Below are 113,915 nucleotides of genomic sequence, written 5' to 3' on the forward strand. Positions count from 1 at the left end.
AAATCGACCGCTCAATCCGTGAGCGACTGACTCGCACCGACCTGACGGCTTACACAATCATTCGGCTGGAACGCCTGCTGAGTGAAGTGGATAGTCTGCTGCTGGGCATCTTCGAACGCTACAGCGAGAAGCTGAACCTCGACCTGGTGGACATTGCCAATTACGAGGCTGAGTTCGAAGCGACCAGCCTCACACGGGCGGCACCGGTTGGCGTCACGTTCGATGCGGCGGTGCCTGGCGCTGCTGCGATCAGGGCGGCCATCCTCACCAACCCACTCAGCGTGCGCGGTGCGGACGGCGGAAAGCTGCTCAAGACCTTTATCGATGGCTTCACCGCCACCGAGCGACAACGCCTCACTGGCGCGATCCGGCAAGGCTTCTTCGAAGGCCAGACCAACTTCCAGATCATCAAGAATATTCGCGGGACCAAGGCGCTCAAGTACAACGACGGCATCTTGGCCACGACCAACCGAAATGCCGGCTCCGTGGTGCGAACCGCGGTGCAGCACGTTGCCACCCAGGCGCGCATGGAGACGCTGAAGGAAAACAGCGACGTCGTGCAGGCGGTGGAGTGGGTCAGCACCCTGGATACGAAGACGACCAGCCAGTGCCGGTCACTCGATAAGCGCCGGTTCAAGCTGACCGAGGGGCCGCGGCCGCCAATCCACATCAATTGTCGCTCGACGGTGGTGGCGGTCACCCGCTTCAGCGCTCTATTCGCCAAGGATGCCACGCGGGCATCCATCGGTGACGGTGGCGCGCAGCAGGTGAGGGCGGACCTCAGCTATTACGACTGGCTGAAGCAGCAGCCGGCAGCGTTTCAGGACAAGGCCATCGGCCCGGTCCGCGCAAAGCTGTTTCGCGAAGGCGGCCTGAGCATCGAGCGGTTCTCTGAGCTGCAGCTTGATCGCAACTTTTCACCTCTTACCCTTGTGCAAATGAAGGCTCTAGAGCCTTTGGCGTTCGAGCGGGCAGGATTGTGAACCGATATCAGTCCAGCTTTAGGTAGCGCCTTAATGAAAACCACATTCGATGCACCCTAAGCTTTGATATTGCTTCAGCTTTACTAATGTAGGTATCCACGGGGTCTACCTTGCCTTCGGGCCAAGTTGCAAATGCATGGATGATGACGGCAGAAATTTCGTGAATCGGACCGCTGCCTGGGCGATTTGTAGAGAAATACTCAGGCGAAACCTGCTGGAGAGGCTGAAGCGCGAGGTAAAACTGATGGCGCCAGTGCTCTTCGTGTCCTTCGCATTCGTGCAGAACTACGGAGTTCTTGATTTTCTGTTTTGCGTCTTTGTACTGCTCAATCAGTCTCGCAGAAGTTAGCCATGCTAAGCGGTCGGCTGGAACTCTTTGGGCGGCGCCATCAGGTCCGACAAGTGATTGATATGCTCGCTCTAATGTCCTAACGGCATAGCCGGCTAGACGCTCGTCTGATCTTTCTCGAGCGGTGACTCTGATGGTGATTACTGCCGCAATTGCTGCAGCAGAACCAGAAAATGCGGCAACAAAATTCGCGTAATCGCCCGCTGTCATGACTTGTCCTCCTTGGGTATCCGAACAAACGGCTGATCATCCATGGTTCGAAGTGAAAAGCAAAACTTCGAGATGGTCCGCTCGCAAAATTTCTAACGCAGGCAGGGCCTGCATCCTCGTCTCTGGGAGACAACAAATGCTGAAATTCCAACTGGACAGCCTTGATGGTGTCGACGAAACCGTGCGCGCTCTTTACACCGAGAAGGACGGCAAGTTCGTACTCGGCATTGAAGGCCTGCCGCAACCCGAAGACGTTTCCGGCCTGAAGTCGAAGGTTCAGGAGCTTCTCGACGAGAAGAAGGCCGCCGACAAGGCTCGTAAGGACGCCGAAGACCAGGCTCGCCTGGAGCGCGAAGAGCATGCTCGCAAGTCTGGCAACGTCGAAGAGCTCGAACGCTCCTGGTCCGAAAAATACAACCGCCGCGAAGCTGAGCTGAACGGCACGCTGGAACAGGAGCGTGGAACGCTGAGTGCGCAGATCCGGGATCTGACTGTCGGACGCACCGCTACTGATATCGCGTCTGCCCTGGCAATCCCCGGCAGCGCCAAAGCCCTGTTGCCGCACATCGAACGCCGTCTGAGCGTCGAGCAGCGCGACGGGAAGCCTGTTGTGGTCGTGCTCGACCAGCAGGGCAAGCTCTCGGCGGCAACGCTGGATGAGCTGAAAGCAGAATTCGCAAACGACACGGCGTTCGCGCCGTTGATCGCGGGTAGCAAGGCATCTGGTGGCGGGGCTGCAGGTGCTGGGAATGGCGGCGGGGCCGCGAAAGGAAAAATTGGCGGCACCAAGGAGGAACGACAGGCAGCGATCGCAAGCCGGTTCCCCGATCTCCCTCTCAAGTAAGGAAATGATCCATGTCCCTGGCTCAAATGCAGGTTTTCAACGATTACATCATGCCGGCGACTCTCGAGACGCTGGACCAAATGCTCAATGCGTTTAACGCAGCGAGCAATGGTGCGATCGTGCTTTCCCCGGAAGGATTCACCGGCGACTTCTTGCAGGAATCTTTCTTCCAGAACCTCGGCGCTGCTCAGCGTCGGGTGAATCGCTACGGCGCGAACTCTGCGGTAACGCCGGTTGACCTGACCGAACTGCAGAACACTACTGTGAAGGTTGCAGGTGGTTTCGGCCCGCTGCGCTACGAGCCATCCCAGATGACCTGGCTGGAGCGTCCAACCGCTCAAGGTATCGAAGTTGCGAGCCGCGCGTTCGCGGAAGTCCTGATGAGCGACCAACTGAACACTGCGATCGCTGCTCTGGTCGCAGCCATCACTGCTCAGGCTGCTGCGGTAAACGATGTTTCGGCCACCCTCGGCGTCTCCCAGGCTGCGCTGAACAACTCGCATGCCAAGTTTGGTGACTCCAGCCAAAACTTGGTTGCTCAGGTGATGCAAGGTTCCACCTGGCACAAGCTGATTGGTCAGGCGATCGGTAACTCCACCAACCTCTTCGTAGCTGGCAACGTTCGAGTGGTCGACATCCTCGGCAAGATCTCCGTGGTGACCGACGCTCCTGCTCTGCGACAAACCGGCACGCCGAACAAGGAAATCATCCTTAGTCTGGCCGCTGGTGCCGCACTGGTGCACGACAACCGCGACATCATCTCGAACGTGCAGACCACCAACGGCTTGCAGCGCATCGAGACCACCATTCAGGTTGACTACACCTTCGGCCTGGGGCTCAAGGGTTACACCTGGGACGTCGCCAACGGCGGCAAGTCGCCTACCAGTGCGGCGCTTGCCACCGGCACGAACTGGGATAAGACCGCCGCCAGCATCAAGGATACCGCTGGTGTTGCAGTGATCGGTGACGCCGCCAAGTAACCATTCGATGACTGCGCCGGGGCATAATGCCCTGGCCCAGCGGAGTAACAACGATGACTGACAACAACATCTGGTATCTGCCGGGCCCGTTCCACCGTTACGAAGACGACGTGAAGGGCATGGCTAATAAAGCGGGCCTGATCATCATTGATGCCAACGTGACGGACGACCGTGACAGGGAAGCCGAGAAGCCGCCTAAGGCTAAACTGAAGGCTGAGTATCGTGATGCTCCGGGCAGAGCTGGCGCAGACTCGACCGAAACGAAGGACTAACACATGCTCATCATCGAGGACGGCACCGGCAAGCCAGATGCCGAAAGCTACGCGAGCGCCGCGGACTTAGTCATGTACGCCAGCAAATTCGGCGTGACCATCCCTGCAGACGTGAACTCGCAAGAAGCACTGCTTCGCCGGTCCGCCTTGGCGATGGATGGCATGACGTGGAAGGGTCGCAAGATGGACGGGGATCAGGCACTGGCTTGGCCGCGCCGGGGTGTTGAGTTGGATCACCAAATCAAGCCCGACAACTACTTGCCTGCCCGTATCCAGTACGGGCAGATGGCTTTGGCCGCTGAGATTCACACCGACGACATTGACCCGATCGAGAAGCGCAAAGGCGCGGTTACACGGGAGCGCGTCGAGGGTGCAGTTGATCGCGAATACGCGACAATCTCGAACACAAGCGGCCGACTGTTGCCGGCGGCGCCGGATCGACCGAGCGCCACGCAGTTTGCAGATTATCTCCAGCGCAGAGGTTTGTTTGCTGTGAGGGCTTAGTTAGGATATTGCTCGTCCAGTTGAGAAAGCAGATGTCCAATGTCGGTTCTGATGCCGTAGACGCACGAGAACCATGCTTTTGTTGCCGGGTCAGCGTTTACGCTCACCAGAATGTTGGCGGCCGCCGAGCTGACAGCTGGCTCGAAGTAATACTCCTCGCACTCGCTTCGGGCGCGTTTTTTGCCATCAATAGTGCCTGTTTTGGCGTATCGCTTGAGTTCCTCCTTGAGCGACCTAAATAGCTGTTGCAGTTCATCCTTCTCCATACGATTGAAACTAGTTTTGCCAGCGTGCAAATCCATCAACTCGTTGGCCTGATCGCAGAAACTACGCATCTTGGCCATCACTTCGCGAACATGCTGCTCTTCTGTCGTCATCGTGATTTCCTGATCCATTAGGGGCGGGTATACAGACGAGGATACTAACCGTCCTGCTGGACCTATGCATACGGAGCCACCATGGCCTTCTACGACGAAATGGCCGTGATGGCTTTGGAGATGATCACAGAGTTCGGCCAGCCCATCCTTCTGCGAAACACTTCCCCTGGCGAATACGATCCTGAAACCGGCTCGGGGGGAGAGGGCGTGACCACTCAGCAAGCCGCTGAAGGAATCGTCGCAGAGTTCACCGGCCTTGAGTTTCAGCGCAGCACGCTGATTCAACAGGGTGATAAGAAAATCAAGATTGCCGCCAGGGACGTCCTGCCCCCGACGCTACTAACGGTTGCCGTCTCCGATATCGCGGTATCCAACAGCTACGACTACTTCTTCCTACCGTTCTCGGTCTGGTCCGTCATCAGTGTGAAAGAGACGAACCCTGCCGGTGCGCCGCTGATATTCGAAGTACAAGGGAGGCGCTGATGAGCGTTCCGATAATCACCGTTCTGCCTGCGCCGCCTGCCCGATCTGAAGCGCCGAGGGACTTCACTCCCAAGATGGATGCGTTTGTGGCTTCGCTGCCGGTCTTCGGGGTAGAGGCGAACGCTCTGGCGGTGTTTGTCGATCAGCGCGCCTCGACGGTTGAGAGCATTGCTACAGAGTCGGGCGAGAACGCCGCGGCGGCACAGCAAGCGGCTGATGCGGCTGCACAGAGTAAGGATGCAGCGGGCGAGAGCCAAAGAGCCGCCGCTGCATCTGAATCGGCTGCGGCAGGTCATGATGAGAGCGCCGGCCAAAGTCGTCAGGCAGCGTTACAAAGTGCCAACGCGGCTGCTCAAGATCGCACCACGTCTCAACAAGCAGCTACAAGTGCCAGTGACAGCGCGACCAGTGCCGCACAGAGCAAGGCTGGCGCCATCGCCGCGGCTGAGTCGGCCGCCACCAGCCGCCAGAACGCCGCAACATCTGCCGGTACTGCTCAGACCAAAGCCGGGGAAGCTGCTCAGTCTGCCGATAATGCCGCGTCCCGGGCACAAGCTTCTCAGTCGAGTGCTGACGCCGCGGCGTCGAGTCGAAACAGCGCAACCGAATCAGCCACACAATCTGGTGCATCCGCCAACGCATCTGCTGCGTCAGCCGGACAGGCCGCATCGTCGGCATCCTCTGCGCAATACAGCCAGAACGCAGCTGCTGGATCAGCCAGCGCCGCATCGATATCCGCTGGCGCAGCATCGAACTCAGCGGTTACCGCCGAAACATACGCTCAACTGTCGGGTGCCAAGGTCTTTGCCACCAAAGCGGCGGCGGACGCTGCATTGCTTCAGCTCATTGATGGCGAGTCAGTACGGATTGTTGCTGATGAAAACTTCGCAGGTCGCTCAGCTTGGTACGTCATGCGGTTGGACGCTGGAGCAAGCCTCTCGCTGAATTTCATCGACGATATGTACGGCGTCGGCGGCCTAACCCTGGTTCGGGTGCAGCCTGATCAGTCGGAAATGGTCGCTGTACCTGCAAGCGCTACAGCAGCAGGGAAGCTCGGCAACCTAGCTGTAGATGCGAATTTTATCTATGTCGCCGTTGGCGCAAATCAATGGAAGCGCGCCGCGCTGGTGGGGTGGTAAACAATGGCACTACAAGCGAAAACATTTAACGACTTGATTACTTTCGGGCGTACCACTGGCGGCGGTCGGTGGAACTCGGCGGGGCAATACGAATGGTTGGCCGCTAACCAACCGCGTTTTGATTACGACCCGCTTAGCAAGTTGATTAAAGGGTTGCTCATTGAGGAACCGAGAACGAATTTGCTAACTTTCAGCTCTCGGATAGACGACAGCAGTTGGGTGAAAACAGCGTCGACCGTACAGCCTTCGCCTGACATTGATCCTATGGGTACGCTCAACGCCTGGGCGCTTAGACCGAATGCGGGTACGGGTGTCGTCGGTCGTGTTTACAAGTCATTTCCTGCAACAGCTGGTGTTACATACACTTTTAGTATCTTTGCAAAGAAGAAAGAAATCAGTTTCCTTCGGCTGCTTTCTACTGGCGGTACAAGTACAGTCGTCGAATCGTATTTTGATTTGACGTCGATGCTTACCGGGAACAATACCGGTCTTACGTCCCGCATTGTTGACGTCGGCGGCGGATGGGCACGATGCATTATCACGTTTACCGCAAACACCACCGCTACCTGTTTGGTTTATGCTCAAGCAGCCACAAGCCTTTTCGTTCATTCGTACACAGGCGACGGAACGCCCGCAATCCTTGTTGCAATGAGTCAATTAGAAGTTGGAGGCTTCGACACTTCGTATGTCCCGAGTATTGACAGTTTTACAAGCCGCGCTTCAACGGCGACTTACGTAGACGCGGCAGGGGCGACGCAAACGGCCGCTATCAACGTTGCTCGTAGTAATGCGTATGGGTATGATTCGGCAGGCGTTCTTCGCCCCATTGGGTTGTTGGTAGAAGCAGCGGCGACTAACCTTTACACTTATTCGCAAGCCTTTACCGATGCGTCTTGGTCTAAAACAGCGGGCAGCGCTCCTGCGGGCGGACCGGTCGCCCCAATGGGGTTAACTCACAAATACATTGCAGATGCAAATGTAACGCCCCACTTTTTGCAAAAGACTTTTACCGGTGTATTAGGTACGCGGTACACGTCCTGGCGCGTGTTGAAGGCGGGTGAACACAGCCTAATTAGAATGCAACTTTATGCGACGCCTTTGTTTGGTCAGGCTGATTTTGATTTGGCGGCGGGTACGGTTTCAGGTAACAGCAACGGGCAAGCAAGTATTAAACCGTTGGGCGGCGGCTGGTTCCTTTGCGCAATGACCGGTGTTTGCACGGTTGACGGTCAAGTTTCGGACCGCTGGTATCCAGTCGTCGGCGGGGTCACATCATTTGCAGGTAATGGAACGGATGGTTATTACATTTGCGCTGGGCAACTCGAAACAGAGTATGCTTCTTCGTATATCCCGACAACTAGTGCCCAAGTTACCCGCGCCGCTGACATTGCTTCGTCGGTCCAAGTTACACGGGCGGCAGATATGCCATTGGTCAACGTGCTTAGTCCTTGGTATAACCCGCTGGAAGGCACGTTGTTTATCGACGCATCAACTAGCTCGCAGGGTGCTGTAGGTAGCGAGCTTTCGACAGGGGTTAACACTAATCGAATGACTTGTCATTACCGAACAGTAGGCGGAATTGCTGTTGCGGTGGTAGTAAGCGCTAGCGCAAATACATTCGGGACGGCGGTGGCGTCTGGTAAAATGGCGTTAGGTTATAAGGATAATGACTTCGCCGTGTCCATTGGCGGTGTTGCTCCATCAAAGACAGCATTGTCTAAAGTCCCAGTCGTCAATCAGCTTAAACTTGGCTATCGTTCCGGCGGTATTCCCGACTATCTGAACGGGCACATCCGTTCGATCAAATACTTTCCACGTCGTCTATCCGACGCAGAACTACAAGCGGTTACCGTATGAATCGAGAATATAGCGAAATTGGTAAAATCGTTGATCGTCCAGGCACCTATGACGACGAAGGCAACGAGCTAACTCCGCCGACTTTCCTTTCTGGCTGGCACGTCAACATGACGGAGCTTTTGCCCGAGCTAATCGACCATCAGGTCTTTCCGGTGAACCCTATCCGGGTATACGCCGACGCTGAAACGGTCTTTCTTCGCTTTGATGATCAGGCTGAGTGGCTAGCTGTTGTCGAGGGCTGGACGCAACCCCAACTTGATTAATGGCTGATCCGTTCGCAGGAGGTTCGCATGTCTTCCAAGTATTCCGGACAGTCCGGCAGCTTTGCGCTCAGCCTTGCCGAATTCGCGGCCCAGGCCACGGAAGCCATCGATGCGAGCCTGCGCGAGATCCTCATTGAGGTCGGCAGCAGCGTTATCCGGATGTCACCGGTGGGCAACCCTGAGATCTGGGCGCAGAACGCTGTGGCAAGTCAGTACAACAAGGCTGTGGACGATTACAACACCGGCCTGCGCAGTGATCCGACCAACCTGACAAAGACTGGCCGCCTCAAGCCTGGTCGCAAACTGAACGACGGCATGGACATCGTTGCGCCTGAAGGCTATGTCGGCGGGCGGTTTCGTGGCAACTGGATGTTCAGTATCGGCTCGCCGGATAGCTCAACGACTGAAGAGATCGATCCGAGCGGAGCCAAATCAACGGCGCGCATCGTCGCAGGCGCAATCGAATTTAAGGCGGGCGATACCTGCTACATCACCAATAGCCTTGGGTACGCGATTCCTCTGGAGTTTGGACACTCGACTCAGGCGCCCAGCGGCATGGTCCGCATCACCGTGGCCCGCTTCCAGCAGATCGTGTTGGAGGCCATCAGGAACAACCAGATATGAGCCACAACATCATCGCCTCGATCTATGAGGCAAAGCTGATCAGCTGGGCGAAAGCCTTGCCGGTACCGCTGAAGGTCGTCGTCCAGAACGAAACCTACAAGCCTGCGAATAGCGAGACCTACCTTCGAGCGTTCACTTTGCCCGCTGACACCGCGAGCAACACACTCAGCGGTGATCACCGGCTATACACCGGTGTGTTTCAGGTCAGCATCGTGACGCCATCGGGCAAGTATCGAGGGCCTGCCGGCGTGATTGCTGGTCAGATCGCAGCGCTGTTCCCTCTGTATGAGCGCAACACGAAAGGCGCTCTCGCGGTGGTGACGATGACCCCAGTTGACCCCGGACCGGGTATGCAAGAAGACACCACCTTCACTGTGCCTGTGTCGTTCATGTACCGATCCGACAACTAATTCGCCCGTTGGGCAAACCCTGAAACCCGCCATGAGCGGGTTTTTTCACGTCTGCAAAGAGGAAAAACCCATGGGAATCAAAATTCCGAACGGCGGCACGTTCCAGCACGCCGCGACCTACGCCGCACCACTCGCAGTCACCGCCCTCAGCAACGCAACCGAGGCCATCGCCACCGTCACCGGCGCAACACTGGTTGTAGGCGATATCGTCCTGATCAGCTCCGGCTGGACTTCCCTGAATGGTCGTGTCGCCCGGGTGAAAGCAGCGACTGCTACTGCAATCACTCTCGAAGGCATCAACACCACCAACCTGCAGCTTTTCCCCGCATTGGGCGGCATTGGCTCGCTGAAAAAAGTGCTGACCTGGGTGTTGATTCCTCAGGTCACCGACTTGGCACCATCTGGCGGCGATCAAAACTACCTGGGCGTCGCGTTCCTTGAGGATGCCCAAGGTCGTGAGATCCCGATCGACAAGGCAGCGGCCCGATTGACCATCACAGTTGCGGATGACCCGGCTATGGCTTACGTGCCAATCGTTCAAGCCGCTGACGCTGGTGGCGAAATCCAGGCGGCCCGCCTGAACCTGCCTGGGAACGACACGATTTTCTACGGAGCTTATACCTCGTGGTCGGCCCAACCTGTTGTGACCCGCAGCGCGCTGCTGACTCGGACCATCACGCTCGCCTTGCAGGCCCCAATCACCCGCTACGCCTCTTAAGGAGACCCCATGGCGAAGTTCAAGATTGCCCAAAACCCGACCTTCAAGGCAGATGTGGATATTCCTCGTGTTGGCGGTGCCACCATCAAGGTTCCGTTCGAGTTCAAGTACCGGGATCGTAAAGAGCTTGCGGCACTGTTCGCCGGCTGGCAGGAGGGCGTCAAGGAAGATCAGGAGCGATTCAAGGCTAAGGGTGACGAGCTTACCCTGGTGGAGATCACCGACTCGCACATCGATCGTCAGGTTGAACAGGTAGGGGAGCTGGTCGTCGGCTGGGGCTTCGACGACAAGTTGAGCCCTGAGTCGATTCGAGCATTGGTGGAAACTTCCGCCGGCGCAGGCGAAGCAATTGTGGAGGCCTACCAGAAGGCCTTCTCCTCGGTCCGCCTGGGAAACTGATCAAGGTCGCTCGCCTGATGTATGAGCCAGGTCCTTCAGAAGAGGATCTGGCTGCTTTTGGTATGTCACTGGCAGACGTTGAAGAAGAGTGCGAAGTGCTGCCGGACAACTGGCAGTCCTTCACGCTTTTCAATGCGATGTCTACTCAGTGGCGCACGGGAGCAGGCGGGGCTTCCGGCCTTGATTACACAGCACTCAGGGATGTCGCCGGCTTTCTTGGTACATGCAAAAAGCGACTCAAAGAGATTTTTCCCGACCTTCAGGTGATGGAGGTCGAGGCCTTGCTCGTCATGAGCGAATCGAAGTAATGGAGCACTCATGTCGGGAACAATTGCGCAGTTAGGCATCGAGGTAAATTCAGGCGATGCCGTACAGGCCGCCATCGACCTCGACAAAATGACCGAGGCGGGTAAAGGGGCCGAAGAATCCGCAAAGCGCACCGGCTCAGCCTGGGAGAGGGCTTTGTCCGGGATGGCGGGTGACACCCAGCAGATCGTGAAAGAGCTCCAAGCCCTTAATGCCAAGCAGGACACCACTGCTCAGTTAATGGCAACCGTCGGCCGCTCGCTTGTAGAAGTTACGCAAGGTCTGAAGAAGACTACTACTGCAACAACCGAGCTCAGCACCGCGGAAGTAAAGCTGGGTGAATCATCGGAAGATGCAAAGGCTCGCTTGCTGGCGATGGCAAAGGCCTCGCTTGACTCCAGCGAGTACTACCAGACGCTGACCACCAGCGTAAACAGCACCTCCACGGCGCTTAATGAATCTGGGTCGTCGGTCAGTAGCCTGACCGCTCTTTCGCGGCGCCTGCAGGCTGAGTCGGACGCGCTCGTTGGCACAACTGACAAGGTTGCGGAGGCAACTCGACGAGCTGCGGCAGCGACAGGCGTTCAAGCTGAAGGCTTGCAAGCACTTCTCGGCAAGATCAACCCGGCCATGGCTGCGCTCGGAAAGCTCGATCAGCAGCAGGAGCAGCTACAGAAGTACAAGTCCGCCGGCCTTATCGACGCTGAGACATTCCGTGAGTACTCAACCCGCATTGACGCCTCCCGGCAGAAGCTGGGCGACTTTGATGAAGGGCTTCGCAAAACCGGCGTTACCTCGAAGCAGACCGAGACGGCGCTACGTCAGCTTCCGGCGCAGTTCACGGACATCTTTACCAGCCTGGCTGGCGGCCAGAATCCTTTGCTCGTACTGCTCCAGCAGGGCGGCCAGATCAAGGATTCGTTCGGAGGTATCGGTGAAACCTTCGATGTGTTGGGCGGCAAGGTAAAAGGTTTTTGGTCATCCCTATTTGGAAATGGTGCGGGAATCGTCGGGGCGGGCGCCGCGCTGGGCGAACTGGCTGCGCAACAGCAGAATGTAGCGGAAGGCTCCAAGGCGGCGGCTGATGGTGTTGGTAGCCTGGCTGAAAGCTCAAACACTGCGGCAGAGGCTGCTGAAAACGCCCAGAAAGCATATGGCGCGCTCCCTGCGAGCGTTACCGGCGCATCTATGAGCATCATGGGTATGGCTGCTGCAGTAGCAGTGGCCGCCGCAGCAATCGGTGTTCTGATCTATGGCTACAGCCAGGGCAGCGACGAGGCTGATGAGTACAACAAGGCACTGATTCTCACAGGCAATGCGGCCGGAACATCGGCGGACCAACTAGCCAATCTGGCTCAGCAAGTCAGTGCTAAGAATGGCACCACTGGAGAGGCAGCCGCATCCCTGACCAAGCTGGCCGCAAGTGGCGTGATTGCAGGATCTAGCTTCAAGGAAATTGCATATGCTGCCGCGGCGATGGAGGACGCCACAGGCAAATCAGTCGATGCAACCATTGCCGAATTCGTCAAAATCGCCAAGGATCCGGTTGCGGCAGCAAAAGAGCTCAATAATCAGTATCAGTTTCTGACTGCCTCGGTGTACTCGCAGATCGTCGCGCTCAAGGAGCAGGGCGATACTGTCGGTGCAGCGGATCTGCTCACAAAGACCTATGCGGACACCATTCAGGAGCGATCCGGCCAGATCACGAAGAATCTCGGCCTGTGGGAAAAAGCTTGGAAAGGTGTGAAAGACTCGGCCAACGGTGCGCTTGATTCGATATTGGATGTCGGCAGAGTGCAGTCTATTGACGCTCAGATCGCCAACCTTGAGAAGATCGTTGGCGACCGAAAAAATGGTTTTCTAACTTCACTTTTCCCTGATGACTTGGGGGCCTCAAGCAGCTCGACCAAGTTTCTCGAGCAACAGTTGCTTGCTCTCAGAAAGCAGAAGGTCGTGCTGGCAGAGAATGCTGCGATCGACGCAAGCAAGGTCAAAGTACAGAAGGAAGGTATCGAGGCCGAGCAGCGCCTTAAGCAAATCAGCGACTCGAATCTGACCAATGCAGAGAAGCGCGATAAGCTGACCAAGGCTTATTTGCGCGATGTCGAGGTTTTGAGGAAAGCAAATCCTGATGATCCAAAGGTCCAAGCCGACTATGTCGCCAAGACCCTCCAGAACATCAAGGACAAGAATAAGGACCCCAAAGCCGCATCGGCCGGCGCTGTCGACCTGACCGGCTATAACAACGCCCAAAACGCGCTCAAGGAAATACAGGCCGATTACGCGAACACCCAGAAGCAACTGGATGCCGCGCAGAAGGCCGGGCTGATCTCGCAACAGGAATATCTCCTCAAGCGCGAAGCCTTGATTGGCAACGAGAGGGACGAGGTCACCTCTGCTTACGAGGCGGAGATTGCCGCTCTTGAGGCAGCAAAGGGCCAGGCGAAAACCACGGCCGAGCAGCGAATTCAGCTCGACCAGAAGATCGCCGACGCACGCACCGACATGCTCAAGGCGCAGAAGGCTGCGGACAGTGAGCTGGACGTGCTGGCAAAGAACGAGCAGGGCCGGCTGAAGAAGCAGGAATTGGCCGTTCAGACTTACACCAGCGCGCTGCAGCAGCAAGTCGATACGTTGCGCCAGCAGGGGCAGCGTGCCGCAGCCGGCCTGGGCCAGGGTGATCGGCAGCGCAGCCTGACCGATCAGCAGAACGCCATCGACGATCGCTTCAACTCGCAGAAGCTGGATCTGGCCAGCCAGTACGGCGAGGGCTCGCGGGGCATGAGCCTCGACGAGTACACCCAAAAACTGGCAGCGCTGAAAACCACGCAGCTGGATCTGCACGACACCGTGCAGGACAATTACAACGAGATGACCGCCGCCCAGGGTGACTGGAGCGCTGGCGCATCATCGGCGTGGCAGAACTATCTGGAATCGGCTCGGGACGTGGCCGGGCAGACAAAAAGCCTGTTCAGCAACGCGTTCAATTCGATGGAGGATGCAGTCGTCAACTTCGCCATGACTGGGAAGTTGTCATTCGGTGACTTCACCAAGTCGATTCTGGCGGATATGGCCAGAATCGCTACCAGGCAGGCCAGTTCGTCGCTGCTCAGCAGCCTTGTCGGGGCGGCTACCAACTACTTCACAGGCAGCAACGGCAATGAATTGACCTCTGGTTCTGCCGGTGCCGTCTCGTCGAATGTCGGTGCAACGCAGGCCGGCTATTCCAGTGTCGACTTTTCTGGCTACAGAGCTGCGGGTGGGTCTGTCGAGGCGAACTCGCTGTATGAGGTCAACGAACTCGGCCCAGAGCTTTACAACGAGGGCGGGCGCTCCTTTCTAATGACCGGCGCAAACGGCGGCAGCGTGACCCCGCTTACATCTGGGACGAATGTTGCTGCCATGAGCAGTAGGGGTGGCGGAAGCGGTGGAGGCACAAGCATTAGCCTCAATATGCCGATCATCATGTCTGATGCAGAAGCGGGACGGCCTGACGGCGCAGAACTGGACACTGAGCTGCTCCAGCGAAACATGGCCGAGCGTATGCGTATCGTCGCCAAAGAAGAGATCACCAAATCTTGGCGCCAGGGCGGCGTGAGCAGCCGAAACGTTAAAGGATGATTTATGGCACTCGAAACATTCACCTGGCAGATCGAGGCTGGCGCCTCCGGGGACATCACTCAGCGCGTCCGCACGCAGCAGTTTGGCGACGGATACAGCCAGACGGTCTCGGACGGCATCAACAACAAGGAGCAGTCCTGGCCCTATAGCCACACCGGGACCAAGGATCGTATCAAGGAGATCATTGCCTTCCTCGATCGCCACAAAGGAGCGAAGGCGTTCCTCTGGACGCCGCCACTCGGCGAGCTCGGGCTCTACAAGTGCAATGGATACAAGCCCACCCATAAAGGCGGCTACGTCTACAACCTGACCGCCACCTTCGAACAAACCTTCACCCCTTAAGGGAACCCTGATGGCATTAATCACGGACATCCAAAAGCTGGAGCCCGGCGGGGAAGTGCGGCTGTTTGAAATCGATGGCACGGAGTACGGCGCGGACATCCTGCGCTTCCATGCGCACTCGATCCCGCATACACCTGACGAACTCGATCAGAGTGGGCCGTCGCTCTCGCTTAACTTCGCGGGGAACCAATACGCCGCAGATAACGGGCAGGAGCTTGCCGCGAAATCCATCTGGTGGCAGGGCAATGAATACGCTGCCTGGCCAGTGCAGATCGAGGGCATTGGCGCGGGCAGCGATGGGACCGTCACAAGGCCTGTGTTCAGTGCTGGCAACGTCAACGGGCGCATTACGGCGCTCTGCCTGGCCTTCGACGACCTGCTGAAATTTCAGCTGACCGTGCGTGAAACCATGGCCAAGTACCTCGACGCAGTGAACTTCCCCGAAGGCAACCCGACAGCTGACCCAACACAAGAGGCGCTGGAAGTCTGGTTCATCGACCAGAAGACCGGTGAGGATGGCGAGATCGTGCAGTGGGAGTTGTCCTCCCCGGGCGAGATCGACGATCACGGACTGCCAGGCCGGCAGATGACGACCTTCTGCCACTGGGCAATGACTGGCGGTTACCGCGGGCCGAACTGCGGATACACGGGCGGTGCCCTGTTTGATGATGACGATAGTCCTACGGACGACCCCAGCAAAGACGAGTGCAAGGGCGGGCTGAAGTCCTGCAAGCTGCGCTTCGGCCAGAACAATCAACTTCCCTACGGCGGATTCCCCGCAGTGTCCCTCATTGCACGGAGCTGACCATGCGCAAGCACATCCTGAGCGCGATGGCAGCGCACGCGGTAAACCAGTATCCGAAAGAGGCTTGCGGGCTGTTGCTGGCGATTGGGCGCAAGCAGAGGTACTTCCCTTGTCGGAACATCGCGACCGAGCCGACCGAAGAGTTTCGAATTGATCCTGAGGATTACGCAGCCGCGGAAGACGCCGGCGATGTGATCGGTATCTTCCATTCGCATCCGGACGCGACCAGCCGGCCGTCTCCGCACGACCTGGCCATTTGCGAAGCCACGTCCTTGCCTTGGCACATCATGAGTTGGCCAGAAGGCGATCTGCGCAGCATCACCCCATCTGGTAGCACGCCGCTGCTCAATCGTCCGTTCGTTCACGGCGCGTGGGACTGCTGGCAGGTCTGTGCTGATTGGTACAAGCGCGAGTGGGGGCTGGAATTCGAAGCGTTCAAGCGCGAGGACGGTTGGTGGGAGAGCGTGGACGCCGAGAGCTTGTATGAAGCGAACTACGAGGCTGCCGGTTTCGTCAGGGTAGATCGGCCTCAGCGTGGGGACATGGTCGTCATGGAAGTCGGGCGAACCGTTTACCCCAATCACGCTGGGATATTTCTCGGCACCGACCCGACACTGCCAGACGAGGACGCAGCTACTTTCGGCCCAGGCCCTTTCCTGCTGCACCACCTGTACCGCCGGCCAAGCGAGATCATCGTCTTTGGCGGGCCCTGGCTGGACCGAACGCGCCTGATCCTCAGGCACAACGACGCACAACCAACCACATGATGCGGTATGGCCGCGGGAGAAAAAATGGACGGCAACGAGGGAGGACGTACAGCCGGAGTGGTCGACCTTTGACGAGAATTGGATGAGTTAAAGGCTCGCCTTGCTGAAGAAGCGAGCCGTAGAACATTGGCAGATGAAGTCTTATCGCGAAGAGTTGACGCGGTTATGGCCCCAATTGCCCATTAGCAGGTGTGCTCTTTAGCCGCTTCTTGCTTTGCTAGAGTCTCTATCTCTGTAATTGTCAGATCAGAAATAGGCGTTGTTGGTGAAACCCATAGCTGAGTGGTAGTACCGGTCGCTGGCTTCATCATCGAGACCAGCAATCTCCCATCCTCTGCAAATACGATGTTAGTAATTTTGAACGACATATACCGACCTCTTCGACCTTCTATCCGCGCCGAAATTGGCGCAATCCCAGTCCTTGGGCTTTCGAGCAAAGGACTGGGCTATCCGTTGCGTGGAGGCAAGAGGCTACTACGGTGAGTGATGGGGCGTTACTGGGGATTCGTACAGGCCGTGATATCGTTGTGCTTCTAGTTAAGGAGGCGTTCGATGAAGGTGAAGAACTGGCAGGGCTGGGAGCCTGAGTGGCTAAAACTGACGGAGCATTATCTGAATGCTCCGGCTATCCCTGGCGCTTACATCATTTGTGCAGATAGGGCGATCAGCCGTGCAGTGGGCGACGACGAGCATGGGGTGTTGACCATCGGTGAATCTGATAACTTGAGGCGTCGCCTCGCTGCCTTTGTTCGATGTGCAAAAAATTCAGGATCTGCCGGGCACATGGCCGGCTGGCGCTTTAACTATGCATCTTTCGAAAAGGTCTTTCCTGTAGAGACGCTTTGGGTGAGTTGGTATCCAACCACAGATAAGGCCGCGGCATATGCCAAGGAAGGAGAAATGTTGGGTCTTTACCTCGCTGAGCATTACGAGCTGCCTCCTCTTAACTACAAATTCAATTGGCCAAAGCTGGAAGTTTAGCTATGGCCGCCTGAATGACGTCGCGATAGAGTCACCCCTTTCAGGATGAGGAAGAATCATGCGGATTTTGATAGGGGCAGTGGTAGTGGCGGTACTGGCTGGATGCATGGCGCCCACCATGAACGAAGCCCGACAGGAAGGGCCGAGCAAGATTCTTTACTCCAAAAAAACCGACAAAGCCCTTGCTCAGTGCGCTCAGTATGAGTGGCAAAACCAATCGATCTTCGGCGTGACACCTGAAGCCACGCTGCAGCCTGGCCGAGACAGTGGCTATACCGTCTTCACGGCAGGATCCGAGTATTTCGTCGACATTCAGCCAGGCGCTTCGGGCTCCGTAGCCAAATATTACGCAGTGCTGAACAACTGGATATCCGCGAAACGTTTGACTGCGCTGCAAAGCTGTCTGTAGATAAACCTGAATTTCAAGCCCGCTCCGGCGGGTTTTTTATTGCCTGGAGAAAAGCTATGTCGGTACCGGCTATCGATTACCAGCCACTCACAACCATCAAACTTTACGGGGCTTTAAGACAGTTCGGGCGCTCGTTCAGGCTCTCGGTTCGATCGCCGGCGGAGGCTGTAAAAGCATTGTGTATGCAGATCCCTGGCTTCGAGCGATTCCTTTTAAATGCGAAATCGCGAGGAATAGAGTTCGCCGTGTTCCGCGGAAAAACCAATATCGGAGAGGGCGAATTAGGTTTTGGTGGCGATGGCGACATCCGGATTTCGCCTGTGATCACTGGCAGCAAGCGTGGAGGCGTCTTGCAAACTATCGTCGGGGCAGTGCTGATTGTGGCAGGCCTAGTTATTACAGGTGGTACTTTTGGTGCCGGGGCTCCATTTGGTTCTGCGGTGATCATGATGGGGGCCTCAATGGTCGCCGGCGGCGTCATCCAAATGCTCAGCCCTCAACCGAAGGGCCTCAAGACCAGCGCCGCCCCCGAGAATACACCTGGCTACGCGTTCGGCAGCGCCAAGAACACCACAGCATCCGGCAACCCTGTTCCGCTTTGTTATGGCGAGCGTCGCTGGGGTGGAGCGATCATCAGCGCCGCGATTTATGCCGAAGACCAGATGTAGCCAGACCGTCGCACACCACCACCGCCCATGAGGCGGTTTTTTACTGCCTGGAGAAAAGCATGGGCGCAGCACAGCAAGTAGAAATCTTCGGCGCCAAGGGCGGATCGGACAAACCAAAGACCCCGACCGAAGCGCCGGACAGCCTGCGCTCGGTGGCCATGGCCAAAATGCTGATAGCAATGGGCGAGGGTGAATTTTCCGGCAATCCGACCGCGCAGGACATCTTCCTCGACAACACCCCATTGCAGGATCCCCAGGGCAACATGAACTTCCCGAACGTGAAGTTTGAGTACCGTAGTGGGTCGGTCGAGCAGGGCTATATCTCCGGAATCCCATCGATCGAGAACGAAACCACGCTTGGCATCGAGCTGCGCAGCGGCACGCCGTGGGTTCGTGCGATCAACAATACCGAACTGTCAGCTGTGCGCCTGCGCTTCGCTTGGCCGGCCCTGCAATCGGTTGATGCCAGCGGCAATGTGAATGGCTATCGGATTGAGTACAAGGTTGAGCTGGCCACCGATGGCGGCGCTTATCAGCAAGTGCTGAGCGAGGCTGTTGACGGAAAGACCACCAGCACCTACGAGCGCACCCGCCGCATCGATCTGCCTGCTGCTTCCAGTGGCTGGCTGATGCGCGTTACGCGTATTACGCCGAACCAGAACAACAACAAAATTGCCGACTCCATGCAGATCGCCGGCTTCACCGAGGTGATTGATGCGAAGCTTCGGTACCCGAATACCGCGCTGCTTTACATCGAATTTTCGGCCGAGCAGTTCCGCAATATTCCGGCGGTGACGGTCAAGTGCAAAGGTCGGAAGATCCCGGTGCCGAGCAACTACGATCCGGACGCTCGGTCCTACACCGGTATCTGGGATGGCACCTTTAAACAGGCATGGACCGACAATCCCACCTGGATGACCTACGACATCACCGTAAACGACCGATTCGGCCTAGGCCGGCGAATCAAGCCTTGGCAGGTCGATAAGTGGGAGCTGTACCGGATCGCCCAGTATTGCGATCAGTTGGTGCCGGATGGGAAGGGCGGGCAAGAGCCGCGCTTCACCTGCAATCTCAACCTGCAGGGTAAGGCCGACGCCTGGTCGCTGCTGCGCGATATCTCTGCCATTTATCGCGGGATGACCTACTGGGCTCAGGGCCAGGTCTGCACGCTGTCCGACATGCCGCGCGCGACTGATTTTGACTTCGCCTACACCCGGGCGAATGTCATTGATGGCAGGTTTACCTACTCGAGCGCATCGGAGCGCACCCGGTATAGCCGGGCCTTGATCAGCTACGACAATCCAGCGAACAACTTCGACACCGACGTCACCGCCGTGACCGATCCCAAACTGCAGCGGCGCTACGGCGACAACCCGCTGGAGATCAGCGCAATCGGTTGCACGCGTGAGTCTGAGGCGCAGCGCCGCGGCAAGTGGGCATTGCTCACAAACTCCAGGGACCGCGCAATCAGCTTTCGGGTTGGCCTCGATGGCCGCATTCCGTTGCCTGGCTACGTCATCCCTGTGGCTGACGAACTGCTGGCTGGCCGCGCGATCGGCGGACGCATCTCGGCAGTGAGCGGCCGCGCCATTACCTTGGACCGCGATACCCAGGCCAAGACCGGCGACCGCCTGATCCTGAACCTGCCAAACGGCAAGTGCGAAGGGCGTACCGTGCAGTCCGTGGCGGGTCGCGTGGTTGCTGTCACCGTCGCGTATTCCGCGGTACCGGAGCGCGAACTTGTTTGGGCGCTCGACGCTGACGATCTGACCGTGCCGTTGTATCGCGTGACCAGCGTATCCCGTCCAGAGCCCGGCGTATTTGAAATCTCGGCAGTTCAATACGACCCAAGCAAGTTTGCGCACATCGACACCGGTGCACGATTGGAGGAGCGGCCAATCAGCGTGATTCCGATCACCGTCGTTCCGGCGCCGGCCAGTGTGACGCTGACTTCCACCTCTGTGGTTTCCCAAGGCATCGCCGTCGCCACCATGACCATCACCTGGCCGGCAGTGAACGGCGCCGTCGGGTATGACGTGGAGTGGCGCAAGGACAGCGGCAACTGGATCAAGCTGCCACGGACCGGTGCAACCGGTGTCGATGTGGTGGGCATCTATGCTGGTGCCTACGTCGCGCGCGTGCGAGCAGTGAGTGCCTTCGACATCTCGTCGATCTGGCGCAGCTCGATCCTGACCAATCTCACCGGCAAGCAAGGTTTGCCGCCGGCGGTGTCGTTCCTCACGGCTACGTCGCTGCTGTTTGGCATTTACCTGAAGTGGGGCTTTCCTGCCGGCGCCGAGGACACCCAGCGTACCGAGATTTGGTACGGGCCGACGACCAGTCTACCGGCGGCAACCAAACTGACCGACTTGTCTTACCCGCAAAGCGATTTCTCGATGCTCGGCCTGGCCGCCGGCGTGACCTTTTACTTTTGGGCGCGCCTGGTGGATCGGATCGGCAATATCGGTCCGTGGTATCCGGTGGGTATCGGCGTGCAGGGCCAGTCGAGTTCTGACGCTTCCCCGATTCTAGAAATGATCTCCGGCCAGATCACCGAAACAGAGCTGGGCCAGGACCTGCTGGACGAGATCGAAAAGATTCCAGGGCTTCAAACGCAGATCGATGCGCTGGACGAAAGCTACGACCCAACCAAAACCTACGTGAAGAACGCGATCGTGCGGTTTGGCCAGTTGCTGTATCAGGCGAAGGGCCCGGTTCCGATCAACACGCCGCCGCCGAACGTCACCTACTGGCTGGATGTAGGGCAAACGGTGGAATCGGCGAACGGGCTGGCGCAGCAGGTTGCCACCAACACGGCGGACATCATCGAGCTTGATGGTGCGGTCACCGCTCAGGCAACCGCGTTCCAAGCGCTGAGCGCTTCCTACCGTGATGACAATGGGGAGGGCGATCTTGCGGATGCCCTTAAGGGCTGGACCAGCACGGCTGCCATTGCGACCGAGGAGAAGGTGCGAGCTTCAGAGAATGAGGCGACAGCTCGCCGTCTGACCACGTTTGACGCAAAGATCGATGACAACGCGGCCAACATTACCGAGCTGGAAGAGGTAGTGGCCACGAACGAATCGGCGACGGCGACGAAGGTCGCCCAGCTGACGGCATCGGTCGGCGAGAACACCTCCGCCATTCAGGAAACATCCACCGCCTACGCGGACACCAGCGGCAAGCTGTCGACGATGTGGTCGGTGAAGATGCAGGTGACGGCAGACGGCAAGTACATCGCCGCGGGCATTGGCTTGGGTATCGAGAACACCGGTGCCGGATTGCAGAGCCAGTTCCTGGTAAGCGCGGACCGGTTCGCCATCGTCAACACCATTGCCGGCGGCGCCATCTCGGTTCCGTTTGCGGTGCAGGGCGGCCAGGTGTTCATGAACTCGGCCTTCATCCAGGACGGCAGCATCACCATGCTGAAGATCGGCCAGTACCTGCAATCCGACAATTACATTGCCGGAACGCAGGGTTGGCGCCTGGATAAAGCGGGCAACCTTGAGTTCAACGGCCCAGCGCCGGGCGGCGGCAGGCTGACGATGACCAATCGGGCCATCAAGGTCTTTGACCAGAATGGCGTGAAACGTGTCCAGTTGGGAGATCTGGACGCATGACTTATGGAGCAAGAGTCTGGGACGAGAACGGCAGCCTATCCATGGACACCAACAGCTTCACCTACCAGGTGATCTGGCAGGGAGTGATCGACTTCAGCGGAGCTACGCCCAGCTACACACTAAGCATTCCAGGCTTCAACCCAGCTAACTGCGTGTTCATGATCATTCCGACGAGGGCTCAGGACGTGCAATCGGCCGAAATTGATGGGTTGGGAAATACCAGGTCTTACCCGTATGTCACCACCGCCATGGGGCAGGTGACAGTCTTGCCTAAAAACCCATCTACCGGCGCCTCTACGCTTCAGACAAGGATCGTCGCCAAAGGCTACGCGATAAGGTATTCGACATGAGCTATGGATTTCAGAGCATCAACGACAATTCATTTGTCCAGATTGACTCCGAGGCTCCACGGCTGTGCATGCTGACCAAGGGGGCGTATTCAGGGACGACTGATGCGTCAGGGGTGTTTGCCCGCGCCGTAACGAGTCAAGACCCGCCTCTGGTATTTATCCGGCCGGATCAGGGGGCGATCCAGGTTCCGATATCGGTGTGGTTCACCGGTGGGCCGGGCAACTGGACCGGGTTTTCAATGAAAGCTTCCGTCGTTAATGCAAGTCTCAGCGGGCAGTATTTCGCTGCCGCTTGGACCTCGATGGGCACCGCCGCATATGGCATGCGCCTGTGGGACCAGAACGCGGCGCTGGTATACGACAGCGGCGCACCAGCGGTCGTAGTGACATTTGCCGCCGGCAACTGGAGTTATCTCGGCGACGAGGTACTGATCGTGGGTCGCCGTTACATCTGGAGCATCAGCAGGCTGCTTGGCGCGGGCGAATATATCTCCCTGAACCCCTTCGCAATGAACTGTCACAACGGATCCTCCGGTGGGGGTTGCGCATTAGCCGTCGATTACGCCAACAGCCGCATCCTCATGTACAGCCTCGCTACAACCGCCTGGACTGATCAAGGTCACCGTCCTTTCCTCTGCGCCAAATTACTGGCCTGAACCCAATACTTCTGGAGGTATTCCATGCCCTGGTACAAATCGGGAACGGTAAACGTCACCCTAAATTCGAGCGCCGTGATCGGCGCGGGCACCGCCTTCATTGCAAATAGTCGCGTCGGCGACGCATTTCGCGGGCCCGATGGTGGTTGGTACGAGGTCACCAACATCGCCAGCGATACGGCGATGTCGATCTCGCCGACCTATAAGGGCGCAACCAGTGCTTCGGGCACATATGCATTGGCGCCGATGCAGGGCTATGTCAAAGATTCTGCCGATGCTCTGCGGGCGCTAGTGAATACGTACGGCACGAAACTCGCCGCCCTAGGCACGACGGGAAACTTTGACACTCTGCCTGTCAACAAGGGCGGAACAGGCGGCGTCGATCAGGCTGGCGCAAGGTCCGGGCTCGGTTTAGGTTCAGTTTCAACCGAAAACATAGTTCCTGTCGCAAAAGGCGGTACCGGCGCAAGTGATCAAACAGGCGCGCGCACGGGGCTGGGTTTAGGTTCGGTGGCTACCGAGAACACCGTTCCCGTGGCCAAAGGTGGGACCGGCGGCACCTCTCAAGCCACAGCTCGTACAGGGCTGGGACTGAAATCGGCTGCCGTTGCCGATATTGTTGGAACAGTATCGCAGTCAGGTGGTGTTCCTACTGGAGCGATCATTGAGTCAGGCTCTAACGCTGCCGGGCGATACACTAAGTTCGCTAACGGCATGATGATTTGTGAACTTGCTACTTTCGACATGTCGGTAGCAGCGAATGCTCACACGCAAGTTAACAGAGGTTTGCCCGCACCATTTGTAGTTGACGCGTGGGCGGTCGTTTCTGCTACCGGTCAACCTGATCAGTCCAACGAGCACTACGGGTTCAATGCCTGCTTTCTGCTTAATGCGACATCTGTTGCACTGTTCCATTTCAACGGCCCAACACCGCAAAACTTAGTCCGTGTCGGTACAATAGTTATTGGAAGGTGGTTCTAATGATCATTAAATTGAGTCCGCAACGACGCGACGATACGCTTGATGCATTCAAATTAGGTGACGTTCTAACGGTGAACGGTGAGCAGTTCGACTTTTCCCTCGTCGGGGAGGGCGACACCTTGCCAGCTCAAGCTATTTCTTCGATTTGGTTTGTGGATAAAGTTGAAAGGATCGACGGAGAATTAATTTTAACTCTTCTGTTTCCGAATCCTTGGAACTATAGCCAAGAACAGGCGTTTCCTGTGCCGCTGCAGGGCGTGCCGGATGGCTCTGTGGTATTTCCTCAACCCTTACCTGAAGAACCAGTCATGGTCGAGGAGCAAGTATGAATATCGACTGGACTCAACTGATTACCAAGTCCATCAAGGACGCTGCCGTTCTGGCTGCGCACCTTGCCTTGATGAAAGCCGAGTTTGCCGCACGTAACGCCAAGGCAGTAGCGCAGATCGCCCGCATACAGGACCGAGTGGATACGCTCGGATATGGGATCGAAGCCGGTGAAGCGACTGAAGAAGATGAGGTCGAGCACGCGGCACTGATGATCAGCATCAAGAGCTGGAAGGGGTACAAGTTCGCGCTGGGCAAGGTTCCCGCTCAACCGACTTGGCCGGCAATGCCTGCCTGGCCCCCCGAGCCTATTGTTCCAGGCATTACCGCAGACCCTGGGCCAGAGCCGTCGAATTGATGTAGCGCAGCACCAGTACAACGCACCCGCCATCGAGCGGGTATTTTTTTGTCTGGAGAAAAGTTATGAACACATCCGAAAAAGAACGCGACATCCTTGCCCGCACGCTGTGGGGTGAGGCTCGCGGCGAATCGCTGACCGGGCAGATCGCCGTGGCATGGACCATCCGCAACCGCGTTAACGACGGCAAGGCCAAGTCCTGGTGGGGTGAAGGTTACGCTGGCGTGTGCCAGAAGCCGTATCAGTTCAGTTGCTGGAACAAGAACGATCCGAACTACGTCTACCTGAGTGGCGCCAAGCCGATCCCGTTTCGTGAGTTCGCTCAGGCGCAGATTGCCGCTGACCATGTGCTTGCCGACAAAGTGTCTGATCCCACCGGTGGCGCGACCCACTATTACGCCACTACCATGCCGAAGCCGCCGGCCTGGGCGAAGGGCGCTAAGCAGACGCTGAAGCTCGGACGTCACGTGTTTTTCAAGGATGTAGCATGAAAGCCTTTCTACGAAAGTTTGGTAAGTTACCTTCTAGCCACTGAGGCGAACTTAAAAGGAAACAACACGCCTGAAAATCTGATGATTCGGTTTTTTAATTGTTTTGCTATGCCAGGGTTGGGCTGCCGGAGTATTGTGCCGTTAAGAAGTGGCCGAACAATTAGTAGCAAGTATGGCGGGAAGAGGTGTCGTCGAAGTAAGTACATATGATCCAACAAACTGCCCATCAGGTGATGGGCAGTTAGAAATAGTTGGATCTAAATTTTTTATGGGTCCGTCGAATGGTTTCCGTCAGGCAGTACTAATTGTTGTAAACGCATTAGTCCGCATTGGGTGATCAGATAGTTCTTCCAATATGGTGTTATAAAATCAACTGCGTTGGATAGTGCAAAGTCGTCTAGGTCCGCCTGCTCATACCTTCTGCTAAGGGTAAACTCCGCGACTATCCCGCATTCGATTGTTATAAGACCTTCCGGCTCTGGCGGTTGTTCGTCTAGCTGACTTGAATCTGGTGTGGCGGATGAGTCTTCATCTTCAGGTTTCGACCACTTTGCACCAAAATTAAAATAAACCCTGAACCGACCTGTTCCATCAGCTTTGGAAACTAAGGCTTGCGACCTATCTACGAAAGCCAATGTCCGCAACTCTAGGGCGGCTAAATTTTCTTCAAAGGTAGGGTCAAAGTCATTGGCAAAGAACGCTCTGGTCTCAGTGATGTAGACGTCGCTAAACTCTGGAGTGTCCTTATCTTTGCGCATGGCGGTCATAGTCTTCCTCGCTATATTTTGGCGATAAAAAGGACTGAATGTTTTCCTCTTCGCCATACACTCTAACTTTGCAATCCACCTCTTTTGTGAGTTCATGCGAAACTACAAATGGGGCGCCTACTTTACAGACATGGTGGCTTTGTAACCAGCTATTTTCGATGCTGGCTCTAGGCTTGTGTATATGAACATGTCTTTCGGAAAATAGTACTTGGTGGGATTTATGCAGCCTTGGCTCGGTATCAGAAGTGGTCGCTAAGTTAAAGTTGTATATCTGCTGCGCCCACAAGTATTCCGTTCTCCCCTGGACAGCTTTTATTGATGCCTTGGAATAAAGCCAATTTTTCGCAGCTGGGATCTCAAGTGCAAGCCTAACAAGATTGTCCATGGCCTCTGATTGAGTAACGTCGTCAGCTTCATATTTAGCAAAAGAATTTGATCCACCTCCAAATACAAGAGCCGCTTGTGACTGTGTAAGTCCCAATTTAGTACGAGCAACTCGCATCTGTTGACCAGTGAGACGACCTTCGGCCATTTTTTGAAAAGCTGCCATGGCACGTTGATTATCTCTAACTTGCGTTGGAGATGCTTGGAAGCAGCCGCACACGTCACACTCGTACGCTTTAGTGTGCACGTAGCCGGTAATGCCTTTATGCTCTACCGCGCGATCACGCCCTGCCTCGTGCAAGCTACCTTCACCGCAGAGTGGGCAAATTTCGGTCTGAATGCTCATAGATCCTCCTTAGCGATCTGAGGTGTGGCAGGAGATCAGCAGCACGAGTCCGCCTTGTTTTCCAATGCAAAATTTGACGTAGTAAGTCACTTCCAGTTCCTTGTATGCGTAGTCATTCCACTCTTTCCTTGAGATTCGGTACGCGTCGCATGCTGCCCACACCCCTGGTTTGCCTGTCTCACACCACTGTGCATTGAGGTATCGCCCACGAAGGACGGCATCTGTTAGCAGTCCCACTAAATCTGCAGGTTTGAGCTTTAAATCCTGCACATTGTCAATGCAGTTCTGAGTGACGGGACGGACCTCCGCTCCATTGGACAGTAGATCAAGAACCTCGGCCCTGGAGTACAACGGTCCACCAGGTATGCTCCGGGAAGCGCCGGGCCCTGGCGCTCCCCCCGTGGAATACTGGCTGAGGATTATTGAAGATACCATTATGGTAAGTCTACCTTGACTGCTGACCAACACGCTAATTCTATTTTGCTAATGAGAATCACTTACGAACCTCGTCCGTGATCATGTCATCGCGCCATGCTTTCAGGCTTTTTGCCATTATTTCGACCTAATACCCAGATTTCTCCAACCCGGATCCCCTGGAATACTGGCTGAGAATTGTTGAGGATACCATTATGGTAAGTCTACCGTGACTGCTGACCAACACACTAATTCTATTTTGCTAATGAGAATCACTTGTGAAACTCGTCCGTGATCTCATCGCCATGCTTCAGGCGTTTGCCATTATTTCGACCTAACGCCCGGATTTCTCCAACCCAGGTCCAGAGGGCAACGTTTTGATACAGGCCTTGATCTTTTTTTCTGCGGTATTCAAAGCTTTGATCCCCGAGCTCATTCCGGAGCCATAAGCACCGCGAGCGTCAGCTTGATGAACTCCTCGTTCTTGTCGATGGTTTCCAATGCGCCGCGCACGTTGCCGGCGACGTCGGCAGAGCCTCGGGCTTCGACCCAGTTGGAAAGCTCCATGATGGCGGCCTCGAGGGCGAGTTGGTTTTCGTTAATCTTGAACAGCAGGGAAGGGAGCAGGTCTGAATTTGGCATAGGCGATTCCTCCATGAATGAGGACATCGTAGCAGTGACAGTTCGGGTTCGGGAGGAATGGGGGTACTAACGGCAGGACGCCGGGGGAGGGTGCGTGACTTTTGCGTGACTTTCTCACGCACTTGTAAGCTCTTGTAGGCAGTCGATTGCAGCGAGCGCCAATAAAAACAGCCAGTAAACAAGGTCTTACAGAGGTACTGCGTGCATGGGGTGCTAGGGGTCGAGTGTTCGAATCACTCCGTCCCGACCATATAATTCAAGGGGTTGCGAGATTTTTTCTCGCGACCCCTTTTTATTTTTAGGGGTTTTTACCCCCACAAAACGACTGGCTCTCGGTGGAATCCTCACCTCATTTGGAGGAGATGGGCGCAAGATTCTGTAAGGCACGGCGCTGAAGTCGAATTGGATGCCAAGGAGCTTCAGGCTGTGGTACTTGGTTTGCCTTGGCAACGCGTCGGCGCCGGTGGCGTCATCTCGGTGCTCTAAGCCAGTGATAACCTCTAGCCCGCGCAATTGGCCCATCAGTCTGTTGTCGCCCTAGCTCTCTCTGGCAAAATCGGCGGCAAGACTTCGCTGCAAATCTCGACAATCTGAACCCTGAAGAACTGCGCGCCCTGACGGCGCAGTTGATGCAGCGCGTCGAGACGATGGACAAGCAGATCAACCATCACAAATCGGTCAAAGAGAAACTGGCCCACGAGATCACGCTGCTCAATCGCTTCAAATTTGCCAAGCGCAGCAAGTAATTGAGCCCGGATCAGGCCAGCTTGCTCGACGACTTGATCGACACCGATATCGCCGCTATTGAAGCTGAACTTGAGGCGCTGCAACCGGCAGCAGTCGAAGCCAAAGTTCGCCAGCAGCCCAAGCGCGCGGCGCTGCCACCGCAGTTTCCTCGTACGCTGATCCATCACGAACTGGACAACAGCCACTGCCAGTGCGGCTGCGCCGTCAAGCGCATCGGTGAAGATGCCAGCGAAAAGCTCAACTACACGCCCGGCGTCTTCACCGTCAAACGCCATATCCGCGGGAAAAGGGCGTGTGGACAGTGTGAAACACTGATCCAGGCGCCAGTACCGGTGTATGTCATCGGCAAGGGCATACTGACGGCGGGCCTGCTGGCCAGTCATTGCTCAATAGGATTCTCACCAGCTTGAGAGCTCACTTACTGGTGTATTTCAGTGACAGACATGGTGAAGACCAGCCGGGATCTACCTGCATTGGCGTAGGAGTGTGGAACGTCCGTTTTTGCCACTGCGGAGCTTCCAGCAGGGATGACTAATTCGGTTTCCCCGACAACACATTTCAGCGTCCCTTTCTCCACATGGAACAATTCAAGTGTGCCCTGAGGGTGTCCTTGTGACGAAAAGGATTCACCTGGGAACATTTCCCAACGCCACAACTCAATCATGTTGGGCCCTGTCGTTCCTGCAAGAAGCCGGGCTGTCCCACCCAGATCACCGGTCCAGAGAGTAGGGATCTCCTGACTGTCGATTATGTGGGCAGCAGGGGCGTCCGTCACATTGACGATGTCTGCAACAGAAAGCCCCAACGCTGCGGCGATTTTGCAAAGGATGCCAATGCTCGGGTTAGCCGTACATTTTTCTATTTCGACGACCATTCCTTTACTTACGCCCGAGCGACGGGATAGCTCGTCCAACGTGATTTTCTGAGTCTTTCGTGCCTGTTTGAGCGTGCGCGCAACTGCCAGGCTCACAGTCTGAGCATCGGCGCCAGGCGCGGTCGATATACCGGTATTTATGGTCATTGTTGATGATCATGAGAAAAAGTTGGAAGGGATTCTCGACGCTTGCCGCTAGTGTCGTCAATCTGCTCGGTAGTTATATCTGATCAGTAAGGTCGATATATTGACTTTTTTGGTCGCCAGTGACTAGCATGAAACGACATGTGGATCACTGGAGATTTTTGATGCTGTCCGTACTGCCGTTAATTGACCAAACCGTTGCAGAGCTGGCACCGGGCTTCAGGGCGCTGAGCATCGTAGTGCGGGCTGCGCCCCTCACCAACCCTGGCGTTGCTCAAGAGGCCTTGGATCGCGCTTGCCTGTCAGTGTTGTCAGATGGACCCGGCTGGGGAGAAGCCCATCTGGCAGCATGGGCAGAGACCTTTCGAAAATTCGGGGCTAAGCCGCAACGTACGCCTTGCTCAGCCGAAGCGTTGCGCAAGCGGGTTTTACGTGACGGCAGCTTGCCGAGCCTGGATCCCATAGTTGATCTCTACAATGCCATCAGTATCGAGTACGCGATCCCAGTAGGCGGGGAAAACATAGACGCCTATGTGGGCTCGCCGCAGCTCGTGGTCGCAGATGGCACTGAGCCTTTTGACACCATGAAAGAAGGTGCTGCAGCTTACGAGTATCCAGACGCCGGCGAAGTGGTATGGCGTGACGATAAAGGCGTGACATGCCGTCGCTGGAATTGGCGGCAAGGTGTCAGAACACGGCTGAGTGCTGATGCAAAACACATGTGGTTCATTCTGGAAAGTTTGCCGGCGATGCCTCTCGAAGCGCTGACGGAAGCAGGTGACAAGCTTATCGAAGGCCTGCAACTGATGATGCCAGGCGTTCAGATTGAGAGCTCACTGATTGGTCCTGGAGCCAATCAGTCCATAGACGAAACCATGGAGTCATGAATGATGTTTACCGGCCTTAGTGCATTTCCTTTGACGCCTATGAATGAGCAAGGTGTGGATGAAAATGCCTTTACTCGTCTTGTTGAGCAACTGGCAGCAGCGAATGTCGACTCCATCGGTGCACTCGGATCTACCGGTAGCTATGCGTATCTTTCTCGGGCTGAGCGCTCTCGCGTTGCGCAGTTGGCAGTAGAGGCAGCGGGCAATGTGCCTGTCATGGTCAGCATTGGATCGCTACGCACGCGTGACGTGCTATTGCTGGCCGAGGAGGCACAAACGGTGGGGGTCAAAGCCTTGTTGCTGCCACCTGTTTCCTATCAGAAGCTATCTGCGGAAGATGTCTTTTCGTTGTATGAAACGGTCACGGCCAATATCTCAGTTCCGCTATGTGTCTATGACAATCCCGGTACCACCCATTTCGAATTTACTGACGAGCTGCATGGGCGCATTGCCGAGTTGCCATATGTGAGCTCAATCAAAATCCCTGGCGTTCCCGAGGCACCCTATCTTGCCAAGGCACGCGTGGATCGTCTTCGAGAGCTGGTTCCGAACCACGTTACGATCGGGGTGAGCGGTGATGTCTTTGCAGCTGTCGGCATGAATGCTGGCTGTGACGCCTGGTACTCCGTCATGGGAGGGCTGTTCCCCAAGACGGCGCTAGCGATTACGCGAGCGGCATTGTCTGGTGATGCCCATGAGGCCACACGCCTTTCTGAATGCTTAAAACCACTCTGGTCGTTGTTCAGGCAATTTGGAGGTAGCTTTCGTGTCGTAGCGACTGCCGCAGAGCTTCGTGGATTTACCCAGCATCCAAGCGTGCCCCTGCCGCTCCGAACGATAAGTGGTGAAGGGCGTAAGCAAATTGCCGCGGTGATCGACGAGCTCGAACTGAACTGAGCCTGGCTTCTTACGTAGAAGGAGGACGCCTGCCCACCATGTTCCATGAGGCAGGCGAACAGGTTTCTAGCGTTTCAAAAACGTTGTGAAGTGGTCCTGGTGATCCTGCAGGATCTCGCGTGGCAAGATAGTTCCGATACCCCCTCGATGTTGCAGACCGTGGGAAAGCACATGCGCCAGGATTTGCTCCTTCGTCATGTTGCCTGGCTTCCCGTCCTTGAAAATAAACGCCACTGGATCAGACAACTCCATTGCGGTGACTGATTTGGTGTAGTCAACAAACCATTGATTCGCTATGGAAAATTGTTCTTCTAGCTGAGTCAGGTTCGGCGGTTGGTCAGTCACGACGGAGTCAAATTCGTCTGGGTTTCCTTGCAGTCTGGCGATGAACAGCTGATCAACAATGTTGATGTGGCTGAGCCAGTACGTCGCTTTCGCCATTTCGTCTGGATAGGATTTCGCCGCCGGGGCTTTCAAGCATGTGAATAGCTCCTCCTCAGACCATGCCTTGTACTGGTAAAGCGAATGCAGAAGGTTCTTGGCACACATGGTTTTCTCCCGGATTTCTAAACTGACAGATGTCTTGTGCTATTCGATGAGGTAGCGCCAAAGGCCTCTTTGCGTATGGCTGAAAAAGGCTATTGGACAAATGGAATAGTCACTATATTGACTTTTATAGTCAATGGACGGAAGCTGGATGGCAAGCGATTTAAATCGTCGCATTGGATTTCAGCAGAGCACCGCCAGAGAGGCGGCTGGCTCAAAGATTGCGAGAGGGTGTCTCAGATTATGAAATACGTCAGCACGCGGACCCCTGGCAAAACATTCGAGTTCAGTGACGTGCTCATGGGCGCGTATGCACCAGATGGAGGGTTGTTCGTCCCTCTCAAGGTTCCTCGCTTCAAAAAGGAGGATCTCTCCAGGCTGGAATGGCTTCCTTTCCATGAACTGGCGCGCCATGTGATTGAACCGTTTATGGGTAGCTGGATCCCTCAAGATCACCTGTCTCAGATTCTCGAGGAGACGTTTGAATGCTTCAAAAGCAAAGCGGTTGCACCGCTTTACCAAACGGCGAGTAATGAGTGGATATTGGAATTGTTTCATGGGCCAGCAGGCGTCTATCAGGACTTTGGTCTCCAATTGATGGCTCGCCTGGTTGAGCACGGTTTACTGAAATCTGGAAAGAAAGCGCTTGTTGTAGGTTGCACCGGTGGAGACACAGGCGCTGCTGCTATAAAAGCTTTCTCTGGTATGCAAGGTGTGACCGTAATTGTGCTGCATCCCTCCAGAGGAATAACGGAAGAGCATAGACGCCGCTTATTGAGTACGGGTGAAAAAAACATAGTTAATGTTGCTGTCGAAGGGGATTATTCTGATTGCCATCGCCTCTGCGAACAGTTCTTCAAGCACAATAACGAAACGCAGCAGCTGATATCGTTCAATTCCGTGAATTGGGTTCGAGTACTTGCACATCTTTCCTTCTATTTTTATTCAGCGCTTCAACTAGGGGCGCCTAACAGAGAAGTTGCCTTCAGCGTACCCACCGGGAATTTTGGTGCGCTGTATGCGGGCTACATTGCCAGGGAAATGGGGTTGCCGATCCGGCAATTGATCGTGGCCACCAATGCCAATGCGGGGTTGCATAACTTTCTCCAAACTAATCTCTACAGTCGTAATGAAATTCGCATTACCAATACCCCTAGTATGAACGTTTCACTGGCCTCGAATTTTGAACGTTTGCAATGGAGTATTCTTAACCGGTGCGGAGAAAAAGTAGCCCGAAATATGGAGTTATTAGAGGGCGAGGGTTCGATTCAGTTAGAGCAAGATGAATGGTTGGAGGCGCGTAAACTTTTCGACTCTCTGGCCGTGGAGGATTCGGATGCTTTCAGGAGCATTCATGAGGTGTTTGCGCAGAGTGGTTATCTGGTCAGTCCCAACACCGCAATTGGCCTGCGAGCTGCTCGTGTCAGCAGGCGCAGCTTGCTTATTCCGATGATCTGTCTGGCGACAACACACCCATCGAAGAGTGCCGTAGTGACTGATGAATCAGACGCGCTGGGTGTCATCAAAGGGATCGGTGCTCCTCCTAGACCCGATTATAGATGCGTTTCAATTCCTAACGATGTTGGCGCACTTAAGCAGCTCATCGGGACGTTGTCCACAGACCCGGAGTCTCGCTCGTTATAAGTTTGGAGTTAGAGATGAAACGTGTTTTAGATAAAGTTGATGAGAAAATATTGGAAGAGCTCACGCGTAACGCGCGGCTTGCTCATAATGATATTGCAATGAAAGTTAACTTGTCCCGGAATGCGGTCAGGCTGCGGATTGAAAGATTGGAGCGCGATGGATACGTCAGGGGCTATACGATCATTAAAGGTATGCCCTCCACGGATGCCGGACCCATCAACGCGTTAATTTTCGTTTATCGTAAAGACAGGATGCGTGATGCTGAAGTTGTCCGTTCTGTTGTAGCAATGCCTGAAGTCATCTCATGCAATGTGATGAGTGGCGATCTTGATATTGTATTGACGGTCGAGGCTATGAGTTCAGATCGTATCCATAGGGTCTGGAGTCAAATCTCAGCGCTGCCAGGGGTTCTAAATACCGTGACTTCTTTCGTTTTATCCTGCACCAAGTAGCACGGACAAAGCAAAGTGCGCCGTTGCACGAGCACTTTGCTCGCAATAACGTTCTGTTTGCCATATTCATGAAAGCACGTTGACGACTTACTATTTCAGCACCAAAACATAACAATGAGATCTTTGTCGTGACTGAATATAAAATTGCTCTGCTTGGCTTCGGTGGCGTCAATCGCGCCCTCACTCAGCTAATCGCCGATAAGAACTCGCGCTGGGCGAATGAATTGGGTTTCAAACTGAAAATTGTCGGTGTCAGCGATCTTTATCTTGGCTCAATTATCAACAAAGACGGTCTGGATGCACATGAATTGGCCGCGGTACCTGCCGCCAAAGGTGGTTTCAGAACCTTGCCCGGCGGCAGTGCTGAGCCGGCTAACGAAACGGTCATCCGCTTCTCGGGTGCAGATATCGTTGCTGAGGCAACGTTCACAAACCCCGTGGATGGAGAGCCAGCCACTACGTTCTGCCGCTGGGCTTTGGAGAAGGGCGCCAGCGTTGTGACCACCAACAAAGGGCCGGTGGCTCTGCATGCTGATAGTTTGAAAGCGCTTGCAGAAAGCACCGGCGCCCGCTTCGAATTCGAAGGCGCGGTGATGAGCGGAACGCCGGTTATCCGTTTGGCCAAGAAGTCCCTGGCCGGTTCGGAAATCAACGGTTTCAAAGGGATCCTCAACGGTACGTCCAACTTTGTCCTTTCCAGCATGGAAACTGGTCTGGACTTCTCCGAGGCTGTCGCAAAGGCGCAGGAGTTGGGTTATGCCGAAGCTGATCCAACAGCGGATGTGGAGGGCCATGATGTACGTCTGAAGGTCGTCATTTTGGCGAATGAACTGCTGGGGGCAAAGCTCAAGCCTAGTGATGTCCTTTGCAAGGGTATTTCTGAAATTACCGCCCAAGATATTGCTGAGGCGACTAAAGCCAATGCCCGGTGGAAGCTTATCGGCAGTGCAGAGAAACGGAGTGATGGCTCGATCTCGGCCTCTGTTAGTCCTCAGTTATTGCTATCCAATGATGCACTCTGCGGTGTGAGTGGAGCGACCAACGCCATTACGTTTGATACCGCCATTCTCGGCCCTGTAACCGTGGTGGGCGCCGGTGCCGGTCGCTTTGAAACTGCCTTCGCCTTGCTCGCCGATATTGTGAGCATTCACAAGTACAAAACCCAGTCAGGTAAGTAATCATGAATAGCTTGAGTCTCTCACTTGCTGCTGATTACAAAGCCATTACGGTACTTAGCCCGTTTGACGGTAGCGAGGTGGGTGAGGTGGCAGACATGCCTGCTTCATCAGCCACCACGATAGTCGACACGGCTATTTCGGGTGCCTTGATTGCCAAGGATCTGCCGCGACATGAACGTGCACGCATATTGGAAAAAGCTGCGTTCTCGGTTGAACGTGATAAGGACGCCTTTGCCAAACTGATTGTGGCTGAGTCGGGCAAAACACTGAAGCAGGCGAGAAAGGAGGTGTTGCGCTGCGTTAATACCTTGAAGTTGTCGGCTGAGGAAGCCAAGCGTAATGCCGGCGAAGTGATCCCTTTCGATGCTTATGTCGGATCCGAATCTCGCCAGGGATGGTTCACTCGTGAGCCCCTTGGTGTGATCGTCGCGATCACGCCTTACAACGATCCCCTCAATCTGGTCGCACATAAACTTGGGCCAGCAATTGCGGGGGGAAATGCCGTTGTACTCAAACCGTCTGAGTTGACGCCGCTATCAGCGATCAAACTGGTGGATTGTCTTATCGATGCAGGCCTACCTCCAGTAGTTGTGACAGTCGCCACAGGAGGTGCTGCGCTGGGCAAGGCCTTGGTCGCGCACCGGGCGGTACGTATGGTTTCGTTCACGGGCGGCTTTGTCACGGGTGAACAAATCTCGCGTACAGCCGGGCTCAAGAAACTGGCGATGGACTTGGGAGGAAATGCCCCAGTCATCGTGATGGCCGATTGTGATTTGAATGAAACAGTCGATTCGTGTGTGTCGGGTGCTTTTTGGGCTGCGGGCCAAAATTGTATTGGTACCCAACGGATTCTGATTGAGGCGACGCTCTACGAAGCATTCAAAACACGCTTCGTTGAGAAAACCAGCCAGTTGATCGTGGGTAATCCAGCGGATGAGCAGACGGATGTCGGCCCGATGATTACTGAGGCGTCAGCCAAGCACACCGAGGAGGTGGTGAATGACTCCATCGCGAAAGGCGCGACCTTGCTGTTTGGCAATGTACGCAACGGATCGCTGTATTCGCCCACTGTCCTGGAAAGCGTCGACCGGCACTGCAAGCTGTGGTGCGAAGAAGTGTTCAGCCCTGTCGTGATACTCCAGAGCGTAGGTTCCCTGGAGGAGGCCCTGACGCTCGCCAACGAACCAGACTACAGCCTGCATGCTGGGATTTTCACCAGTAATTTGAATGTTGCGCTGAAGGCAGCCAAGCGGCTTGAGGCTGGCGGCGTCATGATCAACGACTCCTCGGACTATCGATTCGACGCAATGCCTTTCGGTGGTTTCAAGTACGGGAGCATGGGCCGTGAAGGTGTGCGTTTCGCCTATGAAGATATGACGCAACCCAAGGTTATTTGCATTAACGGTGTAAGTGGAAGCTAAACAAATCGTTCGTATTTACAACGAATGACACAACAATAAAATCAGAGGAATCGACATGCGTCCCGATAAGCACAACCTATCAACATTATCTGCAGCGACGTTGGCAGTTCATGGCGGGAATGTCGCGGATGTCACCAGTGGTGCCGTCCGTACGCCATTGGTCATGGCTAACTCCTATCTTTTGCCCGAAGATCCGGCAACCATGGACTGGTCGAGTCCAGACGGCCTTGTGTATACGCGCAATCAAGGCCACAACCAGGTTTGTCTGGAGAAGAAACTCGCAGCCCTCGAGGGTTGTGAAGATGCTGTGGTATTCGCTACCGGTGTCGCCGCGTTGCATTCGGTGTTTTTTTCTTTCTTGAAAAGTGGCGACCACGTCATCGTCAGCGATATCACCTATCAAGCCGTTTGGCGACTCTTCGCAGAACTCCTGCCTGAACGTTACGGGATTGAAGCGACATTTGTAGACGTTGGTGATCTGGAATCGGTCCGTCAAGCCATCCGACCCAACACCAAGCTGATCCATACTGAAACGATCGCCAACCCAACCACCAAAGTCGCAGATATTGCAGCGTTGGCTGAAATTGCTCATGCGCACGGCGCACTGATTTCAGTAGATGCAACGTTCACCCCACCTCCATTTTTCCGCGCGAGTGAGCACGGTGTCGACTTCGTCATTCACTCATTGACCAAGTACATCAATGGTCATGGCGATGCGATGGGTGGCGTAGTGATCGGCTCCAACCAGTTGATCTACAAGATTAAAAATGATGCATTGGTCGACCTCGGTGCGACCATTTCACCTTTCAATGCCTGGATGATCATGCGCGGGTCGGTCACGCTGCCGCTTCGTCTGAAACAACTGTTGAACACGGCTGAAAAGTTGGCGCAGTTTCTGGATGCCGACGATCGTATCGCCTACGTCTACTACCCGGGTTTGCCTTCCCACCCGCAGCACGAGCTGGCGCGCCGGCAATTTGCAGGCAAGGGATATGGCGCAATGATGGCCTTCGCGGTGAAGGGCGATCCAGATATGCAGAATCGGTTTGTTTCGAATTTGCGCATCATCACTTCGGCCGTTTCATTAGGGCATGACGAATCGCTGATCGTGCATGTGGGGGCAGAGGGGCGGGGTGGCTTTGACAAGTATCCCGAAGAGTTCCGTCAGTACGGTCATTTGCGTTTTTCTGTTGGGCTGGAAGATCCAGATGACTTGATCAAGGATATTACGTTCGCTCTGGATGCAACATTCAAGTGATTTAAATACAGGCGTCACGCAGCCAGGGTTTGGTCAAACCCGTCTTTACCCCCGTGCTCGCGGGGGTCTTTTTAAGACAGTTAAAAGGGTTTGCCCTATTAAAGGCTAACTGTTCGTTCGCTGGCGTTTTAGGAGAAGCTCGTGGCTTGGGTAAGTTTGGTGATTGCAGGAATACTTGAAGTTGTCTGGGCGTTTTCGATGAAGCAGTCGGAAGGTTTTACGCGGTTCGTACCGACGGTTATTACACTTATAACAGTGATAGCCAGTTTTGCGCTGCTCTCGTTCTCTATGAAAAGCTTGCCGCTGGGCACTGCTTACACTATCTGGACCGGTATTGGCGCTGTGGGAGCATTCGCAGCGGGCATTTTTTTCCTGGACGAACCTGCCAGCCTGCTCCGCGTTGTGGCCGCCATCTTGATTGTCAGCGGCTTGCTGATGATGAAGTTGGTGTCCGCCTGAACGGCGAGCATTTTGCTCGTGATATCGATCAATTTGCCATATTCGTAAAGCTACCTTACTCAGGTAGTGTTTATGTCGGAGCGATGGCTTCAGCCAATTACAATGAAAGTAACGTTTCAACGCTATCAGATGTTTACTGCCCTTAAATCCAACTACAAAATCTAGGGATGTACTTATGATTTCGCTAAGAAAGCTGTATTTGATAATACTGTTTGCGCTGTGCACGAATGTGGTGTCGGCCAAAGAGTACACAACCTTGCGATTTGGCGTGGATGCTAACTACGCGCCGTTTGAGTCCAAAGCGGCTGATGGCAGTCTCAAGGGATTCGACATTGATTTAGGTAATGCCATTTGTGCCAAGCTTCAAGTTAAGTGCATCTGGGTTGAAAGCGATTTTGATGGTTTGATCCCTGGCCTGAGAGCTGGCAAGTTTGACGGAATTCTCTCGTCCATGACGGTCACTCCGACGCGTGAAAAAGCCATCGATTTTTCTAACGAGCTGTTTTCCGGGTTTACTTCCTATGTGTTCAAGAAAGGTTCGGGACTGAGTGAAGATGTATCCTCGCTCAAAGGCAAAACGGTCGGTTACTTTCAGGGCAGCATTCAGGAAGCCTATGCAAAAGCCGTACTGGACAAAGCCGGCGTAAAGATTCAGTCCTATCAAAATCAGGATCAAGTGTATTACGACCTGGTAGCAGGGCGGCTGGATGCGTCTATCCAGGACACATTGCAAGCCAAGCTTGGCTTTTTAAATTCGCCGCAGGGTGCTGACTACGAAATCAGTTCGTCAGTTGACAGCCCTTTACTCCCCTCGAAAACAGCGATCGGCATTGCCAAGGGCAATGCCGAACTCAAGGCGCAGCTGGATAAAGCGATCCAGGCGCTACACAACGACGGCACCTACGATTCGATCCAGCAGCAACATTTCGGCGATCTGAATCTCTACAGCGGCAAATAAACCCCTGACGCTCATCCGCTGGATGGGCGTTTATCGCTATAGGTTGCTGATCATGTTCGAAACACTATTAAGCGCACTGGGGCTTTCTGCATTCAGCATGAAGGGCTTTGGCCCTCTGCTGTTGGAAGGCGCCTGGATGACCGTCAAGCTGTCTATTGCGTCATTGATGCTCAGCGTGTTGCTGGGTCTGGTCGGGGCCAGTGCCAAACTCTCCAGCGTCAAAGTGCTGCGTTTGTCTGCCCAGGTTTACACCACGCTGATCCGCGGTGTGCCGGACCTCGTGCTGATGCTGTTGATCTTCTACAGCCTGCAAACCTGGTTGACCCTCCTGACCACCTCACTGGGCTGGAGTTACGTCGAGATCAATCCATTTGTTGCGGGAATCACGACCCTTGGATTTATCTATGGCGCCTATTTCACCGAAACTTTCCGTGGAGCAATGCTGGCCGTGCCCCGTGGCCAGGTTGAAGCAGCCACCGCTTATGGGTTCAGTCGCACTCAGCGTTTTCGTTTTGTGGTTTTCCCTCAAATGATGCGATTCGCTTTGCCGGGTCTTGGCAACAACTGGATGGTGATTCTCAAAGCCACTGCACTGGTGTCAATCATAGGCCTGGCTGACTTGGTGAAGGCCGCCCAGGATGCGGGAAAAAGTACCTACCAGTTGTTCTTTTTCCTGGTGCTGGCTGCTTTGACGTATCTGGTCATCACCAGCATCTCCAATTTCGTCCTGCGCTGCCTGGAGCGGCACTACGCAGTGGGTTCGCGGGAGGCGGTGCGATGATCGAACTTCTACAGGAGTACTGGAGGCCTTTCTTCTACAGCGATGGTCAGCAGATTACCGGGCTGGCCATGACGTTGTGGCTGCTAAGTGCCTCACTGTTCATCGGCTTTATTGTGTCGATTCCGCTGTCCATCGCTCGAGTGTCGCCCAGGTTTTATGTGCGCTGGCCGGTGCAGTTTTACACCTATCTGTTCAGGGGGACGCCGCTCTACATCCAGTTGCTGATCTGCTACACCGGGATCTATAGCCTGGCTGCCATACGAGCACAGCCTGTGCTTGATGCGTTTTTTCGCGATGCGATGAATTGCACCATTCTTGCCTTCGCACTGAATACTTGCGCCTACACCACGGAGATATTTGCGGGGGCTATTCGCAACATTGCCCATGGCGAAGTTGAGGCTGCGAAAGCTTACGGCCTCTCAGGTTGGAAGCTCTATGCGTTTGTGATCATGCCATCAGCCTTGCGTCGCTCGCTGCCGTATTACAGCAACGAAGTCATCCTGATGCTGCACTCGACCACGGTGGCGTTCACCGCAACCGTGCCGGACATTCTTAAAGTCGCCCGCGACGCGAACTCCGCGACCTTTTTGACCTTTCAATCGTTTGGGATTGCGGCACTGATTTACCTGGCGGTGACCTTTGCACTGGTCGGCCTGTTTCGAATCGCCGAGCGTCACTGGCTGGCTTTTCTTGGTCCGACTCACTGAGCCCAGTATCTGACACTGCTGCTCCAATCCGCGTTAGAGGATGATTGCAAACATGTACAAATTGACTGTTGAAGGGCTACACAAAAGTTACGGTAGCCATGAAGTACTCAAGGGCGTTTCCCTGCAAGCCAAAACAGGCGACGTGATCAGCCTGATCGGCGCCAGTGGCTCTGGAAAGAGTACTTTCCTGCGCTGCATTAATTTTCTCGAAACACCCAACGACGGTGCCATGAGTCTGGATGGCAAACCGATCTGCATGGCTAAAAACCATATGGGGCTGCGCGTGGCGGATGACCGTGAATTGCAACGATTGCGCACCCGCCTGGCCATGGTGTTCCAGCACTTCAACCTGTGGGGCCACATGACCGTGTTGGACAACATCACCATTGCCCCGCGGCGGGTGCTGGGTGTCAGCAAAAAAGATGCGGAAGATCGTGCCCGGCGATACTTGGAAAAGGTGGGGCTGCCGGCCCGTGTTGCCAATCAATTCCCTGCGTTTCTCTCTGGTGGTCAACAGCAGCGGGTAGCCATCGCTCGCGCACTCGCGATGGAGCCTGAAGTCATGCTGTTCGACGAGCCTACTTCGGCGCTGGATCCTGAAGTGGTGGGCGAAGTGCTAAAAGTCATCCAAGGGCTCGCAGAAGAAGGACGGACCATGATCATGGTGACCCATGAAATGGGTTTTGCCCGCAAGGTCTCGAACCAACTGCTGTTTCTTCATCAGGGTCTTGTCGAAGAGCAGGGCGGGCCAGAAATTCTGGATAACCCGCGCAGCGAGCGTCTGCAACAATTTCTGTCCAATGGATTGAAGTGAAAAACCTTCCGTATGAATACTGGAAGTAAGGCCCTGAGGACTTTTGAAACTTTGGGGCGTATCGACGAGGCAATCATTGATGTGCTGCGCTACAACGGGCGCATCACTTATAAAAAACTCGCCTCACTTGTGCACTTGAGTGAGAGCCCTTGCCAGCAACGTGTACGTAAGTTGGAAAGACTAGGGGTCATTCGTGGCCATGGTGCCTTCATCAACGAGCACAAGCTCTCACCTGGTTTATCTCTGCTGGTGCTGGTTGGATTGGCTGATGGCAAGGGGCTCAGCGCGCAAAAGGCGTTTGAAACCGTAGTCGGTGCTTGCCCGTAGGTCATTGAGTGCCAACTCATCAGTGGTGCGCTTGATTACTGTCTGCGGATGCGTTGCCGGGATATGGAGCATTTCCGCTCGCTCACTGAACGTTGGTTGGAGAGTACTGAGCTGCATATCGAGAAACTGGCGGCCTATCCAGAGTTGGCCGTCATCAAGCACTCATCGACGCACCTTGGCATCGAATAACAACTACAACACTCCCGGTCTTCGGATACCACATGATGATTGCCAACCTGAAGTTCAGTCATAAGGTACTGCTTGCTGCATCGCTCGTCGTCGTCGCTGGACTTGCCCCTACAAAAACATCCGCACGAACCTTGAAAACCACCTTGAAGAAATGAGCAAAATCACGGCGAGCAGCGTCCAGGCCTGGCTCTCTGGACGGATATTGTTGGTTGACCATATTGCTCAGACGGTTGCCAACGACCCGGCGGCGGACAGTGTTACGCGGCTGCTGGAGCAGAGGTCATTGCTATCGACGTTTACCTTCACCTATCTAGGCAGTCTTGACGGTAGTTTCGCCATACGGCCAAAGGACGATTTGCCCGCTGACTACGACCCGCGAACCCGGCCCTGGTACGCGGACGCGATGACTGTTGGGGGAACCACATTGACTGAGCCCTACCTTGACGTTACTACCGGCCAGTTGATGATGACGATTGCGACTCCGGTAAGCCATGACTGGCCAGACGCTTGGGGTGGTGGGAGGGGATCTGACACTGGATACATTGGCGAAGATCGTCAGCTCACTCGACCTGGGCGGAATCGGATATGCCTTTTTGGTCAGTGCTGATGGCAAGGTATTGGTCCATCCGGACAAAGATAGGGTGATGAAAAAGCTGAGCGAGATCTACCCGCAAAACCCACCGACTCTCAGTACCCACATCAGTGAGACTGAGCAGGAAGGGGAACCTCGGATTTTGATGTTCTCCCCGATCAAGGGGCTGCCCTCGGTGAACTACAAACGCGGTCTCTGCCAAGTTGTTTTCATTGGCGATCGATTGCATCAGTTGATCGGGTAGCCAGTCCTCCAGCAGAAGAACCGCCGCTGGATTACCACCGAATACGGTCTCAGAAAAAGCATCTACCTGGAACATTTTGAGCATCATACGCATCTCTTTTTATAATGACTTAAAAGGTCAATATACCGACTGTGCATGCGCCGGGGGGGGGGATGCTATTTTGTTTTCTGCTCGTTGTTTCAACTGCGTGAGAGCAGTAGCTTTATCCCAGCTGCACCGAACACAAGTGCAAGGGTTCCTTCAATCCAGCGCCGAGCCTTGCGGTAGCCCCGAATCATCGGTGCAGTGGAGAAGACAATCGCGTAGCCACAGAAGATTGTGATGCTCAATACGGCGCAACCGGCCAAGATAATTGCGACCGTCGTTGGGGTGGCTTCAGGCCCCAGGCCGAGGGTCATAGTTGCGATCCAGCCCAGCAGCGCCTTTGGGTTTGTGAGGTGCATGAGCAGGCCTCGTCGGTAGAGACTGAAGCCCGAAACCGTTGGCGCAGCAGCCATCATTTGTTCGATTCGCTTGTCAGAGGCAAGGGCGGAGCGGCCGGCTTTGATGGCGAGATAAATCAGGTAGATCCCGCCGACTATTTTCAGTGCAATAAGCGCCTGTGCAAACTGCGCCAGAATGGCTGAAACGCCCGTGGCCGCCATTGATCCCCAGAAAAACGAACCGCTTATTACACCTGCTGCCAACAGGAGTGCAGGCTTCCTGCCTTGATGCATGGCGATGCCCATGATTCGCATGTTGCTGGGGCCTGGGCTTGCCGCTCCCACAATGTAGGCGGTGAATACGAGCAAGAGGTGGTGGAGATCAAATGACATTGGTAGCCCCTAAAACATACGTGCGGTCAGCAGCTTAAGTCTTTGCAACATGCCCGTCATTTCGTTTTTCACTTGAATCCACCGACCGAGTGGTTCAAACACTGATATGCCGCGCAGCACTTAGCCAACTGCGGACAGTTCGACGAGGGGGCGAAAGCTTTCTCATTTGAGTCCTGCTCATTGTTCCGAAGGTGCTGACGTGTGCGCCGGTCCAGGCCAGGCATGTTGAAGTGCCACTCACAAAGCGGGTGAAGGCCCGCACCCGCGCGGTATGCCTCAGGTCCTGATGGGTGAGGACCCAAAGTCCCGTTTTAAGGGCGTTGAGTCCTACGTATGGGACCCGCTCAAGCCCGGGGGTTGAATCTTCCAAATAGCAGGGAAGTGCGGCTATTCCCAAACCGCCCAGCGTTGCTTGCCTAAGGGTGACCAAAGAGTCGGCCTTGAAAACAATGGACGTTGCAGGAACGCTGGCACGCAACCATTTTGCGATATCCATTTGACCGAGCGCGAGATCCGGGGCCAACCAACGATTGAAGTGCGCTGGATCAACGCTCCCATGACGATCAGAAAATCCCCTGGCAGCGTAAACGGCAAATCCGACATCGGCGATTCGCCTACCGATTAAGGTGTCGGGAGGACTGTCACTGGTTCGTATTGCTACATCTGCATGCCGTTGGGCCAGGTCGCTGATGAAATTCCCGGTGGTGACTTCCAGTGATATCTCGGGATGGAGCGCACTGAATCCTCCAAGTGCTTCCGGTAAAATGGATGCCATTAAAGTGTCGCAGGTGGTAATACGGAGTATGCCCTCCAATCGCAGATCCTTGCCTTCTAGTTTGCGGGACAGGTCGCTGACGGCGATATTCATGGTCTGTGCGGTCTGCAGTAATTCTTCTCCGGCGTCAGTCATTGTGTAGCCGGTCGAGAGGCGTTCAAACAGTCGAAATGCATGAAGTTTTTCGAACGCATTGATACGCCGCAGCACCGTGGTGTGATTAAGATGAAGCGCGCGTCCGGCAGCGGCAAAAGACTTGTGTTCGGCAACGGCAAGTATCAGGCGCAGATCGTCCCAGTCCCAAGTGTGCATATATGCAGTCCGTAATAGCTAAATTGCAGATTGTAGGGTTGCTGAGTACTCGCAACAATATACTCGGAAGGCAGCGCATCGTGCGCTGTCTGTATTATTTTGGAAATCGTATGGACGAATATAGAAGTACTTCCTATGGTGTTTTACTCCTTCGCCTGACAGCGGGCATTGCGTTGCTGGCGCACTCTCTGTATTTAAAGGTTTTCGTTTTTACAATGTCTGGTACTTCAAGTTTTTTTGAGTCGATTGGCTTGCCGGGTATGTTGGCTTGGCTGGTTCTAGGCGTTGAGGTCACCACGGGTGCAATGCTGGTGCTGGGCTTTAAAACTCGCTATGCGGCTTTGGCGGCCATTCCTGTTTTGCTGGGTGCCACCTGGGCGCACTCGAGCAATGGCTGGCTGTTCAGCAGTACCGGCGGGGGCTGGGAGTACCCGGCATTCTGGACGGTCGTGCTGATTGCTATCGCGCTGTGTGGCGATGGTGCTTATGCCGTAACGCGGCACTGTGCATCGGATAAAAATGCCGCCAACTGAGCAACTCGGAAATGAAAAGCCACCTTGATGAGGTGGTTTTTCATCACGCGCGATGAGGCCGCTCGCTTCAGTCGACCAGTATTCGAATGTTTGATGTGCCCCACATGGTGTAAACATCAGCAAGCAGTGCACCGTTGTTGATGTCTTCCAGTTCACCTTGTGTGATCTCCGCATCGCCTTGTTTGCCATAGAGCGTTACGGTGTCGCCGGGCTTGACATTTTTTATGTCGGTTACATCTACCATAACGGTGTTCATCGAAATTTTTCCGACCGTGGGCACTTTCACACCATCGATGACGACAAACGACTTGTTGGTAAACACTCGGCGGTAGCCATCTGAGTAACCTACTGGGATGTTGGCGAGTCTGGAGTCTCGAGTCAGTGTGAGGGTGCGGTCATAACCCACTGTGTTTCCGGCAGGATAAGAGTTGACTGCAGCAACCTTGCTTTTGAGTGACATGACGCGTTTCAGTTCGGCACGGCCGATCAAATCGCCGTAAAGCGCTCCGCCTACGCGCACCATGTCCAAGTGTGTTGCGGGGACGTCAAGCGTTGCGAACGAGTTAGCACAATGAACGGTGATTTCGTCACGGTTCAAGTGGGCTGTCTTGATGATCCAGTCCTGCTCCGACATGAACTTGTCATAGGCCTCCATGACGAAGGCCTTATCCTCGACGGCGAAGTGCGTCATGATCCCGGTGACCTTCAATCCCTTCATTGAGGTGATTTCCAGTACGTCTTTTTTCCCCTGCTCGGTGGCAAGCTCCAAGCCATTCCTGCTCATGGCACCCGCATTGGTAACCAGATGAATTTTGATGGGCTTGCCATTGTGTTCTGCCAGCGTGCTGATGGCTCGGGCTACCTGCGCATTGCCGATAAGCTCTTCAATCTCATAGGGCAATGCACTGACGATTTCTCCCTCCGTAGCTTGCCGAACGCGGATTATTTTTCCGGTGTAGCCCTCTTTTCTGGCAATTCGCGCTTCTTCATTGCTCGCAATGCCGATGCAATTAATGCCCGCTTCCATGATCGTCGGGATCAATAATGCAATACCGTGACCATAAGCGTCTGCTTTCATCACAGCGCACAAACTACTGCCTTTCGATAATCCGCCTTTTACGAATTCGATATTTTGCTTGAAAGCAGATTTACTGATCTCTAACCAGGCGTTTGTTTGGGCTATTGTTGCATTTATGTCCTGCTTGAAGTTGTACTCCTGTAGCAGCGGTGCAGCGACAGCCTGAGTGCCGAGTGTAAGGAAGCCAACAGCAACAAAGTGAGAAGATATTATTTTCATTATTTCATCCTTTGAGTTTTTTTTTGTAGCGGTAGTTGGTGTCGTGTTGTTCACTCAATGCTACACCGCCAATACACGGGTGCCAGTTGGCAAATAGCTTGTTGCATAGAGCGTTTTGCTCGTTGTAGCAAGCTAATTGCTCGTATGGGTTATTCTGAAGTTAGTATCATTACTGTTTCTGCCGGATGGGCGGCGGGACGGTGTGGGAGCGGTTCGTGAGAAGGGAGTTAGTTTTCAATTGGCGCCGATATAAAGATCAATTCGTGGATTGTTTGTTGGTTTCTCCCTTGATACTTTAACTGAATCCGTTACTTCCATGGTTGACCGAAACCTATCATTTCTTGAGTTGAGAATCGGCCGTCGGTTGAGCGCGAATGCCAAGTCACAGCACGAAATTATTGCTGATATTGAGATCCGGAGAACTCTGGATGCGGTTCATCTATGAGGGTGTCGCGTCTCTGTCGCCGCGTACGCTGGAAAAGACAGCATCGACTCGTTTGGCGTGTGCTCGTAAGTTGAGGACAGCACTGCACTGAGTCGATCGCCCAACAGATTCCAGGCGCGCTTCTTCTCTTCGGCATAGTCGTGATGCAGGTAATGGCGCCTCACCCGCGAGCCTGCCAGCACATGGTTTTGGCAGCGGTCAATGACGTCCAGGCTGACGCCTAAGGCTTGCATCATGGTCGCGCCCGTGCGGCGCAGGTCATGCGGCGTCCAGTCGCCGTTTTGGCCGTCGGCAAGGACCAGGGTATCGTCGTGACGCCGTCTTGAGAGGGCCTTGCGGTTTTTGAACCGGGCCTGGCGATCGCCGACCTGTTTACTCACCACCTTTACGTCCACATGCCCATCATCCTGCTTGTTCGGAAAGCACCACTGGGAGTCTCCCGTCAGGGTCTTGAGTTCCTGAAAGAAATGCAGGGCGAAGGGGGAGAGGAAGACATGGTGGTCCTGTTTCTTGCCCCGGGAGCCTTTGACGTTTTCACTGGGGAGGAACCACGTTTGCCGCTCCAGATCGACATTTTTCCATTCGGCCTGCAGCAACTCGCCAATCCGGCACAAGGTGCCCAGGCTGATCCAGAGCGCGAGCTGCGTTTCCTTCTTTAGCGGCCGAATACCGTCGTATTTTTGGCCCGCGGGGAGGCGTCGTAATCGGCGGTCATTTGCTGGAAGCGGTTGTGCAGTTCCAACAGCTCAGTCGGGGAAAGGATGCGGCTTCTTTCAGCTTCGTAGTTGGCAGGGATCAATGGGGAGATGTCGACCAGTTCAGTCGGATCACCCTCAACCAGTAACGCCCGCCAAGGTTGGCGCTTTCTAGCCCAGCTGAACATCTGGGTGAGGTCGGCGAAGAAGCTGATGGCTTGCCGGTGAGCGCCGCGGTTGACCACGGCCCGGATCAGCGCCCGAACATCGTGTTCGGAAACATTGTTCACCGCTGTCTTGCCAAGTGCTGGCAAAAGGTCCTTGTTAAAGCGTCGTTGCAACTCGGCATTGCCGTCTTTACGCGCCACGCCATCCAACAGCCAGGCCTTGGCCAGATCCTGGACGTTCAGTGTTTGGGCCTTCCGCGTCGTTTCCTGTTCGGCCTCTACGTTAGCCGCGGCGTGCGCCTGTGCCTTGGCGGTTTTCTTGTGCTCGTTGGGATTGATCTGCTCATCGATGAGCGCTCGGGCCTGGTTGCGTGCCTTGCGGATGTCCGTCAGGGATTTGCGCGGCCAAGACCCGCAGGAGTACTCTTTGTTCTGCTCGCCCCACCGATACCGATAGAAAAAACTGACCGACACACCGTCCTTACGCACTGAGATTCGACCGGCGAGATTGCCATCTTCCCTGAGGATACGGCCGGCATCTTCAGCGGTCAGCGACTCGAGCTCTTTGATGGTGATTTTAGCCATAAAATGGTTTCCCCTACTTTTACCCCCACAAAAACGTCGGCTCTTGATGGACTGGACTTGCCCCTACAAAACGACTGGCTCTTGATGGAATCCTCACCATTTCCGTCTGGCGCGGAAACCAACTATGGCGCTCTGTAACATGATCTTTAGGACGGCGTAGTCTCTCTTTCTTGGCACTTTGAATATCTAAGGGGCTCGTCTCTTACGAGCCATTGCAGGTTATCCATCAGCTTTAATCATCAGGCTGGAAGTCCTTCCCGCGTAGCGGTAGTTCTGCTGAGTGATGCCGGGATCGAATAGCTATTGGCAGCCGCGCAGGTCGCAGAATGCCTCTGCTTTTCTTAAGAGGGTGCGGATGCGCGTCAAAGCTATCCACAAATGGCGTGCGTATATCTGTGGAAAAGGATCTAGGCACTGCGGGATACTGGGCTTACGATGTCCTGCTCATTAATTGAACAGATTTTGTATGCCTCCGACGTCGGCGCGGCAAACCTCATCCACTAATGTGGTATGTGAATCAAGCCCGGGAGAATAGACCCGAACAGCAAAGGTGAGGGCTCATACAACCCACAAGTTAAAGATGCTCACCACCGGGATAGAGATGTCGCATTGCGCTACTCGGTTCCTAATGGAGGCGCGACGGGCTTGAGCGTGGCCTCGCGTTGGGCCGCTCATCGCACTGATGATGAGCCCAGGCTATACGAAGAGTACTGAGTGATCGTGGACTATTCGCTAAGTGTTTTTTATCTTGCAGTTTAGAAAACACTTCATTAGTCAGTATGTGTTACTTCAGCGCAGATGAAAGTCTCTATCACGTTAACTACGACTCGAGAGCGACTCGATAATGCGGCATTGCTCTATCACGCCACCCTGACAGCAGACGGTCAGACGCTCTAATTCAGCCTCCAAACCTTGCAAGTCTCGGATGCGCATTCGAACCTGCTCTAACTGCCCTTCGACTTTTGCGTCCACCCTGGCGCAGGAGGCGTCGCGTTTATCAGCAAAACCCAACAACTCTCGAACATCGTCAAGGCTGAAGCCCAGTGCGCGGCTACGGCGGATGAATAGTAGACGGTCGCGCTCCTCGTCCGTGTAGAAGCGATAGCCCGATGCTGATCGTCCTGCGGAAGGCAGCAGGCCAACCTGCTCGTAATAGCGGATGGTTACCGCTTTGGTATCGGTCGCCTTCGCCAAGGCACCGACTGTGTAAGTGGTCGAACTCATTTCGCTTGACCTTATAGTTGCTAGAACCTTCATTCTACTCGCCTTAGGCGATAAGCAAATCTGCGCGCGCTCAACAGAAAAACGGACTGAATCTTATGGAAACCCCCATACAACAGCGTCAATCCGGTGGTTGGGCGCTTCTGCTCTGTGCCTGGTTGCTTGCCCTGGTATCAACAATCGCCGTGTTATTCGTTGGCGAAGTAATGGGGCAACTGCCCTGTGTACTTTGCTGGTTTCAACGGGCCTTCATGTTTCCGCTCGTCCTGGTGCTGGGCGTTGCTTGCTGCTTATCGGACACAGGTGTTTGGCGTTATGCATTGCCACTAGCAGTTATGGGATGGCTCATCGCGCTGTATCACAACCTGCTGTATTTCGGACTGATCCCCGAAAGCATCAAGCCCTGTGGCGCGGGCCCATCCTGCTCTGGCGCTGATATGACCATCCTCAGTGGTGTTCCGCTACCGTTGTTATCGCTGGGCGTATTTAGCCTCTTGATCATTCTTCTTGTTCTCATCCGTCGGAGATTTACCGTATGAGCAGACGCGCCGTCGTCCTCTCCATCAGCTTCCTAGCCATCGTCGGCTTTGCCGTCGCCGCATTTTTTTATAATCGCGCCGCCACGGTGCCCCAAGCCACAGCACCTGTGCCTCAAACCAGCTCACTCGTTCGCTTTAATTCGCCAAGTTTTGGCCCTGCCAACGCCCCGGTGACCGTTGTCGAGTTCTTTGACCCTTCGTGTGAAAGCTGCCGTGCTTTTTACCCCATCGTCAAAAAAATGATGTCCCAGCACCCAGCCGATGTTCGTTTGGTGCTGCGCTATGTGAAGCTTCACGTAGGGTCTGAAGAAGCCATCCGGCTTCTTGAGGCCGCGCGCAAGCAGGGGTTATTTGCCCCGGTGCTTGAAGCTGTCCTGGCTGCCCAACCGCAGTGGCATGATGATGCACAAGCTACAGCAGCATGGGACGCAGCGGCTCAGGCAGGCTTGGACGTGACCAAGGCTCGTGAGGACATGATGTCGTCGGATATCACCGCCACGATAGAAAGAGATGCCGCCGATGCGAAAACCGTAGGTGTAAGCGGAACACCGACATTTTTCGTCAACGGTAAGCCGCTGACCAACTTCGGTGCCCAGCAGCTCTATGATCTGATTTGGAGCGAAATCAACCAGTCGCGGTAAGCACGAAACGGTCGCGGCGAAAAAAGCTCGGTGGCCTCGATAATCCGCTTGACCTTATAGTGGCTATAGGGTGTTCACTCTTCACCATGACTTGTGGAAAGTGGCCTTATGAAAAGCTGTTGCGGTGATGAGCAAACAATGAAAAGTGATGCCGGCGTTGAGGTTTTTGACCCGGCAGCGCCAACAGGTTGCTGTGCACCCGCCGCGACGACTTGCGATACGAACACAGTCCATAATCAGTCGAAGAGCAGTTGCTGCGCTCCGAAAACCTCGGACGTCAGCCCAGTGCCTTCTAAAGCGGAAGGCACCGGTTGTTGCTCTCCAGCTGTGGACGGCGGCAAATCAAGCTGCGCGGCTGTCAAATCGGAATCCACTTTGTACGCCTTGGCCGAACCGGGTAAACCAGTCGTCCAGGTTGGTAACGATCTGTTTACCAACGCCTGCTGCCCACCATCTCGTGCGGATGGCTCCAGCGTTTGCATAGCAAAACTGATTCCCGAAAATGCCAGCGACGCCGCTCGCTTCAGCAGTTTCCGTATCGGGCAAATGTGCTGTCCTTCTGAGCAGACGATGATCGAAGGCAAGCTCGCGAAGATGAGCGGCATTCAGAAGCTTGAGTTCAACATGATGAACCGTACTCTCGGCGTCTGGCACGAACTGCCGGACACCTTGGGTATCGAATCAGTTGTGGCATCGCTGGGCATGCACGCCGAACCGTTAACGGCTGAGAGCAAGGCACCCGACGCGAATGCTGCACAGGTCAAACCTCAGGCTGTATCACAGCGTAAAAGCAACTGGTGGCCATTGGCGCTGTCCGGTGTTGCTGCTGTAGGCGCAGAAGTCTTGCACTTCACCCAATCGGCCCCGGAATGGGTGGTGGCGGTCGTCGCCTTATTCGCCATCGCGCTCTGTGGCCCGACGACTTACAAGAAGGGCTGGATCTCGATCAAACACCTTAACCTGAACATCAATGCCTTGATGAGCATCGCGGTGACCGGTGCGGTGTTGATCGGGCAGTGGCCGGAAGCGGCGATGGTCATGTTTCTGTTTACCGTTGCCGAAATGGTCGAAGCAAAATCGTTGGATCGTGCCCGCAATGCGATCAAGGGGTTGATGGACTTGACCCCGGAGCGGGCAACCGTGCGCCAGTCGGATGGCACCTGGCTAGAAGTCGATGTAAAAACGGTCGAGATCGGTGCCTTGGTTCGGGTACGCCCTGGCGAACGTATCGGCCTGGATGGCGATATCTCCTCCGGAAACTCTACCGTCAACCAGGCACCTATCACGGGGGAGAGCCTGCCCATCGAGAAAGCTGTCTATGATCCTGTGTATGCCGGCTCCATCAATGAATCTGGTTCCTTCGAGTATCGCGTGACGGCTGAGGCCGACAATACGACGCTGGCTCGAATCATTCACGCGGTTGAAGAAGCACAAAGTTCGCGGGCACCAACCCAGCGGTTCGTTGATAAATTTGCCAAGGTTTATACGCCAGCAGTGTTCTTCTTTGCTGTCGCGATTGCGGTATTCCCACCACTGTTTATGGGCGGATTGTGGACTGACTGGATCTATCGCGCCCTGGTACTCCTGGTGGTGGCCTGCCCCTGCGCACTGGTCATTTCCACGCCAGTGTCCATTGTCAGCGGGCTGGCGGCAGCGGCCCGCAAAGGGATTTTGGTCAAGGGCGGCGTCTACTTGGAAATCGGTGCCAAGCTAAGTTTCGTAGCGCTCGATAAAACCGGCACCATCACCCATGGCAAACCGGTTCAGACCGATTACATGCCACTGGCCGAAACTTCAGCAGTAGATCCTCAGCTTATTGCTGCCAGCCTCGGTGCGCGCTCGGATCACCCGGTTTCGCAGGCCATCGCCAAGCACACGACCTTGGACGCACCAACGCTCAAACAGGTGGAAAGTTTCGAGGCCCTTCCCGGTCGTGGGGTGAAGGGTGTAGTTGAAGGACAGCTCTATCACCTGGGTAATCATCGTCTGATCAATGAACTGGGACTGAGTACGCCGCAGCTGGAGACTTCTCTGAATCGGCTGGAGCGTCAGGGCAAAACCGTGGTGGCGTTGACCAGTATCACTCAGGTTTTTGCGTTGTTTGCCGTGGCCGATACGGTGAAGGACTCAAGCCAGACTGCGATCAAAGAGCTTCACGCGCTGGGCATCAAAACCATGATGCTGACAGGCGACAATTCACACACGGCTGAGGCTATTGCCCAACGAGTCGGGATTGATGAGGTGCGAGGAAACTTGCTGCCCGCCGACAAACTGGCGGCTATCGGTGAGTTGCAGAGCCGTAGCCATGTTGTGGGGATGGTCGGTGATGGGATAAATGATGCACCTGCCCTGGCCAAGTCCCAGATCGGTTTCGCCATGGCCGCCGCTGGCACGGGGACGGCCATTGAAACGGCTGACGTCGCGCTGATGGATGATGACCTGCGCAAGATTCCGGCCTTTGTTCGCCTGTCACGACAGACCGCATCGGTTCTTAAGCAAAACTTCGGCTTCGCACTCGGAATCAAGGCAGTGTTTCTGGTGTTCACCTTGATGGGCTTGGCCACCATGTGGATGGCTGTATTTGCAGACGTTGGGGTGAGCTTGCTCGTGGTGCTCAACGGGCTCCGATTGCTGAAGAAATAGAACGAGGTGCTGCATGAGGGAGGTTTTGCGACGCGCCATCGCTGAGGCGTTCCATGAGGCCGCACTCGCTATAAAGGCCAATGACTACCAGGCTGCTTACCGCTGGTTAGAGCGTGCTCATATCCTTACACAGCGTATGCCGTTCGCTCATGCAAAATCGCATTGGATCATGCTGCAAGTGGGTTTATTGACGAGGGATTGGCGCGAGGTTGTTGGCCAGGTGCCTCGCATTTTTGCAGCGTTGTTGTTTTCCAGAGTTTGGGTGCCTATTGGCAACACGGGAAGGGCACGAGTCAGTGCCTTTTCCTCCATGTCGCTCTCCGCCGATCTACAAGAACTACTGCGCGGAGACGAGGATTAGCTCAACGTGTTAGCCCTTCTTTCCACAACCTTGAAGCTCAGGTGTACCGAGGTTCCTTGCTGTTCGTGGTTGGTCAGGCTGGCTTCTCCGCCAAAACTTTCCATGATCTGCTTCACCATGATCAACCCAATTCCTAGCCTGCCTTGCTTGGTGGTGTAAAAGGCTTTGAAAGCCATCATTTCTTGCTGCCGCGACGTTCCTTCCCCGGTGTCATCGATGGTGAGATGCAGCCATTGATGGGCTTCATCCAGCCTGGATTGGATGGTTAATATCCCCCCTCCCGGCATCGCCTCCACGGCATTGGCAATAACGCTATTCAGGATCTGCGAAAGCAGCAGCGGATTACTGACTATCCGAGGTGCTGGTTGATTCTTGAACTCGACCTGGATCCTTGATTGGGTAAGTTGCGCGCTGAAGCTGTTCAGCGTGGCCTGCACCACCGCCATCGGCTCCACCAGTTCGGCCTCTCCACGGATCGGGCGCAAGCACAGCAATAATTCATGCACCCACTTCGACATCCGATCAACCTGGCTGACAATATCGGCAATGTTCTTCTTGGCGGGTTGGCCGTCCATGTCGTTCGCCAATTCTGCACTTGAGCGGATGCAGGCAAGGGGGTTGCGAAGACTATGCGCGACCGCCGTGGACATCTCGACCAAGCCTACGTAGGTTTTGTTGGCAACGAGCTGGGCCTCCTGGGACGCTAGCTGAATCGATGCTCGTCGGACAATCCAATAAAGTCCGAAGTAAAGGAGCAGTCCGCCCACCGCCGTAGACAGCCAAATTATCCAGTGGCCACGATTGAGGCGTTCGATCAGGTCGACCGGTTCCTTGTAAATTTCAACCACCGCCAGCGTATTCCCCAGGTCATCTACCAGAGGGATGTAGCTCTCGATGAAGAACATTTTGGGAGGATGCAAAAATTGCTGTTCGGGACGGATTTCATCAGCGCTGCTGTATTTGGTAGAAACCCGGTCTTTAGAGCTAAAGGCTGCTTCAAGCGCCTCATCGTTCAGAAATTTTTGCCCGATAAGTTGCGGATTGGTCGACCACATCACTGTCCGAAGCGGGGAATAGATGCTGATCAGGAGTGAGTCGGGGAGGTGAGAAAGGTGGTCGAGGAACTCGGAGCGCGCCCGTTGCCTGTTCTGCGACATTTCTTCCGACAGCATTCCATAGTGAGTGGCTGCCAGAACATCGCCCATCCGCATCCCGGCCAACCCGTGGTGCCGTATCTCACCCTTTGCGATGGTCTGGATAAACTGCGCTGACAACAGCGCGTCTCGCTCAAGACTCTCGGTTACGAGAAAACGTGTCGACACAGAACCCAGCCCGAAAGCTATGACGCTGATGAGGATGAAGCTGATGATCGAAAACCACCGCAGGAGGTTGAATTGTTTGGTGGGCGCAATTGAGTCGGTCGCTTCCCGATGCAGGCGTCTGAAAAATGCTGATATTGCTTGCATGGGAAGTGTCCTTTGCGTGTTGCTTATCCTGTTGTAGCAGCTTGAACCACTCAACAAAGCCTAGATGAATAACCAGAATCCTCTATGCCAAAAATCAACGGCTAAGCAGCGCGGGTTCGGGCACCAGATATAAGCTGCGTCGCGCTTGAACGGAATCCACCTATATTCTGTGGCAGTCTCGACAGCGCAAAAACGGCCATTGCAGCTCTGGGGGAAAAGCCAGTTCTGGGGTAAATGCCCCTGTGAGTGGGGGCGAAATGTGTATGGCACGCGGGGGAGTTGAAGCGACCAGGTTACCGTGCAGGTACGGCATGGACTCATTTGTAGGCGAGTTAATAGCTCGGCATCAAGTCTATTTTCTATACGTAATGTTGGCTTAATTCCTTTTCGGCTTTATGGCCTACGTCGAACTTTGACGACAGGTCGATGATGACGTGTCCAATTGTAAGAGCCATTTGCAGCGACTACACTCCAGCCCATGAAACGCTATCTGCGGTTTTGCATCATCTTCATGATTAGCTTGGCGCTTCCCCTCAGCGGGATGGCGGGCGTTCAGGCACCGACAGAACCGTGCCCGATGAAGACAATGGGCATGGCGATGATGGACGACATGGGGATGGACTGCTGTAACGATATGAAAAGCCCTTCCGAGCACGGCAAACCTTGTAAGCCGGGTCAGGAATGCAAGACAGGCGGCATGCTGCAAGTCTCGATCTTCAAGCCTCCTGTAACCGTATTTAGCCCTGTAGTGCTTTCCTTCTTCAGCGACTCTCTGCCCGTACAGACCCCGTCCGGGGTATGGCGACCGCCTCGCGTTTGATTCCTGTCCCACATTGAGCCTCATTCCACATTAACGGGATGGACTAGCTGTGCGCATGTCTTTTGACGCGTGCGGTGGATGATCACAGGAATCGTAAACATGAACTCCAAGTGCTATTGCACAGGTTGGACTCTCGTGGCCGGCCTGGCAGCGAGCGTGCTGGCATTGCCGAGCCTGGCTGCCACATTGACCCTCGATGAAGCGTTGCGGCTGGCTGAAAACAATGCGCCGTCGCTGACCGCGCAAGATGCCAAAATTCAGGCTGCCAGCAGCGCGGCTATTCCAGCCGGTGAATTGCCCGACCCCAAGCTGCTGTTGGGCGTGCAGAACTACCCGATTGGCGGTCAGGATCGCTGGAGTCTCGAGCAAGACTTCATGACCATGCAAATGGTCGGGGTCAGGCAGGAAATGCCCAACAGCGACAAGCGTAAAGCGCGCGTTGAGGTTGCCGATGCGGCCATTGATCGAGCTGCAGCGGAGCGTAGGGTTGAGCGTTTGAATGTTCGCCAGTCCACGGCATTGGCCTGGATCAGCAGCTTCTCAATTGAGCGTAAAGATGCGCTGTTCCAGGACTTCTACAAAGAAAACCGCCTACTGACTGATACAGTGCGGGCCCAAATTGCCGGTGGCCGTGCTCAACCCGCCGATGCGGTGACGCCCAAGCAAGAAGCGGCTCAACTGGCGGAACAACAGGACGATCTGATCCGCCAGCGCGCACAGGCCCGAGCGGCCCTCAAACGCTGGATTGGCTCCGCCGCCAACGACAAACCTTTGGGCAATTTGCCTGAGTGGCCCGTCGATACATCAGGCTACTCCCATAAGCTGCAACACCACCCCGAGTTGGCAGCGTTTGCGCCAATGACCCGTGAAGCGCGAGCCAAGGTTCGTGAAGCCGAAGCGGAAAAGCAGTCGGACTGGAGTTGGGAACTTGATTATCAGCATCGTGGCCGACAGTTCGGCGACATGGTCAGCGTGCAACTTTCATGGGATCTACCGCTATTTCCGGACTCTCGCCAAAACCCCAGGATTGCAGCCAAGCAGGCTGAACTCAATCAACTTGAAGCCGAGCGCGAAGCCCTGTCACGTGAGCACACTCAGCAACTGGAGAGCGAATTGGCTGACTATGAGCGCCTGAATCGTGCTGTACGCCGAAATCAGGAAAGCCTGGTGCCGCTAGCCAAGGAAAAGGTCGAACTGAGCATGGCCAGTTTTCGCGCAGGCAAGGGCGACTTGAGCTCAGTTGTTGCCGCCCGACGTGAACTCATCGAGGCCCGCCTCAAACAGATTGACGTGGAAGAGCAGCGAGCGCTGACCAGTGCGCGTCTGTATTTTGCTTATGGGGAGGCCAGCCAATGAACCTAAAAAAATGGAACGGGGCATTGCTGGTAGGCATCTCGATGGCATTGGGTGTAGCCGGTGGTTACTGGTTCGCTCACCAGCGCATCAGCGGAGTGCTTGGTACCGCACCGGAGCAGGGTCTCAACTCACCGAGCGAACGCCAGGCACTGTATTGGTATGACCCCATGTACCCGCAGCAAAAGTTCGATAAGCCGGGTAAGTCCCCCTTCATGGACATGCAATTGGTTCCTCAGTACGCCGGTGAAGCAGGGGATCGTGCGACCGTCAGTATCGATCCGAGGCTGACTCAGAATCTAGGTCTGCGTTTTGCGACCGTTACCCGTGGAATCTTTGATTCCAGCCTCGACGTGACAGGTGTCTTGGGATTCAACGAACGTGATGTCGCCGTGATTCAGGCACGTACCTCGGGCTTTGTGGAGCGGGTCTATGCCCATGCTCCAGGTGATGTGCTCAAAGCCAATGCGGCGTTGGCGGATATCCTGGTGCCAGAATGGGCCGCCGCCCAGACAGAGTTCCTTGCCCTGAAGCGCAACGGGGATGTTGAACTGTTGGCTGCGGCACGCCAGCGACTGCGACTCACAGGGATGCCGGCGACACTGATTACTCAGGTAGAGCGTGGCGGTAAGGTGCAGCCGTACCTGACGCTCACCAGCCCTATTGGTGGTGTGCTGCAAGAGTTGAATGTACGCGCGGGTATGACCGTGGCGACGGGCGACACGCTGGCACGCGTCAATGGTTTGAGCAGTGTCTGGCTGGCCTTGGCCGTTCCAGAGTCGGAGACCGGATTGATCACTGTTGGGCAGACGGTCGAAGCGCGGCTGCTGGCCTTTCCGGGGACAGTGCTCAATGGCGAGGTCAGCGCGATCTTGCCCGAGACCAATCCGGACAGTCGCACCCTGCGTGTGCGGGTGGAACTACCCAATCCGGACGGACGCCTCAGACCGGGTTTGACGGCGCAAGTACGCCTGAACCGCTCGACCGAACAACGTGTGTTGTGGGTGCCGAGCGAGGCGGTGATTCGCACGGGTCGACGTGCCTTGGTGATGCTGACTGAAGACGCCGGTCGTTATCGTCCAGTGGAGGTGCAACTCGGGCAGGAAAGCGATGGCAGGACGGCGATATTGAAAGGTGTGGAAGAAGGCCAGAAGGTGGTTACGTCTGGCCAGTTCCTGCTCGACTCGGAGGCCCGTCTTAAGGGCATTGTTGCAAGCTCGGAGGAAGAGCCACCACCCAGCGCAGCGACCTCCAGTTTTCATGAGGCGAATGGACAGATCGTTGAGATCAACGATAAAGAAGTCACGCTTGCCCATGGCCCCTTCAAGACACTCGGCATGCCTGGCATGACGATGACGTTTCCACTCGCCAATTCGACTCTGATGCAGGGTCTTAAAGCGGGTGACAAGGTTCGTATTGCGGTGAGCCAGACCGATGATGGTTTGCGTGTTGAGCGCCTGGATAAATCGGGGAGCCAGCCATGATTGCTGCCCTGATTCGTTGGTCGGTGGCCAACCGATTCCTGGTGCTACTGGCGACGCTGTTTGTCACGGCGTGGGGCATCTGGTCGGTGCAAAGCACGCCCATTGATGCGCTGCCAGACCTCTCCGATGTGCAGGTAATCATCCGCACCCCTTATCCTGGACAAGCGCCGCAGATTGTCGAAAACCAGGTGACCTATCCGTTGGCTACCACCATGCTCTCGGTGCCAGGCGCCAAGACCGTGCGAGGTTATTCCTTCTTCGGCGACAGCTTTGTATATGTGCTGTTCGAAGACGGCACCGACTTGTACTGGGCCCGCTCGCGGGTATTGGAGTACCTAAGTCAGATACAAAGCCGCTTGCCGGCTAGCGCGAAGCCGGCGTTGGGGCCGGATGCGACGGGCGTGGGTTGGATCTATCAGTACGCATTGGTGGATCGCAGTGGCGGACATGATCTGGCGCAGCTTCGCGCACTGCAGGACTGGTTCCTAAAGTTCGAACTCAAGACCCTGCCCAACGTTGCGGAAGTAGCCACCGTGGGAGGCATGGTCAAGCAGTACCAGGTTCAACTTGATCCGCTCAAACTGGCCAGCCTCGGCATCACCCAGGCTGAGGTAACCGAAGCTATAGGCAAGGCCAATCAGGAAACCGGTGGGGCCGTGCTGGAGATGGCAGAGACCGAATTCATCGTGCGGGCTTCCGGCTACCTGAAGACGCTCAATGACTTTCGGGCAATCCCACTTAAGTTGGGTGCGGGTGGCGTGCCGGTCAGCCTTGGCGATGTCGCCACGATCCAGTTGGGCCCGGAAATGCGGCGCGGTATTACTGAACTCGACGGCGAAGGCGAGACCGTCGGCGGCGTGGTAATTTTGCGCAGTGGCAAGAACGCTCGCGAAACCATTGCTGCGGTCAAGACCAAACTCGACGAACTGAAAAGCAGTTTGCCGCCCGGAGTGGAAATCGTCACCACCTACGACCGCAGCAAGCTGATCGACCGCGCTGTGGAAAATCTCAGTCACAAGCTCATCGAAGAGTTCATCGTGGTCGCGTTGGTCTGCGGGATCTTCCTTTGGCACTTGCGCTCATCGCTGGTGGCGATCATCTCCCTGCCTGTTGGTGTATTGATTGCCTTCATCGTCATGCGTTACCAAGGGATCAACGCCAACATCATGTCCTTGGGTGGGATTGCCATCGCCATCGGCGCCATGGTCGATGCCGCCGTGGTGATGATCGAGAACGCCCACAAGAAGGTTGAGGCCTGGCACGCGGCCAATCCTGGGGAGGAACTGAAGGGTGAGCGTCATTGGCACGTGATGACCGAAGCAGCGGCAGAGGTAGGCCCAGCACTGTTCTTCTGTTTATTGATCATCACCCTGTCGTTCATTCCGGTTTTTACCCTGGAAGCGCAAGAGGGGCGGCTGTTCGGCCCGCTGGCTTTCACCAAGACCTATGCCATGGCCGCAGCGGCTGGATTGTCAGTGACCTTGGTGCCGGTGCTGATGGGCTACTGGATTCGAGGACGAATTCCCAGTGAACAACAGAACCCGTTAAACCGGTGGTTGATTCGGATCTATCAGCCAGCCCTGGACGCAGTCTTGCGTCGACCAAAGATCACGCTGCTGGTGGCGCTATTGGTTTTTGTCAGTGCGCTATGGCCAATGTCACGCTTGGGTGGCGAGTTTCTCCCCCCGTTGGACGAGGGCGACCTGCTCTATATGCCTTCAGCTCTGCCGGGATTGTCGGCGCAGAAAGCGGCACAACTGCTGCAACAGACTGACCGTCTGATCAAAACCGTTCCAGAGGTCGAACATGTCTTCGGTAAAGCTGGTCGTGCTGAAACTGCAACCGACCCGGCACCGCTGGAAATGTTCGAAACCACGATCCAGTTCAAACCACATGAGCAATGGCGTCCAGGCATGACCCAGGAAAAGTTGGTGGAAGAACTGGATAGAGTGGTACGAGTCCCTGGGCTAACCAATATCTGGATACCGCCGATTCGCAACCGTATCGACATGCTGGCGACCGGGATCAAGAGTCCCATCGGGGTGAAAGTTGCCGGCACCAACCTGACGGAAATCGATGCAGCTACTCAGGCAGTCGAGCGCATGGCTAAAGACGTGCCCGGTGTCAGTTCGGCTCTGGCCGAGCGACTGACCGGTGGCCGCTATATCGATGTGGATATCGACCGTAAAGCCGCAGCCCGCTACGGACTGAATATCGCCGATGTGCAGTCCATTGTGGCCGGAGCTATAGGGGGTGAAAACGTCGGCGAGACGATTGAAGGGCTCGCACGCTTCCCGATCAACGTACGTTACCCACGGGAGTGGCGTGACTCGCTCGGCGCCTTGGAGCAGTTGCCAATCTACACCCCGCTAGGCAGCCAAATCACCCTCGGCAGCGTGGCGAAGATCAAGGTCAGCGACGGTCCTCCGATGCTCAAGAGCGAGAATGCGCGGCCGTCTGGTTGGGTATATATCGACGTGCGTGGCCGGGATATCGCCTCCGTAGTCGCCGATCTACGCCGTGTCGTCAGTGAGCAGGTCAAGTTGCAGCCCGGCATGAGCCTGAGTTACTCGGGGCAGTTCGAATTTCTTGAAAGGGCCAATGCACGACTCAAGCTGGTGGTGCCTGCCACGCTGTTGATCATATTTGTGCTGCTCTACCTGACGTTCGCGCGCTTCGATGAGGCGTTGCTGATCATGGCCACTCTGCCATTCGCACTCACTGGCGGGGCATGGTTCCTCTATCTATTGGGGTTCAACCTGTCGGTCGCCACCGGAGTCGGCTTTATCGCACTGGCCGGTGTGTCTGCCGAGTTCGGCGTGATCATGCTGCTCTATCTGAAGAACGCTTGGGCCGAACGTGAAGACCTCGGCGACAGCACTGAGCGCGGGCTGGTTGCTGCAATTCGCGAAGGCGCTGTGCAACGCGTTCGACCCAAAGCCATGACCGTGGCCGTCATCATTGCCGGGTTGTTACCCATCCTGTTGGGTAGTGGCACCGGCAGTGAGGTGATGAGCCGCATTGCCGCGCCGATGGTGGGTGGCATGATCACGGCCCCCTTACTTTCCCTGTTTGTCATTCCGGCAGCGTATCGCCTGATGCGTCGCCGGCACCTCTCAGTTGAACCCCTCAACCCTCAAGGATAAGTCGTATGAAACTGACCCTGATTGCAGTTGTAAGCACCGTATTTGCGCTTTCACTTTCTGTCCACGCGGAGGACATGCCGGGTATGAGAATGGACGGTATGGAGGGCATGCAGATGGAGCAGGATACAAAACAGGCTCCAGTCGCTAAAGCCGAGGGAACGATCAAGGCTATAGATACTACGAAACATACGGTGACCATCTCCCATGGAGCTGTTCCAGCCGTACAGTGGCCGCCGATGACTATGGCTTTTTCCGTAACGGAGGATCAGCTGACGGGGCTGATGGCCGGAGACCGTGTATCGTTTTCTTTTCGGCTAGATGGTGGCAAAGCCGCAATTGTTTCCATTAAAAAATGAGACTGTAGTGATGAAAATTACCGGCACGCTCTGTCGCGCCGGTTTTTACTGTCTACACGGCAGGAGACCTCTTGCTGTTATCGGTCGATAGCTGTCTATCAGGAGAGACAACTACCGACCCAAGCGGACGTTCAATCCGCGAGTTCTGGATATGGACAGGTTTCGCTCGGCGGGGCTCGCTTCGGAGATTCGGGGCCAGCCGCCATTTTGCGAGCAAGATGTCACATCATCGGGCGGTGTGTGATTACATTTTCGTCAGAACGGCAACGGCAATCTTGCTGCGCTGCGATTGAGCAGCACCCGTAGATTTGTCTTGTTGTGATAGGCCGTGTCTGGTTAGCCCTAACGTAGTCGTCAATTGCTAGGATAATCGGCGACTACTTGATCGGTACCCGTTAGGGTCTGACCTATCACCTGATACGGCTGTTTGGTTTGGCCGTACTCCATTCCAGGCGAACCAGCTGGCATACCCGGCACCGCAACTCCGACGAGGTCGGAGTGATTCTTCAGGTCGAGAATCTGAGCTACCGGCACATGCCCTTCGATGAATTTTCCGTCAATAATCGCGGTATGACAGGAGGCCAAGCGCGGAGCGACACCGAGGCGCTGTTTGACTTCGCTCATGTTGGGCTCGACATGGTCGCGCACGCTGAAGCCATTGGCTTCAAGATACTTTATCCAGTCCTTGCAGCAGCTGCAGTTAGGATCGCGGTAAACGTCGATGACTTCAGCGGCTTGTGCCGCTACGGTCATGAGTAGGGTCGTGAACACAGCGATAAGCAGTCTGGTATTCATGGGAGTTCTCCAGTTTAAAAATAGCGCTTACCGACAGCAGCAACCGCCGCCGCTCCCGCCACAACCTGAGGTTTTCTTACTTGCTACGGTTTCCGCTGTCGCCAGCTGTGCTGGATAGCCCGCGTCCTGCAGGGCTGCTAGCAGCGCATGGCTGTCCAAATCGCCGCTGACCTTCACCCGTCCGGATTGTAGATCCACTGCCACTTCACTGACGCCTTCAAGTGGGCGCAGCGCTTCGGTGACATGTTTGACGCATGAACCACAGCTCATGCCCTGGACTTGCAGTTCAACGGTTTTCATCGATGACTCCTCACAAAAAAATGATCGTAGAAAGACTGAGGTATGTGGATTCGTGTGGCCTTGGCTTTATCCTCAACCTTGCCATGGTAGTAAGGTCAAGCAGACTCTATCGCTCAAACAATTGAAACGCGGCGCAGGCGCAAAGCGTTGAATACCACCGACGTCGAACTCACGTTCAAGGGAGCCGACTGGTTGAGGCTCAGGCTGTCGTATTAGGTTGTGCTCTTGACGAAGCTCAGGGTTGTGCATGAGCTAACGCCTGTTCGCATCCTTGGTTGAGTCTGAGGTTTCTCCGTGATGACTGTGACCACCGTGGTGGTGTCCGAAAAAATGCATCAGCGGGCACAACAGTAAAATCATGTAAGGCAGTAAGCCCAGCATATGGCCGTAGTGTTCTCTTGCTAGATAGAACAGCACGATCACCAGCAGCATGCCCAGCGCTATGCCGGGTTTGCTCCTCCAAAATGTTGGAGAGGTGTTAGCGGAATGTGGTGAATTCATCATGGTTCTGTACTCCCGAGGGAAGTGCTGTAAGTGATACGTCGTATAGGCCAACGGGCGGAGGTTTTACCCTTGGCATATTGGCAAAGGTAAAACCGACGTTGCATTGCCTACAGGCTTGTACGCGTCACTTGCTCATCGGCATCTTCATCATGCTCGATTGCTGATCCATCATTTTCATCATCATGTTCATCATTCCCATCTCCATGCCGTCTTTGTTGCCGGCCATGCCCATGCCATGACAGTTCTTATGCATCATGGCCATGCTGTCCTTCATCGTCTTCATGCTCTCCTGCATGGCGGCGTGTCGCTCGGCAGGGGTCTTAGCGGCGGCTGCCTTGTCGTGTGCAGCCTGCATTTTTTGCATTTGCTCGGTCATGACATTGTTTTGCATCGGCGTAGCTGCTTCGCTTGTCTGGGCGGGCGTGGTCGGCGTCTGCTCCGGGTGATGCTCATCGACTGCCGAGGCCATGAGTGGGCTGCTCACGAGCAGGGTGGCGAGGATAAATTTCAATGAGGCATGCATGGCAATCTCCAAAGGGTGAGGACAACTCAGGTAATACCAAGCCGCACCAGGTTGGCGCAGTCAGACGATGCGCCGAAGATCGGCGCGCAGAAGGTCGGATTAATCGTTGAAACGGACGAAAATCAGGCGGGCAGGCGGTCTGGCCGGTACAGGGCGCCGTAATGCAAGAAAGGCAAAAGCGGAGGGGGTGGCGGGATAAAAAATCAGCAACGCAGGGATCAGGAGCAGAAACGTCCAACTGAACAGATCAAATATTTGAAGATGGAGCGAAGGACTTACAGCTATCGCCGCATCGGCGCAGTGCTGAAGGCAGCCGAGGGCGTGGGCGTCGTGGCTATCGTGATCTTGCGCGGTGTTCAGCGAGACATGCGTTGTAGCCGGATTGTGGCTGGGCTGTGCCAGACATCCCTGGGTCGCTGCCAGACCAAACGCTAACACCCACAGCACGATGGCGAGGCGTATGAACGTTGGTTGACGATGGCGAAACCAGAACATGGAGAATCTCCGGTACTGATTAGCGGATTTTGATTTTTCAACATACAGCGCATTGAAGTGCCACGGTTGATCCACATCAATACATGCAGGCGGTGTCGGCTCCTGTGGTGTGGCCCAATCGCAAGGTCAACATCGACCTTTCAGATGTTTACCCCTCTTTGTCGTCCTTTACTAGCATCTTGTGGTGCACCGCCCCTTTCACCATTGCTGAGCCAACCAGCTTACGGAAATGTAATCACCCCGTTTGCTGGCTTATGGCATCTTCCGATGTATCAAGCGCACTAGCTATCCAAAGCGTGAACCCTCGGGAGCACACCACAGTGCGTGCACCTGACATCCGACTGACGGGACATGAATCGGTATGCAATCCAAAACTTCTCGGCGCACCTTTGTGAAAGGTCTCACCGCAGGCGGGATTCTCGGTGGCTTAGGGCTTTGGCAGACGCCTATATGGGCGGCACCTCGCTTGGGCGAAACCAATGTCCTGTCAGGCACAGAGTTTGACCTATTTATCGGAGAAACCCCGGTAAATATCACTGGAAACGCCCGGACAGCCATGACGATCAATGGTGGACTTCCGGGGCCTCAGCTGCGCTGGCGTGAGGGCGATACCGTGACCTTGCGGGTCAAGAACCGCCTCAAGGATATGACATCAATCCACTGGCACGGGATTATCCTCCCCGCGAATATGGACGGTGTGCCGGGCCTTAGCTTCCATGGGATCGAGCCTAACGGCACGTATGTCTATCAATTCAAGGTCAAGCAGAACGGAACGTACTGGTATCACAGTCACTCCGGCTTCCAAGAACAAGTAGGTGTGTACGGCCCACTGGTAATCGACGCGAAAGAGCCCGAGCCGTTTGAGTATGACCGTGAATACGTGGTGATGCTTACCGACTGGACGGATGAAGATCCGGCTTCGTTGATGAAAACACTGAAGAAGCAGTCTGACTACTACAACACCCACAAGCGCACAGTCAGTGATTTCATCCATGACGTAGCTGACAAAGGTTGGTCAACCACCGTCGCTGACCGCAAGATGTGGGCCGAAATGAAGATGAATCCCACTGACATTGCAGACGTCAGTGGCGCGACATACACCTACTTGATGAACGGCCACGCGCCGAACTCCAACTGGACGGGCACCTTCAAACCTGGCGAAAAGCTTAGGTTGAGGTTCATCAATGGTTCAGCCATGAGCTACTTTGATGTCCGTATTCCGGGTTTGAAGATGACTGTCGTGGCTGCCGATGGCCAGTATGTTAAGCCCGTAAGCGTGGACGAGTTCAGGATCGCCACTGCCGAGACTTTCGATGTGATCGTCGAACCAACTCAGGACGCCTACACACTGTTTGCGCAGTCGATGGATCGGTCAGGGTACGCAAGAGGCACCTTGGCCGTCCGGTCTGGCTTGGCCGCTCCAGTACCTGAGCTTGACCCTCGTCCTCTCGTCACCATGGCCGACATGGGTATGGCCGGTATGGATCATGGCGCGATGGCCGGGATGGGCGATATGGCTGGAATGGATCACAGCAAGATGGCTGGGATGGGAGACAGCTCAATGGAGGGTATGTCAGGAATGGACGGCGGTGCCATGAAAGGTATGAACCATGGTGCTACGCAAGACATGTCCGGCATGGACAGCATGGCTGGGATGGATCACAGCAAAATGTCTATGGGCGGCATGAGTGGTATGGGAGCAATGCAGTCGCACCCAGCCACAGAATCCAACAATCCTCTCGTCGACATGCAGGCAATGTCGACGTCACCAAAGCTTGATGATCCTGGCATGGGCCTTCGCGAAAATGGTCGAAAGGTGCTGACGTACTCTGACCTAAAGAGCACGTTTGAGGATCCAGATGGCCGTGAGCCAAGTCGAACTATCGAACTGCACTTGACCGGGCATATGGAGAAATTTTCCTGGTCTTTCAACGGCGTGAAGTTTTCGGACGCCGAGCCTTTAAAACTGAAATACGGCGAGCGAGTCCGGATCGTTCTCGTCAACGACACCATGATGACTCATCCCATCCACTTGCATGGCATGTGGAGCGACCTTGAAGATGAAAACGGGCAATTCCTTGTCCGCAAACACACCATTGATATGCCGCCAGGGTCGAAGCGCAGCTACCGAGTGACAGCCGATGCGCTGGGGCGCTGGGCCTACCACTGCCATCTCCTGTACCACATGGAAATGGGGATGTTCCGCGAAGTGCGTGTAGAGGAATAAGGAGTCGACTATGAGCAATTATTTTTGCGGGACTCGCATGCACTCAGCTGTATTTACCGTCGCTCTAACCGCTGGTTTTGTCTTGCCGGCAGCCGCTGAAACAAGCCAGGGTACCGAAGACGGGCAGATGCAGACCATGGATCACAGCCAAATGCCGGGCATGGATCACGGCAAGATGGAAGGTATGGATCACAGCCAGATGCAGGGTATGGATCACAGCCAGATGCAGGGCATGGATCACAGCAAAATGGAGGGTATGCAGCCCGCCAAGCAACCACAAACTCAAAGCCGGACTCCGATACCACCGCTAACCGATGCTGACAGAGCTGCAGTCTATAAGTCCCCTGGTGGTCACCAAGTTCATGACACAGCCCTCAACTCATTTTTCATATTTGAGAAATTGGAATGGCAGGATGCTGACGATGGAAGCGCACTGAACTGGGAAGCCCAAGGTTGGATAGGGGGAGATGTTGATCGTCTATGGTTGCGCTCCGAAGGCGAGCGCACCAATGGGAAGACTGAAGAAGCTGAGGTTCAAGCTTTATGGGGACACGCCATCAGCCCTTGGTGGGATTTAGTCGGCGGGGTTCGTCAAGACTTCAAACCAGGCGACCCTCAAACGTGGGCGGCTTTCGGTATCCAGGGCTTGGCGCTATACAATTTCGAGGCCCAGGCTACTGCTTATTTGGGAGAAGGCGGCCAGACCGCAGCGCGGCTGGAAGGTGATTACGACATTCTCCTAACCAATAAGCTGATTTTGCAACCAACGGCAGAATTCAATTTCTATGGCAAAAACGATCCCAAGCGTGGAGTCGGTTCAGGGCTGTCTGAGAGTGAAGTCGGTTTGCGGCTCCGATACGAAATCCGCCCAGAATTCGCACCTTACGTAGGTGTGACGTGGAATCGGGCTTATGGAAAGACCGCTGACTATGCCCGCGAGGAAGGCGAAGACAGTAGCGAAGCACGCCTGGTGCTCGGCGTCCGGGTGTGGTTCTAATTCAAAGTCAACGGCACCAAATAATTATCTAACCTCATTACAACAGCTACGCGCTGTGAGGAGCCTTGCATGTCTGTACTTAAATCCTGTGTTGTGGCCGTCGCTCTTTCATCCAGCCTTCTGCTCAGTGCAGTTGCCCAGGCTCACCCGAAGCTAGTCTCTTCAACTCCAGCTGAAGGCGCGAACGGCCCAGCCCCAGCAAAGATTGAGCTGCACTTTTCTGAAAACCTGGTTACCCAGTTTTCCGGAGCCAAGCTGATCATGACCGAAATGCCTGGCATGTCGTCGCACTCTCCTATGGGTGTGAAAGCCAGCGTCGCCGGCGGTCACGACCCTAAAACCATGGTCGTGACTCCAGCCTCTCCACTCACGACGGGCACTTACAAGGTGGAATGGCGAGCAGTCTCGTCCGACACCCATCCGATTACCGGCGCCGTGACTTTCAAAGTGAAATAAGCATGAGCGACCCTTTGAATGTGGTACTGCGCCTCGCGCTTTACCTGGATCTGATGCTCCTGTTCGGTCTAGCGGTCTTTGGGCTGTACAGCCTTCGGGGAAAAGAGCGCGTATCAGGAACAGTGTTGCATTTTGGGTCGCTACTGCCTGGCACCGCTGCTATAGGAGTGTTTTTGTCGATAGCAGCTTGCATCGTTATGACAAGAAATATGAGCGGCGCATCCGACTGGGCGGAGCTGCGGCCTCACTTGGAAATGATGCTGTACGAGACTGAGGTCGGCTACAGCTGGGTGACGCGCATGGTCGCGCTAGCGGTGGTGATTTTTGTCGGAAGCCAGAGCAAGCGATGGCCAACAGGCAGTCTCTGGGTTGCTACCTTGGCGGGCAGCATCGCCTTGGCGACGCTTGCATGGACAGGTCACGGGGCGATGGATGAAGGTACTCAGCGGTTCTGGCACTTTGCCGCTGATATTCTGCATCTACTCGCCGCTGGCGGCTGGATCGGAGCCCTCGCGGCGTTCGGTCTGATGTTAAGGATTAGGGGGGGTAATTCGGAGCATCTGGTACGAGTGCTGTCACGAGCGCTCAAAGGATTCGAAACAGCAGGCGCATTCATTGTTGGTACGATCATAGTTACTGGCGTCGCTAACTATCTCTTCATCGTCGGGCCGACAGTAATCGAAGTCGCAACCAGCACCTATGGCGCCCTTCTACTCGTGAAAATCCTACTTTTCGCCGGCATGATCGGGCTAGCTACCCTCAATCGTTTCTACCTGAGTCCTTCACTAGAGCGTTCTGTGGAGGGCGGTGATTATTCTCTAGCAGCAAGTGCTTTAAGAAAAACTGTTGTGCTCGAATCGGCCTGTGCTGTTGTCATCGTTTGCTTGGTGGCTTGGCTAGGAACATTGAGCCCCTCAATCGAGATGGCTCAAGGGTGATCCAGGAGCTAGATCCGAGCAGCCCTACAGGCGCTCAAATCTGGGCAACGACTATCGGCTGATAGGGTAGTCAGCGACCACTTCTTGCGCACCTGCCTTGGTGAGCCCCAAGACTTGGTAAGGTTGATGATTCTGGCCGAAGTCCATGCCGGGAGAACCTGCGGGCATGCCTGGCACTGCAATTCCTGCGAGGTCTGATCGCCCCTTCAGCTTCTTGATTTCATCGGCTGGGACATGACCCTCTACGAATTTGCCGTCAATTACACCCGTATGGCATGAAGCGAGTCCCTGTGGCACGCCCAGGTTCTGCTTGATAGCGCTCATATCACTTTCCACGTGGTCGACTACCTTGAATCCATTCAATTCAAGGTGCTTGACCCACTCCTTGCAGCACCCGCAGTTCGCGTCACGATGTACGTCAATTGTGAGTGGCTCAGATGCCTGCACAACCCCACAAATCATCAATCCCACAGCAAGCGATAGCTTTCGTTTGAACATTCTATGCACCTCGTCACGTGTCACTGCGCGGTTGCTCTGCATGCCCTTGGCCGTGCGCCACGAGTAGCGCTTCCGCACCGTCAGAAAAGTAGGTTAAGCGCAAAAAGTCAGGTTGCCGATTACATTTTTGTAAGCCGCATCTTCGCTGCCGCCGCTCAATTGCCCCCGAGCCTGTCGTGACTGCGTGCTTTCTGTTTGCTGTTGGGGCAATTACATTTGCGTAAGCTTCCGCACAGCCGTCAGATTGGTAGCACACTAGAACACCGCAAAACCGGAGCCCAAACATGAAACTCTTGGTTGCAGAAGACGAACCCAAAATCGGAATGTACCTACAGCAAGGCCTCTTGGAAGCTGGCTTCAGTGTCGACCGGGTTGTGACAGGAACAGAGGCGTTGCACCAGGCGCTGAGCGAGACCTACGATCTCTTAATTCTGGACGTAATGATGCCGGGCATTGATGGCTGGGAAGTCATCCGAAATGTCCGCGCAGGCGGAAGTTTAGTCCCTGTGCTGTTTCTGACGGCCAGGGACGGAGTTGATGACCGGGTCAAAGGCTTGGAGTTAGGTGCGGACGATTATCTAGTCAAACCCTTCGCATTTTCCGAGTTGCTTGCTCGCGTCAGAAGCTTGCTTCGCCGTGGTGCCGCCGTACCCAACCAGACATCTATTAAGATTGGGGATCTGGAGGTCGATCTTCTAAAGCGACGTGCCTCGCGCTCAGGTCGACGCATTGACCTTACTGCCAAGGAATTTTCACTGTTAGAGCTGCTGATGCGCCGTCGGGGAGAAGTCTTGCCGAAATCACTGATCGCATCGCAGGTTTGGGACATGAATTTCGACAGTGATACCAACGTGATCGAAGTCGCGATTCGTCGGCTCCGGGCCAAAATCGATGACGATTTCGACACCAAGATGATTCAGACCGCGAGGGGAATGGGCTACATGCTAGATGCTCCGGATACAGAATGAAGCGTGCATCTCTTACCCTCCGTTTAAGCATGATGTTTGTCTGTGCCGTGGTCGCCGTGCTGGTAGTTGCAGGCTTTACTTTTGACGGATTCAGCCAACATCACTTCAAGGCCCTCGACCGACAAGCGATGACGGAAAAGCTCGAATCCATTCGGCAAATAATGGATGGCGAAGCTGGCTCCGCAGACCCCTCAGAAGTTGTGTTGCAGCTACAAGCTCTGCTCGGTGCTCACCAGGAACTCTCGGCTTCAATTATCACGAATGGAGGGAAGACGATCTTTGCGACTCCAAATGCAGTTGGACTTCCTCCTTTCTCCTCTGATGTCCTTGGGAAAGATATGTGGGAGTGGACAGCTGGAGGCCATATGTACCGAGGCATGAAAGCCCAAGTTCATTTGGTGAATGAAGCTGAGCCGCTGACCGCGTGGCTGAGTTTAGACGTCACAAGCCATATGCATTTCGTTGAAACTCTGCGCTGGTGGTTGGTGATCGGGCTGGCGATTAGCGCCTTGATCAGCGCAGGTTTAGGGTGGCTGGTGGCGCGCAGCGGGCTGAAGCCGGTCGCACAAGTGACGCAAGTCGCGGCCTCAATGTCAGCCGGATCGCTGAAAGAGCGGATTCCCATGGACTCTGTGCCTCGCGAGCTAGAGCTCCTCGTCACTTCGTTCAACGCTATGCTGGCTCGCCTTGAAGAATCATTTGCTCGGTTGTCTAACTTTTCAGCCGATATCGCGCACGAGCTACGTACTCCTATCAGCAATCTGCGCACACATACCGAAGTCATCCTCACAAAGAAACGTGCACCAGAGGATTATGAAGAGAATCTTTATTCCAACCTGGAAGATCTGAACCGACTCTCCAGCATTATTGACGGCATGCTTTTCTTAGCAAAGTCAGACAACGGTCTGATTCTACCTGCCAAAGAGAAAATCGAATTGCGTTCGGTCGTCGAGAAATTGTTCGAGTATTACCAGCTTCTGGCAGACGACACAGGGGTAAAGCTGCAGGTAGTCGGGCACGGCGCGGTGAATGGTGACGGGACGATGCTGGATAGGATGATCTCGAATTTGCTGTCCAATGCGCTCAGGTATACCCCACCTGACTGTACGATCTCCGTGAAAATCGAGCCCCTTGGCGACATGATCAGCTTGTCAGTGGAAAACCCCGGCGAGGAGATAGCGGTAGAGCATCTGCCCCGGCTGTTTGACCGTTTTTACCGAGTCGATCCCGCACGGAGAGAGGGCGCTACGAACCATGCCGGTTTAGGGTTGGCAATCGTCAAATCACTGGTTGACGCCCATGACGGCACCGTTGGATGTGTCTCCAGAGAAGGTTATACGACCTTTATGATCAGCCTACCCGCGTGGCCTGCCGACCACGAGTGAAAGCAAAGAGATCGCCCGGCCCAGGCCACAAACATGGCGAGAGCAAGTGCGAATACCACTGTCGTTGTCAGGGATCTACTGAGCATAGTGTCCGAGTTTTTAACTCGTTTGTAGTGGTCGCGATACGTTTGACCATATCCCCCTAGGGGGGATAGGATGCCAGCGTAATTCATTGAGGCCTGAGGCTCAAGTCATGAGTGAGCACCAACACAAACACAACCACCCCCACCAAAGTCACGAGGCGATCATCAAGCGCCTCAAGCGGGCGGACGGCCATTTACGCAGCATCATCACCATGATCGAAGAGGGTCGTGAGTGTGTGGACATTGCTCAGCAGCTGCATGCTGTCGAAAAAGCGGTGTGCCAAGCCAAGCGCACCCTCATCCAGGATCACATCGATCACTGTCTGGAGGACACCGTCTCGGCCCTGAACAATGGCGAGCGTGCACCACTGGAAGCTTTCAAGCAAATCACCAAGTACCTCTAAGACTGACATGCCCAATTTCGCTGAACTGCTGCAACAGGGTGGCTCTCACGCCTGGCTGTACTTCCCGAGCGCTATCTTGCTTGGCGCCCTGCATGGCCTGGAGCCGGGTCATTCAAAAACCATGATGGCGGCCTTCATCGTGGCCATTCGTGGCTCGGTAAAACAGGCGGTGTTATTGGGCCTGGCCGCTACGCTTTCGCACACGGCGGTGGTGTGGCTGGTCGCCATCGGCGGCATGTATCTGGGCAAAGGTCTGGACGCTCAAACCACTGAGCCTTACTTCCAGCTCGCGTCCTCTGCACTGATCATCGTGATTGCGCTTTGGATGCTGTGGCGTACTTGGCGCGGTGAGCAGATGTTCAAGTTCGAGCAAGGTGATGATCACCACCACGGCGAGCATGACCATGGTCATCATGATGAAACCCATCGAGTCGATACCGGCCATGGCCGCATCGAACTGTCGATCTTTGAAGAAGGCATGCCACCGCACTGGCGCCTGAGGACACTGACCGGACATGCTTGGCCCGCCTCAGATGTTCGCTTGACGACTACTCGCCCAGACGGCAGCACTCAAGCGTTCTCATTTGTTGAGCGTGATGGCTTACTGGAGTCGACAGTCAATATCCTAGAGCCTCATGAATTTAGTGCTCGCTTGAGTCTAGGGCATGCCGGTCACTCCCATGATTACGACCTGGAATACCAGGAACATGATCACGGGCACGCGCATTCCGAACTGGAAGGGTTGGAATTGTCGATTGATGGTTATCAGGATGCGCATGAGCGTGCCCATGCCAACGATATCCGCAAGCGCTTCACCAACCGTGAAGTCACCACGGGACAGATCATCATGTTCGGCTTGACGGGTGGGCTCATTCCTTGCCCAGCGGCCATCACCGTTCTGCTGCTCTGCCTTCAGGTCAAGGAAGTCGCCTTGGGTGGCGTGCTCGTCCTGTGCTTCAGCATTGGTCTGGCGCTCACACTGGTAACTGTCGGCGCAGCGGCGGCTATTGGCGCCAAGCAGGCCTCCAACCGCTGGCCTTGGTTGGGTGCTGTTGCCCGTCGAGCACCTTATCTATCCAGCGTCCTGATCATATGTGTCGGTATCTACGTCGGTATTCATGGCTGGAACGGCTTGAATGTCTAAGTGTGAGCAAGAGGAAGTCTAGTGGGCGGGGAAACGGTCAACGCTACCACCTTAATAATATGTCGAGATTTATGGATGCGTGGCTGAAGGAGATTTTTGGTTCGATATTGTTCTGCTGAGTGAATTAGCTTCGCACGAAGTTTTAAGAGCCACTTTGGGAAAGGCCGCCTTTGCTAGAATCTGCCACCTGTTTCCGAGTTCCCGAGAGCGTTGCCATGAGTGAACCGATCCGCTTGACCCAGTACAGCCATGGTGCCGGTTGTGGCTGCAAGATTTCCCCCAAGATGCTGGAAGTGATCCTCGCCGGCAGCGGCGCGCAGAATCTAGACCCCAATCTCTGGGTCGGCAACGCTTCGCGTGATGATGCCGCCGTGTATGCCCTGGACGATGAGCGCGGCGTTGTCTCAACTACCGACTTCTTCATGCCTATCGTCGATGACCCCTTCGATTTCGGACGCATCGCCGCCACTAACGCTATTAGCGATATTTACGCGATGGGCGGTGACCCGCTGATGGCCATCGCCATCCTTGGCTGGCCAATCAACCTGCTGCCGCTGGAGGTAGCTCGAGAGGTCATCCGAGGGGGGCGTGCGGTGTGTGATGCTGCGGGCATTCCATTAGCAGGTGGCCATTCCATCGATACGCCGGAGCCGATATTCGGCCTAGCGGTGACCGGCGTCGTGCAGAAAAAGCACATGAAGCGCAATGACACCGCCCGCGTTGGCAATGCGTTATACCTGACCAAACCACTGGGTATCGGCATTCTTACCACCGCCGAAAAGAAGGCCAAACTGCGTGCGGAGGATGTTGGCCTGGCCCGCGACTGGATGTGCACTTTGAATAAGCCGGGCAGCCGTTTCGGCAAGCTGGCCGGGGTCACGGCGATGACTGATGTGACCGGTTTCGGCCTGCTCGGGCATCTGGTGGAAATGGCCGATGGCGCTCAGCTCACCGCCCGACTCGACTATGCCGCTGTCCCGCGTCTGCCGGGCGTCGATCACTATCTCGCTGAGGGCTGCGTGCCGGGTGGCACCTTGCGGAATTTCGACAGCTACGGAGATAAGATCGCGCCGATCAGTGACGCGCAGCGTGACGTGTTGTGCGACCCGCAGACCAGTGGCGGCCTACTGATCGCCGTCACGCCGGAGGGTGAGGCGGAGTTTCTCGCCGTCTCCGCTGAGTTGGGGTTGCAGCTGGCGCCTATCGGAACCTTGGTCGAACGACAAACCTACGCGGTAGAAGTGTTCTAATGCGCGACAATAGTAGCGACTACCGCGAACTCTTTCTCAACGACGTGCCGATGATGGATGCCCGTGCTCCCGTGGAGTTCGCCAAGGGCGCATTCCCTGGCGTGCTCAACCTGCCGCTGATGGATGATTTGGAGCGGCAGAAGGTCGGCACCTGCTACAAGCAGCACGGCCAGGAGGATGCCATCAAGCTGGGGCATCAACTGGTCTCTGGTGAGACCAAGGCGCAACGGGTCGAAGCTTGGGTGGCTTTCGCCAAGGCCAATCCCCAGGGTTATCTTTACTGTTTTCGGGGCGGCCTGCGTTCTCAGATCGTCCAGCAGTGGCTCAAGGAGGCCGGCATCGAATACCCACGGGTGATCGGTGGCTACAAGGCCATGCGTACTTTCCTGCTGGAGACCATTGAACAGACCGTTGCTCAGTGTGAGTTCGTTGTCATCGGTGGTATGACCGGCACCGGCAAAACGGATGTGCTTACGCAACTGCCCAATGCTGTGGATCTGGAAGGTCATGCCAACCACCGAGGCTCCAGCTTCGGCAAGCGCGCTGCTGGCCAGCCGGCGCAGATCGATTTCGAGAACCGCATTGCCCTCGACATCCTCAAGAAACGTGCGGCGGGCATCGAACAATTCGTAGTCGAAGACGAAAGCCGCCTTGTCGGCAGCTGCAACGTGCCGCTGGCGTTGCACCATGGCATGCATCACTACCCGCTGGTGTGGCTTGAGGACAGTTTCGACAACCGCGTCGAGCGCATCCTGCGTGATTATGTGGTGAATCTTTGCGCCGAGTTCGTCGCCCTCCACAGCGAGGAGAGCGGCTTCAGGTTGTTCGCCGGGCGCCTGCTGCAAAGCCTAGATAAAATCTACAAGCGCCTGGGCGGCGAGCGCCATCAAAGGCTGCAGGCAATCATGCAGGTTGCCCTAGATGAGCAACAGCGCAGCGGCGCGGTGGAGCTGCACCGTGGCTGGATCGAAGGGCTGCTGCGCGAGTATTACGACCCGATGTACGCCTACCAGCGAGAGATCAAAGCCTCTCGTATCGAATTTGCTGGAGAGCACAAAGCGGTGATCGCTTATCTGGCTGAACGGAAAGCCAATCGCTAGGCCGGCTGATTGAATAGTAGAGTTGCGCCTGAATGGGAATTAGCGATCAATCTACGCGGTCACTTTGGGGGGGCGTAAGCATTGTCAGTAGAAAGTAGTACCAAGGTGGTCACATCTGATTCCGCATGGTCGGTGTTTCTGGTGTTTTTGCGCTTGGGACTAACTTCTTACGGAGGCCCGATTGCGCATTTGGGGTACTTTCGCGAGGAGTTCGTTGCTCGGCGCCAATGGCTCAGCGAGCGCAGCTATGTCGATCTGGTCGCCCTATGCCAGTTCCTTCCGGGGCCTGCCAGTAGCCAGGTAGGCATAGGGTTAGGACTATCACGTGCCGGGTTTTCTGGAGCTGTCGCTGCATGGGCAGGGTTCACATTACCGTCGGCAATAATCCTGGTTCTGTTCGCTCAGGGTATGTCTACGTGGGGAAATGCCTTCCCGGTCGGCGTACTGCACGGTCTCAAGATCGTCGCGGTCGCGGTCGTTGCTCAAGCAGTGTGGGGGATGGCGCGCAATCTTTGCACCGATGTACCTCGGGTGACTATCGCCGCTTTTTCTGCCTGCGTTGCACTTCTATGGCCCAACGCATTGGGGCAGATCGGTGTGATCGTCTGCGCCGCCACCATTGGATTAATTCTGTTTAAACCAGCTCAAGGCCTGGCTGCGGAATCTATGCCAATTTCGGTCAGCCGCAAGGTGGGCGTAATGTCGCTCGTGCTGTTCTTCAGCCTATTGGTTGGCCTGCCACTACTGATGCAGGTTTGGCCTTCACCAATGCTTGCTATGGTGAACGCGTTTTATCGAGCAGGGTCGCTGGTATTCGGTGGAGGGCATGTCGTGCTGCCTTTACTTCAGGCGGCAACGGTACCCAATGGCTGGGTAGCCAACGACACTTTCCTCGCTGGCTATGGCTTGGCACAGGCGGTACCAGGCCCACTTTCCACATTTGCGGCGTTTCTCGGTGCGTCCATGAACGTCCAGCCTTCTGGTTGGACTGGCGCTACGGTGTGCCTCATCGCGATTTTTGCGCCTTCATTCTTGCTTGTGGTCGGTGTCTTGCCGTTCTGGGAACAGTTGCGGCATAGCTTTCGTACTCAAGCAGCGCTTGCTGGGGTCAACGCAGGAGTGGTCGGGCTTCTCGTGGCAGCCTTATACAATCCGGTCTGGACGAGTGCCATATTCAAACCCCAAGACTTCGGCTTGGCACTGATGGCCCTCGTAGCCTTGATGTTTTGGAAGGCTCCTCCGTGGTTAGTCGTCTTAGGATGTGGTTTGCTCGGATGGTTGCTAAGCATCGTATTTTGAGGGGGGCGGCTTGCTACTGGTGTGTCCAGGGCGGAGGCCTTAAAAGTGCAAAACTCAGGAATTGTGCAATTATAAAATGTTTATCGAACTGCAAAAGAGGCCGCTTTTATGCAATCGAAAGAGCATTGGGACAAGGTCTACTCCACTAAGCCAACCGATGGTGTGAGCTGGTATCAAGAGCATGCTGAAAGCTCCCTGCGGCTGATCCAGCAGACAGGAGTTTCTTCATCGGCAGAAATCATCGACGTAGGAGGCGGCGCCTCCACGTTGGTAGATGACCTGATCGAGAAAGGATTCACACATCTGAGTGTCCTTGATCTGTCAGCGGCGGCTCTAGCGGCCTCAAAGCAGCGATTGGGCAGCCGTGCCAATGAGGTTAAATGGATAGTAGGGGACATCACGGACGCTCCACTTCGTAAGCGTCCGGCCATTACACCTTGCTAGTTAAACGCATTGCTCCTAAGCGAACGTTAATGCCTACCATATAGCTGTCCCGGTATTCCTGCCGTCAACGGAGTAAACTATTTCTGTGGTTTTGCAGCGGACGCTAGCGAGCGCTACTGGCCCATCGAATCTACTGTCGCGACTATTGTCGCGGTTGTCCCCAAGCATGAAAACATATCCACGCGGAATCCTTGTTCGCTCGAAGCTTTGCGAGTAACTTTTCTCCCTTGGCGACCAAGAATGAAACGGCCCAAAGTTTTCTCCGTTAAGCAGCACGTTGCCGTCGATAATCTCAATGCTGTTTCCCTCGGTGGCGGCGATACGTTTGACCTCAACTTTTCCTTCACGCTCGTAAGCTACGACATCTCCCAGAGAGTAATCTCTACGCCTACTATCACAAACAACCGCATCGCCAGTCATCAGTGTCGGGGCCATGCCATTCCCCTGGACGCGATAACCTTCAACTCCTAGCAATCGAGAGCGCGTGATTGGTTGGGTCAACAGCCAAAGACTGACAGCCATCGCTGCAAGGAAGAAAAAATGGTCTCGTTTGGTGGGCACTTTGATACGGTGACGCGCAAACCAGGCACCGGCAATTGCTGATACGCACTTCGTCACTATGATAATCGCGACCAATAAAAGTACGCCGCGCCGGCTGGTAAACAGTCCAGACCATCCTCCTATCAGTAAGCAGCTCCATAGCGCGGCAATGAGCGCTGCGGCAAGTCGAGGCCGACCTGCATAGAATAATCCCCAGCCGCTAACGACAGCACCCAGTAGAAACGCCACTGAAGGTTTGGCAGGGTTAACAGCTTGCATATATACATCCATCAAATGGTGCAGTGGGCCGCAAGCGTAGCGAACGGTGCTGTTGGTGTACTACGGAAAAATGAGCTGTTTCATTGCTGCCATTATTGCTATCACCAGAGCGGCGAGCCCCATTGCGGAAGTCCACTCGGATTCCGGTGTATAGGCAAACCAAGAGCCCTTCGATGGATATTTACCAAGCGTGATAAGCCGCATTATGGGCCAACCAATAGGAAAGCAAATTGCGCGAAAAATCACTTCGATCAGTATATCAAGCACGCTTGTACTTCCTTGCGCTGGGCGATACAAATGATTGTAGCGTCTGGCCATTCCATTGGAGGTTACGCGATGGCACCCAACGGTGCGGCAACAGCTCAGCAATCTCGCTTACCCGCTGTGTCGGCAGGCGTGTGAGAACGTCCTTCAAATAAGCATACGGATCATGCCCGTTGAGCCGCGCCGATTGAATCAAACTCATGATCGCAGCCGCACGTTTGCCGCTACGTAACGAGCCAGCGAACAACCAGTTCGAGCGCCCAAGAGCCCACGGCCGGATTTGATTCTCGCACCAGTTGTTATCGATGGGCACAGCACCGTCGTCGAGATAGCGCGTCAGCGCTATCCAGCGTTTGAGGCTGTAATCCAACGCCTTGGCGGTGGCCGACCCCTCAGGCACAAGCTGCCTCTGGGCGATCATCCAGGTATGAAGTGCGTCGATAATCGGCGCTGCTTTTTCCTGCCGTATTCGCTGCCGAACACCCGGTTCCAGCTCGCGTACCTCTCGTTCAACTTCATACAAGGCCGCGATGTAGTGCAGCGCTTTTTCGGCGATCTGGCTCTTGTTGGTCGTGTGCAAGTCGAAGAACTTTCGGCGCGCATGGGCCATGCAGCCGATCTCTGTGACGCCCTGTTCAAAGCCTGCCTTGTAGCCAGCGAAGTCATCGCAGACCAGCTTCCCGTTCCAGTGGCCGAGGAAGTTTCGAGCATGTTCGCCAGCACGGCTCGGGCTGAAGTCGTAAACGACCGCAGCCAGATCGGAGAACTGACTGGTGGCATAGGCCCAGACGTAAGCACGATGAGTTTTCTTCGCGCCAGGCGTCAGCATTTGTACCGGCGTTTCGTCAGCGTGGACGACGCTGTGCGTCAGCACGGCTTCGCGCAGCGCATCAACCAGCGGCTGTAATTGCACGCCGCAGTTGCCCACCCACTGCGCCAAGGTCGAACGGGCGATGGGCAGCCCGGCGCGGCCGAAGATTTTCTCTTGGCGATACAGCGGCAGATGGTCGGCGAACTTGGCCACCATGATGTGGGCCAGCAGGCCCGCTGTCGGGATGCCTTTGTCGATGACGTGCGCCGGTACCGGCGCCTGTATCAGCGTTTCGCACTGTTCGCAGACCCACTTTCCACGGATGTGGCGCTCGACGGTGAACACGCCGGGCGTGTAGTCGAGCTTTTCGCTGGCATCTTCGCCGATGCGCTTGAGGGCGCAGCCGCACTGGCAGTGGCTGTTGTCAGGCTCGTGATGAATCAGTGTGCGAGGAAACTGCGGTGGCAGCGGTGCGCGCTTGGGTTGCTGGCGCACTTTGGCTTCGACAGCTGCCGGTTGCAGCGCCTCAAGCTCCGCTTCGATAGCCGCGATATCGGTATCTATCAAATCGTCGAGCAAGCTGGCCTGATCCGGACTTAGCTGCTCACTGCGCTTGGCAAACTTGAAGCGCTTGAGCAGCGCGATCTCGTGGGTCAGCTTCTCGTTGACCGACTTGTGATGGGTGATTTGCTTGTCCATCGTCTCGACGCGCTGGATCAACTGCGCCGCCAAGGCACGCAGTTCTTCAGGGTTCAATTGATCGAGATTCGGATGCGAAGTCATGCCGCCGATTTTGCCAGAGAGGGCTCATGGCGGCGATAGACTGATGGGCCAATTGCGCTGGCAAGCGCGCCATGGCATACGAATTAGAGCACCGTGATGGCTCCTCCGGAACCGACGCGTTGCCAAGGTAAACCGAGCACTAAGGCTTGAAGTTGCTCTGCATCCAACTCGACTTCAGAGCCGTGCCGCACGCCGGGCCAAAAGAAGCGTCCTTGATTCAAGCGCCGGGCTGCAAGCCAAATCCCCACGCCGTCATGCACCAACACTTTCATGCGATTGGCGCGACGATTGGCGAACAGATAGGCACAGTGCGGCTTCGCCGCACCGAACACCGCGACAACTCGCGCCAGCGCGGTTTCAGTGCCGGCGCGCATGTCCATGGGCTCGGTGGCGAGCCAGACGGAGTCGATGCGGATCATTGCGTTAGTCCGCGAACGAATCGGGCACAGCCATCAGGATCGGAGGCCGGCCATTTCACGGTCAACGTTCTTTGCCCGCATGACAACTCGATGCTGACGGACTTCTCGCTCTGAATGTTTGGTTCCAGCTTCACCGGCAAGAAAGCGGGCAAATCAGTGAGCTTTTGATCGCGGTAAAGCGGCAACCATTTGCGCACGACGTTAGCGTTGATGCCGTGACTCATTGCGACACTGGAAACAGAGGCGCCCGGTTGGAGGCATTCTTGGACGATTTGGTTTTTGAAGAGCTTTGGATAAGAGGTTCGTTGGCGCATGGTGATCCGCTTGTGGGTCTAAAAATGGTGTCCACTTAAATAGGTGGACACCATCGCCCTAAGCGATGGCGTCAGGAAGGCGTGTTTGCCGGACGCTTACTCCACTTCCTCCTTTGTCCTATGACGTCTGGCACGACCGAGCTGTTTTCCACTTTCTTACCGCTGAGGCCGAGCGTGCAGCATATGTTGAAGCTGTTTTACGGTGCGTAAAGCCTGGCGGTTTTGTGATTGTGGCTACATTTTCGGAAGATGGGCCGACCCAGTGCAGTGGCTTACCGGTGAAAAGGTATACAGCCGATGAACTGCATGATGAGTTTGGAGCCCCTTTTGAATTGCTCAGGCATGAGAAGGAAGAACACCATACCCCGTTTGGTACTACTCAAAATTTCGTGTACTGCTTCTGTCGGAAGAACTGACCGGGACTTCTAGTCCGAGCCCCAGCCCGATTCTCCCTCCTTCGAACCCATGACTTACACCATGCTGGAAGCAGAAGCTCCCCGTCTGGCTGTGTTTATGGGTTTCCATCGCTTTGTCCTTGTGGCCGCAATGATTTCTATCGCCTTACCAGACACGCTAAGGCGACTTGTACCGTCAGGATGATGAAGGTCGCTTCTACCGAGGCATCGGTGCCATTTGCGATTTTTCTCGCCAAACGAGAGCCGGTATAACTCGGATGTAAACTAGCTCACCCACCAACTCGATCAAGGTCTGGGTGATCACCGCAGCCGCAGCAAGGCCACGAATTTCTTCAGGCAAAGCCAGCGCCAATGGGAGCACTACCAGAGAGTTACGGGTTGCTGAGCTGAAGGTGACCGCTCTAGCCGTCGTGGACGGTAGCTTGAAAACTCTCGACGCCAAAGCCCCCATCAGCGGTGCCAGCAGCATGAAGCCGATGTAGACAGGGATTACAGGTGCAAGCTTATCGATGTCGCGAACCACCGATGAAATTTGAGAGCCGACCACTGCGATCAGCACCGCTGCCATTGCAGGGATAGGCAGCCATGCCCACGCAGCATTCCAACCACCGACGATTTTCGACCGTTTGGCCAGAGCGGCTGTAACCACCGCCAACAATAGAGGCGCGACAATCAGTACGAGAAACGCTTCAACGAATGGGCCAATCGAAATCACGACTTCGGACTGCCCTCCCAACATAAAGGCCAGATACACCGGCAGCAGCACAAGCTGAAGCAGTAGCAAAATGGGGGTTGTCGCGAGGATCCCGCGAGAGTCGCCCTTGCCGATGTGAGTGAACACCACTACGTAGTCTATACAGGGGGTCAGCAGTACCAGGAGAGCACCAACAAGGATCGCCGGGTGATCCGTGAGACCTCTAGTGAGCCCCCAAACTAATAGCGGAATCAGTACGAAATTGGCGATAAGCAAGGCCGACATGAAGCGTTTGTTGCTCAGGCCTTCGCGCAGGTCAAGAAAGGGGATTTGTAGGAACATCGCGTACATCAGCACAGCGATGGTCGGGGTCACCAAAGCATTCAACCCCTGCGCTGCTGTAGGCGCCATCAGCCCGCCGATTGCAGCGGCTATTACTGCGACGAAATAGACTGGTATCTGGTTCTGTTCAAGTGTATCCCTATCCATAGTGCCCCCCCTCGGATATCAAAAAAGGCCGTCAGCCTATGCAACCGTAACTCGTCCGTCGAGTCATGCTTGTATTTCTAATGGCGTGCGAAGACCGTCACTGGTACTTGACGGAACACCCATAGGGGCGTCGAAGAAATGCTGACTGGCTTATCCCGACGGTCACCGACCGTTTGATCCAGCAAGCGCTGTTGCAAGTCTTGCAGCCATTACTTGATCCAACTTTCAGTGTACACAGCTACGGCTTTCGTCCGAGACGCTGCGCGCAGGACGCCGTTTCGGCGGCTCAGCGCTATGGGTCCTCGGGTCGCAAAGTGGTGGTAGATGTGGATCTGGAGAAGTTCTTCGGCCGGGTCGATCACGACATCTTGATGGGGCCTTTACGCAAACGGATCACGGATCACAGATCGGACGGTCAGTCAATTGCATTGGACTTGACTGCCGATTGCTGGGGGATTTGACCAGCCACAAATCGAAGCTGAGAGGCTCATAACGACCCATAGCTGACCTGGGCAACAGGCAGAAATCGGCCAAAAGCAATGGGATGGACTCCTCCTCACTTCGGCATCTTGAGTGCCAGACTGAAGGTGCGAACCGCAGTCAACTGTGAGAAGGAGTCCACACATGAAGCTTATGCGCATTGGGGTCGACTTGGCCAAGAACGTGTTTCAGATTCACGGCGCGTTGTCCCATAACCACCTCGATCAAAGGTGTTGCGACGACCGGTTGAATCCGCCCTGCGACCCTTGATCCGAGTGAAACAGCAGGCCCTGAGGCCTTCCTCGTTGCTCGTAAGCTATATCCAGCGCCTTGATAACCAGCTCGGCGTCCGGCTTTTCCGACGATGCCCAGCCCACCACACGGCGCGCGCAAAGATCCAGCACGACAGCCAGATAGTGCCATTTCCCCTGGGCCCAAATGTAGGTGATGTCGCCGCACCAGACTTGGTTGGGTGTCGGGACATCGAACTCCCGATTCAAGGTATTCGGGATATCGAGTCGTTCAACCGTCGCTCGTTTATAGGCATGAGAACCTGGCTGTTTGCTGACGAGGTCAAGCTCACGCATCAAGCTGCGCACTTTGAACCGACCGAGTTGCTCACCATCGTCACGCATCAACGACAGAAGGCTACGGCTGCCGGCAGCACTGCGACTTTGTGAAAACAACTCGCTCACCCGGCTGCGCAACCGAAGCCGTTCGACATCAGGCGTTCGGCGCTTGAGGCGGTGGGCGTAGTAACTTGAGCGGTTGATTTCAAACACTTTACACAGCCAATCAACCGGCTCATGGACGCTCAGCTGATTGATCAGCGCGTACGCTCGTGATCTTCCGACATCAAGAGCGCGGTAGCCTTTTTTAATATCGATTTCTCCCGCTCAAGGCGGGCGATCCGGGCTTCCAGCTCCTGGATTTTCTGCTGTTCCGGGGTTAATGCTTTGCTCTGCGGGGTGACTCCTTGGCGTTCCTGCTGAACCTGATCGACCCAGCGGCGTAGTGCCGACTCGCCGACACCGAGTGAACGGCTGGCTTCGATGTAGCTGTAGTTTTGCTTGAGCACGAGGTCGGCAGCCTCGCGTTTGAATTCAGCAGAAAAGGAACGGCGTTGTTTGGTCATCTGACACCTCGATCTGGCGAGCATTCTCGCCTCAATGGGTGTCCGGTTTCATTAGACCACTACAGAAGTGTCTGGCGATCTGAGAGAATGCCAGTTGATATTTTATCCGTTTAGAGAGGACAGTAGTGGTCCTGATACGGGACGCACGCTGTTACAGGTCTTGCAGAACAGGTCTGAATATCCGGAGGGACTTGTCACGCTTAGCGTTGTGATGGCGAGTCGAGAGGACTCATCCTAAGGTATACGGCAGACACCGTCGTCTCCTAGGCTTCGACAGCTATCGACATTGCAGCGAGGTCCTCACGAATGGATCCCATATCGCCTGAATTAATTCTCAAAACGACACCACCGCGCAGCCAGAAAACTGCGCAGGTTCGTAGTCGCCTGTGCATTGACTCCCCGGAACTCGCGGAAAAGGTCGTCATCGCTGTCCAGGCTCCGGCGGGCTTCGGCAAAACCTTCCTGTTGACCCAATGGCGCCGCGAATGCCTGTCTCTTGGGGCGGTGGTGGCCTGGCTCACACTCGATGCTCACGATGATGCTGAGCGTTTTGTCTACGGACTGGCAGCCGCCATGGCCATTGGCAGTGGCCGTTCATCTTTCGCGCGCTCTGCCGAACGCATGCCAGGAAAGGGAAGCGACGAACTGGAAGGACTGACTCAATGGTTGGCAGAAGTGGCTGACCTGGGCAGCGAAACCGTGCTGATTCTGGATGAGGCCGACACCCTGCTCGAAGCCACCGTCCGTCATTCGTTGACCTATCTGTTGCACAACGCCCCGGCTAATTTGCGCATCATGATGGCCTCTCGCGGACGCTTGAATCTGCAAGTGGCCGACCTGATGGCGAGCGGACGTTACGCAACGATCACCACACCCGCCCTGCGTCTGGCGGTAGAAGAAACCGTTGGAATACTCAATGGCCGTTTTGGTGCGCTGATCGATACCGATCTCTGTGTACGCCTGCATGAGATCACCGAGGGTTGGCCACTGGGCTTGCAGTTGGCGATTTCCGCGATGGAAAAAAGCCAGAACTTGCGTGCTGCCATTGAAGAGTTGTCGACGTGTTCCGGTGATATCCAGCGCTATTTCGTCGACAGTCTCATTGCTCATCTGCCGGATGAACAGGTGCAGTTTCTTGTAAGCATTGCGTTTCTGGAGACGGTTCAACCTTCTCTGTGCATCGCACTGACGGATAACCCTCGGGCGGATGAACTGCTCAAGGTGTTGTGTGTTTCGACGCCAATTTTCGTCGAGGGTGTCGACAGTGACTGGGTACGTTTTCATCCGTTGGCGCGCGAGTTTCTTCTTGGTCGTTTTGCCAGTCTGCCGCTGGAACAGCGTCAGGGGTTTCACGAACGGGCGGCGCTGTGGCTGGAGCAAAACGGCTTCCTGGAACAGGCTGCCCGGCAATACCTGTTAGCCGGCCTTTCAAAGCCTGCCTTCATCATGATCGAAGCCTGCCTCTACGATGTCATGTTACGGGGGCAGTTCAGTCGAGTACTGGAATGGATCAAGGAGCTTGAGCCTGCGGATGTTTTATCTCGTCCGGGTATATGTCTAGCTGCGGCCTGGGCGTTGGCCATGGGTGAGCGTCAGGCTGAAGCGGCGCAATTGATTGCCAGCATTGAGCAGCACCCGTCTGCCGATGAGGCCACACGCTGCGAAGCCGCGGCCATTGCCACTGCCGCTGCTTACTTTGCCGACCGTCCGGACGAATCGCTGGCGCTCATCACGCCTTGGGTCGATCGATTGCCTTCGTTCTCAATCAAGTTGCAAGCCATTGTGGCCAATCAGATTGCGCGGCTGGCCTTGTTTCAGGGGCAGCCGGAAAAAGCCCGGCGTATCTTTCAGCGTGCACCGCATTACGCTTGGACGCCGGGACTGGATGCCATTCGCGGCTTTGGTGAATGGGTGGTCGGTCTGACGTACCTGTGCGAAGGGCGAATGGTGCCGGCAGAGGCCGCGTTGCGCGACAGCCTGTTGCGCGCGGAACGGGACATTGGTCGACGCAGTCCGATGACAGTCATGTTGGCCTGCAGTCTCGCCACCGTATTGTTGGAGCGAGGCGAGCTTCAAGAAGCCAGCACTGTAATGGCGAACAGACTGGATATGGTGGAACGCCTGGCTTCGCCGCACGCAATTGTGCTCGGCTTTCTCACGGCCGCGCGTCTGGCAGAGCTAAAAGGGCAGGGACATCGAGGGCAGGACATTCTGGAAGCTTTGTTCGCCCTCGGTGAAGAGCGAAGTATCCCTCGGTTCTGCATTGCTTCGCTGGGCGAGCAGATTCGTCTGCACGCGTTGCAGGGGCGGATTGATACCTGCAACGCGTTATGGCGACGGCTGGACGATGTCGTTCCACTCATTGCCCGTGAAAATCAAGGTTTGCTGGGGCCGGAGCTGGCCTTGCTGGTTGGGTTGGCCAACAGCTATTTGTCGTTGGTGAAAAAAGATTGGCCGGCGTTGTTGTTGGTACTGGGAAGCGTGAACCAGACCGCTGAGCACTTGCGGCGCGGTCGGGAAATTGTCCAGATCAAGCTGCTCCGGGCGTTGGCACTCGACGCGTTGGGAGAAGATGGCACTGCCTGTTTATTGGAGGCCGTCAGCCTGGCGCAGGAGTACGAATTGCAGCGAGTCGTGCAGGACACGCATCCCGATCTCGTCAAATGGGTGCAAAAGCTTCAGCACCAAACGCTCGTGCCGAAAGGCTCTTCGCCTCTGGTCGCCCCTGTTTCGCGAGTGGAGTCGGCGACGTCAAGCGTTTCGCCCAGTCGACTGTTGACCCCCAAGGAGCGTGAGGTGCTGCAATTGCTGGCGCGCAATCTGTCGAACAAGCAAATCGCCCTGGCCTTGAATGTCGGCGAGGAAACGGTGAAGTGGCACCTGAAAAACCTGTTTGGAAAATTCCAGGCCGGTACCCGTAAGCATGTCGTCGCTCGGGCGTACATGCTTGGGATTCTCGAAACGGCGGGCTGAGTCCCGACCACCCCGCGCTGTATACCAATGTTGATCCGCCCGGATCATTCCTCGACTCCCCCATCCTGATTCCTATACCCCCTGACGATGGGGGGGTGACGGCTATGGGCACGCAATAGTCTGGCTCCAAGAAGAGCTGCCGCTGCATATCGGCTGGCGAGGAGCAAGGGTTATGGCTGAGAAAGTGCTGATCGCCGGGGCCGGTATGACACCGTTCATCCCGTTGGGGAGTTGCGATAGCCATGCCGCATTGGCAGGTCAGGCCATCCGCTCGGCATTGGAAGATGCGCGAATCGACTACGACCTGGTCGACCAGGTGTTTACCTCGTGCGTACACGGTGACGCCAGTGTCGCAGAGCAGATGTTGTCCCGGATTGGTTACTCGGGTGTGCCGGTCTTCAGCCTCAGCGATGGGTGTGCAGCGGCCAGCAGCGCTTTTCAGCTGGCCCGCCATAGCGTGATATGCGGTGAGGCCGAGTGTGTATTGGTCGTGGGTGTCGAGTGCATGCCCGCACGGATTTCCAATCGTGAGTTTTTTGGACTGAAGGATCCCGTTCGCGATGACTTCGCAAGGGACCTGCGCGCCAGGGATCCGGTTGTATTCCTCGAGCGCCGACAGCAGCCGGCCGCACTTTTTGCGGCGCAAACCAGTTGGTTGTTGACCCGTATGGGGATCTCCGAGAGCAGCTTCGATCAGGTGCTCAACCGGGCGTGGGCCCAGGCCTCGGTCAATCCCGACGCCTTATTGAATCGCCGTCCGGATCGCGATGGCTGGCTGCCGCCTTACTTGTCCCCGCCGGCCAGCGGTGCAGCGGCGGTGCTGATCTGCTCACCGGCCTTTGCCCTGCGTTTCGGCGCCCGGGCTGGCGTCACGGTACTGGCCAGTGCCCGTGGCAGTGACAGCACCTCGGAACAGGAGGGCGGCTGTGTGCTCGATGTGCTGGGACGAGCGACCACACGGCGAGTAGCGCAGCAGGCCTATCAACTGGCCGGGCTGGGCGCAGAAGACATCGATGTGGTTGAGCTGCATGACCAGAGCGTCGGTGACTTCATGGTCAACAGCGCTGCCCTGGGTTTTTGCCAGGAGGACGAGATCGAGCGCTTTGTGCAACTCGGTCACCGATTGAAAGGCCAGGCGAACTCGATCTGCCCCTCAGGCGGTTTGCTCGGACGTGGGCACGCCCCGGGTGCCACCGGATTGGCGCAATTGGTCGAGCTGGTGTGGCAACTGCGCGGCATGGCCCAGGGCCGGCAAATTCCGGGAGCCCGTACGGCGCTTCAGCACAGCACCGCCCTCGGACGGGCTGTGTCGATCACCCTTTTGCAGCGCACCTGAGAGGAGGCTCAGTGAACTGCAGATGCGACAGATGACATTTCGTAAACCATAGAGCAGGTGGCAAGTTAGATGAACAAAAACAATAAGATCTGCCATGCAAACCTCCGCAGGGGGTTGCTGACTTCAGCCATCCTGGCGGGCCTGGGCATCACACCGGCACAGGCACTGGAAATTGACACGGGGAACGAAGACCTGGCGGTTCGCTTCGACAACACGGTGAAGCTCAACTACGCCCAGCGTGTGGAAGCCGCCAACAGTAAGTTGGCCAATTCCTGGAACAACAATGACGGAGATCGCAACTTCTCATCCGGCAGTCCGGTCTCTCAGCGCGTGGATGTACTGTCCGAGCTGGACGTGGTTTACAAGCAGAAGGCCGGTTTCCGCGTCAGCGCCAATACCTGGTACGACCATGCCTACGACGATGTCGGCAGTGACAATGCGTCGACCAACCAACTCAACGACGGTCGACCGGATTCCCGGCACCTGAGTGGTTACGCCGATCGTTATTACAACGGTCCCTCTTCCGAAATTCTCGATGCCTTCGTCTTTGGCAGTACGGAAATCGGTGACGAATCGCTGCTCAGTGGCAAGGCAGGCAAGCACACCCTCTACTGGGGTGAAAGCCTACTGGCCTTTGCCCATGGCAACAGTTACGGGCAGTCCGGCCTTGACCTTTCCAAGTTTCTGGCTGTGCCGGGAACAGAAGCCAAAGAACTGTTCATTCCGCGCAATCAGTTGTCCACCAGCTTCACGCTCAACCCGGAACTGACCGTCGGCGCGCAATACTTCCTGGATTGGGATGCCGCACGTCTACCGGAGTCGGGCACCTACCTGGGGTTCAACGACGGCATCCAGAGCGGCGGGCACAACCTGTCGCTGATTGGCGGGCAGAATCCGTTTTTCGGTACCCCGGGGCCACTGGGCGCCAACCAGTTCCTGCGGCTTTCCAATGGGCATACCTACACCCCGGACAAGCTCGGCGACTTTGGTTTGATGGCCAAGTGGAGCCCGGAATGGCTGCAAGGCACGCTGGGTTTCTACTACCGCAAAACCTCCGACATTCTGCCAAACGTTGTGTTGCAGCCAACGGCTGTCGGGCCCGCACAACTGATCTCCGGGAATGCTGGCAGCTACAACCAGTTCTATGTCGATGACATCGATATCTACGGCATCAGCCTGTCGAAGAACATCGAAGGCGTCAGCGTTGGCCTCGACGTCAACTACCGCCACAACATGGCGTTGACCAGCGTGCCGGCCACCGTCAGCCCGGCAGCGGGTGCGGCCGGTTTGCCAGGCTTCATCAGCAGTTTTGACGGTGATAACGCTGTCGCCCGAGGCAACACAGTGCATGCGGTGCTCAACGGTTTGACCACCTTCGGTGCGACGCCTGTCTGGGACAGCTCCACGCTGCTGGTCGAGCTCGCTTACAGCCGCTGGCTGGATGTGACTGAAAACGAACAGCTGTTCAAGGGTGAGAGCTGGTACCGCGGCACTGACAAGGTCAGTAAGGACAACTACGTCCTGGGCATCAACTTCAACCCGACCTGGTACCAGGTGGTCCCCGGCATCGATATGTACATGCCGCTCACCTACAACGTCGGCCTCAAAGGCGATTCCGCGGTGCAACTGGGCGGTAACGAAGGCGCAGGCAACTATTCGGTCGGCGTCGGCATGGATGTTCACAACCAGTACCGCTTCGACCTGAAGTACGTGGACAACTTCGGCGGGATCGACACCTGCAATGCGGCGGGTGCCGCGACAGCCGGTGGTGCACAGGGCAACGGAGCCGCGCCAGGAGCCAATGGCCAGTACAACTGCACTCCCGGCCAACCGACCGCTTTTGCCGGCACCTTCGCTCAGCTCAGCGATCGCGGCATGGTCACCCTCACTTTTAAAACGACCTTCTGACCGAAGCGTGCCTCATCATAGGAGACAATCGATGAAATTTGCCAAATCCATACTCGCCAGCACTTTGGTGTTGGCTATCACAGGGACTGCCCATGCGGCAGTGTCCCAGGACGAAGCCGCGAAACTTGGTACCAGTCTGACCAGCGTCGGGGCCGAAAAGGCCGGCAACGCTGATGGCAGCATTCCGGCTTACACGGGTGGACTGACCAGCAACCCGGCCACTTTCCAGGCCGGCAGTTCCTTTCGCCCCGATCCTTTCGAAAGCGACAAGCCACGCGCCGTCATTACGGGCAAAAATACCGCCGATTTCGCCGGCAAACTGACCGCCACCACTCAAGAGTTGCTCAAGCGTTACCCAACGTTCAGGGTCGATGTTTTCCCGACCCATCGTAGCGTTGCATTGCCTCAACGGCTACTGGATAACACCGCGAAAAATGCCGTTGGCACCAAAACGCTCGAGGGCGGTGTCGCGTTGGAAAACGCGCTGCCTGGCGTACCGTTCCCCATTCCGAAAGATGGCTATGAAGCCATGTGGAACCACCTGCTGCGCTATCAGGGTTACGCCACCAACTTCAAATACGATTCCTGGAACGTCGACGGTTCCGGCAAGGCGATTCTGGCCACGACCGGTAACGCCTATCTGGAATACCCGCTCTACGATCCAAAGCGTACCGAGCCGGCAAAAGAGAGCGATCTGTTCTTCAAGACCAAACTCTATTACCAGGCCCCGGCCCGTCGTGCGGGTGAAGCCATCCTGGTGCAGGATGCCGTCAACCCTCTGAAAATGGAGCGTCGTGGCTGGCAATACCTGCCGGGCCAACGCCGGATCAAACTCGCGCCGGACATCGCCTACGACACGCCGAACCCGGGCTCGGCCGGTGCCTCGACCTATGACGATGCGTGGGTGTTCAACGGTGCGATGGACCGATACGACTTCAAACTCGTCGGCAAGAAGGAAATGATCATTCCTTACAACACCTACAAGCTGAACTATCACAAAGAAGCGGCGGACATCACCACGGCGAACCACGTCAATCCCGACTTGATGCGCTGGGAGCTACATCGTGTGTGGGTCGTCGAAGCGACGCTGAAACCGGGCAAACGCCACATCTACAGCAAGCGCACCTTCTACCTCGACGAAGACAGCTGGATTGCCCTGGCCTCGGATGAATACGACGCCAGCGGCAAGCTGTACCGCGGCTCCTTCGCGCACCTGGCCTACAGCTACGACGTACAGGCGCCGAACTCCGACAACCACATGATTTATGACTTTGTCTCCGGCAGCTACAACATCACCGGCATCTACGGCCCGTACGGCGGCATCAAGTACATCGACCCGCTTTCGAAAGCGCAGTGGGCACCTGAGTCATTGGCTGGCACCGGCATTCGCTAAGCCGCCATCCCCAGGTGTTTTTTTGTCGCCAGCAGTGTGCCTCGCACTGCTCGGCGGCTTTTTTTGCCCGAGTAAACGTCATGAATACATTCAGATGGGCCGTGCTCTCTGCACTGGTCGTGGCACTGGCTTTGCCGTTCACCCGTCACGTCATCGCTGCGGAGTTTGTCGACACGCTGTCGAGCCCGGCGATTCAGAGCGAAAAGGCCTTGCAAGGCATGTTCACCGGCCTGGCTAGTGCGGGTCAGCGACTGATCGCCGTGGGCCAGCGCGGCCATATTTTTTATTCCGATGATAGCGGCGTCCGCTGGCGCCAGGCAGAAGTGCCGGTCAGTTCCGATCTGGTGGCGGTGCAGTTTCCGACTCCGACGCAGGGCTGGGCCGTCGGGCACGACGGCGTTGTATTGCACAGCGATAACAAGGGTGAAACCTGGAAACGCCAGCTCGATGGCCGTCAGGTCGGGCAGATCATGCTCGACCACTATCAGCGCCTGCAGGCGCAACAGCCGGATGACGCCGCGAGTGCTTTGTTAGTGGATGAAGCCCGGCGAATGATTGATGAAGGGGCTGACAAACCCTTTCTGGACGTGTGGTTCTCAGATGAGAAAACCGGCTACGTCGTCGGCGCGTTCAACCTGATTTTTCGCACTGACGATGGCGGCCGGACCTGGGTGCCGTTGATGGACCGCACCGACAACCCGGGAGCGCTGAATCTGTACGGGATGCGTGCGATCGGCGATGACCTGTACATCGTCGGTGAACAGGGGCTGGTGTTGAAACTGGACCCGGCCACGCAACGCTTCGTCAGCGTCCCGACACCCTACAGCGGCAGCTATTTCGGTATCACCGGTAAGCCGGGCGTTGTGATTGTGTTTGGTCTGCGCGGCAACGTGTACCGCAGCGTCGATGACGGGGCGAAATGGAACAAGGTCGAACCGGGCTTATCCCTGAGCATCACTGCCGGTACCGTCACGCCAGACGGCCGAATCATCCTGGTCAGCCAGGCCGGCCATGTACTGGTCAGCGTTGATGACGGTGCAAGCTTTACCCAGCAATCGCAAAACCGACCGGCCCCGGTTGCTGCAGCACTGGCTGCCGGGCCGGGTTCGCTGCTGGTCGCGGGTGCCCAGGGCTTGCGTCAGTTGCCCTTCGAATAAGCCTTCTTCACATAATAAAAAGAGACGACAAACGTCATGGGTAACTACAACCACGATACGATGCCGGTGATCCAGGAGCTCAAGGGCTTCGATGCACGCTCCGGCAATTTCCTCGAACGCCTGATCTTCAATAACCGCCTGTTGGTGGTGCTGACCTGCCTGATCGTGACCGTACTGTTGAGTTACTTCGCGGTCACGCGGCTGACGCTCAACGCCAGCTTCGAAAAGATGATTCCGCAGAGCCAGCCTTACATCAAAAACTACCTGGAAAACCGCCAGTCCCTGCGGGGATTGGGCAATACCGTTCGGGTGGTCGTAGAAAATACCGATGGCGACATCTACGACCCGAAGTACCTTGAGGTGCTCAAGCAGGTCAATGACGCGCTGTTCCTGACACCGGGCGTGGACCGGGCCTGGATGAAGTCGTTATGGACGCCGGCCGTGCGCTGGACCGAGGTCACGGAGGAGGGCTTCCGTGGCGGGCCGGTGATGCCTGATTCGTATGACGGCTCGACCAGTGGCGTCGAGCAACTGCGCTTGAACATCGCCCGTTCCGGCATCATCGGCAGCCTGGTCGGCAACAACTTCAAGTCGAGCATGATCTTTGTGCCGCTGCTGGAGAAAGACCCGGTCACCGGCCAGGCGATCGACTATCACCATTTCTCGCGCATGCTCGAAGAGCAGTTGCGCAACAAGTTCGAGTTTGCGGACAACGGCGCGGTGCACAAGGCCGGGGAGGAGGGTAAAGGTCCGATCAAGATCCGCGTCATCGGTTTCGCCAAACTGGTGGGTGACCTGATCGATGGGCTGATGCTGATCATGATGTACTTCGGCGCTGCGGCGCTGATCGCCACCGCCATCATCTATTTGTTCACCCGGTGCGTACGCAGCACCGCGTTAGTCATTTTGTGCTCGGTCATCGCCGTGGCCTGGCAACTCGGGCTGGTCACGCTGTTCGGTTACGCACTCGACCCGTTCTCGATTCTGGTGCCGTTTCTGGTGTTCGCCATTGGCGTATCCCACGGCGCGCAGAAAATGAACGGGATCATGCAGGACGTCGGGCGCGGTACTCACCAGCTGATCGCCGCGCGTTACACCTTCCGCCGCTTGTTCCTCGCGGGGCTCACGGCGTTGCTCGCCGATGCCGTGGGTTTTGCGGTGCTGATGTTGATCGACATTCCGGTGATTCAGGATCTGGCAGTCACCGCGAGCATCGGTGTCGCGGTGTTGATCTTTACCAATTTGGTGCTGCTGCCGGTGCTGCTGTCCTATTGCGGTGTCAGTCCCAAGGCTGCGGCGCGGACCCTGCGTCAGGAAAGCCAGGAGCTGAAGGGCAAGGGGCTGGGCAGTCTGTGGAGCCTGCTCGACCGCTTTACCGAACGTCGTTGGGCGACGGTGGCGGTGGTGGTTGCCGGGCTGCTGGCGGTGGGTGGCTTCGTGGTCAGCGCGCACTTGAAGATCGGCGATCTCGATCCGGGGGCGCCGGAGCTGCGGACCGATTCGCGTTATAACCGTGATAACGCCTACATCACCGCGAATTATTCGCTGTCGAGCGATCAGTTCGCAGTCATGGTCAAAACTGCCAGCGAAGGCTGCCTGAAGTACGAAACCCTGGTGGAGGCCGATCGCCTGGGCTGGTTGCTGCAACAGCAACCGGGCGTGCAGACCACCGTGTCGCTGGTCAATGCCGTGCGCCAGATCACGGCGGGTTCCTACGAAGGCAACCCGAAAATGCTGACCATCGCGCGCAATCAGGATGTACTCAACTACGGCGCGCAACAGGCTTCGGTGAACAACCCTGAACTGTTCAACAACGACTGTTCGATGATGCCGGTGATTGCGTATCTGTCGGATCACAAGGCCGAAACCCTCGATCATGTGGTGAAGGTGGCGGATCAGTTCGCTCGGGAACACAGCAACGACGATCGTCAGTTCATGCTCGCGGCCGGTAGCGCCGGGATCGAGGCCGCGACCAACATCGTCGTGCGCGAGGCCAACCGCACCATGCTGTTCTACGTGTATGGCGCGGTGATCGTGCTGTGTTTCATCACCTTCCGCAGTTGGCGCGCGGTGATCGTGGCGGTGGTGCCGTTGATGCTGACCTCGATTCTTTGCGAGGCGTTAATGGTCTGGCTGGGCATGGGCGTGAAGGTCGCGACCTTGCCGGTGATCGCCCTCGGTGTGGGGATTGGCGTGGACTACGCGCTGTACCTGCTCAGCGTGCAACTGGCCCAGCAACGTGCCGGTCTGTCGTTGACCGAGGCCTACAAAAACTCCGTCGCGTTTACCGGGAAAGTGGTGGCGCTGGTGGGTATCACACTCGCCGCAGGCGTAATCACTTGGGCCTGGTCACCGATCAAGTTCCAGGCCGACATGGGCATTCTGCTCACGTTCATGTTCATCTGGAACATGATCGGCGCGTTGGTGTTGATCCCGGCGCTGTCGCATTTCCTGCTCAAACGCGCGCATTAAAACAAAGCCAAAAGAGGAAATAACAAAATGAATAGCGTGGCTTATCCAGCGTGGGTCAGAGAATTATATGAGAGCGAAATTTTTGGTGAAAAGCTCGCGCTCGAACTTATCAAGTCGGCAAAAAGCAAACGCGACGAATACCACTTTGGCACGTTGCTTCAACTGGAAACCGAAACAAAGGCGCGCTTGCGTCCGTTCTTGGTGAAATACGGCATATCCCTGAGCGAGAACATCGAACCAGGTGATATCGAGACCATTGTCAGCGCGTATCAGGCGACCCATAACCTTCAGGAATTTTCTGCTGTCATCAAGCCCGCAGTGGAAGCGTTCCTGTCGCGCTTTGAAGAAATAGCCCGCATTTGCCCTGAAGAAGACCGCGATGTCGCCGAATCCATGGTCCACCACGAGTCCGCGATCCTGAAATGGCTGGCCATGGAAAGCGAAGGTCAATCAGAAGGGTCTCTGGATGAAATGATCGTGGAGCTGCGCTATCCCTTGCCCAAGCCTTGAAGAATAAATAGAACAAAGGAACTTCCATGATTACCTACTCACCTTCAAATAAAAATGATGAGCTCGTTTACATCGGTTCACCTGAGGACTTAGGCGCAAAAACGTTGTCTGGCTCCGAAATAAAACTGTATGCCCGTGTGGATTTTGGCGGCGGAGATTCGTCATTGACCACGGGCTTATTTGAAGTAACGAAAGGCAGCTTCAGTTTTACTTATCCATTTAGCGAACTGGCAACGCTCATTGAGGGTGAACTTGAAATCACCGATGAATCCGGCAATAGCGTTACCTATAAAGGTGGCGATGGCCGTAGCTGGTTTATCAGCAAAGGAGCAACCGTTATCTGGCATGTAAAGTCAGCAACGGCGCGCAAGAGCTTCTTCTCGGCAACCACGGATATCGATAAGAGGGGGACACATCAATGAATCGCACCCGGTTGAAAGCTATAGCCTGCGCAGCAGCATTGCTGGTGGGCCTTCCGACGGTCCAGGCCCAGACAGGTGTGAGCCCTGAAGAAGCACGGGCCATCGCCAAGGAAGCCTACATCTACGGCTACCCGATGGTAGACAACTACCGCATTCAACATGGGTATTTCGTGGATCAACAGAATCCAGAGTACAAAGGTCCCTGGAACCAGATTCACAACACGCCTCGCGTCTATACCCCCGCGGACAAGGCAGTCCAGACGCCCAACTCTGATACCCCCTATTCATGGGCGGGCCTTGATCTGCGCGCTGAACCCGTCGTCCTCACGATGCCCCCCATCGAGAAAGGGCGCTACTTCAGTGTCCAGCTCACTGATCTCTACACCTTCAATTCCGACTATATCGGCAGCCGCACCACCGGCAACGAGGGCGGTAGTTTCCTGATCGTCGGGCCAAACTGGAAAGGTGATACGCCCAAAGGGATCAAGAAAGTCTTTCGTGCTGAAACAGACCTGACGCTCGCAATTTATCGCACGCAATTGTTCAGTCCAGGCGATATCGAGGACGTAAAGAAGGTTCAGGCCGGCTACACCGTGCAGACACTGTCGACGTTCCTCGGTCGCGCCCCGGTGAAAGCCGCGCCGCTGATTGATTTCGTCAAGCCACTCAGTCGTGAGGCGCAAAAGACCTCCCTGCAGTTGTTCAGTACGCTGAACTTCCTGCTGCAGTTTTGCCCAACAGATCCTTCCGAAAAAGACCTGATGGCGCGCTTTGCCAAGATCGGTATCGGCGCCGGAAAAGACTTCGATCCAGCCAAGCTCAGCCCTGAGATGAAAGCCGCCATCGAGCAAGGCATGGCCGATGCCTGGGATGCCTTTGCCGGTGGCGTCAAGCAGCTGAATGAGGGAACGCTGACATCGGGCGATATTCTCGGCTCGCGCGAGGTCATGAAGAACAACTACCTGAACCGCATGCTCGGGACGATTGGTATCTATGGCGCCTCCAGGCAAGAGGCTATGTATCCGTTCTACCGTGTCGATGCCGACAAGCAGAAACTTGATGGAAGCAAGCGTTACAGCCTGCGATTCGCGCCTGATCAGCTACCACCCGTCAATGCGTTCTGGTCGCTGACGATGTATGAGCTGCCGGGGAGCTGGCTCGTCGACAATCCTTTGAATCGTTACCTGATCAACTCGCCGATGCTGCCCCAGCTCAAGCGCGATGCGGACGGTGGCGTGACATTGCTCATCCAGCACAAATCCCCAGGCAAGGACAAGGAGGCCAACTGGGTGCCTGCGCCGAAGGGTCCCTTTGCCATGTACATGCGCTTGTACTGGCCGAAAGAGCCAGCCTTGGCGGGTACCTGGACTGCGCCACCTCTGGAACAAATGAAGTAAGACAAAAGCAAAGCAAAAAGAAGCCCGGGACGCGATGCGTTACCGGGCTTTTGTTTTTGTCGTCAGTTGCTCTGTTATTTGCTCAGAGGCACGATCAGTGGACCGTCGAAGGCCTGCATGATCAGTGATGCCGGTTGACGGTGGCTGACCAGTTCGGCCATGGCATTCATGTAGGGGGTCAGGTGCCGAAAATACTTCTTGTAGCTGGGGCATAAGTAATTCAGGCCAGGCTCGCCGTTGGGCGCATTCATGAAGCGATTTTTCGGACATTCGCCATGGCAGGCGAAGCGATAATCGCACTGCAGACAGTAGGCAGGTAGTTTCTCCTCCTTGGCGGCGCCGAACGCCTGCTGAGCGGGGGAAGTGAGTAACACGGCAGGGTCATCGGTCTCAAGGTTGCCGAGCAAGTACTCGGGGTACATGTAGTGATCGCAGGAGTAGACATTGCCATCGTGCTCCACGATCGCCGCTTTGCCGCAGCGCGGGCTGAACAGGCACACCGAGGGTGGGAGCTGGCACCAGGAGGCCAGCGCCCATTCGAAGTTCATGACATGAACCTCACCGACGTCGTGGCGTACCCACTCATCAAAAATGGCAATCAGAAAGTCGCCATAAACCTCAGGCTCGACACTTTGCACCGTGACGGATGCGGGCTCCGGCAAGGCGTGCAAGCGCAGTTCCGGCGGCACGGCAAAATGCAGGCCCTGACTGACTTGCGCAGGGCCGGGCTGGCGCTCCACCACCGGGTTGAACTGAATGTGGCGGACCCCTTCAGTCTTGAGAAAACGATAGATCTCCAAGGGATAACGGGCCACTTCACGGGCGACGGTGACTAGTACATTGAACTCCACGTTATGTCGCTTGAGCAGGCCGATGCCGCGCATGACGTCGTCGAAACTGGAGCGGCCGCGTTTGTCGGGGCGATACAAATCATGGACGTTGCGGGGGCCGTCGAGGCTGATACCGACCATGAAATTTTCGCGGGCGAGGAACGCGCACCAGTCATCACTGAGTAAGGTGCCATTGGTTTGCAACGTGTTGCGAATGATCTTGTCACCGGCGAATTGACGTTGGTAAGCGATCGCACGCTGGAAAAAATCCAGACCCAGCAGCGTCGGCTCGCCCCCTTGCCAAGTGAATTCCACTTCCGGGGTGTGTTGCGCGGCGATGTAGCGCTGCACATACAGGCGCAGCACCTCGTCCGTCATGCTGAAGCGCTCCCGGGGTGGATACAGTTGTTCTTTTTCGAGATAGAAGCAGTAACTGCAATCAAGGTTGCAAATTGGCCCGACAGGTTTGGCCATTAGGTGCAGACCTTGGACCGGAGTTTCTTGGGTAGGCATGGTTGGCAAGCCGCGTGCGGACCGCTCAGCAGGTCGCTGCGGTTTCAACGTCAGAGGCTAGGGGGAGAATGCTCGTTAGCCGCCCCCCATGACTGGGGGGCAATCGTGGTGTTTGTCGGTAGTTAGAGGTTCATAAAAGTGCTGCACCCTCCCTTGCTCGGGTGGGGTCTGCATCAATGAAGTGATACAGCATGTATTCCAGAGCGACCTGCTTTTTGGCGGCTGAGGCCGCCTTGCGTGGACCTGTTTCGTCGGGCCATGGGTTTCTGTTCAGGCCTTGAAAGGGTGTCGCCGACGCAACCTGCGTTCTTCACTGACAGGAGTGAAACATGACCACCGATGTAGATGAAAAGGGGCGCCGACTGATTCACCGGCGTGAGGTCCAATGCCTGGGTTATCTGCGGGCAGATGGCCTGTGGGATATCGAAGGGCGACTGGCCGATAGCAAGACTCATCCGGTAACCCTGGCCGAAGGGCGCGAGCTGGCGACGGGGCAGACCTATCACGGCATGTTCATCCGCCTGGCCCTGGATGATGACTTTATTGTGCGAGAAGTGCAGGTCGAAATGGCCCAGGTGCCAACCAGTGAGTGTCGTGGCGCTGTGCCTGCTTACGAAAAACTGTTGGGGGAGTGTATTGGTGTGGGCTTTTCTCGACGGATCAAGGAGCTGTTCGGCGGGATTGGTGGCTGCGTGCATCTGACAGAACTGCTGCTGCCCATCGCTACCACGGCGTTTCAGACCATCCCTATGGGGCGCGCCATGGTTGCGCCACGCAACGCTGCCGATACCGAGGCTTACCAACGCGCCACCGGTAGACTGCTTAACACCTGTCACGCCTTGCGCGAAGACAGTCCCATCGCGGTGTTGCTGGGAAAATAGTTTGTCAGGCAATTCCCCCATTCCCCCCCCCAAAAAAACACCGGGTGTCCAGAAACAAGAAAGCCCGCACGGGGCGGGCTTTCTTGGAATATCAAGATCAAGGCAGGTAAGTTACGTGTACATCGTTGATCTTGCCGTTGAAAGCAAACGGTGCACGGTCGAAGTAATCAAGGGTGACGGGTGAGCCGAGGTCTTCAGCCACGTCGAAGGTTTCGCTGGCCGTGAACGTCAGTGGCGGGGTGAAGGGTGTCACGCCGCTGGCGACTTCCTGTCCGCCCAGGCGCACGCTCAGATTGGCCGGTGCGCCGGATTTGGCTGACGACATGGCGGTGAGCACTTCGATACTGACTTTGCCGGCGGGTACTCGTTCGGCCGAGCGCAGCCTGGTTCGGGAGACGGCCAACGCGTTGTACTCGTAGACCAGGAAACCATCATCCATGTACAGACTGACTCCACCGCCAATACCGCCCAGTGCATACAACACTCCGGTGGCATTGGCCGGTATCTCGGCGTCTACCACGACCGTGTTGTTCTGGCTGCGCAGGTTGGGTGCGGCGAACTCAGGAAAGCGCTGGATACGGTCACTGAAATGCCATTCGTGCTCAGTGGTCGAGATCCGTGCGGCTGGATTGAGGAAGGGATAAAGGCCCGCGCCGATTGGATAGACGTGATTAGCCTTGGCCTGGACATCGAACTCAGCCTTTAGCTCGGCCAGTTTTTCTGGATTGCTGACGGCCAGGTCCTTCGCTTGCGAGTAGTCGTTTTGCAGGTTGTACAGCGACCATTGATCATTCGCCGGGTTCCAGCCGGTGAACTGGGCAAAGCCTTGTACCCAGGGTTTTCGCGGGCCGAACACCGAGGCCATCCAGCCATCCTTGTAGACGCCGCGACTGCCAAAGACCTCGAAGTACTGCGCCGGTTTTTTCGACTTTACCTGAGCGTCGTTGAAGGTGTAACGCATGCTGACGCCGTCCAATGGGTCCTGAGCGATACCGTTGACTTCTTTTGGCGCAGTGATGGACAGCACGTCGTAAACGGTCGGGGCGATGTCGTTGACATGGTGGAATTGTCCGCGAACCTTGGCATCGGCCTTGATCTGCTTCGGCCAGGATACGGCCAGCGGCGTGCGGGTGCCACCAAAGTAGCCGGCGACCAGTTTGGTGCCTACAAATGGCCCCGAGCCTGCCCAGGCCCAGGCTGCGTTGTACATGTTTTCAAGTTTGGGACCACCGAGCGCAGACAAGCCGCCATACATCTCGTTGAGAATTTTGAGCTGTTGCTCCTTGGGTACCGGAATACCGTTCTGGGCCAGCAATTCGTTGATCGTACCCTCCATCCCCTCGGCAGACGCGCCGTTGTCGCTCTGCACATAGAAGATCAAGGTGTTGTCGCGTTTACCTTCGCGTTCCAGCTCGTCAAGAATTTTGCCAGCCTGGGTGTCGGCATGTTCCAGGAAACCGGCATACACCTCCATCAAACGGGCCTGGTACTGTTTCTGTTCGGCCGACAAGCTGTCCCATGCTGGTAACTCCGCGGGGCGCGGGGTCAGTACAGCGTCCTGAGGAATGAACCCCAGGGCTTTCTGCCGAGCGAAGGTCTGTTCGCGATAGACGTCCCAGCCACCGTCGAACTTGCCCTTGTATTTGTCCGCCCACTGCGCGTTGACCTGGTGCGGGCCGTGTACGGCGCCGGGGGTCCAGTAGAGGAAAAACGGTTTGTTCGGCGCGTAGGTCTGTTGATCCTGCAACCAGTTCACGGCCTGATTCGCCAGGTCTTCGCTGAGGTGATATTTCGGGTCACGCGCCGGTTCGATCGGCGTGGTGTCGCGGTACAGGCGCGGTTCGTACTGGGATGTTTCGCCCGCGAGGAAACCGTAGAAGTGCTCGAAACCATATGCGGTCGGCCAGGTATCGAAAGGGCCGGCGGCCGTAGTGTCCATGGGCGGCGTGTTATGCCATTTGCCGAACGCCGCGGTGCTGTAGCCATAGTGTTTGAGCACCTCGGCCATGGTCGCCGAGCTTTTAGGGATTTTGCCGGTGTAGCCATCCCAGTCGGTCGCCAGTTCGGCGATGACACCGTTGCCGACGCGATGGTGATTGCGTCCGGTCAACAATGCGGCGCGGGTGGCGGAGCTGATCGCGGCGGTATGGAAGGCGTTGTAGCGCACGCCAGTGTCGGCGACCCGGCTCAGGGTCGGTGTATGAATCGCACCACCGACGGTGTCTGACTGCGCGAAGCCGGCGTCATCGAGCATGATGATCAGGATGTTGGGCGCGTCAGCCGGCAAGTGCGATTGCTGTTGGCGTTTCTGATGCTTCGATTCTTGCAGCGTCGGTTTGGCGTTACTGGCCGTCGGTGTCGGCGGGAAGGGCAGTGACTCTTGTGCGACAGTGACCGAGCTCGCCAGCAGGGCGCAGAGTTTCAGGGTGAAACGTCCGCAAAAGTGGAGTTTCTGGGGCATGGGGCCTCCATTCGAAAGTGTTTTCGTAGTCAGCGCAGCAGCCCGGACGTTTGCCGGGCTACTGCGATGCGCCAGATCTCAGACGGAGAAGCTGGTGATGTCTTTGGGCTCGATGTCATTGGCCTGACAGAAATCCAGATAACGTTGCACGCTGGACTTCCAGTTCTCGATAGCGAAGAGGTTGTCGTTCTCGTCGAAATACAACAGGTCACCCTGGGTGATGTTCAGGGTGATGATTTCATCACCGTATTCAGGCAGCGCGATCGGGGTATGGCTGGTGCCTGCGGTTTCGAACACCACGCCGCCTTGCTTTGAAATCCAGTCGTGTTCCAGGTATTTCCAGCCGCCCTTGATGGTGTAGACGATCACGGTGCCGGAGTGATGATGCTTGGGTAGCACGGTGCCCGCCGGGGCCTTGAGCAGGGTGATGGTTTCCCCACGAATGGGGTCGCATCTCAGGTATTTGATGAACACGTCGTCACTGTAGGGCGCGAACGGTACCCACGGCAGGTCTTCGTCATTGATGGCGCTGGTATCGATGTTTTCGTAAAACATACTTGTTGTTCTCTTGTTGGGTGGATTCACTGAAAGCGAGTAATCACGGCGTACCGAGTGCTGCTCAAGTAGCGCCAGAACAACCACGCAAACAGAATGTCGCCCGATGCCAGTACCGGCAGCGGCCAGGGAATGCTGCCCGCCAGCCAGTGGCCACAAATAACCGCGACCACCAGGATCTTCAGGACCACCCCGAGCACAATGTAAGGACGATAACGAACTGGATCGCGGCTGATCATCCAGTAGGCCCACCCGAACATGACCACCAGGGCCATGGTGATTTGCATGAACAGGGCAGACGTCGGGGTGACCTCCAGGCCCATCAGATCGGCGGCCGGGCGCATGGCCACCAAAAATGGGAGGCCCGCGAGTACGTTGAAGCACGCGGCGGACTTGAACAGCCCGTTGGTGTAATTGCTTTGCATAGTGTGCTTCCCCTCAACCCAGCAGTTTGAGCAGCGTCGGATAACGGTTGGGAAACAACCGGCTCAACCAGAACACGGTGCTCGATTTGTGGCCGGTCATGATGCGTTTGGAGCCTTTGCGCAGGCCCTTGATGATGTCGGCGGCGCACTCGTCAGCAGGGGTCTGCAGCATGGCGGCAGCCTGGGCGACGAATTTATTTTCTTCTGCTCCAGCAGCCTTGCAACGTCGACCGGACTTTTCGATGTTGGTCTTGATGCCACCGGGATGAACACACACCGCACGGACACCGGTTTTGTCCAGTTCCGACCACAGACATTCGGTCAGGCCACGAATGGCAAATTTCGACATGTTGTAGGCGCTTTGCATCGGATAGCCCAGCAGCCCGAAAATGCTGGAGATGTTGACGACGCAGCCTTCGCGCTGCTCCAGCATCATCGGCAGGAACGCCTTGGTGCCATACAGCACGCCCCACAGGTTGATACCCAGTTGCCACTCGAATTCTTCGATCGAGGTGTTGGCGACCGTGCCGATGACAGTCGCGCCTGCATTGTTGATGACGTAATGGGCGGTGCCAAAATCCCGTTTGACCTCATCGGCATGGGCTTGAAACGCCTCCCACGACGCCACGTCCAACAAGTATCCTTTGACCTGGCTAGCGGCGGGCAGCCGCTTCAGGGTTTCGTCCAGGCCGGCGCGATTGATGTCGGACAGCGCCAGGCGCGCGCCGGCTTCGGCCATTTGAATCGCCAGTTCCCGGCCAATGCCGGAACCCGCGCCGGTAATGACCACCACTTTGTTTTTGAACATGTCTTTTATCCTTCTTGTTTTGATAGGCCGCTCGCCTTGGTCAGTCGCCAGACGAGGGTACTTATTTGCTCAAGATGTGAATGGCAACGGCGGCTTCTTCGATGCCCTGCAATCCACCGCCGTTTTCCTGAATCCCATGCCGGGCGCCTTCCACCTGGCGTTTGCCTGCCTCGCCGCGCAACTGCGTGACCAGCTCACAAATCTGCCCGATACCGGTGGCACCGAGGGGATGACCTTTGGATTCGAGACCGCCTGAGGTGTTGACCGGGATCCGTCCACCGAGCGTGAAGTCGCCGCGTTCAGCCGCCCGTCCGCCCATGCCCAACTCGACCAGCCGAAGGTTTTCGACCTGGATGATTTCACCCATCGCCGAGGCGTCATGGACTTCGGCGACATCGATGTCCTCCGGCCCCAGGCCCGCGATGTCGTAAGCGTGATCAGCCGCCAGACGCGCAATGTTCAGCTCGGGTTGATCGAGGCGGCGATGGCTGAAACTGCGGATCACGCTGGCGGCCACCTTGATGCAGCGATTCCGATCGGCGCCGATGCGTTTGAGGCCTTCCTCGGTGCACAGGATCGCTGCTGCGGCACCGTCTGAAAGCGGGGCGCACATCGGCAACGTGATCGGGTAGGTGATCGGTGGTGCGGCGAGAATCTCGTCAATGGTGAACGGCTTGCGAAACTGCGAAAACGGGTTGTGCACCGAGTGGGTGTGATTCTTGGCTGAGACTGCCGCGATTTGCCGTTGCGTGGTGCCGTAGGTTTTCATGTGGTAGCGGCACATGGCGGCGTAGATCGCCATGAACCGGCTGTACGGTTTGTCCGACTCCGAACCCTCGGGGATTTCAACGCCTTCGCCCATTTTCACCAGGTTTTGATAGTTTTCCTCGACACGCGAGACGTCCCAGCCCCCTTCGAAAACCTGGAACGCCTTCAGCTTGTCGGGGATGTTCATTTTCTCTGCGCCCAAGGCCAGCGCGACATCAGTCGTGCCGGCCTGAAGGCTTTGCACGGCGAGGTTGAACGCTGAGCTGCCCGATGCGCAGGCATTTTCAACGTTGTAGACCGGTATGCCCTCAATGCCGATTTTGCTGAACACCACTTGGCCGGGAATCGAAATCTGCCCTTGTAACGGGCCGTTGGTCATGCCGGCATAAAAGGCGACGCCCAGATCCTTGCGGCTGCAATTGGCGTCTTTCAGGGCGCCTTCCAGCGCTTCACGTGCCAGGTCGTCGAGGCTGCGTTCCAGATGACGACCGAAGACCGTCATCGCAATGCCGGCGATGTAAATGGTGCTCATGAAACTCTCCTGAGGTGACGCCGCGTGAAAGCGGCGTCGCACTGCGATTGTTCGAGTGAAAGGTCGTCGGTTCAGATCTGGCGTTGCTGGCCATCCCAATACTGCGACCGCAGATCTTTCTTCAGGACTTTGCCGACAGGGCTGCGTGGGAGGCTGTCGATGAAGTCGACCGACTTGGGCGCCATTACACCCCCCAAGCGGGTTTTGCACAGATCAATCAGTTCCTGCGCCGACGCGCTATGGCCCGGGTTGAGCTCGACCACTGCCTTGACTGCCTCACCCCATTTCTCGTCGGGTACGCCGATCACTGCGCAGTCCTGCACCGCCGGATGGCTCCACAACACCTGCTCGACTTCGCTGGGATAAACGTTGAAGCCGCCAGTGATGATCATGTCCTTCTTGCGATCGGTCAGGTGCAAATAGCCTTCGCTGTCGATATGGCCAACGTCGCCGGTGTGCAGCCAGCCGCCGACGATGGCCTGGGCGGTCAACTCCGGTTGCTGGTAGTAACCCTTCATGATCAGGTCGCCGTGCACACAGATTTCGCCGGTTTCACCCCGCGCGAGAATCTGCCCGGCATCGTTCATCACTTCGACCCGGATCAGCGGATTAGGCCGGCCGACCGACGACAGGCGACTGTCACTGGCGAGTTCACCGTTAACCAGATGCTCGTCGGGCCGCAGGTAGGCAATGCTCGCCGGGGCCTCGGTTTGGCCATAGCCGCCGGCCATGATCGGGCCGAAGACTTCGATGGCTTTTTTCAGCTTCTCGACCGACATCGGTGCGGCGCCGTACAGCAGGTATTTCACCGAGGAAAAGTCGACCGTTTCGATGCCGGGAATTTCCAGCAGCTTGTAGATCACCGTCGGCGGCAGAAAGAATTCACTGACCTTGTGTTGCGAAATGGACGCCAGCATCAGCGCCGGATCAGGTTTTGGGAGCACGACGACCGTGCCGCCTTGCGCTGTACAGGGAACCGCCAACAGCCCGGCAGTGTGGGTCATCGGTGCGGCAGCCATGTTCACCGGTTTGAGCCCGTCGCGGTAAGCGCAGGCCAGCATGAAATGCGCAATGAACGTCTGCGTGCTGCGGTGGGTGTTCATCACCCCTTTTGGCATGCCGGTGGTGCCTCCCGTGGGGGAGAGCATGACCACGTCGTCCATGTCATAGGCGACTTCCGGGCGCGTCGAGGGTTGTCCCGTGGTCCATGTTTCCAGCGAAGGCGCATCGACATCGGTGGCGTCGATGCAGATCCAGTGCCTGATCTTCGGCAGTGCGGGACGCAGATCGGCAATGACCGGCGCGAACTCGTGCTGATAGAACATCACCTCACAATCGAACGCGTCGAGGATGTAGGTGTTTTCCTGGATCGAGTTGCGCGCATTGACCGGGATCCAGGTCATGTTTGCGCGCCACAATCCCAGGGTGCAGGTCCACGCCGTCACATCATTGCCGGCCCAGATCGCGCCTTTGGTTTCTTTCGGCAAATCCAGTGCCAGCAACGCATTGGCGATGCGACAGGACAGCTCGCCAACTTCATGAAAGGTGTAGGAACGCTCGCCCTGGATGTAGGCGATAGCGTCTGGATCAATGTTCCAGCCGCGGTCATAGAAATCAATAATAGCCATGTGAAGTCCTGTGCTCCGGATCAGAGCTGGGTAACGGTGGCGCGTGCAAGACCGCGTTCTTCGAGGAAGCCCAGCAGATAACGATGGCCAAAGGCTTTGGAACCGGAGGCGAAGCCGACCTTGTTGGTTTCGCCGTCGATCAGCTTGATGGCTGCCGCAACCTGAAGAGCGCCGGTGGCGATGTAGGCGGTGGTGCCATGAACGGTGGCACGCACGGAGGAGAGCTGGCCACGACCGATGGCGGTATCGACCATGCGCGTGATGGTGGTGCGCTCACGTGGCGGCATCACTGGAGTGGTCGACTGGACCATTTGGTGGATGACGGCGTCCTGCTGCTCCGGTGAGAGGTATTTGTATTCCGACTCCCACTTCTGGCCCACCGCATGCACCATCTTCATGACGTCGTTGTCATAGAAACCGACGCAGGACACGCAGGAACGGACCCGTGGATCGTTCTCGAAATACACCGGCAACGACGTGCCGCCCCAGGGTAAGGCAAAGACAGGGCTCAAGAAGTCCGGCGAAGCGATGTTGAACGAAGTACCCATCGGGTGCGGTACGAGCTTCTTCTCCCACAGGTAGCATTGCTCGGCGCGCAGCAGTTCGAAGATCGAAGCAGTCGAACCGATGGTCACGCCGGCGGCACCACCGCGAGGGCCACGGCACAGGGCAGAAGTTTCCAGTGCGTCGATGCCCGGGTGTTCCAGGGCCAGTTCGGCGGCGATTTCCGAGTAGGTGTACATGTAGGACAGCGACGGTGAAACCACCAGGCCGGCCTGGGCATACAGCTCGCCGAACTGATCACGCACGTTGCGCATGTATTCTTGTTCGCCCGTTGTATCGAGGTGATGGCAACCCGCCTTAAGCGCTGCTTCAACGGCGGTCAGACCGAATTTGACGAAAGGGCCGACGGTATTGCAGACGACTTTTGCACCTTTGAAGGCCTGGGTCAGCGCCTCGACAGAGTGGTCCGCTTCAATGATTTCGTAGGTAGCGGACTCAAGGCGCACCACGCGCTGGGCCATCATTTCCTGGGTGCGTGCGGCATTACGCGCGACGGCGGTGAACGGAATGTTCTGGTCGATCAGCCAGTCCATTGTCAGCATGCCGGTATAGCCGCTGGCGCCATAGACAACTACAGGGTATTTAGCCATTTTCGTGTATCTCTTGTTATTGAAGGTTGCTGGGTAGGCCCAGGCGGTCAGTTCTGCGACCAGCCTTCGGCATAAAGCTGTTGGCACAACAAGCCAACGCGCGTGGTGATGATGTAGTTCTCGCCGTCTTCGATCAGTGCTGAACGAGCGTCGCGGAAGAGCTTTTCGATCGGGTATTCACGGGAAGTGCCCGCGCCGCCGAACAACTGCAGGGCTTCGCTGACGACTTTCATGCACTCTTCAGTGACGGTGACCTTGGCCGACGCAGTGGCGTAGGGATGGGTATGCGGTGAGAGGCGGGCATAGGCCAGCGAACGCCGGGCGACACCGCGTGCCAACTCGACACGGCGCATCATGTCGCCCAGGCGATAGCGGGTCAGTTGATGGTCAATCAGCAACTGACCACCTTGCTTGCGCTCATGGCAGTACTGCAGCGCCAGTTCAAAGGCCGAACGTGCGACACCGGTGAACACCTGCGACATATGCGTGCCAGCGTAGGACCAGGCAGATGATTGATTACCGTAGTACTCATCTTGCAGGGCGATCGCAAAGCGCCGTGGCACCTTCACGTTGTCGAAATAAACCTCACCTTGCGGCAAGGATCGCTGGCCGATTTTGTCCAGCGGCTTGCCACGTGAAACGCCCGGCAGGTCAAGCGGGATAATCACCGCCAGGCCATGGGGCCGACCGTCGGCATCGAAGTAACCATTGCCATAGTCGGCAGCGATGTAAGCCAGTGCGACTTGCGCGACCGCACCGTTGGAAACCCAGGCTGAGCACTGTCCATTGATGACGATGTCGTCGTTGCCGACTTTTGCGCAGAGATTGCCCTTGTTGCCGGTCTGGTCCTTCGGCCATTCGCGCTTCATGTCGTACACCATGATGTCGCTGCCCTTGTCCGGATGAGTGATCATCCAGCAGCCGATCTTGCCAATGCCCAGCTCTACCAGTTCCTGGTTGCCAACGGCCATGGCCATCTGCAAGGGGAAGCTGGCGGCGGCCAACGAAATGCTCAGGCCAGCGTCACCCCAGCCCATTTCTTCGCCTATCAACGACTCGAGACGAATGGCGACATCGGGTTCGAATTGAGAGAAGAAATCGGGATCAAGTCCCAGTTTCGCGGCTTCCTGATAAACCGCCCAAAAGGGTGAGCCTGGCGCGCAAACATCGGCGGCGCTCATTTTGTCGAGCTCCTGGCCGATGGGACGCAGCACGTTTTTGGCGAATTGATGTACGGTCTGTTGAATGGCGCGCTCGACTTCGCTAAGCGGTGTTTCAAAGCCGGTCAGTCCAACATCGGGTAGTTTCAAGCTATCGTGTAATTTGATCATGGGGTCTTTCCTCGCGATCTACAGCGCATGTGGCCACGTGTTGAGCGCCTCAGCGCAGAGAAGCAACACTCACCTCAGGCCTGAAGCAGATGTACCGGCTCGACTGGCAGTCGCTCGTAACGGGCATGTGCCTGCTGGGGTAGGAAAGTGACGTGATTTGTCTTGCTGCACCCCCCCATCGGCGAGGGGGGAGCAGCAGGGGGGGCGGGGGTGACCTACACCCTGGGCTTGCAAGCCAGCTCAGGATCACGAAGCGAGGAAGGATTGTTTGGTTTGCCAGGTGCAGCCCAATCATGGCTTCTGATTGCATCCGCCAAAACTGTCTATGACAACAACGAGACCGAGCTGCGGACATCGGCCGCACGCATCGTTCTTCTCGACAGGGTCATGGCACAGTATTGATGCTTCAGGTCCGCGCACTGGAAGTCAGCGGACAGTTGGCGGAAGCGCATTGGATACTTGTCGAGAGCAGTACGGAAGGACTGCCGACTGCGTTTCTTGTCATCCTGACTTTCTGGCTGGCTTGGCTGTTCGCGACGTTTGGCCTCCAGGCTCCGGCAAATCCCACTGTTATCGGCGTCATGTGCATCTGCTCCATGTCGGTTGCCGCAGCGGTATTTCTGGTTGTCGACATGGCTCATCCTTACATCGGGGTGGTCCATGTTTCGGATGTCCCGTTGCGGTCTGCTCTCAAGCACATCGGTAAGTGATAGTGGTGTGAGGGCGGGGACCGGGCATTGGGGCAATCAGCGATTCTTTTCCCATTGATCATTGCTCATCGCCAGGCGAAAGCCGAGATGCGACATGGAATTCATAGGGTCCGCGCCCTGCCTGGCACTGGTTCGAAAGCTCGTGCAGTAGCTGTCGCTACATAGAAAGGATCCCCCTCGAATCACACGCTGCGGTGCGTTCGCCGTTACCCCGAGATCCGGGTCATAGCTGTCGGATGGGCCCACCGGGTTAAACACTACTTCACCCGCGGACTGACGCTTGAGCCCAACTTTAAACGCATCAGCACGATACCAATCGGCGACCCACTGCCAAACGTTCCCGGACATGTCATATAGCCCGTAAGCGTTAGGCCTGTAACTGCCTACCGGCTTGGTGCCGATCTTGAATTTATTGCTGGACCCGGTCACAGGAAACGGTTGTGCCTCATCCCAGGTGTTGGCCATCTTTTCTCCACCAGGCGAGAAATCATTCCCCCACGCATAGTTCGCTTGTTCCAGTCCGCCTCTCGCGGCGTATTCCCATTCGGCCTCGGTCGGCAGGCGCTTATGAGCCCACGCTGCATACGCCTGTGCATCCTCGCGTGAAACCTGAACAACCGGATGGGTGTCCTTGCCCTCGATTGTACTGTCAGGGCCCAACGGGTGGCGCCAATCCGCTCCCGGGACAAATGCCCACCACTGACTGAAATCGTTCAGTGGAATGGGTCTGTCTGTGCCCACGAAAACCAAGGCTCCAGGCACCATGACACTGTCGTCCGGCTCAGGAGTACCCGGTGGCAACTGCACTTTCAGATCATCCCACTCGGGTTTGCGTTCGGCGGTGGTGACGTAATGCGTTTCAGAAATGAAACGGGCGAAATCGGCATTGGTGACGTCGTAGCGGTCGATCCAATAGCCATCGAGTCGAACCTTGTGGGTCGGCCCCTCGTTGGGTCGCGCCTGCTTATGATCGCTGCCCATCAAAAATTCGCCAGCAGGAAGCCAGACCATCTCCAGGGGGCCATTTTTTCCATCACCCAGTGTCAACGGTGCTGGACCGCGAAGGTGCTGATACACAGCAAAAGTCAGCCAGGCAGACACTATCCCGACTGCGACTAACGCGATGCCCAAGCGCCGTTTCCTGATAAGCATTTGCGCTCTCCTTGTTTCAGGCTGCGACCATTGCTGAGCCTTCCTGGCATCAGGATCAGTTATAGGCGCCACGACTCTATTGTCAACGACCACTCAGGTTACGATCCGGGCGCTGAATTGGCTGGCGAGAAAGAAAAATGGTTCTACACTCCAGAGCCTGGGGTGTGGGGGTTACAGGAGCTGGCCATGGCCAATGCACACTGGAATCGACCTTCAAGGCTGCACACGCGAGTCGGTGCAGGGCTGGCATTTGCCATGCTTGTGCTTTCGTCCGCCGAGGCAGCGACTCCGCAAGTTTACGGGACGCCCGGTTCACCGAGCGCGACCACGACCATCGACGGCAGATATCTCCCGAACCCGCCCGCGGCATTCGGCGGCGTTATCAACCTCGACGCCACGACCTCGACGCCCTATTGGTCCCCGACCGTCGTCCCGCCCAAAGACGCGCCGAATATCGTGTTGATCATCACCGACGACGTCGGCTTTGGTGCGCCCAGTACGTTCGGCGGCCTCATCCCGACGCCGACCATGGATCGCGTCGCGGCAGCCGGATTGCGCTTCACGCAATTCAATTCGACGGCGCTGTGCTCGCCGACGCGTGCTGCCCTGATTACCGGACGCAATCACCATTCCGTCGGTTTCGGTGTGATCACGGAAGTTTCAACGGGTTATCCCGGCTACAACAGCGTCATTACCAAGGACAAGGTGACCATTGGCAAAATTCTCAAGGACAACGGTTACGCAACGTCGTGGTTTGGCAAAAACCACAACACCCCGTCGTTCCAGATCAGCCAGGCCGGCCCGTTCGACCAATGGCCCATCGGCATGGGCTTTGATTACTTCTTCGGGTTCATGGGGGGCGAAACCAACCAGTGGCAACCGGGCAATCTGATGCGCAACACCACGCCGATCCATCCTTACGTCGGCAAACCGGGTTGGAACCTGATCACCGCGATGGCAGATGATGCCGTCAGCTACGTCAATGAATTGAACGCGCTCGATCCGAAGAAGCCGTTCTTTCTTTATTACGCGCCCGGCGGCACCCACGCGCCGCATCACCCGACGCCCGAATGGATCGCCAAGTTCAAGGGTAAATTCGACATGGGGTGGAACGCCGCACGCGACCAGATCTTCGCCAATCAGAAGCGCCTCGGCGTCATCCCGCAGGAAGCCAAGCTCACGCCTTGGCCGGACTCTCTGAAGAATTGGGACGAACTGCCGGCGGACGAGAAGAAACTGTATGCCCACCAGATGGAGGTCTATGCGGCCTACCTCGCGTACACCGACCATGAAATCGGCCGGGTGATCCAGGCGGTGGAGGACATCGGCAAGCTCGATAACACGCTGGTTATCTACATCAGCGGCGACAACGGCGGTAGCGCAGAAGGCACACCCAATGGCACACCCAACGAGATGACCACCTTCAACGGCATCAACGTACCGGTGGGCGACCAGATGAAATACCTCGACGCCTGGGGTTCGGACCAGACCTATCCGCATATGGCCGTAGGCTGGACCTGGGCCATGGACACCCCCTTCAAGTGGACCAAGCAAGTGGCGTCACATTTTGGCGGCACGCGCCAGGGCATGGCCATTTCCTGGCCGGATCGGATCAAGGATGCCGGCGGCATCCGAAACCAGTTTCACCACGTCATTGACATCGAGCCGACGATCCTCGAAGCCACCGGCATTGACGCGCCGCTCCAGGTAGACGGCATTGCACAAAAGCCCATCGAAGGCACGAG

Annotated in this window: 110 protein-coding genes and 7 pseudogenes (2 of these 117 cut by a window edge); 79 read left to right on the plus strand and 38 right to left on the minus strand. The window is 56.1% G+C overall.

Going from position 1 to position 113,915, the window contains the following annotated elements; genetic code table 11:
• A protein-coding gene (locus tag ACA067_RS09720) for a minor capsid protein (RefSeq protein ID WP_497461545.1) crosses the window boundary here: on the plus strand, positions 1-983 show its 3' portion. The gene continues 103 nt to the left of window position 1, outside the view; only the last 983 of its 1,086 coding nucleotides appear in the window; the start codon falls outside the window, past its left edge; it ends in the stop codon at positions 981-983.
• Positions 984-990: 7 nt separating this feature from the next.
• On the opposite strand, the gene ACA067_RS09725 is transcribed toward ACA067_RS09720, so the two are convergent.
• The gene (locus tag ACA067_RS09725; protein ID WP_497461546.1) at positions 991-1,542 is read right to left on the minus strand and encodes a hypothetical protein; all 552 of its coding nucleotides are present in this window, start codon (positions 1,540-1,542) and stop codon (positions 991-993) included.
• A 136-nt stretch (positions 1,543-1,678) separates the two neighbouring features.
• Here ACA067_RS09725 and ACA067_RS09730 point away from each other — a divergent pair, with 136 nt between their 5' ends.
• Genes ACA067_RS09730 through ACA067_RS09745 form a run of 4 tightly spaced genes read left to right on the plus strand, consistent with a single transcriptional unit; the run spans position 1,679 to position 4,142 of the window.
• A complete protein-coding gene (locus ACA067_RS09730) occupies positions 1,679-2,386 on the plus strand; it encodes a hypothetical protein (RefSeq protein ID WP_497461547.1) in 708 nt (235 codons plus the stop codon).
• 11 nt (positions 2,387-2,397) lie between these two features.
• Entirely contained in the window at positions 2,398-3,366 is a 969-nt protein-coding gene (locus tag ACA067_RS09735; RefSeq protein WP_497461548.1) for a major capsid protein, read from the plus strand.
• Positions 3,367-3,419: 53 nt separating this feature from the next.
• On the plus strand, positions 3,420-3,638 hold the full coding sequence (locus ACA067_RS09740; RefSeq protein ID WP_497461549.1) for a hypothetical protein: 219 nt from the start codon (positions 3,420-3,422) through the stop codon (positions 3,636-3,638).
• 3 nt (positions 3,639-3,641) lie between these two features.
• A complete protein-coding gene (locus tag ACA067_RS09745; protein ID WP_497461550.1) occupies positions 3,642-4,142 on the plus strand; it encodes a DnaT-like ssDNA-binding protein in 501 nt (166 codons plus the stop codon).
• Here ACA067_RS09745 and ACA067_RS09750 read toward each other — a convergent pair.
• Positions 4,139-4,519 carry a hypothetical protein gene (locus ACA067_RS09750; RefSeq protein WP_497461551.1) on the minus strand — a complete coding sequence of 127 codons (381 nt, stop codon included), beginning with the start codon at positions 4,517-4,519 and terminating at the stop codon, positions 4,139-4,141. The two genes, ACA067_RS09745 and ACA067_RS09750, sit on opposite strands and share 4 nt — an antisense overlap.
• Positions 4,520-4,600: 81 nt before the next feature.
• Here ACA067_RS09750 and ACA067_RS09755 point away from each other — a divergent pair, with 81 nt between their 5' ends.
• From ACA067_RS09755 to ACA067_RS09815, 13 genes are all read left to right on the plus strand, one after another.
• Complete coding sequence (locus ACA067_RS09755; protein WP_497461552.1) at positions 4,601-5,002, plus strand: hypothetical protein; 402 nt, start codon at positions 4,601-4,603, stop codon at positions 5,000-5,002.
• On the plus strand, positions 5,002-6,141 hold the full coding sequence (locus ACA067_RS09760) for a hypothetical protein (protein ID WP_497461553.1): 1,140 nt from the start codon (positions 5,002-5,004) through the stop codon (positions 6,139-6,141). The genes ACA067_RS09755 and ACA067_RS09760 overlap by 1 nt, the downstream gene beginning before the upstream one ends.
• Positions 6,142-6,144: 3 nt before the next feature.
• Entirely contained in the window at positions 6,145-7,998 is a 1,854-nt protein-coding gene (locus ACA067_RS09765) for a phage head spike fiber domain-containing protein (RefSeq protein WP_497461554.1), read from the plus strand.
• A complete protein-coding gene (locus ACA067_RS09770) occupies positions 7,995-8,261 on the plus strand; it encodes a hypothetical protein (RefSeq protein WP_497461555.1) in 267 nt (88 codons plus the stop codon). The genes ACA067_RS09765 and ACA067_RS09770 overlap by 4 nt, the downstream gene beginning before the upstream one ends.
• Before the next feature lie 27 nt (positions 8,262-8,288).
• A complete protein-coding gene (locus tag ACA067_RS09775; RefSeq protein ID WP_497461556.1) occupies positions 8,289-8,885 on the plus strand; it encodes a hypothetical protein in 597 nt (198 codons plus the stop codon).
• On the plus strand, positions 8,882-9,295 hold the full coding sequence (locus ACA067_RS09780) for a phage tail terminator-like protein (protein WP_497461557.1): 414 nt from the start codon (positions 8,882-8,884) through the stop codon (positions 9,293-9,295). Before ACA067_RS09775 ends, ACA067_RS09780 begins: the two co-directional genes overlap by 4 nt.
• Before the next feature lie 70 nt (positions 9,296-9,365).
• Positions 9,366-10,013, plus strand: coding sequence for a phage tail protein (locus tag ACA067_RS09785; protein WP_497461558.1), 648 nt, complete (start codon positions 9,366-9,368; stop codon positions 10,011-10,013).
• Positions 10,014-10,022: 9 nt separating this feature from the next.
• Complete coding sequence (locus ACA067_RS09790; protein WP_497461559.1) at positions 10,023-10,412, plus strand: phage tail assembly chaperone; 390 nt, start codon at positions 10,023-10,025, stop codon at positions 10,410-10,412.
• 17 nt (positions 10,413-10,429) lie between these two features.
• Positions 10,430-10,720, plus strand: a complete 291-nt coding sequence (locus ACA067_RS09795) for a DUF1799 domain-containing protein (protein WP_497461560.1) — start codon at positions 10,430-10,432, stop codon at positions 10,718-10,720.
• Positions 10,721-10,730: 10 nt separating this feature from the next.
• Positions 10,731-14,339 (plus strand): phage tail tape measure protein, encoded by a 3,609-nt coding sequence (locus tag ACA067_RS09800; RefSeq protein ID WP_497461561.1) that lies wholly within the window; start codon positions 10,731-10,733, stop codon positions 14,337-14,339.
• A 3-nt stretch (positions 14,340-14,342) separates the two neighbouring features.
• Positions 14,343-14,681, plus strand: a complete 339-nt coding sequence (locus ACA067_RS09805) for a phage tail protein (RefSeq protein ID WP_497461562.1) — start codon at positions 14,343-14,345, stop codon at positions 14,679-14,681.
• 10 nt (positions 14,682-14,691) lie between these two features.
• Positions 14,692-15,486, plus strand: coding sequence for a phage minor tail protein L (locus tag ACA067_RS09810; protein ID WP_497461563.1), 795 nt, complete (start codon positions 14,692-14,694; stop codon positions 15,484-15,486).
• Between the two features lie 2 nt (positions 15,487-15,488).
• Positions 15,489-16,253 (plus strand): C40 family peptidase, encoded by a 765-nt coding sequence (locus ACA067_RS09815; RefSeq protein ID WP_497461564.1) that lies wholly within the window; start codon positions 15,489-15,491, stop codon positions 16,251-16,253.
• Positions 16,254-16,435: 182 nt separating this feature from the next.
• Here ACA067_RS09815 and ACA067_RS09820 read toward each other — a convergent pair whose 3' ends face one another.
• A complete protein-coding gene (locus ACA067_RS09820; RefSeq protein WP_497461565.1) occupies positions 16,436-16,621 on the minus strand; it encodes a hypothetical protein in 186 nt (61 codons plus the stop codon).
• A gap of 184 nt (positions 16,622-16,805) precedes the next feature.
• Here ACA067_RS09820 and ACA067_RS09825 point away from each other — a divergent pair, with 184 nt between their 5' ends.
• The 10 genes from ACA067_RS09825 to ACA067_RS09870 all read left to right on the plus strand — a co-directional run bounded on the left by ACA067_RS09825 (position 16,806) and on the right by ACA067_RS09870 (position 25,094).
• Entirely contained in the window at positions 16,806-17,234 is a 429-nt protein-coding gene (locus ACA067_RS09825) for a hypothetical protein (RefSeq protein ID WP_497461566.1), read from the plus strand.
• Positions 17,235-17,352: 118 nt separating this feature from the next.
• The gene (locus ACA067_RS09830) at positions 17,353-17,643 is read left to right on the plus strand and encodes a hypothetical protein (RefSeq protein WP_497461567.1); all 291 of its coding nucleotides are present in this window, start codon (positions 17,353-17,355) and stop codon (positions 17,641-17,643) included.
• A 56-nt stretch (positions 17,644-17,699) separates the two neighbouring features.
• Entirely contained in the window at positions 17,700-18,311 is a 612-nt protein-coding gene (locus ACA067_RS09835; RefSeq protein WP_497461568.1) for a tail assembly protein, read from the plus strand.
• 59 nt (positions 18,312-18,370) lie between these two features.
• Complete coding sequence (locus ACA067_RS09840; RefSeq protein WP_497461569.1) at positions 18,371-21,931, plus strand: TipJ family phage tail tip protein; 3,561 nt, start codon at positions 18,371-18,373, stop codon at positions 21,929-21,931.
• 41 nt (positions 21,932-21,972) lie between these two features.
• Positions 21,973-22,281, plus strand: coding sequence for a hypothetical protein (locus ACA067_RS09845; RefSeq protein ID WP_497461570.1), 309 nt, complete (start codon positions 21,973-21,975; stop codon positions 22,279-22,281).
• Complete coding sequence (locus ACA067_RS09850) at positions 22,278-22,937, plus strand: hypothetical protein (protein ID WP_497461571.1); 660 nt, start codon at positions 22,278-22,280, stop codon at positions 22,935-22,937. The genes ACA067_RS09845 and ACA067_RS09850 overlap by 4 nt, the downstream gene beginning before the upstream one ends.
• Positions 22,938-22,961: 24 nt before the next feature.
• Positions 22,962-23,918: a phage tail protein gene (locus ACA067_RS09855; protein WP_497461572.1), complete on the plus strand. Its 957-nt coding sequence runs from the start codon at positions 22,962-22,964 to the stop codon at positions 23,916-23,918.
• Positions 23,918-24,247, plus strand: coding sequence for a hypothetical protein (locus ACA067_RS09860; RefSeq protein WP_497461573.1), 330 nt, complete (start codon positions 23,918-23,920; stop codon positions 24,245-24,247). The genes ACA067_RS09855 and ACA067_RS09860 overlap by 1 nt, the downstream gene beginning before the upstream one ends.
• Complete coding sequence (locus ACA067_RS09865) at positions 24,244-24,603, plus strand: phage tail protein (RefSeq protein WP_497461574.1); 360 nt, start codon at positions 24,244-24,246, stop codon at positions 24,601-24,603. Before ACA067_RS09860 ends, ACA067_RS09865 begins: the two co-directional genes overlap by 4 nt.
• A 65-nt stretch (positions 24,604-24,668) precedes the next feature.
• Positions 24,669-25,094: a cell wall hydrolase gene (locus tag ACA067_RS09870; protein ID WP_497461575.1), complete on the plus strand. Its 426-nt coding sequence runs from the start codon at positions 24,669-24,671 to the stop codon at positions 25,092-25,094.
• A gap of 266 nt (positions 25,095-25,360) precedes the next feature.
• Here the strand turns inward: ACA067_RS09870 and ACA067_RS09875 are convergent, their stop codons facing one another.
• The 3 genes from ACA067_RS09875 to ACA067_RS09885 form a co-directional block, all read right to left on the minus strand.
• Entirely contained in the window at positions 25,361-25,861 is a 501-nt protein-coding gene (locus tag ACA067_RS09875) for a hypothetical protein (protein WP_497461576.1), read from the minus strand.
• Positions 25,839-26,591 (minus strand): type II toxin-antitoxin system MqsA family antitoxin, encoded by a 753-nt coding sequence (locus ACA067_RS09880; protein WP_497461577.1) that lies wholly within the window; start codon positions 26,589-26,591, stop codon positions 25,839-25,841. The genes ACA067_RS09875 and ACA067_RS09880 overlap by 23 nt, the downstream gene beginning before the upstream one ends.
• A gap of 846 nt (positions 26,592-27,437) precedes the next feature.
• Positions 27,438-27,647, minus strand: coding sequence for a hypothetical protein (locus ACA067_RS09885; protein ID WP_497461578.1), 210 nt, complete (start codon positions 27,645-27,647; stop codon positions 27,438-27,440).
• Positions 27,648-28,237: 590 nt separating this feature from the next.
• On the opposite strand from ACA067_RS09885, the pseudogene ACA067_RS09890 reads away from it, so the two are divergent.
• Positions 28,238-28,771, plus strand: a pseudogene (locus ACA067_RS09890) (IS66 family transposase zinc-finger binding domain-containing protein); the annotation flags it as partial.
• A gap of 41 nt (positions 28,772-28,812) precedes the next feature.
• Here ACA067_RS09890 and ACA067_RS09895 read toward each other — a convergent pair.
• Entirely contained in the window at positions 28,813-29,415 is a 603-nt protein-coding gene (locus ACA067_RS09895; protein WP_497461579.1) for a cupin domain-containing protein, read from the minus strand.
• A gap of 161 nt (positions 29,416-29,576) precedes the next feature.
• On the opposite strand from ACA067_RS09895, the gene ACA067_RS09900 reads away from it, so the two are divergent.
• Positions 29,577-30,299 (plus strand): B3/B4 domain-containing protein, encoded by a 723-nt coding sequence (locus tag ACA067_RS09900; protein ID WP_497461580.1) that lies wholly within the window; start codon positions 29,577-29,579, stop codon positions 30,297-30,299.
• Positions 30,300-31,196 (plus strand): dihydrodipicolinate synthase family protein, encoded by an 897-nt coding sequence (locus tag ACA067_RS09905; protein ID WP_497461581.1) that lies wholly within the window; start codon positions 30,300-30,302, stop codon positions 31,194-31,196. It abuts the gene before it with no gap.
• A gap of 66 nt (positions 31,197-31,262) precedes the next feature.
• On the opposite strand, the gene ACA067_RS09910 is transcribed toward ACA067_RS09905, so the two are convergent.
• Positions 31,263-31,745, minus strand: a complete 483-nt coding sequence (locus ACA067_RS09910; RefSeq protein WP_497461582.1) for a DinB family protein — start codon at positions 31,743-31,745, stop codon at positions 31,263-31,265.
• A gap of 75 nt (positions 31,746-31,820) precedes the next feature.
• Between ACA067_RS09910 and thrC the strand changes: the two genes are divergently transcribed.
• The 12 genes and pseudogenes from thrC to ACA067_RS09970 all read left to right on the plus strand — a co-directional run.
• Positions 31,821-33,386 (plus strand): threonine synthase, encoded by a 1,566-nt coding sequence (gene thrC, locus ACA067_RS09915; protein ID WP_497461583.1) that lies wholly within the window; start codon positions 31,821-31,823, stop codon positions 33,384-33,386.
• A 14-nt stretch (positions 33,387-33,400) separates the two neighbouring features.
• On the plus strand, positions 33,401-33,838 hold the full coding sequence (locus ACA067_RS09920; RefSeq protein WP_497461584.1) for an Lrp/AsnC family transcriptional regulator: 438 nt from the start codon (positions 33,401-33,403) through the stop codon (positions 33,836-33,838).
• Between the two features lie 128 nt (positions 33,839-33,966).
• Complete coding sequence (locus tag ACA067_RS09925) at positions 33,967-35,016, plus strand: homoserine dehydrogenase (protein WP_497461585.1); 1,050 nt, start codon at positions 33,967-33,969, stop codon at positions 35,014-35,016.
• A gap of 2 nt (positions 35,017-35,018) precedes the next feature.
• Positions 35,019-36,437, plus strand: coding sequence for an aldehyde dehydrogenase family protein (locus ACA067_RS09930; protein WP_497461586.1), 1,419 nt, complete (start codon positions 35,019-35,021; stop codon positions 36,435-36,437).
• A gap of 55 nt (positions 36,438-36,492) precedes the next feature.
• Positions 36,493-37,695, plus strand: a complete 1,203-nt coding sequence (locus tag ACA067_RS09935) for a trans-sulfuration enzyme family protein (protein ID WP_497434316.1) — start codon at positions 36,493-36,495, stop codon at positions 37,693-37,695.
• A gap of 141 nt (positions 37,696-37,836) precedes the next feature.
• The gene (locus ACA067_RS09940; protein WP_497447554.1) at positions 37,837-38,154 is read left to right on the plus strand and encodes a DMT family transporter; all 318 of its coding nucleotides are present in this window, start codon (positions 37,837-37,839) and stop codon (positions 38,152-38,154) included.
• Between the two features lie 175 nt (positions 38,155-38,329).
• Positions 38,330-39,112 carry a transporter substrate-binding domain-containing protein gene (locus tag ACA067_RS09945; RefSeq protein ID WP_497461587.1) on the plus strand — a complete coding sequence of 261 codons (783 nt, stop codon included), beginning with the start codon at positions 38,330-38,332 and terminating at the stop codon, positions 39,110-39,112.
• A 52-nt stretch (positions 39,113-39,164) separates the two neighbouring features.
• Positions 39,165-39,893: an ABC transporter permease gene (locus tag ACA067_RS09950; RefSeq protein ID WP_497461588.1), complete on the plus strand. Its 729-nt coding sequence runs from the start codon at positions 39,165-39,167 to the stop codon at positions 39,891-39,893.
• The gene (locus ACA067_RS09955; RefSeq protein WP_429379194.1) at positions 39,890-40,600 is read left to right on the plus strand and encodes an ABC transporter permease; all 711 of its coding nucleotides are present in this window, start codon (positions 39,890-39,892) and stop codon (positions 40,598-40,600) included. The genes ACA067_RS09950 and ACA067_RS09955 overlap by 4 nt, the downstream gene beginning before the upstream one ends.
• A gap of 52 nt (positions 40,601-40,652) precedes the next feature.
• Entirely contained in the window at positions 40,653-41,414 is a 762-nt protein-coding gene (locus ACA067_RS09960) for an ABC transporter ATP-binding protein (protein WP_497461589.1), read from the plus strand.
• A gap of 12 nt (positions 41,415-41,426) precedes the next feature.
• Positions 41,427-41,930, plus strand: a pseudogene (locus tag ACA067_RS09965) (Lrp/AsnC family transcriptional regulator).
• 35 nt (positions 41,931-41,965) lie between these two features.
• Positions 41,966-42,718: pseudogene (locus ACA067_RS09970) on the plus strand (cache domain-containing protein); the annotation flags it as partial.
• 36 nt (positions 42,719-42,754) lie between these two features.
• Here ACA067_RS09970 and ACA067_RS09975 read toward each other — a convergent pair.
• The 3 genes and pseudogenes from ACA067_RS09975 to ACA067_RS09985 all read right to left on the minus strand — a co-directional run.
• Positions 42,755-42,859: pseudogene (locus ACA067_RS09975) on the minus strand (isomerase); the annotation flags it as partial.
• Positions 42,860-42,945: 86 nt separating this feature from the next.
• Positions 42,946-43,581, minus strand: coding sequence for a LysE family translocator (locus tag ACA067_RS09980; protein WP_461993593.1), 636 nt, complete (start codon positions 43,579-43,581; stop codon positions 42,946-42,948).
• A 94-nt stretch (positions 43,582-43,675) separates the two neighbouring features.
• On the minus strand, positions 43,676-44,668 hold the full coding sequence (locus tag ACA067_RS09985; RefSeq protein WP_497461590.1) for a LysR family transcriptional regulator: 993 nt from the start codon (positions 44,666-44,668) through the stop codon (positions 43,676-43,678).
• A 2-nt stretch (positions 44,669-44,670) separates the two neighbouring features.
• On the opposite strand from ACA067_RS09985, the gene ACA067_RS09990 reads away from it, so the two are divergent.
• Positions 44,671-45,201: a DoxX family protein gene (locus ACA067_RS09990; protein WP_497461591.1), complete on the plus strand. Its 531-nt coding sequence runs from the start codon at positions 44,671-44,673 to the stop codon at positions 45,199-45,201.
• Positions 45,202-45,268: 67 nt separating this feature from the next.
• Here the strand turns inward: ACA067_RS09990 and alr are convergent, their stop codons facing one another.
• The 3 genes and pseudogenes from alr to ACA067_RS10005 all read right to left on the minus strand — a co-directional run bounded on the left by alr (position 45,269) and on the right by ACA067_RS10005 (position 49,614).
• Complete coding sequence (gene alr / locus ACA067_RS09995; protein WP_497461592.1) at positions 45,269-46,498, minus strand: alanine racemase; 1,230 nt, start codon at positions 46,496-46,498, stop codon at positions 45,269-45,271.
• Positions 46,499-46,933: 435 nt separating this feature from the next.
• A pseudogene (locus ACA067_RS10000) lies at positions 46,934-48,390 on the minus strand (tyrosine-type recombinase/integrase).
• Positions 48,391-49,206: 816 nt separating this feature from the next.
• Positions 49,207-49,614: a MerR family transcriptional regulator gene (locus ACA067_RS10005; RefSeq protein ID WP_497461593.1), complete on the minus strand. Its 408-nt coding sequence runs from the start codon at positions 49,612-49,614 to the stop codon at positions 49,207-49,209.
• Positions 49,615-49,709: 95 nt separating this feature from the next.
• On the opposite strand from ACA067_RS10005, the gene ACA067_RS10010 reads away from it, so the two are divergent.
• The 4 genes from ACA067_RS10010 to ACA067_RS10025 all read left to right on the plus strand — a co-directional run bounded on the left by ACA067_RS10010 (position 49,710) and on the right by ACA067_RS10025 (position 53,795).
• A complete protein-coding gene (locus ACA067_RS10010) occupies positions 49,710-50,150 on the plus strand; it encodes a disulfide bond formation protein B (RefSeq protein ID WP_497461594.1) in 441 nt (146 codons plus the stop codon).
• Positions 50,147-50,791, plus strand: a complete 645-nt coding sequence (locus tag ACA067_RS10015; protein ID WP_497461595.1) for a DsbA family protein — start codon at positions 50,147-50,149, stop codon at positions 50,789-50,791. The genes ACA067_RS10010 and ACA067_RS10015 overlap by 4 nt, the downstream gene beginning before the upstream one ends.
• Before the next feature lie 546 nt (positions 50,792-51,337).
• Positions 51,338-53,434: a heavy metal translocating P-type ATPase gene (locus ACA067_RS10020; protein WP_497462760.1), complete on the plus strand. Its 2,097-nt coding sequence runs from the start codon at positions 51,338-51,340 to the stop codon at positions 53,432-53,434.
• Positions 53,435-53,447: 13 nt separating this feature from the next.
• Complete coding sequence (locus ACA067_RS10025) at positions 53,448-53,795, plus strand: DUF3703 domain-containing protein (protein WP_497461596.1); 348 nt, start codon at positions 53,448-53,450, stop codon at positions 53,793-53,795.
• On the opposite strand, the gene ACA067_RS10030 is transcribed toward ACA067_RS10025, so the two are convergent.
• Positions 53,792-55,261 carry a sensor histidine kinase gene (locus tag ACA067_RS10030; RefSeq protein WP_497461597.1) on the minus strand — a complete coding sequence of 490 codons (1,470 nt, stop codon included), beginning with the start codon at positions 55,259-55,261 and terminating at the stop codon, positions 53,792-53,794. The genes ACA067_RS10025 and ACA067_RS10030 overlap by 4 nt on opposite strands.
• Before the next feature lie 478 nt (positions 55,262-55,739).
• On the opposite strand from ACA067_RS10030, the gene ACA067_RS10035 reads away from it, so the two are divergent.
• From ACA067_RS10035 to ACA067_RS10055, 5 genes are all read left to right on the plus strand, one after another.
• Positions 55,740-56,081 (plus strand): hypothetical protein, encoded by a 342-nt coding sequence (locus ACA067_RS10035; RefSeq protein WP_123511267.1) that lies wholly within the window; start codon positions 55,740-55,742, stop codon positions 56,079-56,081.
• A gap of 99 nt (positions 56,082-56,180) precedes the next feature.
• On the plus strand, positions 56,181-57,437 hold the full coding sequence (locus ACA067_RS10040; protein ID WP_497461598.1) for a TolC family protein: 1,257 nt from the start codon (positions 56,181-56,183) through the stop codon (positions 57,435-57,437).
• Positions 57,434-58,918, plus strand: a complete 1,485-nt coding sequence (locus tag ACA067_RS10045) for an efflux RND transporter periplasmic adaptor subunit (RefSeq protein WP_497461599.1) — start codon at positions 57,434-57,436, stop codon at positions 58,916-58,918. The genes ACA067_RS10040 and ACA067_RS10045 overlap by 4 nt, the downstream gene beginning before the upstream one ends.
• Positions 58,915-62,064: an efflux RND transporter permease subunit gene (locus ACA067_RS10050; RefSeq protein ID WP_497461600.1), complete on the plus strand. Its 3,150-nt coding sequence runs from the start codon at positions 58,915-58,917 to the stop codon at positions 62,062-62,064. Before ACA067_RS10045 ends, ACA067_RS10050 begins: the two co-directional genes overlap by 4 nt.
• A 5-nt stretch (positions 62,065-62,069) precedes the next feature.
• Positions 62,070-62,420 (plus strand): copper-binding protein, encoded by a 351-nt coding sequence (locus ACA067_RS10055; RefSeq protein ID WP_497461601.1) that lies wholly within the window; start codon positions 62,070-62,072, stop codon positions 62,418-62,420.
• A 354-nt stretch (positions 62,421-62,774) separates the two neighbouring features.
• On the opposite strand, the gene ACA067_RS10060 is transcribed toward ACA067_RS10055, so the two are convergent.
• The 5 genes from ACA067_RS10060 to ACA067_RS10080 form a co-directional block, all read right to left on the minus strand.
• On the minus strand, positions 62,775-63,215 hold the full coding sequence (locus tag ACA067_RS10060) for a DUF411 domain-containing protein (RefSeq protein WP_497461602.1): 441 nt from the start codon (positions 63,213-63,215) through the stop codon (positions 62,775-62,777).
• 27 nt (positions 63,216-63,242) lie between these two features.
• Positions 63,243-63,515: a heavy-metal-associated domain-containing protein gene (locus tag ACA067_RS10065; RefSeq protein WP_497461603.1), complete on the minus strand. Its 273-nt coding sequence runs from the start codon at positions 63,513-63,515 to the stop codon at positions 63,243-63,245.
• A 252-nt stretch (positions 63,516-63,767) separates the two neighbouring features.
• Positions 63,768-64,019 carry a DUF2933 domain-containing protein gene (locus ACA067_RS10070; protein WP_497461604.1) on the minus strand — a complete coding sequence of 84 codons (252 nt, stop codon included), beginning with the start codon at positions 64,017-64,019 and terminating at the stop codon, positions 63,768-63,770.
• 124 nt (positions 64,020-64,143) lie between these two features.
• Positions 64,144-64,542 carry a hypothetical protein gene (locus ACA067_RS10075; protein WP_151141722.1) on the minus strand — a complete coding sequence of 133 codons (399 nt, stop codon included), beginning with the start codon at positions 64,540-64,542 and terminating at the stop codon, positions 64,144-64,146.
• Between the two features lie 99 nt (positions 64,543-64,641).
• A complete protein-coding gene (locus tag ACA067_RS10080) occupies positions 64,642-65,112 on the minus strand; it encodes a hypothetical protein (RefSeq protein WP_497461605.1) in 471 nt (156 codons plus the stop codon).
• Positions 65,113-65,398: 286 nt separating this feature from the next.
• Between ACA067_RS10080 and ACA067_RS10085 the strand changes: the two genes are divergently transcribed.
• The 4 genes from ACA067_RS10085 to copD all read left to right on the plus strand — a co-directional run bounded on the left by ACA067_RS10085 (position 65,399) and on the right by copD (position 69,655).
• Positions 65,399-67,264: a copper resistance system multicopper oxidase gene (locus tag ACA067_RS10085; RefSeq protein ID WP_497461606.1), complete on the plus strand. Its 1,866-nt coding sequence runs from the start codon at positions 65,399-65,401 to the stop codon at positions 67,262-67,264.
• A gap of 10 nt (positions 67,265-67,274) precedes the next feature.
• On the plus strand, positions 67,275-68,261 hold the full coding sequence (locus ACA067_RS10090; protein ID WP_497461607.1) for a copper resistance protein B: 987 nt from the start codon (positions 67,275-67,277) through the stop codon (positions 68,259-68,261).
• 69 nt (positions 68,262-68,330) lie between these two features.
• Complete coding sequence (gene copC, locus ACA067_RS10095) at positions 68,331-68,717, plus strand: copper homeostasis periplasmic binding protein CopC (protein ID WP_497461608.1); 387 nt, start codon at positions 68,331-68,333, stop codon at positions 68,715-68,717.
• A 2-nt stretch (positions 68,718-68,719) separates the two neighbouring features.
• A complete protein-coding gene (gene copD, locus ACA067_RS10100; RefSeq protein WP_497461609.1) occupies positions 68,720-69,655 on the plus strand; it encodes a copper homeostasis membrane protein CopD in 936 nt (311 codons plus the stop codon).
• Positions 69,656-69,706: 51 nt separating this feature from the next.
• Here copD and ACA067_RS10105 read toward each other — a convergent pair whose 3' ends face one another.
• The gene (locus ACA067_RS10105; protein ID WP_497461610.1) at positions 69,707-70,153 is read right to left on the minus strand and encodes a DUF411 domain-containing protein; all 447 of its coding nucleotides are present in this window, start codon (positions 70,151-70,153) and stop codon (positions 69,707-69,709) included.
• A 284-nt stretch (positions 70,154-70,437) separates the two neighbouring features.
• Here ACA067_RS10105 and ACA067_RS10110 point away from each other — a divergent pair, with 284 nt between their 5' ends.
• From ACA067_RS10110 to ACA067_RS10145, 8 genes are all read left to right on the plus strand, one after another.
• A complete protein-coding gene (locus tag ACA067_RS10110; protein ID WP_101209373.1) occupies positions 70,438-71,121 on the plus strand; it encodes a heavy metal response regulator transcription factor in 684 nt (227 codons plus the stop codon).
• Positions 71,118-72,506 (plus strand): heavy metal sensor histidine kinase, encoded by a 1,389-nt coding sequence (locus ACA067_RS10115; RefSeq protein ID WP_497461611.1) that lies wholly within the window; start codon positions 71,118-71,120, stop codon positions 72,504-72,506. The genes ACA067_RS10110 and ACA067_RS10115 overlap by 4 nt, the downstream gene beginning before the upstream one ends.
• A gap of 193 nt (positions 72,507-72,699) precedes the next feature.
• Complete coding sequence (locus tag ACA067_RS10120; protein WP_497461612.1) at positions 72,700-72,993, plus strand: metal-sensing transcriptional repressor; 294 nt, start codon at positions 72,700-72,702, stop codon at positions 72,991-72,993.
• 7 nt (positions 72,994-73,000) lie between these two features.
• Positions 73,001-74,137 (plus strand): nickel/cobalt efflux protein RcnA, encoded by a 1,137-nt coding sequence (locus tag ACA067_RS10125; protein WP_497461613.1) that lies wholly within the window; start codon positions 73,001-73,003, stop codon positions 74,135-74,137.
• 215 nt (positions 74,138-74,352) lie between these two features.
• Positions 74,353-75,387 (plus strand): selenide, water dikinase SelD, encoded by a 1,035-nt coding sequence (gene selD / locus ACA067_RS10130; RefSeq protein ID WP_497461614.1) that lies wholly within the window; start codon positions 74,353-74,355, stop codon positions 75,385-75,387.
• Complete coding sequence (gene mnmH, locus ACA067_RS10135; RefSeq protein WP_497461615.1) at positions 75,387-76,487, plus strand: tRNA 2-selenouridine(34) synthase MnmH; 1,101 nt, start codon at positions 75,387-75,389, stop codon at positions 76,485-76,487. The genes selD and mnmH overlap by 1 nt, the downstream gene beginning before the upstream one ends.
• Positions 76,488-76,592: 105 nt before the next feature.
• Positions 76,593-77,786, plus strand: a complete 1,194-nt coding sequence (chrA, locus tag ACA067_RS10140) for a chromate efflux transporter (protein ID WP_497461616.1) — start codon at positions 76,593-76,595, stop codon at positions 77,784-77,786.
• Positions 77,787-77,894: 108 nt separating this feature from the next.
• Positions 77,895-78,230 (plus strand): methyltransferase domain-containing protein, encoded by a 336-nt coding sequence (locus tag ACA067_RS10145; RefSeq protein ID WP_497461617.1) that lies wholly within the window; start codon positions 77,895-77,897, stop codon positions 78,228-78,230.
• Between the two features lie 33 nt (positions 78,231-78,263).
• Here the strand turns inward: ACA067_RS10145 and lepB are convergent, their stop codons facing one another.
• The 6 genes from lepB to ACA067_RS10175 form a co-directional block, all read right to left on the minus strand.
• Positions 78,264-79,049, minus strand: coding sequence for a signal peptidase I (gene lepB / locus ACA067_RS10150; RefSeq protein ID WP_497461618.1), 786 nt, complete (start codon positions 79,047-79,049; stop codon positions 78,264-78,266).
• Between the two features lie 60 nt (positions 79,050-79,109).
• Positions 79,110-79,316 (minus strand): hypothetical protein, encoded by a 207-nt coding sequence (locus tag ACA067_RS10155; protein ID WP_497461619.1) that lies wholly within the window; start codon positions 79,314-79,316, stop codon positions 79,110-79,112.
• On the minus strand, positions 79,309-80,907 hold the full coding sequence (gene tnpC / locus ACA067_RS10160) for an IS66 family transposase (protein ID WP_497461620.1): 1,599 nt from the start codon (positions 80,905-80,907) through the stop codon (positions 79,309-79,311). Before tnpC ends, ACA067_RS10155 begins: the two co-directional genes overlap by 8 nt.
• An 83-nt stretch (positions 80,908-80,990) precedes the next feature.
• A complete protein-coding gene (tnpB, locus tag ACA067_RS10165) occupies positions 80,991-81,326 on the minus strand; it encodes an IS66 family insertion sequence element accessory protein TnpB (RefSeq protein WP_497461621.1) in 336 nt (111 codons plus the stop codon).
• A complete protein-coding gene (gene tnpA, locus ACA067_RS10170; protein ID WP_497461622.1) occupies positions 81,323-81,640 on the minus strand; it encodes an IS66-like element accessory protein TnpA in 318 nt (105 codons plus the stop codon). Before tnpA ends, tnpB begins: the two co-directional genes overlap by 4 nt.
• Positions 81,641-82,252: 612 nt before the next feature.
• The gene (locus tag ACA067_RS10175) at positions 82,253-83,239 is read right to left on the minus strand and encodes an arsenic resistance protein (RefSeq protein WP_497461623.1); all 987 of its coding nucleotides are present in this window, start codon (positions 83,237-83,239) and stop codon (positions 82,253-82,255) included.
• A 152-nt stretch (positions 83,240-83,391) separates the two neighbouring features.
• On the opposite strand from ACA067_RS10175, the pseudogene ACA067_RS10180 reads away from it, so the two are divergent.
• Positions 83,392-83,640 (plus strand): annotated as a pseudogene (locus ACA067_RS10180) (reverse transcriptase domain-containing protein); the annotation flags it as partial.
• A gap of 306 nt (positions 83,641-83,946) precedes the next feature.
• Here the strand turns inward: ACA067_RS10180 and ACA067_RS10185 are convergent.
• Positions 83,947-84,854, minus strand: a pseudogene (locus tag ACA067_RS10185) (IS3 family transposase); the annotation flags it as partial.
• 306 nt (positions 84,855-85,160) lie between these two features.
• Between ACA067_RS10185 and ACA067_RS10190 the strand changes: the two are divergent.
• From ACA067_RS10190 to ACA067_RS10230, 9 genes are all read left to right on the plus strand, one after another.
• A complete protein-coding gene (locus ACA067_RS10190; RefSeq protein WP_497461624.1) occupies positions 85,161-87,827 on the plus strand; it encodes a helix-turn-helix transcriptional regulator in 2,667 nt (888 codons plus the stop codon).
• Between the two features lie 172 nt (positions 87,828-87,999).
• Entirely contained in the window at positions 88,000-89,163 is a 1,164-nt protein-coding gene (locus tag ACA067_RS10195; RefSeq protein WP_497461625.1) for a thiolase C-terminal domain-containing protein, read from the plus strand.
• A gap of 69 nt (positions 89,164-89,232) precedes the next feature.
• Entirely contained in the window at positions 89,233-91,071 is a 1,839-nt protein-coding gene (locus tag ACA067_RS10200) for a DUF1302 domain-containing protein (RefSeq protein WP_497461626.1), read from the plus strand.
• Between the two features lie 31 nt (positions 91,072-91,102).
• The gene (locus ACA067_RS10205) at positions 91,103-92,464 is read left to right on the plus strand and encodes a DUF1329 domain-containing protein (protein WP_497461627.1); all 1,362 of its coding nucleotides are present in this window, start codon (positions 91,103-91,105) and stop codon (positions 92,462-92,464) included.
• Positions 92,465-92,544: 80 nt separating this feature from the next.
• Positions 92,545-93,621 carry a WD40/YVTN/BNR-like repeat-containing protein gene (locus ACA067_RS10210; RefSeq protein WP_497461628.1) on the plus strand — a complete coding sequence of 359 codons (1,077 nt, stop codon included), beginning with the start codon at positions 92,545-92,547 and terminating at the stop codon, positions 93,619-93,621.
• A 36-nt stretch (positions 93,622-93,657) separates the two neighbouring features.
• Positions 93,658-96,093 carry an efflux RND transporter permease subunit gene (locus ACA067_RS10215; protein ID WP_497461629.1) on the plus strand — a complete coding sequence of 812 codons (2,436 nt, stop codon included), beginning with the start codon at positions 93,658-93,660 and terminating at the stop codon, positions 96,091-96,093.
• A 27-nt stretch (positions 96,094-96,120) separates the two neighbouring features.
• Positions 96,121-96,603, plus strand: coding sequence for a hypothetical protein (locus tag ACA067_RS10220; protein WP_497461630.1), 483 nt, complete (start codon positions 96,121-96,123; stop codon positions 96,601-96,603).
• A 26-nt stretch (positions 96,604-96,629) separates the two neighbouring features.
• Positions 96,630-97,025 carry a cupin domain-containing protein gene (locus ACA067_RS10225; protein WP_497461631.1) on the plus strand — a complete coding sequence of 132 codons (396 nt, stop codon included), beginning with the start codon at positions 96,630-96,632 and terminating at the stop codon, positions 97,023-97,025.
• Positions 97,022-98,422 (plus strand): DUF1254 domain-containing protein, encoded by a 1,401-nt coding sequence (locus tag ACA067_RS10230; protein WP_497461632.1) that lies wholly within the window; start codon positions 97,022-97,024, stop codon positions 98,420-98,422. Before ACA067_RS10225 ends, ACA067_RS10230 begins: the two co-directional genes overlap by 4 nt.
• Before the next feature lie 74 nt (positions 98,423-98,496).
• On the opposite strand, the gene ACA067_RS10235 is transcribed toward ACA067_RS10230, so the two are convergent.
• Entirely contained in the window at positions 98,497-99,765 is a 1,269-nt protein-coding gene (locus ACA067_RS10235; protein WP_497461633.1) for an anaerobic sulfatase maturase, read from the minus strand.
• 329 nt (positions 99,766-100,094) lie between these two features.
• Here ACA067_RS10235 and ACA067_RS10240 point away from each other — a divergent pair, with 329 nt between their 5' ends.
• A complete protein-coding gene (locus ACA067_RS10240; protein ID WP_497461634.1) occupies positions 100,095-100,646 on the plus strand; it encodes a DUF2889 domain-containing protein in 552 nt (183 codons plus the stop codon).
• A 97-nt stretch (positions 100,647-100,743) separates the two neighbouring features.
• Here the strand turns inward: ACA067_RS10240 and ACA067_RS10245 are convergent, their stop codons facing one another.
• The 8 genes from ACA067_RS10245 to ACA067_RS10280 form a co-directional block, all read right to left on the minus strand.
• Complete coding sequence (locus ACA067_RS10245) at positions 100,744-103,107, minus strand: arylsulfatase (protein ID WP_497461635.1); 2,364 nt, start codon at positions 103,105-103,107, stop codon at positions 100,744-100,746.
• A gap of 78 nt (positions 103,108-103,185) precedes the next feature.
• On the minus strand, positions 103,186-103,662 hold the full coding sequence (locus ACA067_RS10250; protein WP_497461636.1) for a 2,4'-dihydroxyacetophenone dioxygenase family protein: 477 nt from the start codon (positions 103,660-103,662) through the stop codon (positions 103,186-103,188).
• A gap of 26 nt (positions 103,663-103,688) precedes the next feature.
• Positions 103,689-104,087, minus strand: a complete 399-nt coding sequence (locus tag ACA067_RS10255; RefSeq protein WP_497461637.1) for a hypothetical protein — start codon at positions 104,085-104,087, stop codon at positions 103,689-103,691.
• A gap of 13 nt (positions 104,088-104,100) precedes the next feature.
• Positions 104,101-104,895, minus strand: coding sequence for an SDR family NAD(P)-dependent oxidoreductase (locus ACA067_RS10260; protein WP_497461638.1), 795 nt, complete (start codon positions 104,893-104,895; stop codon positions 104,101-104,103).
• Positions 104,896-104,956: 61 nt separating this feature from the next.
• Positions 104,957-106,195, minus strand: coding sequence for a thiolase family protein (locus tag ACA067_RS10265; RefSeq protein WP_497461639.1), 1,239 nt, complete (start codon positions 106,193-106,195; stop codon positions 104,957-104,959).
• A gap of 71 nt (positions 106,196-106,266) precedes the next feature.
• Entirely contained in the window at positions 106,267-107,823 is a 1,557-nt protein-coding gene (locus ACA067_RS10270) for a class I adenylate-forming enzyme family protein (RefSeq protein WP_497461640.1), read from the minus strand.
• Between the two features lie 20 nt (positions 107,824-107,843).
• Complete coding sequence (locus ACA067_RS10275) at positions 107,844-108,977, minus strand: saccharopine dehydrogenase family protein (RefSeq protein ID WP_497461641.1); 1,134 nt, start codon at positions 108,975-108,977, stop codon at positions 107,844-107,846.
• A gap of 47 nt (positions 108,978-109,024) precedes the next feature.
• Positions 109,025-110,308: an acyl-CoA dehydrogenase family protein gene (locus tag ACA067_RS10280; RefSeq protein ID WP_497461642.1), complete on the minus strand. Its 1,284-nt coding sequence runs from the start codon at positions 110,306-110,308 to the stop codon at positions 109,025-109,027.
• A gap of 210 nt (positions 110,309-110,518) precedes the next feature.
• Between ACA067_RS10280 and ACA067_RS10285 the strand changes: the two genes are divergently transcribed.
• On the plus strand, positions 110,519-110,710 hold the full coding sequence (locus tag ACA067_RS10285) for a hypothetical protein (RefSeq protein ID WP_497461643.1): 192 nt from the start codon (positions 110,519-110,521) through the stop codon (positions 110,708-110,710).
• On the plus strand, positions 110,710-111,018 hold the full coding sequence (locus ACA067_RS10290; RefSeq protein WP_497461644.1) for a bestrophin-like domain: 309 nt from the start codon (positions 110,710-110,712) through the stop codon (positions 111,016-111,018). Before ACA067_RS10285 ends, ACA067_RS10290 begins: the two co-directional genes overlap by 1 nt.
• A gap of 36 nt (positions 111,019-111,054) precedes the next feature.
• Here ACA067_RS10290 and ACA067_RS10295 read toward each other — a convergent pair whose 3' ends face one another.
• On the minus strand, positions 111,055-112,170 hold the full coding sequence (locus ACA067_RS10295) for a formylglycine-generating enzyme family protein (RefSeq protein WP_497461645.1): 1,116 nt from the start codon (positions 112,168-112,170) through the stop codon (positions 111,055-111,057).
• Between the two features lie 186 nt (positions 112,171-112,356).
• Between ACA067_RS10295 and ACA067_RS10300 the strand changes: the two genes are divergently transcribed.
• Positions 112,357-113,915: the 5' portion of an arylsulfatase gene (locus tag ACA067_RS10300; RefSeq protein WP_497461646.1), read on the plus strand. 928 nt of this gene lie beyond the right edge of the window; only the first 1,559 of its 2,487 coding nucleotides appear in the window; its start codon is at positions 112,357-112,359; the stop codon falls past the right edge of the window.

The organism is Pseudomonas sp. LBUM1674 (assembly GCF_059695635.1).

Excerpts from the sequence above, each read along its gene's own strand:
- ACA067_RS09875 (WP_497461576.1), bottom strand. The coding sequence starts at position 25,861 with ATGACCGCCATGCGCAAAGATAAGGACACTCCAGAGTTTAGCGACGTC.
- alr (WP_497461592.1), bottom strand. The coding sequence starts at position 46,498 with ATGAAAATAATATCTTCTCACTTTGTTGCTGTTGGCTTCCTTACACTC.
- thrC (WP_497461583.1), top strand. The coding sequence starts at position 31,821 with ATGGCTGAAAAAGGCTATTGGACAAATGGAATAGTCACTATATTGACT.
- ACA067_RS10220 (WP_497461630.1), top strand. The coding sequence starts at position 96,121 with ATGAATAGCGTGGCTTATCCAGCGTGGGTCAGAGAATTATATGAGAGC.
- tnpB (WP_497461621.1), bottom strand. The coding sequence starts at position 81,326 with ATGATCCGCATCGACTCCGTCTGGCTCGCCACCGAGCCCATGGACATG.
- ACA067_RS09905 (WP_497461581.1), top strand. The coding sequence starts at position 30,300 with ATGATGTTTACCGGCCTTAGTGCATTTCCTTTGACGCCTATGAATGAG.
- ACA067_RS10215 (WP_497461629.1), top strand. The coding sequence starts at position 93,658 with ATGGGTAACTACAACCACGATACGATGCCGGTGATCCAGGAGCTCAAG.
- ACA067_RS09900 (WP_497461580.1), top strand. The coding sequence starts at position 29,577 with ATGCTGTCCGTACTGCCGTTAATTGACCAAACCGTTGCAGAGCTGGCA.
- ACA067_RS10230 (WP_497461632.1), top strand. The coding sequence starts at position 97,022 with ATGAATCGCACCCGGTTGAAAGCTATAGCCTGCGCAGCAGCATTGCTG.
- ACA067_RS10205 (WP_497461627.1), top strand. The coding sequence starts at position 91,103 with ATGAAATTTGCCAAATCCATACTCGCCAGCACTTTGGTGTTGGCTATC.
- ACA067_RS09860 (WP_497461573.1), top strand. The coding sequence starts at position 23,918 with ATGATCATTAAATTGAGTCCGCAACGACGCGACGATACGCTTGATGCA.
- ACA067_RS10245 (WP_497461635.1), bottom strand. The coding sequence starts at position 103,107 with ATGCCCCAGAAACTCCACTTTTGCGGACGTTTCACCCTGAAACTCTGC.
- ACA067_RS10250 (WP_497461636.1), bottom strand. The coding sequence starts at position 103,662 with ATGTTTTACGAAAACATCGATACCAGCGCCATCAATGACGAAGACCTG.
- ACA067_RS10075 (WP_151141722.1), bottom strand. The coding sequence starts at position 64,542 with ATGCATGCCTCATTGAAATTTATCCTCGCCACCCTGCTCGTGAGCAGC.
- ACA067_RS09800 (WP_497461561.1), top strand. The coding sequence starts at position 10,731 with ATGTCGGGAACAATTGCGCAGTTAGGCATCGAGGTAAATTCAGGCGAT.
- ACA067_RS09820 (WP_497461565.1), bottom strand. The coding sequence starts at position 16,621 with ATGTCGTTCAAAATTACTAACATCGTATTTGCAGAGGATGGGAGATTG.
- ACA067_RS10265 (WP_497461639.1), bottom strand. The coding sequence starts at position 106,195 with ATGAGCACCATTTACATCGCCGGCATTGCGATGACGGTCTTCGGTCGT.
- copD (WP_497461609.1), top strand. The coding sequence starts at position 68,720 with ATGAGCGACCCTTTGAATGTGGTACTGCGCCTCGCGCTTTACCTGGAT.
- ACA067_RS09770 (WP_497461555.1), top strand. The coding sequence starts at position 7,995 with ATGAATCGAGAATATAGCGAAATTGGTAAAATCGTTGATCGTCCAGGC.
- mnmH (WP_497461615.1), top strand. The coding sequence starts at position 75,387 with ATGCGCGACAATAGTAGCGACTACCGCGAACTCTTTCTCAACGACGTG.
- ACA067_RS09845 (WP_497461570.1), top strand. The coding sequence starts at position 21,973 with ATGGACACCAACAGCTTCACCTACCAGGTGATCTGGCAGGGAGTGATC.
- ACA067_RS10120 (WP_497461612.1), top strand. The coding sequence starts at position 72,700 with ATGAGTGAGCACCAACACAAACACAACCACCCCCACCAAAGTCACGAG.
- ACA067_RS09725 (WP_497461546.1), bottom strand. The coding sequence starts at position 1,542 with ATGACAGCGGGCGATTACGCGAATTTTGTTGCCGCATTTTCTGGTTCT.
- ACA067_RS09865 (WP_497461574.1), top strand. The coding sequence starts at position 24,244 with ATGAATATCGACTGGACTCAACTGATTACCAAGTCCATCAAGGACGCT.
- ACA067_RS09825 (WP_497461566.1), top strand. The coding sequence starts at position 16,806 with ATGAAGGTGAAGAACTGGCAGGGCTGGGAGCCTGAGTGGCTAAAACTG.
- ACA067_RS10015 (WP_497461595.1), top strand. The coding sequence starts at position 50,147 with ATGAGCAGACGCGCCGTCGTCCTCTCCATCAGCTTCCTAGCCATCGTC.
- ACA067_RS09855 (WP_497461572.1), top strand. The coding sequence starts at position 22,962 with ATGCCCTGGTACAAATCGGGAACGGTAAACGTCACCCTAAATTCGAGC.
- ACA067_RS10175 (WP_497461623.1), bottom strand. The coding sequence starts at position 83,239 with ATGGATAGGGATACACTTGAACAGAACCAGATACCAGTCTATTTCGTC.
- ACA067_RS09870 (WP_497461575.1), top strand. The coding sequence starts at position 24,669 with ATGAACACATCCGAAAAAGAACGCGACATCCTTGCCCGCACGCTGTGG.
- ACA067_RS09745 (WP_497461550.1), top strand. The coding sequence starts at position 3,642 with ATGCTCATCATCGAGGACGGCACCGGCAAGCCAGATGCCGAAAGCTAC.
- ACA067_RS09930 (WP_497461586.1), top strand. The coding sequence starts at position 35,019 with ATGAATAGCTTGAGTCTCTCACTTGCTGCTGATTACAAAGCCATTACG.
- ACA067_RS09885 (WP_497461578.1), bottom strand. The coding sequence starts at position 27,647 with ATGCCAAATTCAGACCTGCTCCCTTCCCTGCTGTTCAAGATTAACGAA.
- ACA067_RS10110 (WP_101209373.1), top strand. The coding sequence starts at position 70,438 with ATGAAACTCTTGGTTGCAGAAGACGAACCCAAAATCGGAATGTACCTA.
- ACA067_RS10240 (WP_497461634.1), top strand. The coding sequence starts at position 100,095 with ATGACCACCGATGTAGATGAAAAGGGGCGCCGACTGATTCACCGGCGT.
- ACA067_RS09760 (WP_497461553.1), top strand. The coding sequence starts at position 5,002 with ATGAGCGTTCCGATAATCACCGTTCTGCCTGCGCCGCCTGCCCGATCT.
- ACA067_RS10005 (WP_497461593.1), bottom strand. The coding sequence starts at position 49,614 with ATGAGTTCGACCACTTACACAGTCGGTGCCTTGGCGAAGGCGACCGAT.
- ACA067_RS10040 (WP_497461598.1), top strand. The coding sequence starts at position 56,181 with ATGAACTCCAAGTGCTATTGCACAGGTTGGACTCTCGTGGCCGGCCTG.
- ACA067_RS09985 (WP_497461590.1), bottom strand. The coding sequence starts at position 44,668 with ATGCACACTTGGGACTGGGACGATCTGCGCCTGATACTTGCCGTTGCC.
- ACA067_RS10260 (WP_497461638.1), bottom strand. The coding sequence starts at position 104,895 with ATGTTCAAAAACAAAGTGGTGGTCATTACCGGCGCGGGTTCCGGCATT.
- ACA067_RS09790 (WP_497461559.1), top strand. The coding sequence starts at position 10,023 with ATGGCGAAGTTCAAGATTGCCCAAAACCCGACCTTCAAGGCAGATGTG.
- ACA067_RS10055 (WP_497461601.1), top strand. The coding sequence starts at position 62,070 with ATGAAACTGACCCTGATTGCAGTTGTAAGCACCGTATTTGCGCTTTCA.
- ACA067_RS09910 (WP_497461582.1), bottom strand. The coding sequence starts at position 31,745 with ATGTGTGCCAAGAACCTTCTGCATTCGCTTTACCAGTACAAGGCATGG.
- ACA067_RS09730 (WP_497461547.1), top strand. The coding sequence starts at position 1,679 with ATGCTGAAATTCCAACTGGACAGCCTTGATGGTGTCGACGAAACCGTG.
- ACA067_RS10090 (WP_497461607.1), top strand. The coding sequence starts at position 67,275 with ATGAGCAATTATTTTTGCGGGACTCGCATGCACTCAGCTGTATTTACC.
- ACA067_RS09980 (WP_461993593.1), bottom strand. The coding sequence starts at position 43,581 with ATGTCATTTGATCTCCACCACCTCTTGCTCGTATTCACCGCCTACATT.
- ACA067_RS10105 (WP_497461610.1), bottom strand. The coding sequence starts at position 70,153 with ATGTTCAAACGAAAGCTATCGCTTGCTGTGGGATTGATGATTTGTGGG.
- ACA067_RS10115 (WP_497461611.1), top strand. The coding sequence starts at position 71,118 with ATGAAGCGTGCATCTCTTACCCTCCGTTTAAGCATGATGTTTGTCTGT.
- ACA067_RS10280 (WP_497461642.1), bottom strand. The coding sequence starts at position 110,308 with ATGATCAAATTACACGATAGCTTGAAACTACCCGATGTTGGACTGACC.
- ACA067_RS09990 (WP_497461591.1), top strand. The coding sequence starts at position 44,671 with ATGCAGTCCGTAATAGCTAAATTGCAGATTGTAGGGTTGCTGAGTACT.
- ACA067_RS09830 (WP_497461567.1), top strand. The coding sequence starts at position 17,353 with ATGAACGAAGCCCGACAGGAAGGGCCGAGCAAGATTCTTTACTCCAAA.
- ACA067_RS10295 (WP_497461645.1), bottom strand. The coding sequence starts at position 112,170 with ATGCTTATCAGGAAACGGCGCTTGGGCATCGCGTTAGTCGCAGTCGGG.
- ACA067_RS09880 (WP_497461577.1), bottom strand. The coding sequence starts at position 26,591 with ATGAGCATTCAGACCGAAATTTGCCCACTCTGCGGTGAAGGTAGCTTG.
- ACA067_RS09935 (WP_497434316.1), top strand. The coding sequence starts at position 36,493 with ATGCGTCCCGATAAGCACAACCTATCAACATTATCTGCAGCGACGTTG.
- ACA067_RS10025 (WP_497461596.1), top strand. The coding sequence starts at position 53,448 with ATGAGGGAGGTTTTGCGACGCGCCATCGCTGAGGCGTTCCATGAGGCC.
- ACA067_RS10020 (WP_497462760.1), top strand. The coding sequence starts at position 51,338 with ATGTGCTGTCCTTCTGAGCAGACGATGATCGAAGGCAAGCTCGCGAAG.
- copC (WP_497461608.1), top strand. The coding sequence starts at position 68,331 with ATGTCTGTACTTAAATCCTGTGTTGTGGCCGTCGCTCTTTCATCCAGC.
- ACA067_RS09750 (WP_497461551.1), bottom strand. The coding sequence starts at position 4,519 with ATGACGACAGAAGAGCAGCATGTTCGCGAAGTGATGGCCAAGATGCGT.
- ACA067_RS09960 (WP_497461589.1), top strand. The coding sequence starts at position 40,653 with ATGTACAAATTGACTGTTGAAGGGCTACACAAAAGTTACGGTAGCCAT.
- ACA067_RS09945 (WP_497461587.1), top strand. The coding sequence starts at position 38,330 with ATGATTTCGCTAAGAAAGCTGTATTTGATAATACTGTTTGCGCTGTGC.
- ACA067_RS10200 (WP_497461626.1), top strand. The coding sequence starts at position 89,233 with ATGAACAAAAACAATAAGATCTGCCATGCAAACCTCCGCAGGGGGTTG.
- ACA067_RS10050 (WP_497461600.1), top strand. The coding sequence starts at position 58,915 with ATGATTGCTGCCCTGATTCGTTGGTCGGTGGCCAACCGATTCCTGGTG.
- ACA067_RS10030 (WP_497461597.1), bottom strand. The coding sequence starts at position 55,261 with ATGCAAGCAATATCAGCATTTTTCAGACGCCTGCATCGGGAAGCGACC.
- ACA067_RS10275 (WP_497461641.1), bottom strand. The coding sequence starts at position 108,977 with ATGGCTAAATACCCTGTAGTTGTCTATGGCGCCAGCGGCTATACCGGC.
- ACA067_RS10010 (WP_497461594.1), top strand. The coding sequence starts at position 49,710 with ATGGAAACCCCCATACAACAGCGTCAATCCGGTGGTTGGGCGCTTCTG.
- lepB (WP_497461618.1), bottom strand. The coding sequence starts at position 79,049 with ATGCAAGCTGTTAACCCTGCCAAACCTTCAGTGGCGTTTCTACTGGGT.
- ACA067_RS09780 (WP_497461557.1), top strand. The coding sequence starts at position 8,882 with ATGAGCCACAACATCATCGCCTCGATCTATGAGGCAAAGCTGATCAGC.
- ACA067_RS10225 (WP_497461631.1), top strand. The coding sequence starts at position 96,630 with ATGATTACCTACTCACCTTCAAATAAAAATGATGAGCTCGTTTACATC.
- tnpC (WP_497461620.1), bottom strand. The coding sequence starts at position 80,907 with ATGACTTCGCATCCGAATCTCGATCAATTGAACCCTGAAGAACTGCGT.
- ACA067_RS10195 (WP_497461625.1), top strand. The coding sequence starts at position 88,000 with ATGGCTGAGAAAGTGCTGATCGCCGGGGCCGGTATGACACCGTTCATC.
- ACA067_RS10060 (WP_497461602.1), bottom strand. The coding sequence starts at position 63,215 with ATGAATACCAGACTGCTTATCGCTGTGTTCACGACCCTACTCATGACC.
- ACA067_RS10255 (WP_497461637.1), bottom strand. The coding sequence starts at position 104,087 with ATGCAAAGCAATTACACCAACGGGCTGTTCAAGTCCGCCGCGTGCTTC.
- ACA067_RS09815 (WP_497461564.1), top strand. The coding sequence starts at position 15,489 with ATGCGCAAGCACATCCTGAGCGCGATGGCAGCGCACGCGGTAAACCAG.
- ACA067_RS09805 (WP_497461562.1), top strand. The coding sequence starts at position 14,343 with ATGGCACTCGAAACATTCACCTGGCAGATCGAGGCTGGCGCCTCCGGG.
- ACA067_RS10235 (WP_497461633.1), bottom strand. The coding sequence starts at position 99,765 with ATGCCTACCCAAGAAACTCCGGTCCAAGGTCTGCACCTAATGGCCAAA.
- ACA067_RS09920 (WP_497461584.1), top strand. The coding sequence starts at position 33,401 with ATGAAACGTGTTTTAGATAAAGTTGATGAGAAAATATTGGAAGAGCTC.
- ACA067_RS09955 (WP_429379194.1), top strand. The coding sequence starts at position 39,890 with ATGATCGAACTTCTACAGGAGTACTGGAGGCCTTTCTTCTACAGCGAT.
- ACA067_RS10125 (WP_497461613.1), top strand. The coding sequence starts at position 73,001 with ATGCCCAATTTCGCTGAACTGCTGCAACAGGGTGGCTCTCACGCCTGG.
- ACA067_RS09795 (WP_497461560.1), top strand. The coding sequence starts at position 10,430 with ATGTATGAGCCAGGTCCTTCAGAAGAGGATCTGGCTGCTTTTGGTATG.
- ACA067_RS09810 (WP_497461563.1), top strand. The coding sequence starts at position 14,692 with ATGGCATTAATCACGGACATCCAAAAGCTGGAGCCCGGCGGGGAAGTG.
- ACA067_RS10070 (WP_497461604.1), bottom strand. The coding sequence starts at position 64,019 with ATGATGAATTCACCACATTCCGCTAACACCTCTCCAACATTTTGGAGG.
- ACA067_RS09950 (WP_497461588.1), top strand. The coding sequence starts at position 39,165 with ATGTTCGAAACACTATTAAGCGCACTGGGGCTTTCTGCATTCAGCATG.
- ACA067_RS10035 (WP_123511267.1), top strand. The coding sequence starts at position 55,740 with ATGAAACGCTATCTGCGGTTTTGCATCATCTTCATGATTAGCTTGGCG.
- ACA067_RS10290 (WP_497461644.1), top strand. The coding sequence starts at position 110,710 with ATGCTTCAGGTCCGCGCACTGGAAGTCAGCGGACAGTTGGCGGAAGCG.
- ACA067_RS09735 (WP_497461548.1), top strand. The coding sequence starts at position 2,398 with ATGTCCCTGGCTCAAATGCAGGTTTTCAACGATTACATCATGCCGGCG.
- ACA067_RS09740 (WP_497461549.1), top strand. The coding sequence starts at position 3,420 with ATGACTGACAACAACATCTGGTATCTGCCGGGCCCGTTCCACCGTTAC.
- ACA067_RS10210 (WP_497461628.1), top strand. The coding sequence starts at position 92,545 with ATGAATACATTCAGATGGGCCGTGCTCTCTGCACTGGTCGTGGCACTG.
- selD (WP_497461614.1), top strand. The coding sequence starts at position 74,353 with ATGAGTGAACCGATCCGCTTGACCCAGTACAGCCATGGTGCCGGTTGT.
- ACA067_RS10065 (WP_497461603.1), bottom strand. The coding sequence starts at position 63,515 with ATGAAAACCGTTGAACTGCAAGTCCAGGGCATGAGCTGTGGTTCATGC.
- ACA067_RS10085 (WP_497461606.1), top strand. The coding sequence starts at position 65,399 with ATGCAATCCAAAACTTCTCGGCGCACCTTTGTGAAAGGTCTCACCGCA.
- ACA067_RS10270 (WP_497461640.1), bottom strand. The coding sequence starts at position 107,823 with ATGGCTATTATTGATTTCTATGACCGCGGCTGGAACATTGATCCAGAC.
- ACA067_RS09835 (WP_497461568.1), top strand. The coding sequence starts at position 17,700 with ATGTCGGTACCGGCTATCGATTACCAGCCACTCACAACCATCAAACTT.
- ACA067_RS09775 (WP_497461556.1), top strand. The coding sequence starts at position 8,289 with ATGTCTTCCAAGTATTCCGGACAGTCCGGCAGCTTTGCGCTCAGCCTT.
- ACA067_RS09755 (WP_497461552.1), top strand. The coding sequence starts at position 4,601 with ATGGCCTTCTACGACGAAATGGCCGTGATGGCTTTGGAGATGATCACA.
- ACA067_RS10145 (WP_497461617.1), top strand. The coding sequence starts at position 77,895 with ATGCAATCGAAAGAGCATTGGGACAAGGTCTACTCCACTAAGCCAACC.
- ACA067_RS10045 (WP_497461599.1), top strand. The coding sequence starts at position 57,434 with ATGAACCTAAAAAAATGGAACGGGGCATTGCTGGTAGGCATCTCGATG.
- ACA067_RS09850 (WP_497461571.1), top strand. The coding sequence starts at position 22,278 with ATGAGCTATGGATTTCAGAGCATCAACGACAATTCATTTGTCCAGATT.
- ACA067_RS09765 (WP_497461554.1), top strand. The coding sequence starts at position 6,145 with ATGGCACTACAAGCGAAAACATTTAACGACTTGATTACTTTCGGGCGT.
- ACA067_RS09895 (WP_497461579.1), bottom strand. The coding sequence starts at position 29,415 with ATGACCATAAATACCGGTATATCGACCGCGCCTGGCGCCGATGCTCAG.
- ACA067_RS10190 (WP_497461624.1), top strand. The coding sequence starts at position 85,161 with ATGGATCCCATATCGCCTGAATTAATTCTCAAAACGACACCACCGCGC.
- ACA067_RS09785 (WP_497461558.1), top strand. The coding sequence starts at position 9,366 with ATGGGAATCAAAATTCCGAACGGCGGCACGTTCCAGCACGCCGCGACC.
- ACA067_RS09840 (WP_497461569.1), top strand. The coding sequence starts at position 18,371 with ATGGGCGCAGCACAGCAAGTAGAAATCTTCGGCGCCAAGGGCGGATCG.
- tnpA (WP_497461622.1), bottom strand. The coding sequence starts at position 81,640 with ATGCGCCAACGAACCTCTTATCCAAAGCTCTTCAAAAACCAAATCGTC.